Genomic DNA, 113850 nt, shown 5'->3' with positions numbered 1-113850 from the left:
GAGATCGGCGCAATCGAACCCCAAACCGGCCGTAATCTCGGCCGCCTTCGCGAGCGGCAGACCTTCCAGGGTCTTGGTGAAGTAGGCGATATCCATGGATCAGATCCCAGGCAGAAAGGCATTGTTCATGAGCGGGAGAGACAAAGTTCGCTGCGGCGCCCGAATGCATCGCGGGCGCACACCGCATAACGCACGCCCTGCGGCGGCGACATGTGCAGGAATGCTGTCGAGATCAGCGGCGCCGGACTGACCTTTTCAAAAGTCCCCCCATCGGTGCTGACCAGGACATCGTAGAAGATGGCCGGTCCGGCATCGCCGGCAGCCCAGAACAGCATGCGCTCCTCCCGACCGCCAAGACCGAGGTAGCGTTCGACGACAAGGCCGGCAGGTGCCGCCGGGGGCGCGCCGATATCGGGAACGATTAGCACCTGCGTCAGCGACGGCAATGGCACATCGAGGTCGACACTGATCCGGCCTTCGTCGCATTCGACGACGCTGATCGGATGCAGCAAGGCGGGCTCCTGCGCCCGGCGCATTTCGGCGAACTGCGCTTCATCAGGTGCGGGCGGTGCGCCGACCGGCTCGAAGGGGCCGCGCGGGTTGCTTTCGTCGTGCTGGGCTTCCCAGACCTCCATCGGGTTGGTGAATTCCTCGTCGATGCGCAGCAGGCAAAGCGCGTGGCGGCCGGGAACCAAACCGCTCACCTCGAGACGGACGGCGGTCCGGCCCGAACGGTTGATGGCATCGACGCTATGGATGAGGCTGATGGAAACACCGCCACCCGGCAGCCGCGTCGGCAGGATCGCCAGGCCATCCTGGTCTGGCGCAAGCGGCGGTTCGGCCGTCACCTTGCAAACGGTATCGCCAAGCGTTGCCAGCAGTTCCATCGATGTGAGGCCAGGCTTCTTGATGATGTCGAAGGGCGGCGCCCTGTCGACATCCGTGACCAGCATGTCCAGATTGGTCTTGTGCTCCCACTGCGCCTTGGTGAAATTGCGCGAACCGAAATAGGCAAAAATCGTGCGCTGGCTCCAGCCGCCGATAAAGGCGTGGTCATTGCTGAGGAAAGTGAAATTCGCCGCTTTCGGGGCGATGATGCGCCGGTCGTGCTGTTCGATGATGCGGGCGATGATCCCGGCGTAATAGGCTTTGCCATGCCAGCTATGGTGATCGCTCCAGCCGAGCTGCGGATCGCATTCATCGTTGATGATGGGCAGGCCCGCGAGGCGCGGGTGATGCTCCTTGAGGTAGTCGACGACGAGAAGCGTGCGGTCGACGATACCGTGGGTTTTCGGGGTCAGGTCTTCCTTGCTGCCGTTGACGCCCTTTTCGTGGATCGAGATGTAATCGAGGCGCGGCGGGCCATCGCCGGTCAGGCAGCTCGTGCCGCTGTCGCAATGGGCCATGAGGGCGCGAAAGATCGGCGACAGCGTGCGAGCGGTGCCGGGTCCGCCCATCGGCAAGGTGGGATCGATGGCGTCGAGCCCGGCGACGCAGGCGTCGTAGTAGTTGGTGTAACCCTTGATCCCGTAGGTCCACCAGCCGGAATCGGCCTCGTTCGTCGTTTCGAAATACCATGTACGCAATTCGTCCATGCCGTAACGGGCGCCATAGCGGTCGACCGTTGCCGTCACGAGATCCCGCCAGCGCCTGACCTGATCCATGTCCTCATAGTCGGTGAAGAGGCCCGATGGGTTGCCCATCAGCTCGAAAAACGGCTTCAGGCGGTGTTCGATCATCACGTCGAGCGCGCGGTCGAGCAGCGACCAGTCATAGCCGCCGCCCCTCGCACTCAGCAGATTGTAGAGATAATGCACCCGCAGGAACCGGATGCCCTCATTCGGCAGGCCGCCGATATAGGCAAGCATCTGCCGCATCTCGGGCTCGAGCAGCAGCTCGGCCGGCGAAAAGCCGGTGCCGCGCCAGAACCGGTTGAACGGGCGTACCGCTTCACTGGCATCAACGTTTATTCGCGTACGTTCACGCATGGGTCGTCTCTCCTTGGGCGGAAGGTTGGCAGTGCGCCGCACTATTGGCGCACGAAGCCAGGAGCCGGATTATTTGAACTTGTCGCGCATCGCATCGATGCCGGGTATGGTTTTGGTCAGATGCTGATGGGCGGGATCGAAGCGCTGGATCAGCCCCCGGCGATGCTTGCCGACGAGAATGGTGAAGATATAGCCCCGGTGCCCCGGCGAGGTGACCGTCGGGTGGTAACCTCGGTCGACCAGGACAGTGTCGCCGTTGCGGGTCATGAGGATCTTGACCGGACCGTCGTCGTCATAGGTGATCTGGCTGCCGAAGCCGGTCTCGGGCTGGAAGCGGTAGTGATAGAGTTCTTCGTGCCGGGTCTCGACATCGCCGTCTTCGGTATCGTGCTTGTGAGGGGGATAGCCGGACCAGCACCCCTCGCCGGCATAAAGTTCGCTCACCAGCAGGTTGCCGCAGCGCCCGTTCTGCCGTTGGCCGAGCAGATGGACGATCCGTCGCTGGCTATGCGTATCCGGAGAGCCGACATTGACCGCATCGACCTCATCCGGCGTGATGCGAAACGCGGCGTAGCGCGTGTCGCAGAGGCCGCCGGCGATGGCGACTTCCGCTGCCGCGCCACGAGCCGATATCCGGACATTGGCGCCGACGGGCGCGTAAACCGAGTCCGCATCGCCTCCCCAGATATCGGCTCGCCGGCCCACCGCTTCGAACATCATGTCATCGACTTCGATATCCACCTGACCCGACAGCACGACGTAGAGGCTTTCGTGCGTGGGCAGCCGCCGGATGTCCTGCTCGTTGGAGGCGAGCGTGACGAGATCGAAGTAGATGAGATCGAGCGTCGTGGAGGAGGTATCCACAATGGGACGCTGCTCGGAGCGTGGAATGAATTCGGGCATCAATTGAACTCCGGAACGATACGGTCGGCAAAGGGATTAAGCGTCAGGGATTCGGCGTAATGACAGGCCACTGCGTGCCCATCGGCCGTGACGGTGCGTAAGCCCGGCACCTCCTGCTTGCAGAGCTCGGTGGCGTAGCGACAACGCGGATGAAATGCGCAGCCGGGAGGCGGATGGGCGGGATCGGCAACCTCGCCCGCCAGCCGGATGCGCTGGCCGTGGCGGCGCATCCGCGGATCGGCGATCGGCACCGCCGAGAGCAGCGCTTCGGTGTAGGGATGGAGCGGGCGCGAGAAGATCTGCTCCGTCGGCGCCTTTTCGACGACCCGGCCGACATACATAACGGCAATGTTATCCGAGATATGCCGGACGACCGAGAGGTCGTGGGCGACGAAGAGATAGGTCAGACCGAACTGTTCCTGCAGGTCCTGCAGGAGGTTGATGGTTTGTGCCTGCACGCTGACATCGAGCGCCGAGACGGCCTCATCGGCGATCACCAGCCGGGGATTGGAGGCCAGCGCCCGGGCGATGCCGATGCGCTGGCGCTCCCCGCCGGAGAAAGCATGGGGATAGCGGTGCATATATTCGGGCCGCAGGCCGACGCTCTGCATCAGCTCGGCGACCCGGTGCTCGAGTTCCCGGCCCTTGGCGATGCCGTTGACACCAAGCACCTCACCGATGATGTCGATGACAGGAAGGCGCGGATTGAGCGAAGATTGCGGATCCTGAAACACGATGCGCAGGTCGCGATGGATTTCGTCGAGGGCAGAACCCGACAAAGCCGCGAGATCGACGGTGCCGCCGCTGCGGCTGCGATAGCGGATTTCGCCGCTCGTCGGCTGATAGATGCGGAGCACCGTGCGCGCAAGCGTGGACTTGCCGCATCCGGACTCCCCGACAATACCGAGTGTTTCGCCATCCTCGACACGAAGGGAAACGCCGTCGACTGCCTTGACGTGTCCGACCACACGCCGGAATGCGCCCTTGCGAATGGGGAAATGCATCCTGAGATCGTTCAGTTCGAGCAGCGGGCTTGGTTGCGTCATGGGATCGGCCATCATTGTCTTCCTTCGTAAAGCAGACAGCTGGCGACATGCCCGTCGCCGATGGCGACGGGCTGCGGATCATTTTGGTCGCACAGGCCTGCCCTTGCCTCTTTGCATCGGGGATGAAAGCTGCAGCCTGGGGGCCGGTTGAAACGCGAGGGCACCATGCCGTCGATGATCGCGAGCCGTTCGGTGGGTTGCCCGTGCATGCGCGGGACCGATTGCAGCAGCGCCTTGGTGTAGGGATGAACAGGTGCATGGAAGATCGTCTCGACATCGCCTGCCTCCACGACCCGGCCGACATACATGACGACGACCTCGTCGGCGATCTCGGCCACCACGCCGAGATCATGGGTCACGAACAGCACCGAGAGCCCGAATTCGGCCTGCAGCGAAGCCAGGAGATCGAGGATATTAGCCTGGGTGGTCACATCGAGCGCCGTCGTCGGTTCGTCGGCGATCAGCAGCTTGGGGCGGCAGGCGAGCGCCAAGGCGATGCAGACGCGCTGGCGCATGCCGCCGGAAAACTGGAAGGCATAGTTTTCCATACGCTCGGCTGGCCGCGGGATGCCGACCAGAGCCAATGTCTCTATTGCATGTTCGCGCGCCTCCTTCTTTCCCATCTTCAGATGCAGGCGGATCACCTCGACCATCTGGTTGCCGATCGTATGGACGGGGGAAAGTGCCGCCATCGGCTCTTGGCTGATCAGACCGATCTGGGCGCCGCGGATCGCCCGCATATCGTGGCCGCGCGGATCAAGCGCCGCCAAGTCGACGGAGGGTGCTGCCGGATCCGGCCGGTAGCGGATGGCCCCCGAGACGATCCGCCCTCCCCGCGGGACCTGGTTGAGGATCGAGCGGCCGGTGATGCTCTTGCCCGAACCGGATTCGCCGACGACGCAGACCGTCTTGCCGCGCGGGATGGAAAAGGAGACGCCGTCGACCGCCTTGATGGTGCCCGCACCGCCGAAGAAATGGGTCCTGAGATCAACGACCTCGATCAGCGGGTCGCGCTCCCCGTGCCGGCCGCCGGCAGCGGCAAAATTGGGATCAGTATTCATAGGGATCTGCAGCATCGCGTAATCCATCACCGAGGAAATTGAGGGCGAGCACGGTGACGATCACCGCGAGGCCCGGAAGAAACAGCCAGGGCGCGCTCGAGACGGCGAGAATGTTCTGCGCCTCCTGAAGCAGCACGCCCCAACTCACCACCGGCGGGCGCAGGCCGATGCCGAGGAAGGAGAGCGCGGTTTCCGCGAGGATCATCGTCGGGATGGCGAGCGTCACCGAGGCGATGATGTGGCTCATGAAGGACGGGACCATGTGCCGCCAGATGATGCGCATCTGCGAACAGCCGTCGAGACGGGCGGCGATGACGAAGTCTTCCGTCTTGAGCGACAGGAAGCGGCCGCGCACCACCCGCGCCAGGTCGGTCCAGCCGATCAGTGACAGGATGATGGTGATCCAGAGATAGACCAGGATCGGATCGGCGCTGATCGGGACGGCAGCCGCAAGGCCCATCCACAGCGGGATGGTCGGGATAGAGTTGATGAGTTCGATGGAACGCTGGATGACATCGTCCACCCAGCCGCCGTAGAGGCCCGAGATGCCGCCCAGGACGATGCCGAGGATGAGGCTGATTGCCACCCCGATAAGCCCCACGGACATCGAAACGCGCGTGCCGTGGACCGTCCGGCTGAAGACGTCGCGACCGAGGCGGTCGGCGCCGAACAGGTAGAATGGTTTGCCCATCTCGATCGGGCCGATCAGGTGCCGGTCGAAATCGAACAGCCCCCAGAGCCGGTAGGGTTCGCCCTTGACGAAGAAGCCGAGGGGGATGACGACGGCCGGATCGGGCACATAATTGCGGCTGAGCGCGATCGGGTCAACCTTCATCGAATAACCGTTGACGTAGAGCGGATGAAACTGTCCGGCCGCGTCGTAGCCGGCGAACTTGATCTGCTGCGGCGGCGCATAGGTGTAGCGGGAATCGTAGGTCTGCGATGAAACCGGGGCGAGAACCTCGGCAAACAAGGCGACCAGGTAGATCAAAAAGATGACGACGCCTGCCGCCAGCGCCAGCCGATGGCGACGGAAGCGCCGCCAGATGAGCTTCCACTGCCCGGCGACCGCGTCGGAATTCTGGATCAGTTCGGGCTGTAGCGCGATGGCTTGATCGGTCATTGGTCTCGTCCTTCAGCCGTTGCGAATGCGTGGATCGAGCCAGGCGAGCAGCAGGTCCGAAATCAGCGTGCCGATCAGCGTCAGCATGCTCATCAGCAGGATGAAAGTGCCGGCCAGATACATGTCCTGGGCAAAGAGGGCGTTGAGCAGCAGTGGCCCGGTGATCGGCAGGCTAAGAACGATGGAGACCACCACAGAGCCGGAAACGAGGTGCGGCAGCACCCAGCCGACGGTCGAGATGAACGGGTTAAGCGCCACCCGCACGGGATATTTCAACAGCAGCCGGATTTCGCTCAAGCCCCGGGCGCGGGCCATGTCGACATAGGGCTTGTTGAGTTCGTCGAGCAGATTGGCGCGCATGATGCGAATCAGCGCCGCAGTGGCGCCGGTGCCGAGAACGACGACCGGGATCCACATATGCGAAATGAGATCGCCGAGCTTGGCCCAGCTCCACACTGCATTGATATAGGCGGGTGAAAACAGCCCGCCGGTGCTTTGGCCGAAATACTGTGCCGAAACATACATCAGCACCAGCGCCAGCAGGAAGTTCGGGATGGCAAGGCCGAGAAAGCCGAAGAAGGTGGCAACGTAATCTCCCACCGAATATTGCCGCACGGCCGAATAGATGCCGATCGGAAAGGCCACCGCCCAGACGAAGAGCAGCGTGGTGACCGAGACCACCATCGTCAGGCCCATGCGGGCCCAGATCAGCTCGCTGACCGGCTTGTTCCAATCGAGGGACTGGCCGAAATCGCCGCGCAGCAGGATGCCGCTGATCCATTTCCAGTATTGGACGGCCCAGGGCTGATCGAGGCCATAACGTTCACGCAGCCCGGCGATGACGCTGGGATCGATCGTTTCGTTCTGGGAGGCAAGACGCGCGGTCAGCGCGGTCAGGAAGTCGCCGGGCGGCAACTGGATGATGATGAAGGTCACGACGGAAATCGCAAACATCATCGGGATCATATAAAGCAGGCGTCTGATGATGAAGCCGGCCATGGTCAAGCTCCTTCAATCGGCGATCGCCGATCGGATTGGATGATTGGGACTGGGCTGGTGTCGATGGGATGGCGCCCGCGGGCGCCATCCCTGTCGGTCGCGATCCGTTATTGCTGGTAGTAGAAGGTCTCGGGCTTTGCCGGCCCCGGCGTCATGTAGAACGACGTGCTCGGAATGACCTTCGGGACATTGCGCATATTGGTCTTGACGATTCCTACGCGGTCCGGCTCCAGGTTCGTGCCGATGACGTAGAATTCGTCACGGGTGATCGCCAGCAGTTCCTTCATCGCGGCCAACTGCTTTTCCAGCGTCGGCGCTTCCTTCACCTGCCGGTAGAGATCCATCTGCTTCTTGGCAGCGGGGCTCGGTTCTTGCGCGTTCGGATCCTTGGGGTTCTGGTAATAGAGGCCCCAGGCTGTCGCGAAGCTCGATTCGTATTCGTGCGGGAAATACCATTTTGGATCGAGCAGGCCGAGGAAGTCGTAGCCACCGCCGCCGACCCATCCAAGGCCGTCATTCTCGTTGTTCTGCAGGCGGGAGAAGATCAGCGAACGTTCGGCCGGGCGGGGCTGCATGTCGATGCCGACAGCCCGCCAGTAGCGCTGGATCATCTCAAGGGCGTCCACCTGGATCGGGCTTCCGGTCAAGGCGTCGATCGCAAAGGTAATCCGCTTGCCGTCCTGACCGAGGCGATAGCCTTCCGCGTCACGTTTGGTGAGGCCGGCCTTGTCGAGATACTGATTGGCGAGATCGACATTATACTCCAGATACTGCGTCGCCATCTTCTCGTCGTAGAGCGCAGTGCCTTCGCGCGGTGCTGCCTGATAAGGCTTGGCCTGTCCGGCATAGATCAGCTGGTTGAGCTCTTCGCGGTTGATGGCGTAGCTGAGGCCGATGCGGAAATCCTTGTTGGAAAAGACAGCCCGCAAGGCCGGATTCTTGTGGGTCTGGTTCAGGGTGATCAGTAGGGCGTTCGACCACGCCGGCCGGGCGATGAACAGGCCGTAGCCGCCTTTCTCCTGGTTCTGCACGATCACCGTACGGGCGTCCGTCGTCTCGATGAAGCGGTTCTGCATGTCGATTTCGCCGCTAATCGCCTTCAGGATGATGGCCTGGGTATCCTGCATCACATCAATGGTGATCCGATCGAAGTAAGGCAGCTGGTTTCCTGCGGTATCCACCTTGGCATAGTATGGATTGCGTTCCGCGACGACCTGGGTGGTGCCGTTATAGGGCGCGGTCAACACCCAGGCATCGAGCGTTGGACGGCCGAGATCGCGCCAGCGGCCGGGAAAGCCGATCTTGTTGTTGAAGAGCTGGACCCAGTCGGTTGCGCCGGCTGCTTTCACCAGGGCGTCGACGCCGTCGGGATTGAAATCCTTGTGGAATTGCTTGAGGTAGTGCGCCGGCGCGGCCGCCAGAATATCGGAGCCGCGCACGGTCGCCATGTTCATCAGGAACAGGCCGTTCGGCGCGGCAAACTTGAAGGCGACCTTGTCGTCGGCGAGCTTTTCGACCTTGACGGTCTCTCCGCCTGCGGTCAGCCAGTTGGGTGCGGCAGGGGTGATCTTGGTGTTGCGAAGCACGTTCTCGTTCCACCACACAAGATCGTCTGCGGTAAACGGCTCGCCGTCCGACCAGCGCGTGCCTTCCCGCAAGGTAAACGTATATTCGGTGGCATTGGCATTGACCTCGACGCTCTTGGCGATATCGGGGATCACTTCGGTCCATTCAGGATTCCAGCGGACCAGTCTTGTATAGCCGATCGAACGTTCGATCTCGCTGTCGCCACCGCCAAAGGTGGCGGTGCGCCAGGTGCCGCCGTAGGTACCGACCGATTCAAGCGGAGTGAGCACCAGCGGCTCCTTGGGCAGCCGCTTTTCGACCGGCGGCAGTTTGCCGGCATCGACGAGCGCCTTCAGTTCGGGCGACTCCTCAAAGCCGAATGCGACACCGGCCCAGCCGGCACCCATGAGGATCGCCGCGGCAACGGTCGAGACAACCTGCCGTCTTAAGATTCTGACGTGTTGCATTCTTTCCTCCCAATATTCCGCTATAGGTTATCGTTAACGTATTCTCCTCTTTCTTTAACGTTATCGTTACCGTTAAATCTTGTCAAAGAGATTCTCGGAGCCCCATCCATGCCCATATCAGCCTTGGCTTTCCCCGAAATTATGTTAGTTATCGTTATCGTAGATTCCCGCCCATTTTGATGAGACTATCCAGTTGAGCCGCCCTAAAGAGCCAGAATCCAAAATAACCATTGCCGATGTCGCTCGCGCCGCAGGGGTATCGCCGATGACGGTATCGCGCGTGCTCAATGATCGGGGCGGAGCCAGCGCGGAGACCAGTCAGCGCATTATTTTAGCGGCGAGCGAACTCAATTACCGGCCCAATCCCTTTGCGCGCGGGTTGCGGTCCGATCGATCGAAGGCCATCGGCCTTCTCGTTCCCGACATCACCAATCCGTTCTTTCCCGAAGTCATCAGGGGAGCCGAGGATGCCGCGAGCGCCGCCGGCTACAATCTGCTTCTGTCCAATGTCGTCGAAAACAGCAAGCGGGAGGAAGAGCTCATCGAAACGCTGCTGCGGCACCGGGTCGACGGGATCATCGTCTGCAGCCCGCGGCTGCCCGATGCCGCGCTGCACAAGGCGCTTGCGCCCCACCGCGCCGTGGTGCTCATCAACCGCGAGGCGCCCAACGAGGTCGCCGGGACGATCGTCACCGACTACGAGACGGGAGCTTCGCGTGCCATCGACCATCTCGTCGAGCGCGGGCGCCGCAGGATCGCGATCATCGCCGGGCCGCGCAGTTCGTTTGGCGGCAAGAGCCGTCTTGTCGGCTTTCGCAAGACGCTGGCAGCCCACGGGCTCAAGGCGCAAGGCATCGTTTATTGCGATCCCACCGCGGCAGGCGGCCAAACGGCGGCCGCGCAATTGCTGGCGGAGGCGCCCGGCATCGATGCTCTCGTCTGCTACAACGACCTTAACGCAATTGGCGCCATGAAGGTCTGCCGGGCCGCCGGTATTTCGATCCCCGGGCAAATCGCCCTGATCGGTTTCGACGATATTCCGACTGCCGAACTGCTGTCCCCGGCGCTCACCACCTTGCGGGTGCAAAAACGCGAAATGGGAGAGGAAGCCGTGCGTCTGCTGCTCAGCCGCATCGCCACCAGAAATCGCCAGCACGGCATCGTCATCGTGCCCGAGCTCATCATCCGCGAAACAACCTGAACGCCCGGAGCATGATGCCGAAAAGTGTGAGCGGTTTTCGGAAGACATCATGCTCCAACTCTTAAAGCTTGGAACAGGAGGAGTATCCGATGGATATCAGCAATCTGCAGTCACTGGCCCTGCCCGAGGAGAAGAAGGCCTGGTTCGTCCACGACCGGTTCGGCATGTTCGTGCATTGGGGGCTTTACGCCCTGCCGGCACGCCATGAATGGGTCAAGAGCCGCGAAGAACTTGATGATGCCGACTACCAGAAATATTTCGATCATTTCGATCCCGATCTCTACGACCCCAGAGAATGGGCCAGACGCGCAAAGGCGGCCGGCATGAAATATGTCGTGCTGACCACCAAGCACCACGAAGGCTTCTGCCTCTGGGATACCAAGGCGACCGACTTCAAGGTGACCAACACGCCTTATGGGCGGGATCTGCTGGGTCCATTCGTCGACGCTTTCCGCGCAGAGGGCCTGAGGATCGGGTTCTACTATTCGCTGATCGACTGGCATCATCCCGACTTCACGGTCGATCCGCGCCACCCGCAGCGCAATCATCCCGATGCGCTGAAAATCAACGAAGGCCGCGACATGCAGCGCTATGCCGCCTTCATGCGCGCGCAGGTCCGCGAATTGCTGACTGAGTTCGGGCAGATCGACATCATGTGGTTCGATTTCAGCTATCCGCAATGGAAGCTCGGAGAATTGGTCGGAAAGGGCCATCAGGATTGGGAAAGCGAGAAACTCGTGCGCCTGGTGCGCGAGCTTGCCCCCGACATCATCATCAACAATCGGCTCGATCTCGCCGGCCTGCAGCCCGACATCGTCACGCCGGAGCAATATATGCCGCGCGCCCGGCCGCTCCGCGATGGCAGACGCGTCGTCTGGGAAGCGTGCCACACGCTCAGCGGTTCCTGGGGCTATCACCGAGACGAAGATACGTGGAAAAGCACGGAACAACTGGTGCAGATGTTGGTAGGTACCGTTGCCATGGGCGGAAATCTGCTGATGAATGTCGGCCCGACGGCGCGCGGCACGCTCGACCACCGAGCGATTGCGGCCCTTGCCGCTTATGAGGAGTGGATGGCGCTGCACGAGCGCAGCATCGTCGGCTGCACCCAGTCCGACTTCACCGCGCCGGCCGACTGCCGCCTGACCCAGAATGGCGATCGTCTCTATATCCACCTCTTCAACTGGCCCTATCGCCATCTGCATTTCGATGCGCTGGCGGGGAAAGTCGAATATGCGCAATTCCTGCATGATGGCAGCGAGGTCACCTGGCTGCGCCCGTCCGCCAATACCTTGTGGGCAAACACCCAGTTCCCCGTCGGTGATGATCAAATGACATTCGTCCTGCCGGTGCGCCGACCTCAGATCGTGGTCCCGGTCATCGAAGTTAAGCTCAAGGCGGGGAGCTCCTCCGGCATTCAGGATTAAAGGGCGGCGGACGATCGCGCAGCTGAGATAGATTGCCCGAGCGGGCGGGGCATATGCCGGCTCAGAACGGCTCCGCCCCGCCATAAGCCGACAGTGGCTTACGGATTGGCTTCGGTGGTTTCCACGAAGAGCTGGTTGAGTTGTTTCATCTCGAGCGCATGGGCGCGCCTTCTGAGGGCGGCAGCCTGTTTGAGCGTTGCAAGATTGTCAGTTGTCTCGATGAGGTGGGCATCGGCGACGAGCACCTCCGCCTCAATCCTTCCCTGCTCTCGCAATTGCCAGACATCCCTGACGCGAAATTGAACCATTATAACGCCGAAAAGTGCCACGAGCGCGGAAGCGGTCATTGGCAGCCAATTGGGGACAACCGGGCCGTAGGCGGAAAACAACGATGAGAGACCGCTCAAAACGATGATCCCCAATGTGAGAAAATTCCAGAGATATTGATTGACCTTGGAGGAGCGCGCATAGCCGTTTCGATGTGTTCGAAGGTCACGCAAAGCCTGCCTTTTGATCTCGGCTGCATCCGATGGAAGCATGCTTTCGGCCGTTTCTTGCTCGATCTCCCGTCTTGCTGCCAAAATCACGTTGATGACGGCGATAGTGATCCCGAAGGTAATCATGAACCAGGCGATGTAGTGCAAGGGGACGTCGTCGAGAATGACGTTTGACAAAAACGAAGGTTGAAAAAATTCAATTAAAGCACCAAACGATATCAAGAATATAGACAGGGCAACCACGGCTATCGAAAGCATCGCTGCTATATTTCTATATCTGCCAGTCAGTGTCATTTTCTTCAGTTGAGCGTGGTCATCCCCCTCCCTTCTGAACAAATCCATCATCCTATCCTCGAGACTATAGGGTTAACCATAGTCAACCTTTTACCACGCCAGAAAGCAAGTAACGTTTGTGAAGTAATACTTTACGGATCGAATTTCCGGCTACCCTCGCTAATGTACGGGCCGGGGCAGCCTCCGCGTCTTCAATCCGGTCGCTTCAGGCTACGCTGATCGCCGGCTGCCGGCCGAGATCGCGGGCAATATATTCCTGGTTCTGTCGGACGATCTGCGCGGCGTGAGCGATCGTCAGCCGCCTGACAGCCACTTGAAAACCGGCGCTGCCCGAGCGGGCAGGAGATGGGGCCTGCTCAGGAGAATGGCTCGGTCGGTCCCGCCGCCGGATTGGTCAGCCAGCATGGTCCCTCGGCGGTCATGTACAAATGGTCTTCCAGCCGGATCCCGAATTTCCCGGGGAAGACGATCATCGGTTCGTTGGAAAAACACATGCCGGCGGCAAGCGGCGCGTCGTTGCCGCGAACGATGTAGGGTTCCTCGTGGATCTCGAGCCCGAGGCCATGACCGGTGCGATGCGGCAAACCTGGCAGGCGATAGTTGGGGCCGAGGGAGTGTTTGGCAAGCACCTTGCGGGCCGCATCGTCGAGGCTCGAGCAGGCGGCGCCGATCCGGGCTGCGTCGAAGACGGCCTGTTGCGCCTCGCGCTCGATCCACCAGGCCCGTTCGAATGCGCTTTCGCCGCCCTCCAGCATATAGGTCCTGGTGATATCGGAATGATAACCGTCGATCCGGCAGCCTGTATCGATGAGAATGACGTCATCGCGACCAAGGACCTGATCGCCGTCGGCGCCATGCGGAAGCGAGGTCGCCGCGCCGAAGGAGACGATGCAGAATGTCGAGCCGGCATCAGCGCCGGCCTGGCGATGCTGCCGGTCGATGAAATCGACCACCTCGGATGATTTGATGCCCGGCTTCAAAAGCCCATGCACTTGCCTGTGGACGTCAAGCGTCAGGTCCATCGCATACTGAATGAGGGCAATCTCCGCGGCCGATTTGATGCAACGCAGGTCGCGGATCAGCCGCCCGCTATCGGCAAGCCTCACCGCGCCCATCTCCGCTGCCAATGCATGATAGAAGAAAAGCGGCAAACCATCGTCGAGGGCAAGTCTGCCGCCCTGGGCAACAAGGCGGGCGATGAGAACGGCACTGCTCTCCTCCTCTTCCCAGACCAGGATTTCCCCCGGCAGATGCGGCAGCGTTTCGACACGGCTGCGCTCGAACCCCGGAACGATGTAGGAAATGGTCGCGGACGTGACGAGCGCGCCGAGGAACCTCTCGCTTGGATGCCAGACCAGCCCCGTGAAGTAATGCAGGCTTTCGGTCGGCCCAAGAAGCACGGCAGCCAATCCTTCGGCTTCGATCATTTTGCGAAGCCTGGCGAGGCGGTTCTGCCGTTCATCCTCAGTTATGCGGGGTACCGTATGCTGCCACGACATGTTGTTTTCCTGCTTTTCCTGCGCTTCCAGATCGATGAAGCCCTCGCCTTGCAGCCAGGATCTTGAACCGACACTAATGCCGCTGTAGGCAATATGTCGACATGAAAATGAGGAGAGCGATGGCCGCCATGGCTTGCTGAAGCTTGAAGACGCACCGCTGCCGGGCTTTCGCTCGAAACGGCGCGCCACGTAGCCAATGTGCAGGCATGGGTGACCAACGAATTCGAACATGACGGCGTTCGCCAGTCGGCGGCTGTCCTGCGCAGGCTGATAAACTTGGTCAGGGAGCAGGGCGCCCCCTCGCCTCCTGAGGCTCCAACGGTTCCATTGCTCTCGTCGCGTCAGGACATGCTGATCGCCACCGGCCGGTCGAGGTCGCGGGCGATATATTCCTGGATCTGGCGGACGATCTGGGCGGCATGGGCGATCGCCAGTTGGTCGGCCCGCTCGACGTCGCCGGCCTCGATCGCGGCGATCATTTCCTCGTGTTCATCGACATACTGGCGCGGCAGGCGGTCGTCGAATGTCGAGTAGTAAAGGCGCAGGATGCGGCGGCCCTCGTCGAGCAGCCTGGCGAAGAAGGCCGTGTAATAGGGATTGCCGGCAAGCTCGGCGATCGAAACGTGAAATTCGCGGTTCGCTTCGATCATCGCATAGGCGTCGCGCGCGGCAACGGCGTCGGCGAAGTCCTTCTGATGCCGGCGGACGGTCTTCATGATCTCAGCGTTTCGCCGTTGTGCGGCGCCGCGCGTCGTCACCCGGTACATCAGCGTCAGCGCTTCGAAATAAGTGGGCAGGCTTGCGAAATCAATGGTCGCAACGATCGTGTTCCTGTTCGGCAGCGTCGTGACGAGCCCGTCGGCGGCGAGCCGCAACAGCGCCTCGCGAATGGGAGTCCGCGACATCCGAAAACGTTCCGACAGCCGCACCTCGTCGAGCGGACTGCCAGGCTCCAAGGCCATCGACAGGATTTCCCGGCGGAGCGTGACATAGACGCTCTGCGTGCCAGAGCCGCGCACCCGCACATTTTCCGCGTCGTTCCGCATCCGTCCGCCCTCTTTCGTTAGAGCTTTGTATTTCGTTTCAGCCGATTCTCGCAATGTCGGACTTCGGGGGCCTCAAATTTGTAAGCTCACATCATTGAATCTTGTCGACAGTTTGTATATAAGGCAACTAATTTCAACGAGGCTCGATCAATGACCACAGGATGGAAGGGCGTATTTCCCGCCGTAACGACACAGTTCAACGATGATCTTTCCGTTGATTTGCCCTCGACCCAGCGCGTCCAGGACGCGCTTGTAAACGATGGCGTCAACGGACTGATCGTCATGGGCACATGTGGCGAGAACAATTCGCTGGACCCCGATGAGAAGCGCACGATCTTGAAAGCTGCCGTCGAGGTCGTCAACGGCCGCGTTCCCGTGGTCACCGGCGTGTCCGAATTCGACACGCGCCGTGCCGTCGCCTATGCTCGCGACGCCGAAAAGCTCGGCGCCGACGGCCTGATGCTGCTGCCGGCCATGGTTTATGTACCGAAGCCCGAAGAGCTGATTGCACATTTCCGCACCGTCGCCGAAGCGACCTCGCTGCCGATCATGCTTTACAACAATCCGCCGGCCTACCGCGTCAATATCGGCGCCGATGTGCTGAAGGTGCTTGCCGACGTGCCGAACATCAAGGCGGTCAAGGAAAGTGCGCCGGATCCGCGCCGCTTCACCGATCTCATCAATGAATTCGGCGATCGTTTCGATATCTTCGCAGGTCTCGACGACGTCGCGCTTGAGGGCCTGATGCTCGGTGCCAAGGGCTGGGTCTCGGGCTTGACCAGCGCCTTCCCGGAGGAATCCGTGCAGCTCGTTGCCGCCACCGAACGCGGCGACTGGGAAGAGGCCCGCAAGATCTATCGCTGGTTCATGCCGCTTCTGCATCTCGATGCCGAACACGACCTCGTGCAGTCGATCAAGCTTGCCGAGCAGATTATGGGCCGCGGCTCCGAGCGCGTTCGCATGCCGCGCATGCCGCTTTCGGGCGCCCGCCGCGCCGAAGTCACCGCCATGGTCGAGAAGGCCGCTGCCACGCGTCCTTCGAAGATCCGCCAGGCTGCCTGATCAACGAGGCCGGCGACCCCGCGGTTGCCGGCCTTTCCGTGTTTGCGGTTCAGGCAAGCGCCAGCGACCGGCCGCTCGCCGGATCGAACAGATGCATCTGGTTCATGTTGAACGAGAGCGGCATCGTCGACATCGGCCTGGGCCCGCTCTCGGGATCGATGCAGGCGCAAAGGCTTGCCTCGCCGATGCCGAAATAGACCATGGTCTCCGGCCCGAGTGGCTCCACAAGATCGATCTTCGCTTCGATGTCGGCATAACCAGGACGGGTCTGGCGGTCGGTGATCGATTCCGGCCTGATCCCGAACACGACTGATTTGCCGGCGTGGCTGGCGTAGTCGCCGGCGCGCGCCTCCGGCACTAGAAGCTCGCTACCGTCGGTCAGTTTGACGACGAGACCCTTCTCTCCTGATAGCAGCGTCGCGGACAGGAAATTCATCGACGGTGAGCCGATGAAGCCGGCGACGAATTGGCTGACGGGCCGATGATAGAGCGCCTGCGGCGGTCCCGCCTGTTCGATGATACCACCATTCATCACCACGACACGATCCGCCATGGTCATCGCCTCGACCTGGTCGTGCGTGACGTAGACGGTCGTCGTCGGCAACAGCTGGTGCAGCCGCTTGATCTCCGTGCGCATCTGCACGCGAAGCTTGGCATCGAGGTTGGACAACGGCTCGTCGAAGAGAAAGACTTTCGGGTTCCGCACGATCGCGCGTCCCATCGCGACGCGCTGACGCTGGCCGCCCGAAAGCTGGCCCGGGCGCCGGCCGAGCAACTCGCTGATATGCAGGGTTTCCGCCGCCCTGATGATACGGGCGTCGATCTCGCTCTTGGCGAGCTTCTGCTGCTCCAGGCAGAACGAAATATTCTCCCGCACCGTCATGTGCGGATAGAGCGCGTAGTTCTGAAAGACCATGGCGATATCGCGTTTGCCCGGGCCAAGCCGGTTGACGACCTGGTCGCCGATCACGATCTCACCGCCGGTGATGTGTTCGAGACCCGCGATCATGCGCAATGTCGTCGATTTTCCGCATCCCGACGGGCCTACGAAAACGACGAATTCATTGTCTTCGATGTCAAGGCTGATGCCGCGCACGGCCTCGTAGATGCCATAGGATTTGACGATGCTCTTGAGTTCCAGCCGTGCCATGGTTTTCTCCTAGACCTCCTGCAGCCAGATCGCCATCGCTCCGGGCTCGCGATTGGCCCAGAGGTGATAGGGGATCGCCGTGAAGGGCCGCTCCTTCAGCGAGGGAGGCGCGGTGCGATAGAGTGCATTCTGCCAATCGGCTATATCGGCTTCGAGCGCGGTGCCTTCGAGGACGGTCGCTCCGCCGAGAAGCGCGGCATCGTAACGGGCAGAAATTTCCTCAGATGCCGGCAGGCGGAGCCGCTGCGGCTCGCCGCCGAGGTCCGTCTCCTCGATGCAATAGACGACAGGCCCGCGCCGCAGCGCGACACGTCCGCCGTCTTCGGAGACGGCAGGATGTGCGTAGATGCGCTCGACCGGCATCGAGAAGCCGATGCGGACCTCGTCACCATTGCACCATTCCCTTGATATTGCGGCATAACCCTTCGTCACGCATTGATTGAGATCGACGGCAACGCCGTTGACCGAGATCTGCGCCTGCCTGCACCATCCGGGAATGCGAAGACGAAGCTGAAACCGGCTTGGCCGCTCGACGGCGAACCGCAGGCTGATGTCGCCATCCCAGGGATATTGCGTCTCCTGTACCAGGCGCACGAAGCTGTCGCCGACTGTCAGCTCGGCGGAATTGGTGCCGTAGAGATGGACGGCGAGTTCATGATCATCAGTCGAATAGAAATATTGGCCGAGCGACGTGATGAAACGGGCAATGTTGGTCGGGCAGCAGGGGCAGTAATGCCATTTCCACCGGCGGTGCTGCCCGTGGCTTTCAAGGACGTTCTCATAGAAATAATGTTCGCCGTCGCGCGAGATGCCGGAAAGCGCGCCGTTGTAGAGCACCGTTTCCAGCCTGTCGGTGAACTTGCTATCGAGATCGACCTGCGCCATGCGATGGCTCCAGAAGCCGAGCGCGACGGCTGCGCATGTCTCAGCATAGGCCGTCTCGTTCGGCAGGTCGAATTCCCGGGTGAACCCTTCATTGGATGCCGATGGGCCAAGGCCGCCGGTCACGTAGAGCTGGCGGCTGACCAGATTGTCGAAAAGCCGGTCGCAGGCCTCCTTCAATGTCGGATCGTCGTTTTCACGGAAGAGATCCGCCATCGCAGAAAACAGGTACATGGCGCGAACCGCGTGTCCGACGACCTGGTGCTGGTCGCGCACCGGCATATGAGCCTGGCTATAGGCATATGTCTTGTAGACGTAATCATCAGGGCTCTCGCCGCGCTTGCGAGCCTCCTCGTCGTAATATGACGGCATCCGGCCGCGTTCGTCGACGAAATAGGTCGCAAGCTCCAAATGCCGCGGATCGCGCGTCACGCGATAGAGCTTGACCAGCGCCAGCTCGATTTCCTCATGGGCATCGTAACCCCTGAGCTTTCCGGACTCCGCACCGAAGGTGGCGATGATATGATCGACTGCGCGGATCATCACATCGAGGAAGCGACGCTTTCCCGTCGCCTCGTAATAGGCGACGGCCCCTTCCAGCAAGTGGCCCATCGCATACATCTCGTGCAGGTCGCGCAGATTGGTCCAGCGCCTGTCCGGCTCGCGGCGAATGAACCAGCTGTTGAGGTAGCCATCCGTCATCTGCCCTTTTTCCAGCTTTTCGACGATGGCATCGATCTTCGTTTCGAGCGCAGCATTCGGGTGAGCCTTCAGCGTGTAACTTGCGGCCTCGATCCATTTGCCGAAGTCGGAATCGAAGAAATGCTGCATCGACAGTCCGCTCGGCTGGATCGGGCGCACCAGCGGCCCGGCCGGCTTGTCAAAATCGAGCACCTCGAGGAAGCCCTCCTCTTCCAGCCGCTTGTGCTGCGTCGGGATGGTGACGTTGCGGACCGTCTCCGTCCAGCTCTGCCAGAAACCGCCATCGAATACGATACCGGAATGGTCGGCAGGTCTGTATCGCTGCCGTCCCGCGGCGCGTGCCGGTTGAAAGCGAGGTGAGCTGGTCATGAGGACTCCTGAGCGGACGAGCGCTGTTACTTCACGGCGCCGGCCGTCAGGCCGCGCACGTAATATCGTTGCAAGAGAAGGAAAAGCAGGATGCAGGGGACCATGGTCACGGCTATACCGGCCTGAAGCGCGCCCCAGTCGATGATGCCATAGATGCCCGACGAAACATTCACCAGCATGATCGGCAGCGTGAACTTGTTCTGATCGGACAGAAAGATGAGGGCGGCGAGGAATTCGTTCCAGGAATTCAGGAAGGCGAACATGGCAACGGTGGCGACACCGGGAAGCGCGATCGGCAGCATGATCCGGCGCAGGATCGTCGCCTGCGACGCGCCATCTATCCGCGCCGCTTCGATCAGCGCCTTCGGCACCGCGTCGAATGCGTTGCGCATCATGAAAACGGAAAAAGGAAGCTGGAAGGTCACGTAGATCAGCACCAGGCCGAAAAGATTGTTCTGCAGCCGGAAGACTTTCAGGATCAGGAAAAGCGGTGTCAGGATCGACTGGAACGGGATCATCATCGTCGCCATGATCAGCACGAAGAGCAGCGACTGGCCGGGAAAGCGGAATTTCGAAAAGCCGTATCCCGCCGGCACCGATACGAGCACCGTCAGGATCACCGTTCCGGCGGCAATCAGCACCGAATTGCCGGCATAGACGTACCAGCCGGCGCCGACATGTTCGAGACGGCGGTAATTTTCAAGCGAGAAGGCTTTCGAGAAAAGCGCTGCCGGATCGGCAAGTGCTGCGGCCGCGGGCTTGAAGGAATTGGCGAAGGACCAGACGATCGGCATCACAAAGAAGACGGCAAAGACGCATGCCGTCAGAACGAAGGCGAGATAACCGAGCCGCTCGCTCGCCGGCTTCGCTGCGAGATTGTGGTTGAGCCGTTCCATCAACCTTCCTCCGGCCGCTGGCGCAACAGGACAAACTGGATCGCGCTGATCGCCACCAGCACGACGAGCAGGGCAAAGGAGATCGCCGAGCCATAACCGAGACGGTAGGATGAGAACGACGCGAGATAGATCGAGAAGACCGCGGAGATCGTGCTGTTCTCAGGGCCGCCCTGGGTGATGATGAAGAACTGGTCGAAGGCCAGCATCGATGAAGTGACGTTGAGGACGAGCGCCAGCACCACCGAGTTCCTCATCAAAGGCAGTGTGATCCGGCGAAACCGGCTCCAGACGCTGGCGCCGTCGATCCTGGCGGCTTCGATGACGTCGTTCGATATGCTCTGAAGGCCGGTTAGGAGGATGATCATCGTGAAGCCCGCCGTTTTCCAGACGACCATCAGGATGACGACGCCGAGTGCTGGCCAGAAACTCTCGAGCGGCCTCGGCGCGCTGTCGATGATGCCCGCTCCACGCAGCAGCTGCGCAAAGACGCCGCTATCTGGATTGAGCAGCCACATCCACAATGTCGAGGCCGCCCCGAAGCCGATGACGACAGGCATGAAATAGATCGTGCGGAAAAAGCCGGCGATCCGCAGCGGCCGGTCGACGAGCAGCGCCAAAGGAAAGGCCACCAGGAAGATCGCAGCCGTGACGAGCACCGTGTAGAGCAGCGTGAAGCCCAGGGAATGCCAGAGCTGGGTGTCGCCGATCAGTTCGGCATAGTTGGAAAGGCCGACGAACTTGGTCCGGCCGAGAAGCGGCCAGTTGTAGAAGCTCATCCAGACCGTCATGACAAGCGGCACGAGGAAGAGCACGACGATGAACAGCAAGCCGGGCAGGATGAAGGCAAGGCCGAGCCAACCCTTCGGCTCGGGCTCTCCGGTTGCGGCTGTGCGCCTCCGGTTGCGAAGTGTCGAGGGTATCACCGCAACTCCTCCTTCCGTTTGAATGTCGAGATGTGAAGGGAACGGCAGGGCATCCGTGGACACCCTGCCGAAGCCCCGCCGGATTCAGTTCGGATTGGTGCGTTCGAGGATGCGGGTGAAGTCGGCCTGCGTCTTGGCGATCGTTCCGTCGACATCGTCACCGAAGATCGTGCCCTGGATCAGATTGAGGAAGGGTCCGGTGCGGCTGACGAAGAGTTCGTCCGACGAAAATGTGTAGGGCGTGCGCGCCTTGGCGAGGATATTGTAGGCGACGAGATTGCGCGGGTCGAACTTCGCATAGGCTTCCGCTGCGAGATCGGTGCGCGACGGCATCCCTGATTCCTGGGTGATATAGACCTGCTGCTCGGGCTGCATGTAGAAATTGACGAAGTCGAGCGCGACTTTCTTCTTCTCGTCGCTGATGCCCTTGATCAGGGAAAGCGTATCGCCGCCGGCGAAGCTCGATTCACCACCCTTCGGCCCGGGGATGGGTGCGACGGCGAATTTCACGTCGGGATATTTGCTGGTCAGCAGATTGACGATGTAGGAGCCGGTCATCAGGATGCCGACCTTGCCCGAGGCGAAGGCCTCGACGGCATTGTTGCCGTTGCCGGAACGCGAGGTCGGATGGATCGCACCGGCCTTCCACATATCGCGATAGGCAGCGATGGTCTCACGCAGCGCCGGCGTATCGACCGTGGCGCTGCGGCCGTCATCACTCAGCACATCGGCATTGGCGGCCCAGAGATGCGGCAGGAAGTCGTAGATCAGCCAGCTTCCCGAATTCGCCACGAAATAGAAGCCGTAGGTCTCGTTGCCGAGCGCGGTGATCTTTTTGGCATCGGCGGCGATCTCTTCCATCGATGCCGGCGCCTTGTTGGGATCGAGGCCGGCCTTGGTGAACAGATCGGTGTTATAGGCGATGATAGAGGCATCCGGCAGGGCCGGCACGCCGTAGATCTTACCGTCATAGGTGGCAAGGCGGATGTGCGACGGGCTCATTGCGGAGGAATAAGGCAAGCCCTTCACGAAGTCGGAGATATCCTCGAGACCATCCGCGGCGGCAAAGGTTGGGAGGTAGATCAGGTCGAGCACGGCACCGTCAGGAGCCGCGCTGCCGGCAATCGCCGCACCCAGCTTCGGCACCATCTGCTCTGCCGTGATCTGGGTAACCTTGACCTTGTCGGAGTGCGATGCGTTGTATTTGTCGGCCAGTCCCTGAAGGACGGCGCCGGACGACGTGCGCACCCATAGGGTGATTTCTTCGGCGCTGGCGAGAGAAGAGCTTGCCAGCAGCGCAAGAGCAGTGATCGTTGTTTTCAGTCGAAGCATGCTTGTTCCCCTTTTTCTCGTTCAGGCCTCAGGCCTTCGGACGAAACGGACGTTAAATCAGAATTTTTTTGGTGTCGACAGTCTGTGTGCATAAATCTGGCATGCGATTGATAAAACCTTTTAACAGCACGATTTTTTCTGCTAAAAGCTTTTAGCATGAATTGAAGACGAGGCGCTGCTTGAAGAATACCGGTGATCGGAGACGGACGATCTACGACGTGGCGAAGGCTGCGGGCGTCAGCATTTCGACGGCGTCGAACGCGCTGAACGGCACCGGCCGAACGAATGCGGAGACGCGCGAACGGGTCCGGCGTGTGGCAGAAGAGATCGGGTTTCGGCCGAACGCACTCGCCCGTGGGTTGCTAAGCAAGCGAAGCCATGCGATCGGCATGCTGACCAACGACACCTATGGCAGACTGACGCTGCCGATGGCGGCAGGGGTATCGGAGGTACTGGTCGATCACGGCGTGTCCGTCTTCCTCTGCGCCACGAACAATGATCCAAGGCTCGCCCAGTTGCACCTGGAGGCGCTTCTCGATCGGCAGGTCGACGGCATCATATTCACCGCGACGCGCCTCGATCTCACGCCGCCAGTCCAGCTATCCCGCTTGCCGATACCCGTCGTCTACGTCTTTGCCGAGGGGCCGGCTGACAGCGTCACCTTCTTTCCGGATGACGAACAGGGCGCCCGCCTCGCCGTCGATCACCTGAAAGAACTCGGTCGATCGCGGATCCTCCACATCACCGGCCCGCGGGATTACCTGGCCGCTCGCATCCGCGCCCAATCCTATCTCGACGCCTGCGGCGACGGTGCCGAAGCGATGTTCGGCGACTGGTCGGAGGAATGGGGTCACGAAGCCGTCCAGACGGTGTTTGCCCGGCCCGGCCCAAAGCCCGACGCCATCTTCTGCGGCAGTGACGAGATCGCCCGCGGCGTCATCGACGCGCTGCGCGACCTCAATGTGCATATTCCCACGGATGTCGCCGTGGTCGGCTTCGACAATTGGGAGGTCGTCGCACGGCAAACGCGCCCGCCGCTGACCACCATTGACATGGAGTTGAAGGAACTGGGCCATCGCGCCGGCCTGGCTATCCTCAGCCTCTCCAAGGGTGAACCGGTCCCCACCGGCATCACCAGATTGCCGTGTCGCCTGGTCGTGCGGCAGTCTTGCGGCAGCCCCCTTCGATCCGACTGAAAACGACGGCAACGAACAGAGACGCGGCGACGCCGTCGCTATTATTTGTCCGTGGAATTGCCGGAACGGGTCAGGCTGTTGCGGCTGACCAGTGAGGGTATCTGGAAAATATGCTCGGAAGCGGTGCGGCCTTCTATTCTGGAAATGAGGGCTCGGGTTGCGACCTGACCGAGTTCCCTGCCCGACTGATCGATACTTGCGAGATTGACGAGGCCGAGTGCTGCGGTCGACGAATTGTCGTATCCGATGACGGCGAGATCTTCGGGCACGCGCACGCCCATCTCCATAGCCAGGCTCAGAAGGGTGATCGCGTCGAGATCGCTCCAGCAGAATACGGCGCGCGGCCTGTCCTTCCTCGATAGGAATTTTCGCATCGCCTCTTCCCGCTTTGGCGAAGCAATCGGAATTTTGCCGATCGCTGGCGAGGAACCGAGCCCGCCACGCTGCATCGCCCGGCGAAACCCGATCTCACGCTGGCGGACGACGGAGACCGCGTGCCCCTGGCGCTCGCCGAGGCTGAGCATTTCGATGTCGCGATAGCCGCAGGCAAGAAGCGCTTCGACGGCGATCTCCGCGCCGCGCTGATCGTCGGCATTGACGGTATCGAAGGCAGTAGCGCTGGCATCGTGGTAACCGACCGCGACGATCGGTATCTGGACTGCGAACTTTGCGAGGATCTCCGAGGGCAAACGCGGCGCAACAAGGATAAGGCCGTCCATCTTGTAGTCGATCATCGACTCGATCAACGACGTCTCCAGCTGCACGCGCGCATCGCTGACGCCGATCATTGCCTGGTAGTGCGAAGGCGCCAGCACCCCGTTTACGCCGGCAATCACCTCCGGAAGGAAAGGATTGCGGATGTCGATCAGGAGCACTCCGATGGTGAAACTCCGGCCACGCAGTCCTCTAGCTGCCCGCGAGGGGCGATAGGCGAGTGCCTCGATGGCATCAGTCACCCTTGCGCGCAGCGCATCACTGACGCCATAGGCGTTTCGCATCACCTTGGAAACCGCTGCGACCGATACGCCTGCGTGAGCTGCCACGGTCCGGATCGTCACGCGATCGGTTCGTTGCGGCCTTTGTTTGTCTTCGATTGACATGAAATCTCTGGCTTGCTGCTGCGAGTCGTCAACAAGCGCCCGCAGAACCACCATGGCAGACTGGCAACCAAATTTCTATTGCGCTTTCGAAGAAAATGTAGAACGTTATATGGAGAACGTTCTACAACTCGTCGGGAGGACTTGATGAACTTTCAGCCGGCAGCCATCAGCGGCAACCTCGTTTCGCGTGCCTGGTCCGGGGATATGATCGCGCCACTATCGGATGGCGGCCAGGGAACGGCCGCAAGCTTCGTCTCCAAGACTTTCGAACATGATGGCGCCAAGCTCCCCGTCGATCTCTTCATCTCCGCACTTGGCCTCTATCGCTGCTTCATCAACGGCGTTCGTGTCGGCAGCGACCTGTTGACACCAGGTTGGACGAACTACGACGATCGCCTTGCCTATCAGCGATATGACGTCTCGAACCTGCTAAAGCCGGGGCCGAACCGGATCGAGATCTGGCTTGCCGACGGATGGTACCGATCGCCCTTGATGTGGGGCGCCAAGGCGATCCCGAACTGCTGGGGCGACAGGATCGGCGCCATTGCGGATCTGATCGGCGCTGATGGCACCGTTCTTTCCACCGACACGACATGGCGAAGCGGTGTTCTGCCGATCCTGCAGTCGGGGATCTACTTTGGCGAAGTCTATGATGCCCGCCAGGAAAACTATGCCGAGACCCACGGCACCGAGAAACTGCCGTTCGACAGGGCACTGCTCGTCGCGCATGAAACTGCGGCGGTGCGGGAGTTGCAGCCGCTTGCTCCGGTCGAAAGCTGGACCGACGATGGCGGCAGGACGGTCTATGATTTCGGCCAGAATGCCGGCGGCTATGTTAGATATACCGTCCGAGGCGCTGCCGGCGCCGAAGTCCGGGTGGAGCATTCGGAAGTTCTCGGTCCCGATCGTCATTTCGACAATCGCAACTATCGCACGGCCGCCGCACATACCGTCTACACCCTGCGGGGAGACGGCGATGAAACCTACGCGCCGCATTTCACCTTCCACGGCTTCCGTTATGCCAGAGTGACGATCGAGGGCGATGCGAAGCTCCTCGCAATCGCGTCTATCCCGATCTCGTCAGTACCCGAGCCCGCCGGCGGCTTCACCTCGGGCAATGCGCTGGTCAATCGCCTCGTCCAGAATACCATCTGGTCGCAGCGTGCCAATTTCGTCGAAGTGCCGACCGATTGCCCGCAGCGCGATGAGCGCTTGGGCTGGACGGGCGATGCCCAGGTGTTTGCCGCGACGGCGTGCTGGCTGAGCGACAGCCAGTCGTTCCTGAGGAAATATCTGCGCGATGTGATGGCCGATCAGCGCGAGGACGGCGCCGTCTCGCATTTCTCGCCGGATCCGACACGTTTGCATCCGGCCAATTTCCCGGGCTTTGCCGGTTCGACCGGCTGGGGCGATGCAATTGTCGTCATCCCCTGGGTTCTCTACACCCATTACGGCGATCGGGCCGTTTTGTCGGAGTGCCTGGGTTCCATGGTGCGCTGGGTCGATTTCGTCTGGTCGATCTCGGATGGCCCGCTCGTGCGTCCGCCCTCGCATTGGGGCGCCCGCGGCTTCACCTTCGGCGATTGGCTGCAGCCGGTCGGCGACAACCGAAAGCCTCGCCCGACGATCGCCGACGACTGCGCGGCCACGCTCTATCACTTCATCTCGACCGACCTTCTGGCAAGGATCGCAGCCACTCTCGGAGAGCATGCCCTTGAAGAGAAGATGAAACAGCGCGCAGGCGAGATCCGGCTGACATTTTCCAACGAGTTCATCACGCCGGCGGGACGGCTCGCGCACAACGATCAGACGTCCTATGCGCTTGCCTTCCTCCACGACCTGATACCGGCGGAGCACACGCAAGCCGCACAGCAGCATTTCCGGCAGGTGATCATCGATGCCGACTACAAGATCGGCACCGGCTTCATCGGCACGCCGGCCCTGCTGCCGGCGCTGACGAAGCTCGGCATGGACGATCTGGCCGAAAAAGTCTTCCTGCAGGAGGATGTGCCGGGCTGGCTCTACCAGGTGTCGAAGGGGGCGACGACGATCTGGGAGCGCTGGGATTCCATGGCGCCTGACGGCACCATCTACGAACCCGACATGAACAGCTACAACCACTATGCCTATGGCGCGGTCTGCCAGTGGCTATTCGAAAGCGTCGCCGGAATTTCGCCAAGTCCGAGCGCACCCGGTTTTGCCGAGGTGATCGTCGATCCGGCGCCGATTCCGTCCCTTTCGCCGGTTTCGGCCCATCATGATATCAGCCAGGGACGCATCGAGGCCGGCTGGCAGTGCGACGGCAACATGGTCACCTATGTGTTGACACTTCCGGAAGGCTGCACAGGCCGCTTCCGACCAGGAAAGCGGCATCAAAACCCGTCGCTCAACGGAGAGCCCGTCGTCGAGGAAGCCGTTCTTGCCCCGGGGACGCACCGACTGGTCTTTTCCCTACCCAATTCTTGAGGAGCATACACGTCGCACCGTTCAGAGGAGGAACGTCATGACACATCGGATAAAGCTCATTCTTGCGGGCGCGTCCGCGCTTTTGGCACTGGTCGCGGCCGGGCCGTCGCATGCAGACACCACGCTGTCATTCCTGATCGACAATAACCCGGACACCGTCGCGGCGGCCGAGGCACTGGTTGCCGCCTATCAGACAAAGGCGCCCGACGTGACCATCGAAATCGAGCAACGGCCAGGCGGTGGCGAGGGCGACAACATCGTTAAGACGCGCCTGGCGACGGGCGAGATGTCTGATGTGTTCCTCTATAATTCCGGCTCGCTGCTACAGGCGCTGAAGCCGGCACAGACGCTTGTCGATCTGAACGGTCTGTCGTCGCAGGCGAAGGTCGACGACGGTTTCAAGTCAGTCGTCCGCGCCGACGACAAGCTCTACGGTGTTCCCTTCGGCACGGCGATGGCGGGCGGGATCCTCTACAACAGGAAAATCTACCAGGACCTCAGCCTCTCCATCCCGAAGACATGGGCGGACTTCATGGCGAACAACGAAAAGGTCAAAGCATCAGGAAAGGTCGCCGTGGCGCAGACCTATCGCGACACCTGGACCTCGCAGCTGTTCGTTCTGGCTGACTATTACAACCTGCACGCGGCCGTGCCGAACTTCGCCGCCGACTATACCGCCAACAAGGCGAAATACGCCGAGACGCCTGCGGCCATGAAAGGCTTCGAACGGCTGAAGAACGTTCACGACGCCGGCCTGATGAACGAAGATTTCGGCGCGGCAAGCTACGACGATGGCCTGAGAATGGTAGCGACCGGCGAGGCAGCGCATTATCCGATGCTGAGCTTCGCCGTCGGTGCGCTCAAACAGAATTATCCCGAAAACCTCAACGATGTCGGCTTCTTCGCGCAGCCGAGCGACGACGCCGCAACCAACGGCTTGACGGTCTGGATGCCGCCAGCCCTTTACATTCCGTTGACCAGCCAGCACGCCGAGGAAGCACGGAAATTCGTCGATTTCGCCGGAAGCGTCGAGGCTTGCAAGATCATGGTGGAAACCAATGCCGTTCAGGGGCCTTCTCTGATCGACGGCTGCGACCTGCCAGCCGACGTGCCGCCTGCGATAAAGGACATGCTCCCCTATTTCGAGGCGAAGGACAAGACAACCACGGCGCTGGAATTCGTTTCGCCGATCAAAGGACCGGCTCTCGAGCAGATCACCGTCGAAGTCGGCTCCGGTATTCGCCAGCCGGCCGACGCGGCAAAGCTCTATGACGACGACGTGCGCAAACAGGCCAAGCAGCTCGGCCTGCCCAACTGGTAGCGTTCTTTCGGGTCAATTAACCTCGCTCCTGATGGAGCGAGGCTCCACCCGATCGAAGAGGTCGTCATGACAGAGACACGCCCCCGCTCGCGCAAATCGCCCTACCCGCTGTGGTTTTTCATTCCGGCCGCAATCATCTACGGCGTGCTGTTTCTGGTTCCCACGGTATCCTCTCTCTGGTTCAGCCTGACACGCTGGGATCTTTCGACCGCCGAATTCATCGGGCTCGAAAACTTTCAGCAGTTCTTTTCCGAACCCTTCCTGGTCAAGGGACTGGTCAACACGCTGATTTATGCCGTGACGACATCCGGCCTGAAGACGGTCTGCGGGTTGCTGCTCGCCGTGATGCTGACCAGCAATATTTTCGCCCGTGGTTTCCTGCGCACGCTGGTCTTCTTTCCCGTTCTGGTCTCGACGATCGGCATCGGCATCACCTTCACGGTGATGATGCATCCCACCAGGGGCATCATCAATGTCACGCTCGAAACGCTCGGCATTCCCGGCCCGGGATGGCTCACCAATCCGGCACTCGCGCTTTTTTCCGTGGCGCTCGTCGATCTCTGGAAGGGTGTCGGCCTCGCCACACTGATCTTCATCGCCGGCCTCGCTGCGATCAGCCCTGACTATTATGAGGCGGCCAGAATTGACGGCGCCACACGCCCCCAGCAATTTTTCCGGATCACTCTGCCGCTTGTGCGTCCCGCCACCATTACCGTGGTGACATTGTCGCTGATCGGCGGGCTTCGATCCTTTGACCTGATATGGGCGATGACCCGCGGAGGGCCCGGTTTCTCCTCTGATGTGATCGCTTCGGTCATCTACAAACAGTACCAGGCGGGCTTCTACGGTCTGTCGACCGCTGGAAACGTCATCCTGTTTGCGCTGATTGCAGTGATCATCCTGCCACTCACCCTTTGGTTCAACCGACGTGGGGTCGAAGAATGAGAAGCTCCCGCCCTTACGTGACCGGCGCGATAGCCCTTGCTGTGGCTGCCGTCGTCTTCGTGATGCCTTTCGTTTTCGTCGCTCTGCAGGCGGTCAAATCGAAATCCGAAGCGTCCCGCCTCAATTTCGATTTGCCTGAGCAGTGGCTGTTCTGGGATAATCTGGTGGCCGTTTTCAAGGCGCGCGACTACCAGCTCGTGCTCGCCTATTTCAACTCCTCGCTGATCACCGTGGTCTCTGTCACGATCCTGATCCTACTTTCGGCGATGGTCGGCTATGTAATGCAGCGCCGCAAGACCGCCTGGAACAGGGTGGCCTCCATTGCCCTTTTCATGGGTCTGATGATGCCCCCAGCCGTCGTGCCAACCATCGGCCTCCTGCAGGAGATCGGTCTCTTCAAGACCATGACCGGGATGATCCTGATCCAGGTCGCCTACAATCTCTCTTTCTCGACCCTGCTCTACCGGTCGTTCATCTCGACCATACCGCGCGACCTCGACGAGGCGGCGCTGATCGATGGCGCCAAGCCCCGGCAGATTTTCTTCAGAGTGATCCTGCCGCTGCTGAAGCCGGTGACCGTCACCAACATCGTCGTTCAGTCCATTGCGATCTTCAACGATTTCACCAACCCGCTCTACTATCTTCCGGGCAAGGAGAACGTGACCGTGCAACTGACGCTCTATAACTTCCAGAGCATGTACACGAGCCAGTACAATCTCCTGTTCATGAATATCCTCCTCGTGACGATCCCGCCGCTGATCGTCTTCATCTTCTTCAACCGGCAGATCGTCGCGGGCATGACGGCTGGCGCAGTCAAAGGGTAGCAGAATGGCTGAGCTCACTCTCAAACAGGTTCGCAAGAGCTTTGGCGCCCTTGAAGTCATCAAGGGGATCGATCTGGAGGTTGCCTCCGGCGAGTTCGTCGTTTTCGTCGGCCCATCTGGATGCGGAAAGTCGACGCTGCTGCGGATCATCGCCGGCCTGGAGGAAGCGACGTCAGGCGCGCTGACCATCGGCAGCAAGGACGTGACCTATGCCGAACCCTCGGAGCGCGGCATTGCCATGGTATTCCAGAGCTACGCGCTCTACCCGCACATGACCGTGGCGGAGAATATCGGCTTCGGGCTTTCGCTCGCCCGCCGCCCGAAGGCTGAGATCGCCGCCAAGGTGGCGGCAGCCGCCGAAACATTGCAACTCACCCATCTCTTGCAGAGAAAACCTAAAGCACTCTCCGGCGGCCAGAGGCAGCGCGTCGCCATCGGTCGGGCGATCGTTCGCGACCCCGAAGTCTTCCTGTTCGACGAGCCGCTCTCCAATCTCGACGCTTCGCTCAGAGCCCAAATGCGCCTCGAGATATCAGATCTCCACGCCCGCCTGAAGTCGACAATGGTCTATGTCACCCACGACCAGGTCGAAGCGATGACGATGGCGGACAAGATCGTCGTCCTGAATGGCGGAGCGGTCGAGCAGATCGGCAGCCCGATGGAACTCTACCGCAATCCCGCGACACCCTTCGTCGCCGGTTTCATCGGCAGCCCGAAGATGAACCTCTATGGCGGCGAGACCGCGCGGCGAATGAACTGCACGACTTATGGTATTCGCCCCGAACATATCAGGCTTTCGGAAGGTGCCGGGCAATGGCAGGGCAGGATCCGGCATCTCGAGCGGCTTGGCGCCGACGCAATCCTCTACCTCGACGTCCCCGAACTCGGCGAGATGGTCGTGCGTGCCGAGGGCGAGACGCCGTTTGCGTCTGGAATGACGGTCTGGGCAAATCCGGTCGAAGGAGCGGAACATCGATTCTGAGGATGGCACCGCCTGTCGTCTCAGCGTTGAAAAGCTTTCAACCGTTCAGCATCGACCTGATCATGAGCTGCGGAATTTCAGGCGAGAAGACGCGCGGGTTGGCCTTGGTGGATGACCAGTTCGACCGCCTGCTTGTCGAAAGATACGAAGCTCTCGCCGCCAAGCCATGCTCCTTCATGGGCAATCACGCCATCTGCGAAATCGCCACCCGCCTCCAGCATGGCCAGTCCCGCTTCGGCCGCAGGACGGTTCATCACCACATTGCCCGCGTTGAGCAGGTCGTGGATCGTCTGTGAAACATCTTCCTTTGATAGCTTGGCTCCTCGACGCAATATCCACACCAGTTCACATAAGCTCGGCAGGGAAACCGCGATCAATGATGCTTCCTTGAGGAGCTTTGCCGCTGCCCTCCCCTGCTCAGCATCATCCTGCAGGACCGCTCGAGCAAGAATGTTGGTATCGACTGAAACTTTCATTCCTCGCCGGCCCAGCCCGAAGCCGCGATTTCGTTCATCTTTTCGATGGTCAACGGCTTTTTCATCTTGCCAGCATGCCGACCGATAAAATCGTCGATTGTCCCCGTTGGACGAGCAGCCTTTACCCGCAACTCGCCCCCAGGCAGCTTGTCGAATTCGATCCGCTCCCCCGGTTTGACCCCAAGGTGCGTCAGCAAATCCCGTCTCAGCGTGATCTGCCCTTTCATGGTGACGGCAAGGGAAGCCATGGAAAATCTCCTATCTTCAACCCATACAAAAGTAATGGAATTTTTCCTTACATTCAAGGCTCGAGCGATACGGACTTTGCCTTCGCTTTGCCTTCACCGGCCTTGTTCGTGCGTGACTCACTCCAACCGAAGAAAGAGGCCCGATAAGGCCCTTCTTAGAACCGGTCGGGACGCAGGGGCGTCAGATCGACCGCCGGGCGCTGTCCTGCGACCAGCTGGGAAACGAGATAGCCGGTCAAAGCCGACAGCGTCAGTTGCGGCAGGTATCTCCAGACGATCGCCAGGGGACCGAGCGGATTGAGCAGTATGCCCGGCACACGCCAGAGGACGCCCGGCGTCGCGACGGGAACGACGCCGTGCGGCGCAAAGGTGCAGGCATTTCCATAGGAGCAAGCCTGCCGGTAGGATGCATCGCCCAAGGGCGGCGCCGGATCGATAATCGTGACCCCGCTGCCTCATTCTTTGCAGCCGTGCAGAGGCCGACCAATCCGGCACCGACCACAGCCACATGCCAGCGCTCGGCGTCGGGCAAGGGCTGAAGGTCGGGAAGCAGCGTGTTCATCGCCTAGACCAGGCCTGCTAAGGCGCGGGGACGATCGTTCAGCGTGGCGGCAATGATGCGCAGCGCCGTTGCAAGTTCATCACGCGACGATGCGCAGCCGACATTGACGCGAACGGCATGCTCGACGGGCTGACGGTCGCAGGCAAAGGCGGTGGCAGCCATGACGGCAACGCCATGGGCGCGCAGATTGGCGGCAAAATCCTCGCATCGCCATGGCGCCGGCAACCTCAGCCATAAAAACATGCAGCGCGGATCGGCGGAGAAGGAATGGCCGGCAAGGATCGTCGTGACGATCGCGTGGCGTGCGCGCAGCTCCGCAAGCTGAGCCTTCAGGATCGCTTCGGCCGTGCCGTCCTCCAGCCAGCGGGTCGCAAGCAGCAGCGGCAGCGGAGAGGGCATCCAGGCGGTCGTGCGAACCGCCTCGGCAGACAGCAGCGCCCGGCCGGGCGGGCAGGAGAGATAGCCGACGCGCAGACCCGGCGCCAGCGCCTTGGAGAGCGCTGATATATGGTAGGTTCTGCTCGGCGCAAGCGTGATCAAGGCGCTTGCCCGGGTCCCGAGCATCGGTCCATAGACATCATCCTCTATGATGACGAGATCGTGCTTTTCCGCAACATCGACCAGTTCGCGCCGGCGAGCCTCGCTCATGGTGACGACGGTCGGATTGTGCATCGAGGGAACCGTGAAGACGGCGCGCACGGTCTCCCGGCGGCAGATATCGTCGAGCTCCGCCGCCGACATGCCCTGATCGTCACTTCCAATGCCGATAATGCGGAAGCGGAACATTTGGGCAAGCGCGATCAGGCCGTAATAGGTCAGTCGATCGCAGACGATGGTGTCGCCGGGCTCTATCAGGCTGCTGATCACCGCCAGCAAAGCGTGCTGGGCGCCGCTGGTGACCACGATATCGTCGTCGGACGGGTCGAAACCGTTGAGCGATATCCATTTTCTCGCCGCGTGGCGTGCCCAGGCCGGCCCTTCCGGCGGCTGGTATTCCTGGATCTGGCGAAAGCGCCGGTCGGACGACAGGTCAGGCAAAGATTGCGCCAAGCGCTGCTGGAAATCGTCGACGGCCGGCCGGTTGACCGTCAGATCGATGATACCGGCCGGGCTCGCCGCCCGGTCGACCCGCGGCATGGCGCCGTCGCCCATAACGATCGTGCCGCGCCGGGTGCTGCCCATCACAAGGTTGAGGTTTTGCAATTCGCGGTAGGCGCGCGTGACTGTGGAGACGTTGAGCGACCGCTCCCGCGCGAGGTCGCGCTGCGGCGGGAGCTGGCTGCCGGGGGGCAAGGCGCCCGAGCGGATCCTCGCCTCGAGCTCGCTTGCGAGCTCCAGATAGGCCGGTATCCGCGTTTCCCTCTCCTGATTTGTCCGGGTCACTTCCGATCTTTCAGACATACAATTCCTGTAACAGCGGCATAAATCCTATAAGCCGAACGCGCGCATCAATCACCGTGGCACTGCGATTCAGCTTGCTTTCGTGCGACATAGCACGCTTTTCCCGTGTTTTCGAGACCCTGCCGCCGATACCACACAAAATTATTTGTGTGGCTTGACAAGCCGAAGTAGACCGAGACAATATAGCCCAGCATCGAGACAAAGAGGCAGGGACCCGCCGATGCAAACAGGAGGTATTGATGAGCGAGCGCTTCATTGCTTTCGAAGGCGTGCGTAAATCCTATGACGGCGTCAGCTATGTCGTGCGCGGCCTGGACCTCGACGTCGCCAAAGGGGAATTTCTGACCCTTCTCGGTCCGTCCGGATCCGGCAAGACCACGACGCTGATGATGCTGGCCGGTTTCGAAGCGCCGACCGACGGAACGATCACCCTTGCCGACAACAGGATCGACAGCGTTCCGCCGCATCGCCGCAATATCGGTGTGGTCTTCCAGAATTACGCGCTCTTCCCGCATATGACCGTCGGCGAGAACGTCGCTTTCCCGCTGAAAATGCGCCGGCTCGGCAAGGCCGAGATCACCGAGCGGGTGCGCCGCGCGCTCGACATGGTGCGCATGGCGAGCTTCGAAACGCGGCGGCCCAACCAGCTTTCCGGCGGACAACAGCAGCGCATCGCGCTTGCCCGGGCTCTCGTCTTCGAGCCGCAGCTCGTGCTGATGGACGAGCCGCTTGGTGCGCTCGACAAGCAGCTTCGCGAACATATGCAGCTCGAGATCAAGCACCTGCATGCCCGCCTCGGCATCAATGTCGTCTACGTCACCCACGACCAGAGCGAGGCGCTGACCATGTCGGATCGGGTCGGCGTGTTCAATGACGGCATCCTGCAGCAGATCGCGCCGCCGCATGAGCTCTACGAGACGCCGGCAAACCCCTTCGTCGCAACCTTCATCGGCGAGAACAATGCGATATCAGGCGAGGTCGTCGCGATCGAAAATGCGGTCTGCCGAATTCGCGCGCCCGATGGTTCGATCATTACCGGCCATGCCGGAGAAGGATTGAAGGAAGGCGCACGGGCAACGCTGGTGTTGCGGCCCGAGCGGATTCAGCTGGCGCCAGGAGCCGAGGTTCCGAACCGGTTTACGGCGACGCTCAAGGAAATCATCTATCACGGCGATCATGTCAGGTTGCGCGTCTCAGCCTGTGGCTGCGACGACGTCTTCATCAAAGTGGCAGCCGCCCAGGACATTCCGGTTCATGCGCCAGGCGCGAATACCGTCATCGGCTGGACGCCAGAGGATTGCCGCGTCCTCGCGCTCTCCTGACCGGACATTCATTCTTTCGCAAACGCAGCTACAAAAAGGGGAACCACCATGATGCGTTTAAACTGCATGCTTCTCAGTTCCGTCATGACTCTTGCCATCGCAGGAGCAGCATTTGCCGAGGATACGCTGACCGTCACATCCTGGGGTGGCGCCTATACGAAGAGCCAGGAGGAGGCCTTTTTCAAGCCGTTCGCCAAGGAAGCCGGCGCCAAGATCCTCCAGGACGAATGGGACGGCTCCACGGCTAAGCTGAAGGGCATGGTCGAAACAGGCCAAGTGACCTGGGATGTCGTCGATGTCGAACCCAGCCATGCGTTGCAAGGCTGCGACGAGGGCTGGCTCGAAACGATCGACTACTCGAAGCTCGGCGGCAAGGACGCCTTCATCGACGGCGCTGCGATGGATTGCGCCGTCGCGACGATCGTCTTCGGCACCATCTATGCTTATGATGCCGCCAAGTTCCCGAATGGCGGGCCAACGACCATGGCCGATCTGTTCGACACGGCCAAGTTCCCCGGACCGCGCGCCTTGCGCAAGTCTCCAAAGACCACGTTGGAATTCGCCCTGATTGCCGATGGCGTCAAACCCGCCGAGGTTTACGATGCGCTCGGCACGCCGGAAGGCGTCGACCGCGCCTTGAAGAAGCTCGATACCATCAAGAAGGATGTGAAGGTCTGGTGGACGGCGGGCGCGCAGCCGCCGCAGCTTCTCGCCGACGGCGAAGTGGTGATGACGACGGCATGGAACGGCCGCATCTACGATGCCGTCAAGAACAGCGGCAAGAACTTCAAGATCGTCTGGGACGGCCAGGGAATGGACTTCAATCTCTGGGCTGAGCCGAAAGGCTCGAAGAACAAGGAACTGGCGGACAAATTCGTCGCCTTCACCGTCAATCCCGACGTGATGGCGCAGCAGTCCAAATATATCTCCTATGGTCCGACCCTAAAAGCGGCCATCGCAAAGGTTCCGCCGGATATTCTTGTCGATCTGCCGACAGCGCCTGACAATACGAAGAACGCCTTTGTCGTCTCCTCCGAGTTCTGGGCCGATCATGATGAGGAGTTGACCGAACGCTTCAACAAGTGGCTCGCACAGTAACCTCGTCGGGCGGGCGGGTGTCCCCCTGACCTCGTCCGCCCCTTTTTCTCCCTCAGGAAGGCAGAGCGATGGCGATCGCGACAATGAATGACGGCGATGAGGCAAGGATTGCCGCTCGCACGCGGGCGAAAAGGCTCGGCAGTGCGAAAAGCAAGGCGCAGCTGAGAGCGCTGCTGCTGATCGCGCCTCTGTTGATCTTCCTGCTGCTCGTCTTCGTCCTGCCCATTGCCCTGTTGTTGACACGCGCGGTCGACAACAGGGCGGCTTCCGCCGCCCTGCCCTACACGATGTCGGCTCTATCAGCCTGGGATGAGCAGTCTGCGCCCGACGAAACGCTGTTTGCTGCCTTTGCCACAGATCTGAAACAATCGCCGCGCGACCAGATTGCCGAAGTGGCCAAGCGTCTCAACTATTACGAGACCGGCATGCGCTCGATGCTGTTGAAAACCGCGCGCACGATCCGCGACGCGAAGCCGCCCTACAAGGCCGCCTTCGTTGCCATCGATCCCAAGTGGGAGACCCCGCACTACTGGACGCTCATCAAGAATGCGTCGCCGCCCTTCACCGACTATTACCTGCTCGCCTCGCTCGACCTGGAGCGCGACGCGTCGGGCGCCATCGGCAGGGTCTCGGCGGAGAATGCGGTGCATGTCGATGTCCTGATCCGCACATTCGTCGTCAGCGCTTCGGTGACGGTGATCTGCCTGTTCCTCGGCTATCCGCTCGCGGCGCTGATTGCCCGGTCGAAAGGGGCGGTTGCCAATACGCTGCTGATCCTGGTGCTGCTGCCGTTCTGGACCTCACTTCTGGTCCGCACCAGCGCCTGGGTCGTCTTGCTGCAGGGGCGCGGCGTGATCAACTCGGCGCTCATTTGGTTGGGCCTGATCGACCCAGCGCATCCCCTTGACCTGATCTACAATCGCGTCGGCGTGCTGATCGCCATGACCCATATTCTGCTGCCCTTTATGGTGCTGCCGATCTACAGCGTCATGAAGAGCATACCTCCGGTCTATCTGCGTGCCGCCTCGTCGCTTGGCGCGCCGCCGATGTCGGCCTTCTTCCGCATATACCTGCCGATGAGCATGCCTGGTGTCAGTGCCGGCGGGTTGCTCGTCTTCATCCTGGCGCTTGGCTACTACATCACGCCAGCTCTGGTCGGCGGGCCGGGAGACCAGATGGTTAGCTATTTCATCGCCTATTACTCCAATCAGGTCACCAACTGGGGCATGGCGGCGGCTTTGAGCACGATCCTGTTGGTGGCGGTGCTGATCCTCTATGCCGTCTACAATCGCATTGTCGGCATCGACAGGCTGAGGATAGGCTGATGACGAATTTCCTTTCTTTCCCGCGGCTGTTTTCGATCCTCTTGTGGCTGGCTGGCGGCCTGGTGATCCTGTTCCTGATCGCACCGATCGTGGCGATCGTGCCGCTCTCCTTCAATGCCGAGCCGTTCTTCACCTATCCCATGCCCGGCCTGTCGCTTCGGTGGTATCGGGAATTCTTCGATTCCAACGTCTGGCAGCTGGCGCTGAAGAACAGCATCATCGTCGCCGTCTTCGCCACGCTTCTGTCGACCTTTCTCGGCACGCTTGCCGCAATCGGCCTCAGCCGGCCCTCCTGCCCCGCGCGGGCAACGCTGACCGCCATTCTGATTTCGCCGATGATCGTGCCAGTCATCGTTTCGGCGGTCGGCATCTATTATGCCTTCGCCGCCGTCGGGCTGCTCAACAGCCTGACCGGGCTGGTGCTGGCGCATACGGCGATCGGCGCCCCCTTCGTGGTGATCACCGTGACCGCCACGCTCGCAAGCTTCGATCACAATCTGATGCGGGCGGCATCCAGTCTCGGCGCAGCTCCGGTCGAAGCGACGTTGCGCATCATGCTGCCGGTCATCGCGCCGGGGGTGGCGTCCGGCGCGCTCTTCGCCTTCGTGACATCATTCGACGAAGTGGTGATTGCACTCTTCATCGCCGGTTCCGAAGAACGCACGCTGCCGCGCCAGATGTGGAGCGGCGTGCGCGAAACGCTGAGCCCGACGATCGCCGCCGTCGCCACGCTCCTCATCCTGTTTTCGACGCTGTTCCTCGCCACGATCCAATGGCTGCAGCGACGTGCCGAACGCCAAAAGATTGCGCATAGGGATTAATTCAGGGAGTTGAGCATGCAGATCGAACGCTACGAAACCGGAAAACGGATGAGCCAGGGCGTGACCTATGGCGGCTTGGTGTTCCTCGCAGGCCAGGTCGCAATCGACGCGCCGGGCGCGTCCGTGCGCGAACAGACGACCAACATCCTGGCGCGGATCACCCGGCTTCTGGAAGGCGCAGGCAGCGATCCGACACGGATCCTCAGCGCGACGATCTGGCTTACCGACATCTCCAGCTTCGAAGACATGAATGCCGTCTGGGACGCCTGGGTGCCTTCAGGTCATGCGCCGGCGCGTGCCACGGTCGAAGCAAGGCTCGCCGGACCGGAATTCGCCGTCGAGATCGGCATCATCGCAGCGGTCGGGAACTGACGGTCACAACATGCCGGAAGCGGCTGCGAACTCCTCTTTCACCCGACATGGGCATCCGCAGCGCGAGCGCTGAAAGCGCTTGTCTGCGCGCTCACATCGATCAGTGTCCTGAGGCTCGGGCATAGGCGGTCAATTCAACTGCCTGGCGTGACCGCTAGTTGCAAAGCCGCGACACCCGCCGACAACCCTCAAAAGAGCTGGCAAGCAACTTGCCTTCGTCTCATTTAATCTTTAAGGACGCCCCAATTCCCAAGGCGTAGGGACGGAACGAGCATGTTACAAAATGAGAACAGATCTTCTGGGCTTGGCGTAACAGCCGGCGACCTGGATCGCTACTTCACATTTCTCCGCCATGTTCTTGTGAATACAACCGCTACGCGGTCAGCGGGAGAGAGCCTGGATTATGCAGCAGCCGTGACAGAGTCCATGCAACTGGCTCGCGCCACGCACGATGCCGGACGGAAGATCATGTTCATTGGCAACGGCGGCAGCGCGGCAATCGCCAGCCACATGGCAACCGACTACTCGAAAAACGGCGGGCTACGCGCCATGGCGATGAACGACGGCGCGACGCTGACATGCCTCTCAAACGATCTCGGATATGAGAACGTGTTCTCCACGCAGATCGCCATGCACGCGAACGAAGGTGACCTGCTGGTGGCAATCAGCAGTTCTGGGAGATCAGAAAGCATTACCAAGGCCGTCCGTACCGCCCGGGACAAAGGCTGCGCCGTCATGACTTTGAGCGGATTCGCACCGGGCAATCCGCTGCGTGATCTCGGTGATCTGAACTTTTACGTGGCTTCTGATCAATATGGCTATGTGGAGATCGCCCATCTGGCGATTTGCCATGCCGTATTGGATTTTTCCTGCGGACTTGTCCCGCCCACTCTCTCCTAACGAGCCGTTTCACGCGCATGACTTTCCCCAGCATTCACGATCCGGAATTGACGCTCCTTACCCCCGACGATGATGTCACCGATCCCGAAGTGACCATCCTCGTCCCGTCTCTTAACGAGGAATTGACGATCGGAACCTTCGTCGACTGGTGCCGCGAGGGTATTGCGGCAAGTGGTGCGGCGGTGGAGATCCTGATCGTCGACAGCTCAACCGATCGCACACCCGAAATCGCGCGCGACAGGGGTGCCCGCGTGTTGCGGACGCCGAAGCGCGGTTTGGGCAGAGCTTACATCGATGCCATTCCATTCGTCCGCGGCAAGTTCATCATCATGGGCGATGCGGACTGCACCTATGATTTTCGCCAGATAGCGCCGTTTATCGAGGCCTTCCGAGAGGGGGCCGACTTCGTGATGGGCTCGCGGTTCAAGGGCTCGATCGAAGACAATGCGATGCCGCCCCTGCATCGCTATTTCGGAACGCCACTGACGACCTGGATTCTTAATCGGATGTTCGCCAGCCGCTTTTCCGACATCCATTGCGGCATGCGGGGCATCAGTGTCGATGCGTTGCTGCGCATGGATCTTCGGTCGCAAGGATGGGAATATGCGTCGGAAATGGTGCTGAAGTCCGTGCATATGGAGCTTCCGACCACTGAAGTGCCGATCCACTTCCTAAAAGATCCGGATGGACGGCTCAGCCACATGAAGCGGCGGGGTTGGATGGAGCCGTGGCGCGCCGGCTGGCGTAATCTTCAGGCGATGTTCGTCTACGGGTTCGATTTCTTTCTCATCTGGCCGGGCTTCCTGCTTCTGGCCCTCGGCTTGATCATCATGCTGCCATTGCTCGCTGGACCTATGTCTATTGCCGGTGTGCGGTTCTCGTCCAACGCCATGCTGTTTGCCATGGCCCTGGCCGTGCTTGGTCAATCAATGCTGGTTTCGGCCGCGATCGGTCGGGTTATCTTCGATTATTCGGGACGCGTGCAGCCTCGTTTCGAGCGACTCCTGCCTTATAACGCAACGATTTGGGGAACGGTCGTGGTCGTTCTTGCAGGCGTTTTGTTGGCGTTTCCGCTCTTCGATTCCTATGTCGGGAATGGATACGTGCTGCCTGAGATTGGCGTCGAAACGAACTGGGCCGTCTTCGGGCTCTGGCTTATCACGACAGCGTTCCAGATCTTTATTTCAGGCCTCATGATCCGAGCGCTTGGGGTCATGCTGCCCGTCAAGAAGCCTGCGCCCCCTCTCGCGGGATAGGAGCCACGGGAGCGGTGATGATCGCAGGCTGGTGCACGGCTTTTTTCATAATCTTATGGGGCCTGGTGATCGATCGAGGGATCGTCGTTTGGCTCAATCGAGGTTGCGATCGGCCCTTTCGAGACGGCATCGATTTCTTGTTCAGCGGCATTTTGCCGGCTCTGGCGATATCAGGCGGCGCGGCTACCGTCCTTGGCGCATTTCACGGATTACGATGGGAAATTGTTCTTCCTATCGTGGCTATCTCGATGATCTGGCGGCGGCGTGATCTTGTCGCCGTTCTTTGCGACCTAGGTTCGTTTTTTTGTAAAATCGCGGCCGAAACCAGGATCGGCAATCCGTTTCCGGTCCTCGCTGCACTCGTATGCATTGCCTATTGCTACGTGTGGAGCGTCCAAGCCCTATTTCCATCAAGCGTCGACGATGTGTGGGTTTTCCACATCCCGCTCGCAAACAGCATCATCGATCACGCTGGCTTTGTGACACCGCAGATTGATCATCCCTTCTACGGGAATATTCCACTCTTCTTCAATCTGCTGTTTGCACTCGTCATGATGGTCAGCGGTCACTGGACCGGCGCGGCGACTATGAACATCGCAATTTTCTTCGGGTTTCTGTTCCTCCTTTCAAGCTGCGCCAGTCGTTGGCGGGCATGCGGTTTTTTCCTGGTGGCCGCTCTGATACTCAGCATCCCCTTCTTCAGGGGGAGTGTCGGCGAACCGATGACGGATCTCGCCCGGTCGTGTTTCTCAGTCGCAGCCGTGCTTTTTTTGTGGCGCTATTTGGAAACCCGGCGTCCGGCGGAGCTTTTTCATTGTGCGCTCGTCTTGGGGGGAGCGGTCGGAGGAAAATATACGGAACTGCAAATGCTTGGCCTTATAGGGCTGGCATTGATGCCGGCGCTTCTCAAAGGAAGAGTATCGCTGCCGCTCTTCCTGTCATGCCTCTGCACATTTCTCGCCGTCTCGGGCTATTGGTATGCGAAAAACCTGATCGTTCTCGGCAATCCGATCTATCCCTTCCTGTTCGGTCATCCGGGCCTCACCGATGCTTGGATGGCGGATTACACGCTCGAATTGGGCCGGGCTTTCGATCCCGCCAACCGACGTTTCGTGACGAACCTCGCTACTCTGCAAGGTTGGCAGGACTTCCTCTATATTCTTTACGACTGGTTCCTCGCTCGCAAGCCGAACGCTTTCGTCGCTCTTGCTTTGATACTGGCGGGTCTGGCGGTGGCTTTCCGGCGCATCGCATTTCTCGCAGCGATTGTCGCTGCCATGTTTGTGATATGGTACACCGTTATGTTCAATCACATACGGTGGGCAACGCCAGCCTATCTGCTTTTCTTTTCGACCGGGTTTATCGGCGCCTCCCTGGTTCGCGAACGGCTGGATAAATGGCTCGACCGGCGAGTCCTGCCGCAGATAGCCCCACTTGCGAAAATCGTCTCGTCGCGCGCCTGCATGGTCGCCACCCCGGTTGCCGTCAGTTTGCTGGCCGGCGGCCTCTGGATTTCCCACTGGTATCGAGTGGGCGGCGGCGACATAGATCCCGTCAAGGCGAAAAAACTCGACGTCGTGCTTGGGATGATAAGCGTCGACAAATATATGGAGAGCCACCGCGAAGCTTATTTCATGTACCGCTATATCGCAGATCACGACCTCCGAACCGTTTTCCAACCTTTCCATAACTCCAACACATTATTGTCCACGGCTTACAACAATGGCCGCGATGGCGGTTGGCAATTGCCGCGCCACGTGCTGCCTGCACCGGGTTCGGATATCGACGCTTTCATAAAGTACAATCATATAGGCTACTTCATCGTCACCCCTGACGCTGGTAGCGCGTTCCTCGCCGAACGTCTTGGAGAAGATAAAGTGGTGATGGCCAACAGCGTCGTAACGCACATGATGCCCCGTTCCTCGCTGATATTGACAGATCGGTTCGGCTGGAAGCTCTACCGTTTTGATGCGGCTCGGGCGCCGTGACTACCGCGTCCTCCCCAGCGTTGCTTCGCATTGGCATACCGGTTTTGAAAGTGGTCGTCGCGCTTGGCCTCGTCATATGGATCGCGCGCAAGGTAGATTTTTCGGAAGGGTGGGCTGCGGTCCAGACCCTGTCGGCGGCGACCATTTCGGCCAGCATCTTTCTTCTGCTCTTGCAGGCTCTGTTTTCGGCGTGGCGGTGGTGCCTTCTATCGGACATGATAGGGCAAAGGCTGAAGATTTCAGGCGCCATGAAACTCTTCATGCAAAGCCTCTTTTACAATCAAGCTCTTCCGAGTCCCATTCCAGGCGATGCCGCTCGCATATTTGGCGCCGTGAAATATGGCCTGACGATCGGAGAAGCCACGCTGGGCGTCGTCATGGACCGCATCCTTACTCTTTTCGGACTGGCGGTCGTTGCGCTGACCGGACTGATCATCCTGCGCGCCGTCTACGGGCACGACTTTCCTATCCCCTATCTGACAGAGCTCACGGCGCTTGGCGTTGCGGGATCTATCGCATCAGCCCTGGTGTTCAGTTGGCGCCGCCACTTATTCGTCCGGTTCTTTCCGGCAAAGCTGCACGCGTTGACCGACGCGTTGCGGGCTTTGATCACCCACCAAAGAATGGTCGGCGTATTTCTATTGACCCTCGCCATTCACGGATTGAGCGTCGTCTCGCTTGAGATCCTCGTTCTCGGCCTTGGTCTCCCGCTCGATTGGGGTCAGGCTGCAGCCGCTTTCCCGCCGGTGCTCTTGATTGCGATGGTTCCCATTTCCGTTGGAGGATGGGGCCTCCGGGAAGGCGGCATGATCATTTCACTTGCCCTGTTCGGCATAGGCACGACGGACGCGGCAACGCTATCGGTGGTTTTCGGCCTGCTGCAGCTTGTGATCGGCTTGGCCGGTGGTGTATTCGTCCTTTCGCGTCCTCATTCGGGAAAGATCAAAGCGCTCTAATGAGCCTTATCAGATCATATGGAGCTGACGATATGCATGCCTTGGTAACAGGAGGGGCCGGATTTATCGGCAGCCATCTCTGCGATCGCCTTTTGGAAAAGGGCTATCGGGTCACCGCGATCGACAATCTCCATCTTGGCCGCATGCGGAACATAGATCATCTGCTGGAACGATCGGATTTTCGCTTCCAGAAGCTGGATATGCTTGATCGGGAAGGCATGGAACAGCTCCTTGCGGCGGACCGTCCCGACGCTGTTTTTCATCTCGCCGCCAATTCCGATATTGCCGCGGGCAACGCCAATGCGGAACTGGACCTGCAGCTGAACCAGCTGACGACGACAACACTGCTTGCCATCATGCGCAAGCATGGGATCGACAGGCTTTTCTTCGCCAGCACGTCCGCTGTGTTCGGCGAAGCCGAAGGCAATATTCATGAAAATCACGGCCCCTTGCGGCCGATCTCGCTCTATGGCGCCAGCAAGCTTGCCGCTGAAGCCTACCTGTCCGTCTATGCGCTGTCATTCGGCATCAAGACACTGGTGCTGCGCTTTCCAAATGTCGTCGGGGAGCGCTCCACGCATGGAGCGATCTACGACTTCATCAACAGGTTGAAGGCTGATCCGACGAGACTTCAGGTGCTCGGCAACGGGATGCAGACGAAGCCTTATCTCTATGTCGGCGACCTGGTGGATGCGATCCTCCTTGCCTGGGACAAGGCACCCGGTGCCTATGAAGTATTTCATGCCAGCGGCATCGGCGAAACGTCCGTGCGCGATATCGCCGAGATCGTGGTCTCGAAGGTCGCAGCCGGAGCCGCCATCGAATACGGAAGCGAAGACCGCGGCTGGCTGGGCGATGTGCCGCGCTTCAGCTACGATATCAGCCGGCTCGTCGCGCTAGGCTGGTCACCGAAGCGAAAGTCGACCGAGGCCGTTGAACTTGCCGTCGAGCGGATCCTGGCGAATGGGTTCTGAAAACGCTATCCGCGAGGCAATCATTATTGCCGGAGGCCTCGGAACACGCGCGCGCAGCATGACGGGCGACGCCATTCCGAAAGCCCTTCTGCCTCTCGACGGCGTGCCGATCATTCTCAGGCAGATTCGTGTCCTCGCCCGTGAGGGTATTCAGCATGTGCGCGTGCTTGGTGGTCACCTCGGCAGCCACCTGGAACCTGCTCTCGGCTCGGAAGCTGAAAAACTCGGCATTACGATCGACGTCTTCGTCGAGACGTCTCCGCTCGGCACGGCAGGCTGCTTGACGACTTTGAACACGACATCAGGTGACGTCCTGATCGTCTACGGCGACATGCTTTTTGACATCGATCTGGCGGCACTGGCACGTCATCGTCAGCAGTTTCCCGCCGCTCTGACGATCATCGCTCACCCCAACGATCATCCCCGTACATCCGATCTCGTCGTTCAGAAGAGCAGTTATCTCCAGCGCCTGTTGCCTCGCAAGGCGCCGCGCGATGCGGATTGGCGCAATCTGGTGCCGGCCGGTTTGTACGTGGCTTCCGACCAGTTTTTCGAAACGCTCCTGCCGGGGCAGCCGGCCGACATGATCCATGATGTCGTTCCCGGTCTCCTTGAGCGTTCCATCCCGATCGCGATCTATGATACACCGGAATATATGAAGGATATCGGGTCTCCGAGCCGACATGCCGCCGCGGCGGAGGATCTTCGGCAGGAACGGGTTCATGCGGTCCATCTGTCCGTTAGAAGACCCGCGGTGTTTTTCGATTGCGATGGCGTACTCAACGAAGATGTCGGCGGCCATGGCGTCATCCATCCCGACCAGGTGAAGCTGATCGGCCGAGCCGGCGAAGCGGTACGGCTTGCCCGCGAGGCCGGCTTTCTGGCGGTTGCCGTCACCAACCGGCCGCAGGTCGCCAAGGGCCTGCTCGATGAATCCGGCCTGGATCATGTTCTTGGTCGCCTGGAGGCCGAGCTTGCCGAAGATGGCGGCGTCCTGGACCGTATCTATTTCTGCCCGCACCATCCGGAAAAAGGATTCGCCAACGAGGTTCCGGCGCTGAAGATCGATTGCGCTTGCCGCAAACCGGGAGATCTGATGATCCGCCAGGCCATGGCGGAATTGCCGATCGAAAAAACCAAATCCATCATCATCGGAGATAGTCTGCGCGACATAGGTGCCGGCCGCAAGGCGGGCATCTGGGCCTATGGCGTCCGGACCGGTTATGGCCTGAGGGATGAAAAGGCCTATCCAGCCGGGCAAACAGAGGTCCCGCGTGCCGATCTTGTCTTCGACACGGTCTATGACGCTGTTCGCTTTCAGTGCCGCTACCAGGATATCGGGCAAGCTCTCTTCAGCGCGATTGATGCACGTCTTTCAAATGCGGCAGGTCCTTTGCTCGTCAGTATCTGCGGCCGTTCCCGCTCCGGGAAAAGCACGTTTGCGCATGCGGTCGAGCGTATGCTCTCGGAAGCTGGGCACCGGGTGGTGAGGCTGGAGCTCGACCGTTGGATTCTGCCGCTCGAACATCGCCGACCCGATATGAACGCTGAAGAACGCAACAGGGTTGAGTTCTATCCTGAGATCGTCAGAATGCTGCGTCAATCTGGACAGGTCGAGGCGCCCGGCTACGACGCTGCAAGCCGTGGCCAGCATACGGGTACGACCACCTATGATGCACGCGATGCCGAGGTCATTCTGCTGGACGGCATTTTTGCCGGACATGCGTCGATCCGTGAAGATGTCGACATGGCTGCCTTCGTCGAAGCGTCGCAGCAGACGCTGCTGAACCGCTTTCACAATTTTTACGCCTGGAAAGGCCTGACGCCGGCGGACGCCGAAGGGCTCTGGGCGTCGCGGATTCAGGAGGAGTGGCCGAGGATCGATCTACAACGGACATCGGCCGATATCGTCATCAATCTCGAGGAGGCAATCCTTTGATCGTTTCGTCCGCACCTTTTCGGGTCAGCTTCGCCGGCGGCGGCTCAGACATAGCCTCCTACTACCGCCGTCAGGCCGGCGCGGTCTTGTCCTGCGCGATAGCCAAGTACAGCTTCGTCATCGTGCACAACTACTTCAACGAAAACAAATACCATCTCAAATATACGCGCACCGAACTCGCCGATACGCTTGAAGAGATCGCCCATCCGCTGCTGCGCGAGGCCCTCCGGATGCATCGGATCGAGCCCGGCATCGAAGTTGCTTCGGTCGCCGACATCCCCTCCGGAACCGGTCTCGGGTCATCCAGCTCCTTTTCCGTGGCGCTGATCAATGCGCTCTATGCCCACAGGTCGCGCTTTGCCTCCAAGGATCAGCTGGCGGAAGAAGCGTGTAAGCTCGAAATCGATATCCTGAAGGAGCCGATAGGCAAGCAGGACCAATATGCGGCCGCACATGGCGGATTGAACTTCATCGAATTTAATTCCAACGGCGGCGTCAACGTCCAGCCCGTCGTCCTCGGCTCCGAAAAGATGGCGGAACTCGAGAGCAACATCCTGTTGTTTTTCACAGGAAGCCAGCGCGACACGCGCTCGGTGCTGTCGACGCAGGTGCAAGCCATGGAGGCGGACGAGGAAAAATTCCGGACTGTCGAGCGCATGGTGCAGTTGAGCTACGAAATGCGCGACATCCTGATGGCTGGAGATCTCAGTGCGTTCGGCGAAGCGCTGCACCGCGGATGGATGATGAAAAGATCGCTGACGTCGAAGATTACCAACAGCGCGATCGACGAGTTTTACGAGGCAGCCCGTGCTGCCGGCGCTATCGGCGGCAAGCTTGCGGGTGCAGGCGGAGGGGGATTCCTGGTTCTCTATTGCCCGAAAGACCGTCAAGAAAAGGTGCGGCAAGCGCTGTCGCAGCTCAAGGAAATCGAGTTTCGTTTTGACTGGAGCGGCGCGCGTATCGCCTTTGCGCAGTAGAGAGTGTGAATGGCACCACGTCTCATCATCACCGGATCAACCGGCTATATCGGTGCAAGACTTGTCGCGATCGCGCGTGAGCGCGGCTTCGACGTGGTTGAACTCGGCCGGCGGCCCGGTGCGGTGTGGCGCATTGGCGATGAACCTGCCGCATCCGATCTGGAGGGAGCGGTTGGGCTCGTCCATCTCGCGCATTCCTGGGCTACTCCGCCGGAGGCGGCCGAAGTAGAAAACGTCAATATATCAGGTACCTTGAAGCTGGCGGAAGCGGCAAAGGCAGCCGGAGTGCCGCGCTTCGTTTTTGCCTCTTCCACCTCGTCCAGAAAAGAAGCGCTCAATATCTACGGCCGGACCAAGTTCGGGATCGAAGAGCATTTGGCTGCCAGCGAGGCGGCACCGATCGTCAGAATTGCGCGAATAGGGCTGGTTTATGGCGGCCCGCGCACAGCGATGTACGGCCTAATGGCGAAATTGGCGGCGCTCAGTCCAATCCTGCCGATGATAGGACTCAGCCGGAAAGTTCAGCCCATTCATCTCGACGAAGTCGCCGCAGGCCTGCTGGCGCTGGCGACCGGAGAGGACCAGCCGCTGCAGACCTTTGTGCTGGCGCAGGAAAAGCCCATAAGCTTTGCTGCCTGGCTCAGAATTCTCCGCCGCGGCCAGGGTAAGGGCAACCTTCATTTCATACCGGTTCCCCTGACCGCCGCACTCCTCGCCTGCCGCATGACGAAGATTCTCCCGTTGGTTCCCACGGTCGATCCGGAACGCGTCCTCGGGCTTGCAGGCGCCGCACCGATGGAGAGTAGCGAGAGCCTCAGGCTCCTGAAGTTGAACCTGTCTGACCCGGCGACCGCGCTTGCCGGGGAATTCGACCAGACACCCGAGGAGCAATCGCGAAGTGAGGCACAGGCTCTGCTGCGATATCTCGGCACCAGACCCACGGAAGCACAATTGCAGCGGCTCTGCGAAGGGCTTCAGCGCGAAGGGCTGTCGCCGCTCGGCCTCTCCCCGGCACTCATCAGGCATCCTGGTTTGCTGGCTTTCTTTGAACCGCCGGCCAATCGAACGCAGCATCGGCTCGCGCGAGCTCTCTATCTCGCCGACCTCGCGAGCGAGCCGGAAAGGCATTCAGGCAGAAAGGCCGGGTTTTTCGGCGCAATATCGACCATTTCCAGCGATGTCCTGCTCTTTCCGCTCCGCGCGCTTTTAGCCGGGAGATATCGATGACTGAGCCGGATGCCGACTTCATCATCATCGGCAGCGGGCCTGCAGGTGTTTCAGCCGCGTTGCCGCTCATAGCGGCCGGCCGCCGCGTTCTGATGCTGGATGCCGGCAATGATGCCGGGCTGCAGGAAGAAAACCGCAGTGCGCGCGTCCTGGGAAGCGATCTGGAGTCGCTGCGCGCGGACGACGGCAGCTCGCCGAAGCTGCGGACCCCTGCGGCACGGGAAATTCTCGAACCTTTTCGACACCAATCCGGCATTGCCGGCAACGGCTTCATACCGATCGGCAGTCTCGCCCGCGGCGGCCTCTCCAATATCTGGGGAGCGCAAATCAGCTATCTCGACGCCGAGGACATCGCGGATTGGCCGATAGACATCGCCTCCCTGCAGAAATCCTACGAGTATGTCGCCAAGCGAATCGGCATCAGCAGGAATGCTGATTTTACGACAGGCACTAACAGCGAGCCGGTCCTGCCGCTTGGGGCGACAGCGGCCCATGTTCTCCATCGGCACCAGGCCGCAAAGCCGGCTGATAAATCGTTCCAGCTTTTTCCCGCCGTCAATGCCATACTTTCGGAGGCGAGATCCGGGCGGGCGGCATGCGATCTGCGCGGCGACTGTCTCTATGGCTGCCCAAGCGGGGCGATCTATAACAGCAGGCAGGATTTGCTTCCGTTGCGCAAATCCCCGCATTTTCGTTTGCTCGACAACATGCGGGCCGTCTCGTTGACCCGCAGCTCGGGCTGGACGGTCGGAACGGCCGACGGATCGTCCTTCTCCGCGCCGAGAATAATTCTGGCCGCAGGAGTCCTTGGAACGGTCGCCCTGCTGGCGGACCTCCTGCCGACCGACGAGCAGGGACTGCGTCTTTTAAACAGTCCCACGCTCGCCATTCCCCTGCTCTCCCCCGCAAGGTTGTTGCGTTCGCCGACGGCGACGCACAGCCTTGCGCAGCTCGGATTATCTCTGCGCTATGGCGACGGCGCATCCGATTACGTGACGGGGGCGATCTATGAGGTCGGATCCCTGCCGGCCCAGAGCTTCATCAACAGGATGCCGCTCGGCCGAAAGGCGGGGCGCGCCGCGTTCGAGATGGTCGCCAGCAGTCTCCTCGTCGCGACGATCTATTATCCCGGCAATCAAAGCCACAGCTACATCCGTCGGGACGAAACGGCAGGAAAGGGTCTGACCGTCCGCGGCGGCTTCGCGGAAGGCTTCGACATCCGTGCCGAGGCCTTGAAAAAAGCGCTCCGCCGGGAATGGAAACGGTTGGGTCTCATTCAGCTCCCAGGCGCATCGCTGGCGGAGCCGGGCATCGACGCGCATTTTGCCGGCACCTTACCTATGGGCGCATCCGGTCCGTTTGGCACCTCTTCGGACGGCGAATTGAATCGCCATCCCGGTCTTCACATCGTCGACGGCTCGATCCTTCCGAATCTGTCCTCGAAATATGTCACGATGACGATCATGGCCAATGCCGACCGCATCGCCCATCGTCTCGCCGAAATAGAAGCAAATTCGGCACCTTAGCGTTTGAATTTATTGCAAACGTGTTTGGCAATGAACGGAACGCATCGGCAAAATTCGTTTGGCGAGATGAATTCTCGGCTCAGGCAATGCCGCCTAGGCACACATATTTAAGTTCGGTATATTCGTCCAAGCCGTGCCTGGATCCCTCGCGACCGAGACCCGACATCTTCACGCCGCCGAAGGGAGCCTCGGCCGTCGAGACGAGACCGGTATTGACGCCGACCATCCCATATTCGAGCGCTTCGGCCACGCGAAATACCCGCGACAGATCGCGGGCGTAAAAATACGAAGCGAGCCCGAACTCGGTGTCGTTTGCCTGTTCGATGACGTCCTCTTCGTCGCGGAAGCGGAAAAGCGGTGCAAGCGGCCCGAAAGTTTCCTCACGCGCGACCTGCATGCCGGCAGCAACATCGCGCAGGATCGTCGGCTCGAAGAAATGGCCGCCGAGCGCGTGGCGTTTGCCGCCTAAGACGATCCCGGCACCCTTTGAAACGGCATCGCTGATATGGCTTTCGACCTTGGCGACGGCATTATCGTCGATCAGCGGGCCAAGCACGACGTCACGGTCGAGACCGTTGCCGACCTTCAAGCCCGAAACCGCCTCGGCGAGCTTGGCGGCAAACGTTTCGTAGACGCCATCCTGAACATAAAGCCGATTGGCGCAGACGCAGGTCTGGCCGTTGTTGCGGAACTTGGCGATGAGCGCGCCTTCGACAGCAGCGTCGAGATCGGCGTCGTCGAACACGATGAAGGGTGCATTGCCGCCAAGCTCAAGGCCGAGCTTTTTGATCGTCGGCGCGCATTGCCGGTAAAGCAGCTCGCCGGTCCGGGTGGAGCCGGTGAAGGTCAGGACCCGAACGTCGCGGCTTGCCGTCAGCGCCCCGCCAATTGCCGCTGCGTCACCCGTGACGATGTTGAGAAGCCCCGGCGGCAGGCCAGCACGCTCGGCGAGAACGGCGATCGCTATGGCGGAGAATGGCGTCTGCAGCGCCGGCTTGAGAACCACGGCACAGCCGGCGGCAAGCGCGGGGCCGATCTTGCGGGTGATCATCGCGTTCGGAAAGTTCCAGGGCGTGATCGCCGCCACCACGCCCGCAGGCTGGCGCAGGACGAGAATCCGCTTGTCAGGCTGATGTCCCGGTACGACCTCGCCGTTGATGCGTCTCGCCTCTTCGGCGAACCATTCGATGAAGCTCGCGCCATAGGTGATCTCTCCTTTGGCCTCGGCCAGGGGTTTTCCCTGCTCCAGCGTCAGGATCATCGCCAGATCGTCGCGGTTTTCGATCATCAGCCGGTGCCAAGCCTTCAGAACGGCGGCGCGCTCCCCGGCGGTCTTCTTCGCCCAAAGCTTCTGGGCAACGACGGCGGCGCGGATGGCATCTTCCGTTTCCGCGGCACCAAGGTCGGGGACCACCCCCAGCGGCTCGCCTGTCGCCGGATTGCGGACCGTCGCCGCCTTGCGGCCTTCCGCTTCGATCCAACGAGCGGCGATGGGGCATGCCTGACGGAACAGCGAGGGATCATTGAGCTTCATATGACAACTTTCAACAGAATACGTGAGCGGCACCGGGATCGAAATTCAGATGGACTATATCGCCACGGCTGAGCCCCGCGATAGCCTCGTGACCGAATGGCAGGCGAACCGCCAGCGCCTCGCCTGTCGCCGTCTCGGTCGAGACGTGAATATTGTTGCCGAGGAAGGTAATGTCGCTGACCGTTGCGGCAAGACCCGCTCCCGCCGCCTGGTTTCGCGACAACCGAATGCGTTCCGGCCTCAGCATCAGGGCAGCCCTCGTCCCGGAGGTTCCTTTTCCATGCACCGGAATATGATTGAAGACGCTCCCGCCGCCAAGCGAAATGGTGGCCTGCCCATCGGAGGATGACAGCAGGTCGCATGAAATGAAATCGCTGTCGCCGATGAATTCGGCCACGAAGCGGGTCCGCGGATTGGCGTAGAGTTCCGGGCCTGTCCCGATCTGGTCGATGACACCCTTGGAAAAGACGGCGATGCGGTCGGAGAGCCGCAGCGCCTCCTCCTGGTCGTGCGTGACATAGAGGATCGTCACTTCGGTCTGCTGGTGGATCCGGCGTATCTCATGCTGGATTTCCTCACGCAGCTTCTTGTCGAGCGCCGACAGCGGCTCGTCCATCAGAAGCACCGGCGGATCATAGGCAAGGGCTCTGGCAAGGGCGACACGCTGCTGTTGTCCGCCGGACATTTGCGCGGGCTTTCGATCCTCGAAGCCTTCGAGCCTGACGAGGCGCAGCATCTCCTTCACCTTGCTGTCGACCTCGGCCTTGGACTTGCGCCTGACCTTCAGCGGAAATGCGATATTCTCACCCACCGTCAAATGCGGAAACAGGGTGTAGCGCTGGAACACCATGCCGATGTTGCGCTTGTGCGACGGCGTGGCGAGCAGGGTCTTCCCTTCCAGCGTAATGTCGCCTTTCGTCGGCGTTTCAAAACCGGCGAGGATGTAGAGCGTCGTGCTCTTGCCGGATCCGGACGGTCCGAGAAAGGTCAGGAACTCCCCGCGCCGAACGTCGAGATTGACGTCATGGACGGCGACGACAGGGCCGTATTCCTTGCGTATTCCGCGGATCTGAAGGAATGGTTTCTTCATTGTTTCAGTACCTTACGCACGACGGCAACCAGCGCCATCAAGAGGATCGTCAAAAGGATGAGAAGGGTTGACGCCGCGGCGACAACGGGCGTCAGGTCCTGCCGCAGCGTCGCCCATACCTTCACGGGCAGCGTCTGCAGAGTCGGGCTGGACATGAAGATCGCCACTACCACCTCATCCCAGGATGTCAGAAACGAGAAGACGGCAGCCGAAAACAGCCCGTGGCTGATCGCCGGCAGGGTGACCCTGATCTTTGCTTCCAGAGGCGAAGCGCCACAAAGAACCGCCGCATCCTCGATCGACTTGTCGAAGCCCTCCAGCGCACTTGAGATGGACAGGATCGAGAAGGGCAGTGCGAGAACGAGGTGCGAAATGACGAAGCCAGCCAGGGTGCCGCCGAGGCCGATCCTCAGGAAGAAGGCATAAAGGGCAACCGCAAGGACCACGACGGGCAGGATCATTGGCGTCAGGAACAGCGCTTTCAGCGCATCGCGGAACAGGAACGAACCGCGCACCAGTCCAAAGGAGGTCACGAGCCCGAGCAGCACCGACAGGATCGTCACGATGACCGCGATCTTGAAGCTCGTCCAGGCCGATTCCAGCCAGCGCGGATCGGCAAAGAGCTCGCTGTACCACTGAAACGTCCAGCCGGGCGGCGGAAAGATCAGCCATTGCGAGGAGCCGAAGGAGAGCGCCGCGATAAAGACGATCGGCAGCAGCAGAAAGGCCGCCGTCAGAAGCGTGACCGCCAGCAGGATGTATTTCCACCAGCCGAGCCGGTCGAAATTGAGCAACATGTCAACGCCCTCCCGGGTTCTGGCTGACGACGAAACGTAGCTGCACGGCATAAAGCGCCAGGGTCACCACGAGGAGAACCAGCGCCGCGGCACCCCCCATTCCCCAGTTGACAAGCGACTGCACGAATTGCGCGATGAGCTCTGCGAGCATCATATTCGCGGTGCCGCCGAGAAGCGACGGCGTGACGAAATAACCAAGGGACATGACGAAGACCATGAGGGCACCGGCTGCCATGCCGGGCATGGCCAAAGGCAGCAGAACGCGGGTCAGGCACTGCCACCGGTTGGCGCCGCAAAGTGCTGCCGCCTGCAGGGTCGACGGGTCGATCTTCCTGATCACGCCGTAGAGCGGCAGGATGATGAAGGGCAGCATGATATAGGTCATGCCGATCGTGACCCCCGTCAGATTGTTGACGAGCGCTAAGGGCTTGTCGATCAGCCCCATTCCGATCAGCATCTTGTTGATGAGCCCTGTCCGCTGCAGCAGCACCATCCAGGCATAGGTGCGGGCCAGCAGGTTGGTCCACATCGACAAGAGCAGGATTGCAAAGATCACCGAGGTCAGCCGCCCGGGCATGATTGCCAGTGCCCAGGCAACGGGAAATCCGATCAGCAGCGAAATAACCGTGACCAGACCGGAAACGATGAAGGTGTTGGCGAAAATCTTGAGATAGGTCGTGGACCCGATCAGCTGCGCATAGTTTCCAAAGCCCGGCACGGGTTCCAGCACGCTTCGCAGCAAGAGTACCGCCACCGGCGCGATGAAGAAGATCGCCACGAAGGCGAGAGCCGGAAGGACCCCGCCAAACCCTGTTGCCCTACGCGCCTTTGGCAGGGGCGCAATTGCGCCGGAAGCATCGCTATATGTCGACATGACAGTCCTTCCCACCCGTCAATTTCCCCAGGCCGAGGCCCAACAATGGACACGACGCTGCGGAAGGCACGGCGAACATTCGCCGTGCCCATCCGTCTCAAGTTTCAGGCTATTTCGCCTGCCAGGCGTACCACTTCTCGCCGATGGCATCGCGATTGTCCGCCCAGTAGTTCATGTCGGCATTCACCTGGCTGGCCGTCTGCTGGTCCGGCAGGGTCTTGGCCGTCTCCGGATCCATCAGCTTGGCCGAGTCAACATTGATTGGCGCATATCCGGTGGCTTTTGCAAGGGCGGCCTGCGGTTCGGCCGAGGTCGCCATTGCAATGAACTTCATCGCGGCTTCCACGTTCGGCGAACCCTTCGGCACCACAAGCGAGTCCGCAGCGGTGATGTTCTGTTCCCAAGAGGTCTCGGTCTTGATACCGCTCGCCGCAAGCGCGGTCATGCGGCCATTCCAGACACTGCCGAAAGGAGCCTCGGCGGATGCCAGAAGCTGCTGCGACTGTGCGCCGCCCGACCACCAGACGATATCCGATTTGATCGTATCGAGCTTCTTGAAGGCGCGGTCGAGATCAAGCGGATAGAGCTTGTCGGCAGCCACGCCGTCGGCAAGCAGCGCCGCTTCGATCACGCCGGGAGCCGACCACTTGTAGAATGTGCGTTTTCCCGGAAACTTTGCCGTGTCGAACAGGTCCGCCCATGTCTTCGGGCAGGCGCTGACGGCATCGGCATTGCAGCCGATCACGAAGGAATAATAGAAGCTGCCGACCGAATAGTCGGTCACGAAGCGCGGATCGAGCTTGGATTTATCGATGACGGAGAAATCGAGTTTCTCGAGCTGGCCATTCTTGCCGGCCTGGGCGGCATAGTCGCCCTCGACGTCGACCACGTCCCAGGTGACCTGGCCAGCCTCGACCATCGCCTTGAGCTTGCCGTAGTCCGTCGGTCCGTCCTGTACGACGGTGATGCCGGTCTTCTCCGTGAACGGGCTGGCCCATGCGGCCTTCTGCGCGTCCTGGGTCGTTCCTCCCCAGCTCGAAAAGACCATGTTGTCGGCGTGCGCCGGTGCGGATACAGCCACGAATGCGGCAACCGCCGCGAAAGCAAATGTTGTTTTCATGTTCCCTTATCCTTGTTCTGGTTTGTCCTGTATGCCTTATGCCGTCAGTGCGCCTCGCTCCTGGGAGAAAAGTTGGCTGGCTTCATAATCTTGTTTTCCGCCACCTCGATCAGATCGCGGATCTTGGGCAGGAAGGCCTGCCACCGGGGATCGGCCAGAAGCCTCTGGCGCCTCGCCTCCCGGTCGTCCAGGCTCGCAAAGGCCCAGATGTGGACGATCTCGTTGATCGTCCCGATCTCCGAGAAAAAATAGCCGACGAGCGTGCCGAGATGGCTCTTCTGGATCTCGATCCCCTCTTCCTCGACGACCTTGAGATATTGCGGGATCATGCCGTTCTTCAGCCGGTAGGTGCGGATCTCGTAAAACATCGGCGCTACCTCATCACGAAGGGATCGGGGATCGGATCGTCCGATGTCCTGAGCCAGATCGTCTTGGTGCGGGTATAGTCGAGAGCCGCGGCCATGCCGCCTTCCCTGCCATGGCCCGACAGGCCGAAACCGCCGAACGGCGCGATCGGTGATACCACGCGGTAGGTGTTGACCCAGACGATCCCGGCACGGAGCCCCTTCATCAGCCGGTGCGCCCGGGTGAGGTTCTGGGTGAAGACGCCGGAAGCCAGGCCATAACGACTATCGTTGGCGAGCCGCAGCGCCTCGGCCTCCGTCTCGAACGACACGACGGACAAGACCGGTCCGAAGAACTCCTCGATCAGCGAGGGCGAGGCGACATCGTCGCAGTCGAGAATCGTCGGCGGGAAATAATAGCCGTCGCCGTCGATCTTGCGCCCTCCCGTGACGAGACGGGCGCCGCTTTCGATCGACTTGGCGACGAGGGCGCCGATATTGTCCTGCTGGCACTTGGTGGCAAGCGGGCCGACTTCGGTCGCCATATCGAGCGGAGCACCGATCCGGATCGCCTCGGCCTTATCCCGTAGCAGGGCGACGAATTGGTCCTTGATGCTGCGTTCGACGATGAGGCGCGATCCGGCAACGCAGCTCTGCCCTGTCGCGGCGAAGATGCCTGCGACCTGGGCATTGGCCGCACTTTCGAGGTCCGCATCGGCAAAGACGATGAACGGCGACTTGCCCCCAAGTTCAAGCGAGGTGGAGGCGAGGTTTTCGGCCGAGTTGCGAACGATGTGCCGGGCGGTTTCAGGGCCGCCGGTGAAGGCGACATGCGCGACCTTCGGATGCCGCCCGAGGGCGGCGCCGCAGGAGGCGCCGAAACCCGTGATGATGTTGACGACGCCCGCGGGAAAGCCGGCCTCGTGCACGAGCCGTGCAAATTCGAGAAGCGGCGCTGGCCCATCTTCCGAGGCCTTGACCACCATCGTGCAGCCGGCCGCCAGCGCCGGGCCAATCTTCACTGCAGACAGGAAGAGCTGGCTGTTCCACGGCACGACCATCGCAACGACGCCGATCGGCTCGCGGCGAAGCCAGACATCCATGTCGGGCTTGTCGATCGGCAGGTAGGCGCCTTCAATCTTGTCGGCGATGCCGGCATAGTAGCGATAGTATTCGGCGACATAAGCGATCTGCGCCGATGTCTCGCGGATGATCTTGCCGGTGTCGCGCGTCTCCAGTTCAGCGAGGACCTGCGCGTTGGCGGCAACCAGGTCGGCCAGCTTGTAAAGCAGCTTGCCGCGCTGGGTGGCCGTCAGTTTCGGCCATGGGCCGTCGTAAAGCGCCCTGTCGGCCGCGTTTACGGCCCGATCGACATCGCCCTCACGCGCTTCGGGCATCTCCGCCCAGACCGCGCCGGAGGCTGGATCGATGCTCGGATAGCTGGCCTCGCCATCTGAGAATTCGCCGTCGATGTAGTGCTGGAAACGCCGCATGGTCTTACTCCTGAAATGCCGGCATGACCTCGGTGATGAAGCGCTCGAGCGACGCCTTCTTGCGCTCGAAGCTCATGCCGGTGTCGATCCAGAAGGAATATTCGTCATAACCGAGCGCTTCATACACCTTGAGCCGGGCGATGACGGTCTCAGCGTCACCAACGACATTGTTGGTGCGCATGACCTGGTCCGACAGCATCGCGTTTGCTCTGATCTGTTCGTCCGGGATCCGTTCGATCAGACCCTGGGTAACCGGCTTCTCATTCTTGAACCAGGCGAAGAAATAATTGTAGTACACGCTGAGTTCATGGGCGGCCTGGGCGACATCGTCCTCCGACGAACCGACATAGGTATGGCGCAGCAACATGATCTTGGGTCGCTCGATCTCGGGATTCTTGGCGCAGGCGTCGTTGAAGCGCTCCATCAACGACCGAACCTCGTCGTCGCCCTGCCAGAGTGGCGTGACCTGGACGTTGCAGCCGTTGGCCACGGCGAATTCGTGCGAGTTCGGATCGCGCGCCGCCACCCATATGGGCGGGTTCGGCTGCTGCAGCGGCTTCGGCGCCGAGGTGGTCGACGGAAACTTGAAGAATTCCCCATCATGCGCGTAGTCGCCGGCCCATATGCCCTTGACGGCCGGGATGAGCTCGCGCATGCGCTGGCCGGCACCCCAGGCATCGAGCCCGGGCAGCAGGCGCTCATATTCGAAGGAATAGGCTCCGCGCGCGATGCCGATGTCAAGTCGTCCATCGCAGATGATGTCGGCCATGGCCGCCTCGCCGGCGAGCTTGATCGGATGCCAGAAGGGGGCGATGACCGTCCCCGTTCCGAGCCGTGCCCGCGATGTGCGGCGCGCCAGATCGGCGATGGTCACGAACGGATTGGGCGCAATGGTGAAATCCATGCCATGGTGTTCGCCCGTCCAGATCGCATGCATGCCGCCCTTGTCGGCGATCTCGCAGAGCGCGACGAATTCTTCGTAGAGGCTCTTGTGGCTTTGGCTGGCGTCGAGCCGTTCCATATGGACGAAGAGGGAGAACTTCATGCTTTTGCGTCCTTGGCTGGAATTGGGTGAACGGTGCCGCCGGTCTCGTCGCCGAAATAGACGCCGAAATTGCCGATCGAGCTTTCCATTGCGAAACGGCTGATAATATCGGCGGTCGAACTGGTCTTGAACTTTGCCGCAACCAATGCATCAGGCTTCAGGAACCTGCCGCCGGCAGGCTCGCCCTCTCCGGCAACTGCGTGATAGACAATGTGCTGCTTGCCGTCGCTCTTGCCCTCGTAAACCGAATAGAGAAAGCCGATGCTGACCTTCAGCCCGGTTGATGTTTCCAGGTACTTTTGCAGTGCCTCCGTCGGGCTACCGTCATGGGCGTCGACGCTTGGCAGTGAGAGCACATCCTCGCCGAGCAGCAGAACTTCCCCGCGGCGCTCGACAACGGCCGCAAGTTCCATATTGCCTTCGCTTGCCGCGGACACTGCCTTGCTTGCGAGCGTCGGCGTGAAATAACCGCCACGCGCATAGCCGAGACCGTTGCGGCCACTATTGTCGAAAGCTTCGATGCGTCCCATCAAGATGACGTGGTCGCCAGCCTCGATGACCTCTTCCATGGCACATTCGAACCAGGCCGCCACGCTTGAGAATATCGGGCAGCCTGCCGATCCCCTCGCCCACTCGACCGCCGCAAATCTATCTTCGACCGGGCGCGCAAAGGTGTTCGACACGTCTTTTTGCGTTTCCGAAAGCACGTTGATCGCAAAATGCTGCGCTCCGGTCATGATGGCGAAATTGCGCGACGTCTTGGCAAGGCAGACGAGGAGAAGCGGTGGATTGAGCGAGACCGAGGTGAAGGAGTTCGCCGTGAAGCCGATCGGATTTCCATCCCCGTCACAGGCGGTGACGACAGTCACCCCGGTCGGAAAGGCCCCGAATGCATCTCGCAGTGCTCTTGGGTCGACAGTCTGGATTGTCATCGTTCATCCTCCCCGAACGACAGCCACTCAGCGAGCAGCGAATTGACGATATCAGGCGCGGTCAGGTTCACCATATGACGATGACCTTCGACGATGCGGGCGTAGCCCCGCGGCGCAAGCTCTGCCATTTGCCTTGCCATCAAGGGCGTCGAGTTCGGATCATCGGACCCCGTCAGAAAAAGGGCCGGGCCAGCCACGTCTTTCCAGCCGTCAGCATAGGTCTCGTCTCCGCCCGCAAAGGCCGCGTAAGCGACGGCATATCCCTGGGGATCAACGAGGTTCAGCCATTTTCGCGTCAATTCACGCGCCGTGACGCTTTCGGCGTCCTCGCCGAACCAGCGAGCCAAAGGACCTTCCTTGTCGACTCCCGATACCGGAATGGCCGCGGCGCGCGAAAGCACGGCCGCCTTTGCTCCAGGGTCACGCCTGTAGACACCGTTGAGGTAAGCGACACGGCTGATACGCTCGCCAAAGGTCGCGGCCCCCCCTCCTGAAACCAGTGCGCCCATCGAGTGCCCGGCAACATTTGCCGTGTCGATTGCCATCTCGTCGAGAAAGCGTCCGAACCAGGCGACGAACTCCTCGAGCCGACTGCCCGCCGGCAGCTTTGCGCTCTCCCCATGTCCCGGCATATCGACAGCGATGACGCGGTGGCCCGCAGACAGGAATGCGATCTGCGGGGCCCAGGCCTCGAGCCGCATGCCGACGCCATGAATGAGAACCAGCGGCTCGCCGCTGCCGGCCTCGTGATAGGCCGTTCCGCTTGCCGTCTTCTTTCGGGGCAAGGCACCGGCGGCGTTGGTTGCTGCAGCGGTGCGTGTGGTCGATCCGGCTGTCAGCATCTCAGAGCCGCTCCTTCAAACGCCCGCAGGATTGGCAACGTCGTGCCCCAGATCTTTCAGATCCTGGTAGCGGTCGCCAATGCGGTGATGCGGGCGCCCGCCTATCGAAGCACCGAGAGCCACGACGATCTCGTCGGCGGCAGGTGCGTCGGGGATCGAGGTCTGGATGGTCAGGTAGTGCGAACGGCGGCCTTCATCGTTCTTGTCCATCAGCGGGATCATGATCGGTGCATTGGCCGGGCCGCGTGTGTTGCAGAAGGCGAGATAGGACTTGGCGCCGACGGCCTGGCGATAAAAATTGCCGAAGCGCAGCGTGTGGATGAGCGCGGACCCGTGTTCGATCTCGCCGTTCAGGCCGACGACAGCGGATTTTCCATAGCCTTCGACAGCCTCGCCGGACCCGACTGCATCGATGATCATCTTGGTCAGCAACTCGCCGAGCACCGGAGCGCCTGCGTGAATTTCGGGCTTGAGGTCGTCGACGAAGCCGCGACCGGCCCAGGGATTCTTCACGACCGCGAAGGCGGTAAACAGCTTCAGCGGAACCGCCGCGGCCTTGCCGCCCTCGATCAGCGTCGTTTCGATCTGCAGTCCCGTCTTGCGAATTTGAATGGCCATCGAACACCTCATTTCTCAATTATGTATTATGGTATACCAACATATATGAGTGTCAAGTCGGCTTTCCCACGGCAGATTCTGGCCGTGGCGGTGGCGCGCGTACGCGCTCGAATCTCCGCGCAGCGCTTTCGTCCTTCAGGGCGTTGTCAGCTGACAAACGACCCGGCGAGGCCGCAGGCGCAGGCCGAATCCAGTTCATATGATACCGCCTATATTATTTAATATGGCATACCATCACATTGAGCAAAGTTGGGTGTCAAGCGTGGAGTGCGGGGTCTGCTGAATTCCTGGGAATGTGATTGCGCCTGCTGGCGTGACATCGGCAGATGCTCGGTGCCGGCGCTTTGCCATCCACCGCTGACGAAGCCTGTAGCAGTCTCCGCCGCGCCTAGAACAGGATGTCGTCCGAAAGACGCTTACACGTTTCGGCATCATGCTCTAGTCAAAACACCGTGGGGCGACTATTATAGTTGGATTGCTCTTGATACGAATTCAGCTCTACCAAAATTCGGAAATTTCTTGCTTCATTTCATCAACATCTTAGGAATACTTCTTCGCCGCGCCATCCTATTGGTAGCGTGCTCCGTGGCCTCGCTTAGTCGATCGACCGGGTTTATCGCATCGATACTCAGAGGGGGAACACGAATGGCCTTATGAGCCGTATAGCTCCAGATGTGGCGAGATGTTGGTTTGCCCCCTGCATGACTGTTCACCGAAGTGCTATTTAAATTTTCATTCGTACCAAGAGGGAATTTTCGAAGGAAAGGAACTATGACAAGCGACCTCGCCGAGCAGCCTTCGCGGTCCTACTCCTTCGGGCCGTTCATGCTGATTCCCGAGCGCCAACTGCTCTTGCAAGGCGAGGCGCCCGTTCGGATAGGAGGCCGCGCGCTGGATATCCTGACGGCACTAGTTGAGCGGCCTGGCGAACTTGTAAGCAAACGCGAGTTAATGGCTCGCGCTTGGCCAAACATCATCGTTGACGAAGGTAACCTCAAGGTCAACATGGCGGCGTTGCGGCGAACGCTTGGGGACGGACCCGGCGCCGCGAAATATATCGCGACCGTGACAGGGCGCGGATATCAGTTCACTTCTCCCGTCCAGAGACATGGATCATCGGGCCTTGCGGCGCCCTTTCGTTCGCCAACACCACGCAATCACAATTTGCCGATTGCGACGTCGACGATCTTTGGAAGGGCAGATACAATTGATGCTATTCGACGGGATCTGGGAGAATCCCGCCTGGTGTCGGTCGTTGGCGCCGGCGGTATCGGAAAGACGACAGTGGCGCTCGCTGTCGCCGAGCACGAACTTAAGGCGTTTAAGGATGGCGTCTGGCTTGTTGATCTGGCGCCTCTGAAGGACCCGGCCCTAACGCCCAACGCCATAGCAACAGCGCTCGGCCTGGCGGTCCATTCTGCAGACGCCCTTGCCAGCCTGTGTGACTCCTTGCGCGATCGCGAGGTGTTGCTCGTGCTCGACAGTTGCGAACACATCATTGACGCTGCGGCGTCCTGCGCAGACCGGCTCCTGGCTGAAGTTGCCGGCGTGAGGATCCTCGCCACCAGCCGAGAACCACTTCGAGTGAAAGGGGAACGCGTGCGAAGGCTGCCGGGATTAGGCGCGCCGCCGCGCTCGTCTCGGCTGAGCGCCGCCGAAGCACTGTCATTCCCTGCCATTGAGCTTTTTGTGGACCGAGCATCCGACAGCTTCGAACTGTTTGAGCTGCATGACGTCGATGCGCCGGCCGCTGCCGAGATATGCCGGAGACTTGATGGGCTGGCGCTTGCAATAGAACTTGCCGCGACACGCATCGATGCATTCGGAGTCGGCGGTCTGTTGAAGCAACTCGATGATCGATTCCGCCTTCTTGTCGGGCGGCGGGCGGGCCCGGAGCGGCATCGCACCCTGATTGAAACGCTCGACTGGAGCTACGGCCTGCTGACGGAAAGCGAGACCGCGCTGCTACGCGCTGTATCCGTTTTCGCAGGTCTTTTCGATATCGAAGGCGCTTCGGCAGTGTCGAACGTCGCTCCCGCCGAAACGGCGGACGCCGTGGCACAGCTTGCGGCGAAGTCTTTGCTTGCGTTTGATGTCGACACCGACGGCGTCGCTTATCGTCTCCTTGAAACAACGCGAGCTTATTGTCTCGAACGACTGCGGGTCAGCGGCGAGGATCAGATAATTCGCCAACGCCACGCGGAGCATGTGTGCACGGTGCTCGAGCGGGCCACGGCCGAATGGGCTGAGCGCCCTGCCCGTGAGTGGGAAGCCGCCTATGGGCGTGTACTCGACGATTTGCGTGGTGCGTTAGCGTGGGCAGCTCAGGATACAGTGAACCGGTCTCTGCGCATCCGGCTGACCGTCGCTGGACTCCTGCTCTGGAACCATCTGTCGCTCACCGGAGAATGCCGCGTTCATGTTTCGCAGGCAATTGAAGAACTTGGCCCGGCGGGACTCGCCGGCAGCGTGTTTGAGATGCAGCTTCAGGTGTGGCTTGGTGGCGCTACCATGTTCACGCAGGGCCTCATGCCTCAGGCGCGAGATGCGATGCAACGGGCGTTGGACATCGCCGTTCAGATTGGCGACACCGATTGCCGTGTTCGTTGCCTTCGGTTGATCGGAGTGTTTGAACTTTTCCGCGGCGAGAACGACGCCGCGGTCCGCACACTTGAGACCTTCGCCTCGGTTGCAGCCGCGGAGGTCCCCTCCGCCGTGTTGGAGGCGGAAGTAGCCCTCGGGATCGGCAAACTCTTCATCGGCCAGCTCCACGACGTCCGGCAACGCTTCGAACGTCGTCACCTGCTCAATCTGGAAGACATCAGCGATACCCAACGCTTAAGGCGGCACGTGCGGTACCTCTCCGATAGGATCGTCGATGTGACGAATCTATTGTCGCATGCACAATGGTTGACGGGTTCACCAGACATCGCTCTGGACACCGCGCGGGCAACGGTCGACTACGCGTCCAAGACCAAGCATCACCTTTCACTGGGCAATGCGCTCTCATGGGTCTGTCCGGTATTCTATTGGGCAGGACATTATGAAGAGTGTGGTCGTTATGTCACCATGCTCGATGACCAAGCGAGGCGGCACGGATTCGACGTCCGGCGTCCAGTCGCGATGTTCTATCGTGCGGCGCTAGCATGCGCGCAAGGCGACGATGCGGCCCAACGTATTGACGACCTCGAGCGGGCCATTGCGGAATTCCACTCCACGAGGCACCTAGCGCGATTGCCCTTCTACCTAAGCGTCCTCGCAGACTTCCAAGCCCGGAGTGGGCGTCTTGGCGACGCGGAGGCTACGATCCGAGCCGCGCTTGACCGAGCAGATGCGAAAAATGACCTGTGGTGCCTGCCCGAGGTGTCTCGAGTCCAAGCCTCCATTCTGCTTGCCCAAGGCCAGGCGGACAGGGCTGAGATGCAACTCAAAAAGTCAATGACACTTGCGCAGGCAATAGGTGCCTCGTCATGGCGATTGCGTACGGCCCTCGACCTCGCACGCCTCTGGTGCGCTCAGTCGAGGGCCGACGATGCTTATCAGCTGCTATTGCCCATATTCAGCGAATTCACGGAGGGGTTCGAGACGCGCGACCTTGTTGCCGCCGCCGACATCCTCGGCTCGCTCAGCACTCTCCAGAGAAATCGAGGCCACTCTTAACAACTCGGCCGTGATCCGACCTTCAAGTGGCCTACCTTCGATTCCCTGCTAAAGAATTTCCCCGAGCCGGCGCAAAAGCAGAGCATCGGCGTCGGCTTATCGACGCGCAAGCGCCGCAGCGATCGACGGCTCATATTGTCCGTCTATTTGAATGAACAACATGCGGCACATTTTGCCAGAGCGGTTCGCCCACGCGTGGTTGGTGCCGCGCTGGATTACGACACTGTAGGGCTTGAGCAGCACTTCGGAATCGTCGAGCATCAGCGTCATCTCACCCTCGATAACGATGCCATAGTCAATGGCCTCGCTCCGGTGCATCATCGGGTGCGGCGAATCTGTCTTTACAGTCAAACCGCCGGGGTCATTGACCTCATTAAACAACTCCTTCATCTGCAATGTGCCATCGGCAAGGTATTCGGCGTCTGGCGGCATGTCGACGAAGCGGATGCGGGTGCCGTGCTTTGGCGGCTGGTGCATCAGCGCAACGGTGGTCGGATCGGCACCATTGTCCACCTGCGCCGGTGTGCCGCGCGTTTCCCAAACCTCGTGGAAGATCATCCCAGGAATAGCATTCAATTCGACGATGGTTGGCAGCGGTCCGTTGATCGCGACAATAGATTTGCCATCGGCATCATGTCCGGTGACGACGCGGTGGATTCCCGGAAAGGACATGGATATGCTCCTTGAGGATAGGTGGTGGTCCTGTAGTGCGACATAGTAGCGAAGAGACGTCCAGTATTTCTAGAGTCGCGATGTGACCCAGCGATAATTAGGCGGTTACGTCTTCCTTGCCCAAGTCATTGAACGGCTCGTGAAGGAGTTCTCCGCAGATCATTAACGTCTTATCTTTCGATCCAGACTGATCCATTGATCGTCCTTCACTTGCGCGCTTCATTCTCGAACTCCTAGCAGCCCTTACGACCTAGAAGATCCCTGATCAGCGCTGCGATTTCTGGTCCGTCAGTCTCCAGGGCGAAGTGCCCCGTATCGAAGAGATGAATCTCGGCGTCGGGAACATCGTTGCGGAAGGCATGTGCGCCAGCCGGGGCGAAGAAGGGATCTCCTTTTCCCCAAACGGCTAGAACAGGCGGCCTCGTCGCCCGCAGATACTCTTGCCAGCGTGGATAGAGAGCGATGTTCGACTTATAGTCGCCGAACAAGTCGAGTTGCACTTCCGGATCGCGGTCGAGAATGGCCTGATCGTGCGCAACGGCGTCGGGGCTGACGAGTTCGAGTTTGTCCTCGGGCACGCCATGTGTGTACTGAAACCGTGTGGCGTCTATGGTGAGGAACGAACGTAGCGCGTCGCGATTCGCTGGGCTGGGATTTTCCCAATAGGCCCTCATGGGCTGTATGTTGGCCTCCCTTAATCCCACTTCGTAGACATTGCCGTTTTGCGTGATGATGGCGGAAATTCGGTTCGGATATGCCGCGGCTAAACGAAAACCGACGGGCGCGCCATAATCGAAAACCATCAGTCCGAACCGTTCAAGCTTCAGCGTGTCCACCAACGCCAAAACGGCCTTATAAAGATTGCCGAACGTGTAGGCGTATGCACCACGCGCGGGTGCCTTTGTTGATCCAAACCCTGGAAGGTCCGGCGCTACTATCCTGTGTCTGTCCGCGAGTTGGAGAATGAGATCGCGGTACATGTGGCTTGACGTTGGGAAGCCGTGAAGCAGCAGCAGAACAGGCGCTGCTTCAGCACCTGGCTCGCGATTAAACATCTCCACCTCACCGAGATTGACCTTCTTATATCGCACCCGGTGCCAGCTCATCGCTTGTTCCCATAGCATAGTGGCTAACATTCTCATTCTCAGGTGTCGGAGATCGAGCGTGAGATTAAGGCTCGTCCCGATCTCGCAAATATAGTGCTAAACACGCGCATGCCCGACCTCGATCGGATTCAGCACCAACGCGGTGCGGTCTGCTAAGTCACCGATCTGCGCGAGATAGTTCTTATAGTGGTGGGTCTCACGGTGTGCTGCGACGGCTGCGCCATCCACATACAGTTCATCGAGAACATACCGGTCGGGACGAGACTGGTCCTGCCAAATATCCCATCGCAGATTGCCCGGCTCTGCTCGGCAGTCCGTCGCCATTCCGAGAAGCAGTGCCTGCAGCTTCTCTGCCTTGTCTGGCCGAGAGTTAAGGATTGCTGTGATCTTAACGTACGATGACATGGACTAAGCCTTTCAATCTCCGACATAAGCCAATCAAGGCTGTGGCAATTGATACCGAGCCCCCAGTTGGCCAGCGTCCAAAGCGAGCGGAAGCGTTGCAGTGTCCGCCTGAAATGAGCGCCGGGGCGTGGCCAATGACTCCCGATTAACGCCTTGCGACTTTTCGATCGAGGAAATCGTGAATGAGCGGCGCCATCTCATCCAGCTTGTCTTCAAGGGCGAAATGGCCTGTGTCGAGGAGGTGCATTTCAGCGTCTGGAAGATCACGCGGGTAAGGATGGGCGCCGTCCTCCGGGAAGATCTTGTCATTCTTACCCCAGACGATCAGCGTCGGCGGCTTGCGTTCGCGGAAGAAGGCCTGGAACTGCGGGTAGAGCGGGACGTTCGTGCCGTAATCGTGGAAGAGATCGAGCTGGATATCCTTGTTGCCCGGCCGGTCGAGCAAGGCCTGATCGTGAACCCAGTTGTCGGGGCTGATGCGGGTGAGGTCCTTGACGCCGTCCGTGTACTGGAACTTGGTGGTCTCGAGGACCACCAGATTGGAGAGCGCCTCGCGCTTCTCTTTCGAATCGTCGGCCCAGTAGGCCTTGATCGGATCCCAGAACTCGCGCAGGCCTTCTTCATAGGCATTGCCGTTCTGGACGATCAACCCGCTCACCCGTTCCGGGTGCTTGAGAGCCAGACGGTAGCCGACCGGTGCGCCGTAATCCATGAGATACATCGCATATTTCTTGGCGCCGAGCTGGGTCATCAGCGTATCGACCATGTCTGCATAGTGGCCGAAGGTGTAGGCGAACTTGGTGTGATCGGGTGCATCACTCTGACCGAAGCCCGGATAGTCGGGTGCGATGACGTGATAGCGATCTGCCAGCAGCGGAATGAGGTTGCGGAACATGTGCGAGGATGTCGGGAAGCCGTGCAGAAGTAGCACGACCGGGCCCTCGGCCGGGCCGGCTTCACGATAGAACATGTCGACGCCATCGATCTTGGTCGAACGATAGAAGACGGTGATTGGCGTCCGGGGACTGGCCGCTGAGTTCTGAGCCGGAGCGGCGAACGCCTCAGGAACCTGCGCCAGACTGACGGTAGCAAGCACCAGGGAAATGATCAGTCGGTTCATTTTCATCTCCATAATTAGTTGCAGCTGAGCGCGAGGTCGATTCCAATATTTAGAAGGAAATCTCGACGCAGTGAGCCAAGGCGGCCGTCTTGCTTCACTCGCCGCGGCACGGCGGCAGTAGTCCGGGCACCATAGCTACTTTGGCCCGGCCGCAGCGCTAGTGATGAAGTCGACGACATCCTTGGGATGCGATAGCATCACCGCATGGCTGCTCTGGATTTCGATAACCTTCGCGCCAGCCCTCGCGGCCATGGAGCGCTGTCGGCTCGGTGGAACCATGCGATCCAGCGCAGTCACCATGAAATAGCTCGGCTTCTGCTTCCAGGCTGGGCTGGTTATCTTGGTCTGAACAGCCCCGAGCCCCCAAGGCACCTGAGCTGCAGCCATAAACCGCGTCGTCGAGATATCGACGTCGGCGGCGAAAGCGGCGGGAAACTTCGCTGGATCGACAAGGATGAAACCGTCGCTCGGCGGTAGCAGCGGAGCCCCTTCTTCGCCTGGCGTCGGCGCAGTCGCCAGATCAAACACCGACTCTCCCGCCGCCGGTGCAAAGGCAGCGATATAGACAAGGCTCCTGACCTTTGCGTCGGCGCCGGCCTCGGTAATTACAGCCCCGCCATAGGAGTGGCCGACAAGCACTACCGGATGCTTGGCATTCGCGATGACCCTCTTGGTCGCCGCGACATCACCATCCAAGGTGATCGTGGGGTTCTGGACAACCAGGACTTCATATCCGTCCGCTGACAGCATGTTGTAGACAAGCTGCCAGCCGGAGGCGTCGACGAACGCTCCATGCACAAGCGCGATCGAGACTGGCTTCTCCGCGGCGGCGGAGGCGACCGGAGCAAGAGCAATCATGGCAGCGAGTAATCTCCAAATTGACCGTTTCATCAGTGTCTCCATCAATCTCTGAGTTGATCCGCCTATTCGGCCGCGGCGAGGAGTTTTTCGACTGTCCCGTCGGTGCTCCACACGCCATGGCCATAAAGCGGTAGTTGATGAGCGCGGCGAGATAGCCATCGCCGTCGGGGAGCTTCGAGGCGGCCACGCGCCACTGCCGTGTCACGCTGCAGCGCGCTTCCGGTCCAACGCAGCGATCAGGGCCACGGCAATCGGATGATCCGAACGGGGATTCTGCCCGGTGATCAATTCGCGATCCTCGATCACATAGGGGTCGAAGTCGACGGGCGTGGTGCTCACGATACCGCCCGCAAGGTTTAGCGCGAGTGGCATGTCGAAATAGATCTTGGCGTGCAGGATGGTGTCCTCGATGACCTTCTCCTCGGTCGCCGAAAAGACCGTCATCTTGTAGCCCGCATATTGCCAGCCCTTGGCCCATTCCTTCGCCTTCTCGGGATCGCCGGCGATCAGCGCCGCGCGGAACTCGCGCGCATAGGGCATTGCCGCAACGGCAGAGATCGGGCCGTGGCATAGCATCGCGGTGGGCTTAGAATGCTCGTGGAAGTGGCGCAGGATCTCGCCGATCTCCTGGTCCTGCATCAGGTCGACGATCGGCGCCTGGCCGCCGGGAATGTGCAGGCCGACATAGCTGTCCAGTCCTTCATCGAGTACCGAGCGCAGGGTGCGCGCCTTCATCGACGGGTCGTTTGCGTAGTAGTCCTTCGCGCGGGCATAAGCCGCCTCGTCTCCGCCGAAGTGTGCGGCTGCGTCCGACGCCCGGTCGATCGTCGGCGGTGTTCCGTCCGGCGTCGCAAGCACTACCTCATAGCCGGCTTCGATCAGGGCCATCGCCGGTACGACCGTCTCATTGAGATACTGGCCGGTGACGCCCCAATAACCGCCCTTCGTCTCGATCCGGGTCGCGTTCGACCCAAGAACCACGACTTTTCCCTTGCTCATGACTTCCTCCGTGCCTTGCATTACGACTGCAGCGATGGAGTAAGTCTTATACTTTTCTCCCCTAGATGGGGGTTAGGTGCGGTTAAATCCGGTAAGGTGCTTTTACGGCCCTTGTTCCGGTGAAAGTTGTTCTCCGGCACCGGCGGTGTACCAGGGCCGAGACGAGGCGGACCACACCCTTGAGCACGCGTTGCGCTGCCTCTGCGAGGCGCCGGTGGGCGTCGAGCGGCGCATCGGAGATGCTGGAAGCACCTGAAGTTCGAGGAGCTCGCGCCGCTTACCGACGCGGGGCTGACGCGCCAGGGACTGTTGGTTCGAACCTTCCAGAGGACTGCCTCAAGAAAGAGACGGTTGTTGCCGCCGCTGCGACCGGGGTCGGTGTCCTTGCCATGGAATGGGGAGTTATCTTCTCCCACTGCCTATCCGGCAAATCTGTGCGAATCATCCTCAAACTCTTCAAAAGGAGCTTGAATCATGATGCGTCCATCGGTGAAACCCTGAATCTCAACAGACCCTAGTCGGCAGGCTTCTTGGCGGACAGCACCGCTTCGGCAATCGCGCTTGCGGCGGCGACGTGATCCATAGCCGCCCGGTAAGCCCCCTCGCCGTCACCACGGCGGATCGCGTCCACGATCTTCGACATCTGCAGCGGCCCTTCGATGCCGCGCCGCTCGGTCTTGATCGTCATCGAGCGCAGGTGGTTTATGCGCACGGTGAGCAGATTGACGACACCCCAGGCAACGTTCCTGTCAACCATCGTGAACAGCGTATGATAGAAGGAAGAAGTGTTCGTCAGCACAGCCGCCATATCGTTGTCACGGTAACTATTGCGGATCCCGGCCAGAGATTCCTCCAGCGCGGCGACGATTTCGGGGCTGCGGCGCTCGGCGCACAGCCGCGCCGCCATGCCTTCCAGCGCGCCGCGGATCTCATAGATCTGTTTAGCTTCCTCGATGTCGAGCTGCGCGACGATCGGCCCCTTGTTCGGCAGATTGGCGACAAGCCCTTCCGATTCAAGATGCCTCAGAACCTCGCGCACGACCGTTCGGCTGACGCCGAGCTGGGCGCAGAGGTCACGCTCGACAAGGCGATCTCCGGGACGGAAGTATCCGTTAACGATGGCTTCGCGGACCTTGTCGAGCGCCAGTTCCCGCAAGGTCTTTGCCGGACGCTCGACTCGAATTGCGTCCTTCAGAGCACCGCTCATTGTCTACCTCAGTGTTGGACTTTGCACGCTCAACTTCCGCCGCGGCAGCCGAATGCAAGAATCGTATTATGGCGTACCAGATACTGTAGCCGTCGGCGGCCGGCAATTCAACAAGCACAGTGCGGATCTGCAGCACCGCGCGTCTTTGCAGACGCGCAACGGACGCTCTGCTGCCTGCACGTCGAGAGCTAACCTCTTGAAACAATCTCCTCGGCCACGGCCTTGGCCTGCACCCGGATATCCGGGACGGTGGTGATCTCCCAGAATTGCCCCGCCGTCAGGGCACCAACCGCAAACAGTCGGGCAGGCGAGATCCGGGACGGGGCTATCACCTCGGACGGCACCTGGATCCCGAGGCCAAGAGGATCGGGGATGATCAACTCAAAGCGGCTCATCTCCTTCAAAAGCGGTGAATGACTGATGCCGGCCCGCTCCATTCCCGTGCAGTTGACGAGCCAGTCCGCCCGGATCTCGGCGATCTCGCGCGTCGCTCTGACCCTGTAGCTGGCAGCTAGCCGCCCCTCCTCGGCCCCGAGCGATTTCAGGAAGCCCGCGTGGAAACGAACGGTTCCGTCTAAGACCAGTTTCTCAAACCTGTCGAACACGTCAGGCGCGACCCGGTGACGGTGGATGTTCCACCAGGGAAGCGCATGCCTGAGGAATCGTGCCCGCTCCTCGCTCGAAAGCCGTTGCCAGAGAGCCTGCGTTGCAGGCCTCAGGCCATCCATCACGGCTCGCCAGTCGGCAACCGTCCTGCTCTTCGCCCGCAGGGTCTTCAATATGCCGCTGAGCGTCTCGGGAAGCGCCCGAACGTCGATCGGCAGAGGCACTGGCGGCTTCGATGCGTGTCCCAGGGGTGCAAGCCCGCGCCGCGAAAGCACATCAATCCTGCCGCTGTGGCCATGGGCGCGAAGCGCGAGAACCTGATCGATCATCGTCAGGCCAGATCCGAGGATACACACCGCCTCGGATGGTGCGACACGCCTCAGCCAGGAAAGCCGCCACGGGTTCTCGATGATCCGCGATCGCAGCGATGCCGGGACGCCATCCGGATCGACCGGAAGGGTCGCGTTCCCGACGCCGAGGCAGAGCACCACGTTCCTGCCGGCAATCTCATCGCCATTGCCGAGATGGAAGGCCAGCGTGCTGCTGTAACGTTCCACGCATCCCGCCGCCTTAGCCTTGATTAAATCGACCCGGCAACGGCCGTCCCGTTTTCGAAGCAGCCGCGCAAGCGTATCGCGGACATAAAGACCGTAATCGCTGCGCGAGGCGAAATCGCCGGCCTGCAACGGGCGTCCATGGCTTTTCAGCCAGTCGACAAAGTCGTCGGGTTGATGCCGCAACAGGCTCATGCGGCCGGCGGGAACATTGAGGCGATGGAGATAGAGCTCTGTCCGGTAGGCCGTCCCGCGGCCGAAGCCAGGATCGTCGCCGACGACGGCAACCTTCGCCGAAGCGGGAAGCTGCTCGATGAGATTGCAGGTAACCGCTATCGCCGAAAAACCGGAACCGACCACGATAACATCATATGTCAAATGCATTCTCCCTGAAGCTCGGAACGTCATCGAGACAATTCGCCATTCAAGCCCCGTGTCGCTCACCGGTCCCTGCTGATCGCAGGAGCGCAGAAACGCGCAAACAATTATCTCTATAGTCTATAAATATAGTTTGTTATTTCTCCCGCTAGCCCCAACGATTACGCTTTTGAAATCGGAAGCCGGGAATGTGCGCCGCCACCATCGAAAGGCTTCTTTCAATCAACCACTTGATGGTCTATATTCTGGTCGAAAGGGAGTAAGTGCATGAAGCTGTCAGAACAGGTGAAGCCGATCAGCTATCTCAAGGCGCATGCGCCGGAGATCATCCGGACGTTGAAGGATAACCCGCAGCCGGTCGTCATTACGCTTCACGGCGAGGCGAAGGCCATCCTTCAGGACGTCGGCCAATACGAAGAAACGCAGGAGACGCTGGCGCTCCTGAAGGTGCTGGCGCTCACCAACCGGCAGGTCGAGGAGGGCAAACTGCGCCCAGCTGCGGAATCTTTCGCACGCATCCGCAAACGTCTGAAAGACAGCCAATCCTGAGGCCATATCGCGTTCTTTTCTCTGAGGATGCGGAACGCGACATCGAGGATCTCTATCGCTTCATCGCCGGCCGCGAAGGCGCCGAGACGGCAGAGCGCATCCTGACGGACATCGAGCGCGCGTGCGCCGAGCTTGAAGAATTCCCCGCCCGAGGAAATATTCCGAAGGAGTTGGCGGGGATCGGAATTTCCGAATATCGGGAACTCCACCATAAGCCGTGGCGCATGATCTATCGGATCCTGGGCACGGACGTCGTCGTCTACTGCGTCCTAGACGGACGGCGCGACATGCAGAGTTTTCTGGAGCGAAGGCTTATCCGCGCTTAGCCATACGCTGCCCACACGGAGGTTGAACACTATCCAACCTTCCGGCCGGCCGGTGCGTTTGCCCGCAGAAGCGCCATCAGCATCGGGCCGATCGCGAATTCTCCCTTTTCGCTTCGCCGCGTCAGGCCACGAAGATAGCCACCGGCCGAATTGATGTGGCCGCCGCGCTCCAGGATGCATGCCATCACGGTCGCGGCATTTTCCGGCCCCATCACATTGGCGGCCTCCTCGTAGGCCGACGGACTGACGCCCAGCATCGATCGAACCGCAACCGCTGCGGTCATCAGATCGCGCCAGTTGCGGATCGCACCACCCGGTCCATAGGCAAGGACTTCCGGGCAGGCCTGCAGAACGAGGCCGAGCGGGAAGGATTTCAGTTCGCCACCATCATTGCGGCCGCCCGACTGCCGACTTTCCTCCTGCCGGCCCGGACGGGTTGTCTCCCCCCTCCCCTCTTCCAGCGTCTCCGCCTCTCGCCCTTTGTCTTGCTCCGCCATCGCCCCCGGCTTCGTTTCGAAGCTTGGTTCAAGTTCAATGGTAGATTCGGGGTTTGAATTCTGTATGTGACGCTCGATATAATCGGCATTGCCGCGCTGTTTTGTCGATTTAACCCGAATTTCCAGCCGGTTAAGAATATCTGCGCGCAGTGCCGTCAATTCATCCAGCAACAGTTCAAGCTGCGATGTGGTCGGTGATCGCGGCAGGCCTTCGATCAGGTCCCGGAATTCGCCGTAGAGGCCTTGCCAATCCCCAGGGATCTGTTCTTCGACGGCCGCTTCGATCAGTTTTGCGACGTCGCGGCGGCACAGAGTGATACGCTCGCGCAGATGCTGGACATGCAGCCGCTCAGCCATCACTTCGGCGGCAAGCTGTTCGATCTCCTCGGCACGGGCAAGCAGCGGCGCCAGCGAGAAGCCGAAAGCCTCATCGATCTCCCCTGCCCTGTCTCTGCGGACATACCGCTTGCCATTGGGACTATCCTTGCGCAGCAGAAGGCCTGCCTCGACGAGCGCGGCAAGATGGCGCCGGACGGTCTGTTCGGCCATGCCATGCGTTCTGAGAGAAAGCTGGATGTTCGACGGGAAGACGATCAAGCCGTTTTCCTGGGCCAGCTCGTTCTTCGGATAAAAGCTCAAAAGCGCGTTGAGCACGGCAAGCGCCCGATCGCCGATGCCGAGCAGCGGCTTTGCTTCGCATAGTGCGCGAAACAATTTCCACTTGTCGACCGACTGATCCGGCCTGATCTCCCCGGCCATGACTTGGTTTGCAAGCATGCCAAGCGTCATCGACCGTCGCCCGAAGGGCGTCGTCACATTCCCGGTTTCCATATCTTTCACCTCAACGAGGCAAAAGAAATCCGCTCACCAAAACGGCGCCAAAAACTCTTGACAGCGATTCTCGGAAGTGCGATTCTCGGAGGTGTTCAAGACTACGAGGAAAGCTTCCGTGACGGTGACGTTCGGGGGCTTTTTTCTTTTGCGCGTTATCTCCTATCCGGATTGTCAGCTGACAACCGGTCTAACTGCCTCATTTTCCCTCGTTTTCCTCTTCGAACTCGGCGGCGAGGCCTATCAACCGCTGAGCCAGGAATTCCGAAAACGCCGCCGATTTGACGGTGATGCGAAAGCTTTTGCCGGAGCGGGCCACCAAAGCAAGCGGCGCGCCCCCTTGGGTCCGGAGCGTCTGCTCGGCCCGCTGCGGTGCGCTCTTCTCCTCCAGTGCCTTCCAGATGACATCGAAGCGGCTGTTGGTCTCCAATGCGTCGAAACCGGCGGCACTGATTGCGGCCCGCGCCTTTTTCTGTCCGCCCGTCTCTCTGAACTTCTCGGCAAACGCCAACCAGCGTGGACGACCGACCTTGGGGGCCGGCCCGATGGCGAGAATGAGCTCGGGGTCGATCGTCTGAGCCACCTGCAGGAGCCTTGACGTTTCCGGCTTGTCTGTCGCCAGCGCCTTGGCAATCATGTCGCGGCTGAAGCCATGTTCATCCATGCGGCGTGCAAACAGTGCCCGCTCGATAAAACTCAAGTCGACACGGGGGCCATTTTCCTGACCCTGTGCGAGGATCAACTCTTCATCCGTGAGCTTTCGCACGACGGCCTTAACGGGAACCCCGATCTCTGCCGCCGCTCGCAGGCGCCTGTGGCCATAGGCGGCCTGGTAGTGCCCGGCCCTTACCGGGTCCGGCCGCACCAGAATCGGAACCTGCTGTCCGCTTTCCTGGATGGACTGCTTCAATCGCTCGAACTCGGCATCCTTATCGACCGGGATACGGTCGCGGATGAAGGACATTTCGACAGCTGCCGGATCGATCTCCAGCACCTTGTCGCCCGAGGCCAGCGATTCGCGCAGCGCCTTGGCGGCGGCTGCTTCCTCTCCCAACCGTCCAAGCGACAGGTTCATCGCCTTGACCGCTCCGGATGGCCGATGCGGCTGTTGCACGCTTGGCACCTCCGGCCGTGTCGGCTCGACGGCACCGACCATGCTCTTCAGGATGTCGCGTCCTTTTGGGCTCATGTCCTGCTCCATGCACTGCGAATGAGTTGCTCGACCTCGGCATTGACGCTGTCGACGGATTCCACCCCGCGGTCATAGGTCTGGCGATGCATCGTCTCGCGTCCCGCCTCGTAGATTGTCTGCTTGGACAGACCCGCATCCGAGACCGCTGTCGACTTGACCATCATCGAGGTCAGCACGCGCTCGCCGAACAAACTGCGAAGGAAGGCGACGATCTGCGCCTGCGGTCCATCATTGGCCTCATAGCGGGTGATCAGATAGCGCATCCAATCATAATCGAGATTGCCGCCTGCCTGCTTGACCACGGCCAGAAGATCGGAGGTCATCGTCAGGAACTGGTTCATCGACGCGACGTCGAGCATCTGCGGATGGACGGTAATGAGGACGGAAGTCGCGGCACAAAGAGCAGACAGTGTCAGGAAGCCGAGGGTCGGCGGGCAATCGATGATGACGACGTCGTAGCTCTGCTCCAGCGAATGCAGCGCATTGCCGACCCGCATGAAGAACATGTCCTTGTCGTCGCGGTTGGTGTCGGCGAGCGCCTTTGGAGTATCGTGCTCGAACTCGTGCAGTTCGAGATTGCCGGGAATGAGATCGAGCCCCGGAAAATAGGTCTGGCGGACGATGTCGGCTACGTCGCGGCGCGTTTCGTCATATTTGATGGCACCGTAGAGCGTCTCGTTTTCGCCGACGTCGAATTCGGGCTGATATCCGAGCATCGCCGACATCGACGCCTGCGGATCGAGATCGACGGCGAGCACGCGGTAGCCGCGAAGAGCCAGGAACTGCGCCAGGTGGATGGATGTCGTCGTCTTGCCGGAGCCACCTTTAAAATTGGTGACCGCGATCACCTGGAGATGGTCGCCCGGCCGGCGCATCGGCAGATAGGAGGGTTTGGTGCGCCCGAGATGGTGGCGCATCGCATGAATTTCCTCAAGCGAGAACACCCGTCGACCCGCCGCCGTCTTTTCGGGATTGATGCTTTCCACCTGCGCGGCGAGGTGGCGAACATAGCTGTCGGTGACACCGAGCAGCTTGGCAGTCTCGGTGCTGCTGAACCGCCTTAGCGATTTGCGGGCGTCGGGCGAAAACAACCGCTCGAACAGCACCTGCAATTGGCTGCTGAGCATCGTCGAGTCCTGCGCGATCGTCTCGTCGATCGAGACTCGACTCGCTCTCTTGGCTTTCTCAACAATCGCGGCCTTGGTCGGCATTCACGCAAATCCTGATAAATCGGGTCATTTTGCGCAAATGATCGTGAGTCTGCCGATTCCGTCAAGCGATTTCTTGGTTAGCCAATGGATAACAAACCGGATTCGACGAAAAAATCATGTGGAATTCCGGAATCTTAGCGCCGTTGTCAGCTGACAATGGCGACCGTGTCCGCCTCCATCGACGGCCACCCTTAGCGCATCTCAGCATATTTCAACACGGCAGAACGCCATTACCGACGCACTGGAAGACAACATCCACCGCTTAGGCATGCCTGATCAGGCAATCCGTTTCTCATTTATAGGCAGGCGAGCGGCACAGGCTTTCGACCTCCAGTCCGCGGACGGATTCGCTGCCGGAGGCCTTGTCATTTGCGTCTTGGGTTTCGGCGACGCGGCGTGGCTGAACAAGGCTCAGCATTTGTTCGAGACGGCCGGCATTGAGCGGAGCGCTTATTCCCTTGAAGTTCATGATCCATCTTTCGTCTGCGCATCGATTGCGTGAAGTTGTGGAGATAAGCGCAATTTGAACCTGCCGAGAACCGCCCACCGGCGTTATCACCATCTTTTCCGATGCCGCGCTGGAAAGGGGAGGGGAGACTTCCATCTTCAAGCGCCGCTCGGAAATGCGGCCTTCGGCAGCGAGGCTCGCCGTCTCGGATCGCTTCGGCGCGCAGAGATCTGTCATGCGAGACTGAATCTTCGCCGGCGCACCGGCGAACCGGCGCTTTCTCCGATCACGAGGCATCGCCGGAATTCCGAGATTCCGGTGTGGGCCTCACTTCAGGGAGCGCTGTCGCTGAGTGATATCGGGGAAGGGGAGGTGTGGCCGGGGTCTAGATCGGCAGAATACCGAGAGCAGGGGGCGTTGAAAGGTGGGGATCGTTTGTCCGCAGATCCGATCGATCGCCAGGCCAGGCCGATGACACCAGTCCGATCAGGTGCTGGCAGTTGTGCGCGAATAGGTTTCCGACATCCCGCGGGCGTCATCCTCCGCGAAGATCACAACAGCGCATGCTAGGCGAATCAGGTCGCGGCGGGTATGATCGATACTGCTAGTCGGGATCATGCGTTGGTATCGCAGACGTTTGCCGATAGCCTGATCTCACTCCTGTTCGGCAAAGCGGCTATCTTCCCTAGCGGAACTTATTGGCAAGTTCGCTTCCGTCTGCGGAATTCCTTCTTGTTTACCTGCTATTTACCATAGTGCTCCCACGGCCCGGTCGATCCGGCGTTCATTGCGTGCAGAGTTGCGCGAGGCAGGCATTCCACTATCGCGCCTTCGTTCCCTCGCGATTCGTAAAATGCGCATTGCCCAACCCGGTGCCGATGGTCAGCACCGCCCATCTCGACACGTCGTTCATAAAAGGGATCTGCGACAATCCCTGCACGACGGCATCGTTGTGCATCATTACGAATGTGCTGTGGTCGCCGATCTCGGGAATGGCCTTGATCAGTGCGGCGGGAAGGTTGAAGCTGTCACTTTCCCAATTTCCGCCCGGCAGGTTTTGTCCACCGCGTTCGATCGAGCCATCGGCCTTGATGATGCCCGGACAGGCGATCCCAATAATGGGAGCAAGTTTCAGATTGGCCTTTTCGGCCTTGTCGATCAGGTCCTGCAACATCGCCGCCAGCCTCTCTACCGTTCCGCTGCGGCTTGGCTCGTCATCGGCATGGCGCCAGATCGCCGATTCCCAGACACTCGCATCCGCAAAGTGCGGTGTCTTTTCCTTTCCGAACTCGACGACGCCGGCGCGCACGTTCGTGCCGCCAATATCGACGGCAAGGATGGCCTCATAACCCTTGAACATCCACCCCGGCATGAGATGGACTGAGCCGATCAGCCCCGCCTCGTCGGGATGATGGACGATCGGCACAACCTCGATATTGAGGCCGGCCGCCTTGAGAAGAACCATGGTCCTGGCGATCGCCAGTTCTCCGAAGCGACTTCGCCTGAAGCCTCCGCCAACGACAATGCGCTCGGTCTTGGACCAGCGCTCGTCCTTGAGGAACTTTCCGATCACCTCGGCAAAGTCCTGGGCAAAGTCCTCCACCGCTCCCATGACCAGAGCGGCAGCCTCCATGTCGTCGCCCGTCAAGAGGGCCTCGATCTTTTTCTTGGAAAGCTTTGTCGTCGCGGTCTTGCCGATCGGATCGTCCCCAAACTTGCGGATGCGTTTTCGCCAATCGTCGAGCTTCTGCTGGAACGTCTTCTTATTGGCGTTGTCGCCAACGAAGCCGTTCTTGTCACGCAGTTCATTGTTATAATCATCGATGGTCACCAACGGCAGAACTATGGCGCCATGTGCCAATGGTGCATGGATCTCATCACGGGGCTCGGAACTGCCTTTGGGCATCAATGTACCTTCTGCCGCGCGAGGTCTCGAACAGGCGGCGAGATACAACGCGGACTAGCTCTGGATGTTCCGGAGTCTGAAAAGTCACCTTGCCCTCGCCGACTGGCGACCTAGCTTCAATGATTGCAGAGTTTGGAGAATGCCGTGCAGGACGATGCCGCTACCCAGGAAATGCTTTCAATGGTCTTGGAGGAGCCGGACCGCTGGGCAATGTTTCTCGATATTGACGGGACGCTGCTCAATCTTGCGCCCACACCGGATGCGATCGAGGTCCCGGAGGCGCTTCCCGGACAACTTCATCGCCTGTCGAACAAGCTCGGCGGCGCCTTGGCGCTGGTCACCGGACGGTCGCTTGCTTATGCAGACGCGCTGTTCAAGCCCTTTGCATTTCCGACAGCGGGCCTGCACGGCGCAGAAATCAGGAACGCAGCTGGAATGCAGACGATCGAGGCGACACCTGAATTTCAGGCGCTGAAGCATGCGCTGACCGCAGAAGCCGAGCACTACCCCGGCGTCTTGATCGAGGACAAGGGCGCGGCCGTTGCCGCCCACTACCGGCTGGCGCCCGAATATGAAAAGGTGCTCGATGAGCGCATGCGCCACTATGCGGAGATCGCCGGGCCGAACTGGGCATTGCAGCTTGGCAAGATGGTGTTCGAGCTGCGTCCGGCACGGTCGAGCAAGGGCGATGCGCTGGAGCGGTTTTTCCAGTCCGACCCGTTCAAGAACCGCTCCCCGATTACCATCGGCGATGATCTGACCGACGAGTCGATGTTTGCGATCGCCAATGCCCGCGGCGGCGTTTCCGTGCGTGTCGGTGCGATCGGCGCCCCGAGCTGCGCCACGAGCCGGCTGTCTTCTTCTGCGCTGGTCAGAAACGTCATTGCAGCCTTGGCCGCCTGAGGCCGGCCCTTGGACGATGTGCAAAGTGGGATTACTGCCGTCCTTACACCGGTTGCGCAGCGCCGATTGTCAAAAAAGTATCGGTTTTAGCCGGGAATCGTGGTGGCGGGCGTGACACGAGCCCACTACACTCCCCTTAACAATAAAGCCAAAAAGGGAATTTGGCAGGCGGCTTGGAACCGTCCTCGGAGGAGGAAACAATGGAACCTGACTTGGAAGTCATTCAGATCCGCCCGGGCGAATCTTTCGCAACGAAGGCGCATGGCTATCCCTACCATACGGTTCGTTGGCATTTTCACCCGGAATACGAACTTCATCTCGTCGTGGCGACAACAGGACGGTATTTCGTCGGCGACTTCATCGGCGAGTTCGAGCCTGGTAATCTTGTGCTTGCCGGGCCTAATCTTCCACATAACTGGATCAGCGATGTCCCGACGGGATCGAGCATCCCGCTTCGATGCCAGCTCATCCAGTTCAGCGAGAATTTCATCATCGACACGATGAAGGTGCTGGCCGAACTCGGCCCCTTCGAACCTGTTCTCGAAGCCTCCCGCCGCGGCGTGCTTTTCGGCGCCGAGACCAGCCGGCAGGTCGCACCTTTGATGAACGAGGTGCAGCAGGCGCAGGGTGTGCGCCGTATCGAGCTTTTCATGATAATCGTCGGCCTGCTCAGCCGCGCACAGGATGCGCAGCTTCTCGCCAGCCCGAGCTATCTGCCCGATCCTTCCGGTTACATGTCGGCCGGCATCAACAAAGCGCTCGCCTATATCAGGGAACACCTGACCAAATCCTTCGACGAAGCCGATCTCGCGGCGATTGCTGGACAATCGACAGGCGCCTTTTCGCGCGGCTTCCGCCGCCATACCGGCATGTCGCTGGTACAGTATGTGAAACGCCTGCGCATCAACCTCGCCTGCCAGATCCTGATGAGCGATGACCACGCATCGATCACCGATATCTGCTTCGAGGTCGGCTTCAACAATCTTTCTAACTTCAACCGGCAGTTTCTCGCGGAAAAAGGCATGACGCCTTCCCGTTTCCGACGGTTGTTGGGTGACAATATCAACGTGGCAAAGGCGGCCTAGAGGAGCCGAACGAGCACGTCCAAGGGAAGAGGAGGACGAGGAGGAGGAACGAAAACTGACACTGACTTGAACGCGAGCACGCGATGAGCGGCTCGTGATCCGAGATGCCTGTCCTCAAAAACGTCAAACCGCCGGGACAGGCGCGACCGTTCCTTCAGCCGAACGGCCACAACAGAACAGTGCGATCACTACACAATTTTTTCAATGGGAGGAGATGGAAATGATGAAATTCTCAACACAGGCGGCAGGCGCCGCGGTATTTGTCCTGTCCTTGCTGGGCGGTACTTCCGCCTTTGCGCAAACGGCCGTTTCGGATGCGACAGTGGCATTCCTCATGCCCGACCAGGGCTCGACCCGCTACGAGGAGCACGACCACCCGGGCTTTGTCGCGGAAATGAAGAAACTTTGCGCGTCGTGCAAGGTTCTCTATCAGAACGCCGATGCCGATATCGCAAAACAGCAGCAACAGTTCAATTCGGCGATCACGCAAGGCGCCAAGGTCATCGTGCTGGACCCGGTGGATTCGGCGGCCGCCGCATCGCTCGTCCAGCTCGCACAGAGCCAGGGCGTCAAGGTCATTGCCTATGACCGTCCGATCCCGAAGGGGAAGGCCGATTTCTACGTCTCCTTCGACAACAAGGCGATCGGCAAGGCGATCGCGGAATCGCTCGTCCAGCATCTGAAGGCACAGAAGGTGCCGACCGAAGGCGGCGGCATTCTGCAGATCAACGGTTCACCGACCGATGCGGCTGCCGGGCTGATCAAGGACGGCATTCACGAGGGTCTGGCGAGCGGCGGATACAAGACGCTTGCCGAATTCGACACGCCCAACTGGCAGCCCGCGAACGCCCAGCAATGGGCGGGCGGGCAGATCACCCGCTTCGGCAAACAGATCGTCGGCGTGGTCGCTGCCAATGACGGCACCGGCGGCGGCGCCATCGCAGCTTTCAAGGCGGCGGGTATGGATCCGGTGCCGCCGGTCACCGGTAATGATGCGACGATCGCTGCGCTGCAGCTGATCATAGCAGGGGATCAGTACAATACGATTTCCAAGCCGAGTGAAATCGTCGCCGCTGCCGCTGCCAACGTCGCCGTGAAGCTCTTGGCCGGAGAAACGATCAAGGCCGAAATGACGCTCTACGACACGCCCGCACAGCTCTTCGTACCGGCTGTCGTTACCGCCGAAAACCTCAAGGCCGAGATCATCGACAAGAAGATCAACACCGCCGAGGAGCTGTGCACCGGCCGCTATGCCGACGGCTGCAAGAAACTCGGCATCACCAAGTAATCGAGTCAAGGGAAAGCGCGGCCGGCCACCGGTCGCGCTTCCGATTTTCGCTTTTTCGAAAGGCCAGGCGATGTCTGAAAACTCTCATACTCCTGACCCTTCCCGTCAGCCTGTCCTCAGTCTGCGTGGAATATCGAAGAACTTCGGAGCAGTGTCGGCGCTCGCCGATATCGAACTCGATGTGTATGCCGGCGAGGTCGTGGCACTGGTGGGCGACAACGGCGCCGGCAAATCGACGCTTGTCAAGATCCTGGCCGGCGTGCACCAGCCAAGCTCGGGCACGATCTTCTTCGAAGACAAACCGGTCAACTTGTCGAGCCCGAGCGCCGCTCTCGACCTCGGCATCGCAACCGTCTTCCAGGATTTGGCGCTTTGCGAAAATCTGGACGTCGTCGCCAATATCTTTCTCGGCAAGGAGCTCAGCCCCTATCAGCTCGATGAAGTCAAGATGGAGATCGCTGCCTGGAAGCTCTTGAACGAGCTTTCGGCCCGCCTTCCGAGCGTGCGCGAACCCGTCGCCTCGCTCTCCGGCGGACAGCGCCAGACGGTAGCAATCGCCCGATCGCTGCTGCTCCAGCCGAAACTGATCATGCTCGACGAACCCACAGCAGCGCTCGGCGTCGCCCAGACCGCTGAAGTGCTTGACCTCATCGAGCGCGTGCGGGAACGCGGCCTCGCCGTCATCATGATCAGCCACAATATGGAGGACGTTCGCGCCGTCGCCGACCGTATTGTCGTCCTTCGGCTCGGACGCAACAACGGCACCATGCCGCCCGACGCATCCAACGAACAGCTCGTCAGCGCCATCACCGGTGCATCCAACAATTCCGTCTCCCGCCGCGCGATGCGCCGCAAGGCGCAAAGCCAACAAAACGAGGAGGGCAGGCCATGATGAAGACCATCCAGAATGAACCGGCAGCACCTGCGCTCCTCGACCGGCGTGACGAAAGAGTGCACCACGACGATAGCCTTGCCGGCTCGATCCGCACCTTTGGAGATCGCATCCGCTCCGGCGATCTCGGTTCGCTGCCGGTCATTGTCGGCCTGGCGATCATCTGGACGGTGTTCCAGGCGCTCAATCCGGTGTTTCTCTCGAGCAGCAACCTCGTCAACATGCTGTTCGACTGCTCGACCGTCGGCGTCATCTCGCTGGGTATCGTCTGCATCCTGATGGTGGGTGAGATCGATCTGTCCGTCGGCTCCGTCAGCGGCTTCGCCTCGGCACTGGTCGGCGTCTTCTGGGTCAACCAGGGCTGGCCTGTGGTTCTGGCGATCCTCGCCGCCATGATTGTCGGCGCCCTGATCGGCTCGCTCTACGCGTTTCTCTTCAACCGCTTCGGCATGCCGAGCTTCGTGTCGACGCTGTCGGGGCTGCTCGCGGTTCTCGGCCTGCAGCTCTATATCCTCGGAGCGACCGGTTCGATCAATCTTCCCTATGGTTCCTGGCTCGTGAGTTTCGGCCAGATCATGGTCATGCCGGACCCGGTCGCCTATCTGCTGGTGGCCCTTGCCGGCATTGCCTTCTTCTTCTCCAGCTACCGCACCTCGGCGCGCCGGCGGGCGGCCGGCCTGTCGGCGAAATCGGCCGGCGGGCTGCTTGTCCGCGCTATCATCATCACCGTCGCCCTGGAAGCAGTCGCATTCTATCTCAACCAGTCGCGCGGCATTCCCTGGATGTTCGGTCTTTTCGTCGGGCTCGTCGCCGCGATGAACTATGCGCTGACGCGCACGAAATGGGGACGCTCGATGCATGCCGTCGGCGGCAACAGGGAGGCTGCCCGTCGTTCCGGCATCAACGTCTCGCGCATCTATACGAGCGCCTTCGTCATGTGCGCCCTGCTTGCTGCCACCGGCGGCGTTCTCTCCGCCGCGCGGCTGGCGACGGCAAGTCAGCAGGCCGGAACGGGCGACGTCAATCTCAACGCCATCGCCGCAGCAGTCATCGGCGGCACGAGCCTGTTCGGCGGGCGCGGCAGCGCCTATTCAGCCCTTCTCGGCATCATCGTCATCCAGTCGATCGCCAGCGGGCTGACGCTTCTCGATCTGTCGTCATCGCTTCGATACATGATCACCGGCGCTGTCCTTGCCGTCGCCGTCATCGTCGACTCGTTGGCACGCCGATCGCGAATTTCGCACGGCCGAGCCTAAAGCAACCAGAAAGCAGAGGAAGAAAATGGGACAGGATCTGTCTGGAAAAGTCGCGGCCGTCACCGGAGCGGCGTCGGGTATCGGCCTTGAATGCGCCAAGGCCATGCTTGCCGCGGGCGCTCGGGTCGTGCTGGTCGACCGAAATGAAGACGCCTTGAAGGAAATCTGCTCGAAACTCGACGCCAACGCCATTCCCTTGGTCATCGATCTCACCGATCCGAAAAGCGTCGAACGGATGATGCCTGAGATTTTGGAAAAAGCCGGCCAGTTGGACATCTTCCACGCCAATGCCGGCTCCTATATCGGCGGCGAGGTGCTGGGCGGCGACCCGGATGCCTGGGACCGGATGCTCAATCTGAACATCAACGCCGCCTTCCGCTCGGTGCATGCCGTTCTGCCGCATATGGTCGAGCGCAAGACCGGGGATATCATCCTGACGAGTTCCGTCGCCGGCATGGTCCCCGTCGTCTGGGAACCGATCTACACGGCCTCGAAACATGCCGTCCAGGCATTCGTCCATACGCTGAGGCGGCAGGTGGCCAAGCATGGCTTGCGCGTGGGCGCCGTCGCTCCAGGCCCCGTGGTCACGGCCCTCCTCAGCGATTGGCCGCAGGAGAAGTTGGACGAGGCGCTCGCAGCAGGCGGCCTGATGGAGGCGAACGAAGTGGCCGAAGCCGTGCTCTTCATGCTAACACGCCCACGCAACATCACCATCCGCGATCTCGTCATCCTGCCGCAGAGCGCCGACATCTGACGAAAGTGCATCCGCCTTCTACACTCGCGAACCCACTCAAGAGAGGAAACGGCCATGATCTTCGACAGATTTCGCCTGAACGGACAGGTGGCGCTGGTGACCGGCGGCACGCGCGGCATCGGGCTTGCGATCGCCGAGGCGCTCGGCGAGGCGGGTGCCAAAGTCATCATCACGGGCAGAACCCGCAATCCGGCCGCGGAAGACCAGCTCTCCAAGGCCGGCGTCGATTGCGATTTCATCGCCGTCAACCTGACGAAGGAAAGCGCTGCCGACGAACTCGTCGCTGAGACTCTTTCGCGGGCGGGGCGGCTCGACATCCTCGTCAACAATGCCGGCATCGCCATTCACGGCGACAGCGGCGAATTTCCCGATACCATCTGGCGCGAGATCATGACGGTCAATGTCGACGCCGTCTTTCGCGCCTGCCGCGCCGCATTAGCACCGATGCGGCGCCAAGGCGGCGGCGCCATCCTCAATATCGGCTCGATATCGGGCATCGTGTCCAACATTCCCCAGAACCAGGTCGCCTATAATACCTCCAAGGCGGCGGTCCACATGATGACGAAAAGCCTCGCCAGCGAGGTGGCCGCCGAGAATATCCGCGTCAACGCCATCGCCCCCGGCTACATCGAGACCGATCTGTCGCGCGGCGGCATCGACAATCCCGACTGGTTCCCGACCTGGCGCAGCATGACCCCGATGGGACGCGTCGGGCAGCCGGAGGAGGTGGCGGGTGCCGCATTGTTCCTCTGCTCGGCGGCGGCAAGTTATGTCACCGGCGAAGTGCTGGTTATCGACGGCGGTTATACGACGCGGTGAGACGCGAACATTCGAGTTGGGAGGGGTGGCACGCAATAGCTTGGTCGGTGGCGAGTTTATATCTCCTGCCGTCATATGGACAGCACATGCTCACGCCAGGCAATCAAGCATCCACTGGACTCCAAAGCGATCAGTGAGCTTACCATAATAGCTTCCCCATGGCTGGACGGCGAGTGGTGTCGTAATCTTGCCCCCCTCGGCCAGCCGTGCGAAGAGGCTGGCGGTACTGCCTCGGTCGTCCATGATCAGCATATGGGCGGAACCTCGCATCGGCTCGGCATCGTGATTGTCCGAGGCGAAGAACAGAATACCAGGTCCTTCGAAACGAGCGTGCATCACCTTGCCCCGCATGGCTTCGCTGGCAACGGGCATCCCGTCTGCGCCGTGGCGCTCCAATTGCGTGATCCGGCCAAGCCCGCATTCGGCATAGAAGGCGAGCGCCTCTTTGCAACCGGTGGAAAAGAACAGATAGTTGGCAAGCTGCATGGTCTGGCTCCGTCAAGGCGCCGGACCGCGACGCCCTGGTATCGCCGGCCCGGCATTGCATCAAGTCTGAGATTTCCGAGCGTACGCCGCGATCGTTACGAGGCGGCAACCGCACCCTGGATGGCGCCGACGAGATCGGCATTGTTATAGCTGCGGCCGGCGATACCCCAGGCCCCTTCAGGCGCGTAGACGATGTTCGACCATATATGCTCGCGCTTGAGCCGGCCTTCGGCGGCCTGTTCGATGACATCGGCCGCTTTTTCGAAGAAAGACTGTTTTGCTTCAGCGCTCACCAGCGCTATCTCGGGCAGCTTGAGCTCAACGAAGGCTGCAGCGATCGGCTCTCCCGCCGCAAGTACATGTTCCCGCGGCAGCACGTTGATCGTGCCGATAATATTGGCTGTCATGAAGTCATTACCGGTCAAGCCGGCGGCATCGAGCAACGCGTCTGTCAATCCGGCAAAGGCTTGGGCCTGAGCCCGCTGCGAAAGCAGGCCTTCGGGTACGGTGAGCGTGATGGGCATCGCATGTCTCCTTGTTTGAACCGTGACCGTTTTTGATATATACCGATCACTCTTTATGCATACACATCGATCACTCTCCTAGCAAGAAATAAAGAGTGATCACTCTCAAAAGGGACATGCATGCGATACAGTGCCGAACATAAGCAGGAGACCCGAACGCGCGTCATTGCCGCGGCTGGACAGGTTTTCAGAAAGGAAGGCTATGGCGGTGCGGGCATCGATGCATTGACCAAGGCGGCAGGCGTGACCAACGGTGCCTTCTACGGACATTTCAAGTCCAAGGGCGAAGCCTTTCGCACCGCCGTGCTGACGGGCCTCGAAGATCTGCGGCAAGGAATTGCGGCGCTAAAGGCCAATCACCCGAAAGACTGGCTGACGACATTCGTCGGCTACTATCTCGGCTATAAAAGAACCTGCGACCTGGCCGAGAGCTGCGCTCTGCCGAGCCTTTCCCCCGACGTCATGCGCGCAGACGATGAAACACGAAGCGCCTATACGGCAGAACTCAAACGTCTCATCGAGGAAGTTGCGGTCGGCTTGCCGGAGGGTGAGATACCGGGTCAATCCAAAAGGCGCCGGGAAGATCAGGCGATCTTGCTGCTCGCCATGCTCAGTGGTGGTGTGACCCTCGCCCGCGCTGCTTCAGACCCGGCGCTGTCCAAACGCATTGCAGATGTCATCGCGCAGGCTGCATTGACGACGATAGAGCCTGGAAACTGATCCACTGGCTTGGCGACATCACCTTGCTCAGGGGACGCCTTTCCGAGCAATGTTCCGATCAGTCTCTGGAACGTCAGCTCGGTCCGGGGATGGTGATTTCGAACTCGGTGCCGGCGCTGGTCGTCTTCACCAGGCGGATCGTACCGCCGTGGGAACTCAGCATGGCGTGGACGATACTGAGGCCCATGCCGGTACCGCCCTGTTCGCGGCGGGTTGAGAAGAACGGCTGAAAGATGCGTTGGCGATTGGCCTCGCAGATACCGCTGCCGTCGTCGCGGATAAGAATGACGGCTGTTCGGCCGTCGGCCGATACTCTGAGTTCCAACAGCGTGGCGCCGTGCTGAAGAGCGTTTTCGGCGAGGTTGGCAAAGACGATGCCGGCTGCTTCCTGGGGAAGAGCAACCGATATTTCCGTATCGCCTGTGCCGGAAATATTGAGAGCGGGAAATCGCCCGCGCAGTGAGGATATGATGTCCGTGACGCTGCTTCTGCCCTCGGCCACGGGCGTTTCCGCCTGCGCAAGTTCCCTCAGCCGCTGCAACAATGCATCGAGCCGGACGGCATCGGCGACGATGTTGTCGAGAAACTGCAAACGCTGCGCCTTCGTCATCGGCCTTTCGGCATCGTCATCGCGCAAAAGCTCTGCCGCACCGCGGATGGCCGTCAGCGGCGATTTCAGTTCGTGGGAGACATGGGCAGCAAAGGAGCGAACATATTCGGTGCGATCGACCAGTTTTCCGGCGAGATCGAGGAAGCTTTGCGACAGGACGGCGATCTCGCGCGTTCCATAGCTTTCCAGCGGCCGGATCGCTCCCTTGCCGCCTCGGGCGATCTCTTCCGTCCGGGCGATCAAAGCGTCGATAGGCCCGGTGATGGTGCGGGTCAGCACATAGGCAACACCGAGCGTCAGGATGAAGGCGACGACGAGGGCGCCGATCTCCGCCGGTGCCATCCGGTTCGAACTCGCCTCCACGGCACAAAACCAGATGACGATCAGGATCGGCAGCGCCATGACCGCGAGAAGCACGACATAGACGATCAGCGCCAGCGTCGGCCGCCACTTCGTCCTGACTTTCGGTGCCGACATCAGGCCTTCCTCCCGATGTCGGCGGCGAGCTTGAAACCGATGCCGTGAACGGTTGCAATGATCGCGGAACCGCCGACCGCCAGGAACTTGGCCCTGATGTTGCGGATATGGCTGTCGATCGTCCGGTCAGCGACATAGGTTCCGGCGCCATAGGCCGCCTCCATCAACTGTTCGCGGCTGAAGACCATATCGGGGCGTGACAATAATGCATCCAGGATTGCGAATTCGAGCGCTGTCATTGCGATGGTGCTCTCTCCAAACATGACCGTCCTGCCACGCCGATCCAGGCTGAGTTCACCGGCGACAAGGGTGGCGTGGCGTCTGTCAGCCCCCACTTCATTGCTGCTGCGCTTCAAAATCGCCTTGACCCTAGCCACGAGTTCGCGCGGACTGAACGGCTTGGTGACATAATCGTCCCCGCCGATTTCGAGACCGAGCACCCTGTCGATCTCCTCGTCGCGCGCCGAAAGAAACAGGATCGGCAATGCCGACGTCTTGCGGATATGGCGACAGACCTCCAGGCCGTCCATGTCGGGCATGCCGATATCGAGGATGATGAGATCGATGTTGCCGCGGCGGAAGGCCGCCATCGCCTCGGTGCCGTTGCGGGCGGCCATCGATGCCAGGCCGGCGCGCTCAAGGGCGAAGCAGATCACGTCGCGGATATGAGGTTCGTCATCAACGATGAGAATGCGGGGCGCCATCACCAGTCCTGCATTGGTTTGTCGTGCCTGTTGTTATCGTTCTCGTTCTATCTTGCAATGGGAGCCAGAAGATAACTCCCCAACCGCGCCGCCCGGAAGGTCCAGTTCCGCCAGTCCCGCCGGCGCATCTCAAAATTCCTGGCGAGATAATGCCGAACAGTCGCAGCTTGGCTCCTCTGCTCGATCAGGTGATCCGGCAGCTTGAGGAGGTAGAGATCGAGCGCCGGAATGACGGAAGGACCGAGCGAGGAGAGATAATCAAGGTCGAGCGGCGGGCCTTCCTGGCTGATTTCCTGACTGTGGACGACATTGAAGCGGGCGATGACATCAGGGAAGTCGATGAAGGCGCTGATATAGAGCACCGCAATCAGCGAAGCGAGGTTCGTGGCGATCAGCCACTCGTTGGATCGGTCGAGCAGAATGCGCAGCAGGATCAAGACGAGGCCGACAGCGACGATGCCCATCCAGAGGCCGGCGGCGACGCGCAGCTCCGTCAGCGAATAGGCCTCGACGTAAAGTCCAAGCCGCAGAATCGAGGACAGGCAGAGAAGGACGTTCTGGCCTATCCAGGCATGGACGAGGCCGCGGATCAGCGAACTTTGATCGCCAGGCCCGCCGCGACGCATGGCGAGGAGAACGAAACCGGCGGCCAGAAGCGCCGTCGCAATCAGCGGATAGGCGCCGCGATGAGCATATTCTGCGTGACTCATGTGATCGGGCAGGTCTGCGCCGCCCCAGAGATAGACGAGATCGAGAAGTGTCTGCACGGCAAAGAGCGCGTTGAAGAGGAACAGCGACCGCAGCAGGGAGGCCTGGCCGAACGGTGCATTTCTGGTCGGCACGATGACGAACGCCCTGCTGGCTTGCGACCTCGCAGCGCGCCGCTTCAGGCGCGGCCGCAACATCGCCCAGACCACAGTAGCGATCATCATCCAGAAGCCGATCCGCCAAAGGTCGAGAAACTGCAACAGAACGGCAAAGCGGATGCTGCGCAGCGCGATCTCGATCAGCGGGTTTGCAGCCGCAAAGAGGAACACGAAGACTGCGGCGAGAGCGAGCGGCATGATCCAGAGGCCGACGCCCTGCCAAACGACGGTGAAGGAGAAACGTCTGGCCGGCGTCTTAAGATATTTCCTAATATCGTCGGCAAGCCGCAAGGGAATGACAAGAGTGAAACGGAGAAACACCAGCGGCAGACCGGTCAGACTGCGAGGCATAAGCCTGGCGACGATGAGAGCAACCGCTATCAGCGCGCTGAAGCAAAGGGCGATGCCGGTTAATGAGGGCGCTTCCAGCAGAGGTGCCGACGCCAGAACCGAGAAACCAAACAGGAGAGCAGCCATTGACGGCGCTCGGATCTTCCCGGCCGAAAGTAGAATGCCGACGCAGACGGCGAGCGCAAACAGGAAAAGGTTTATCCCGGACATCTGACCAAAGATCATAAAATCAGCCAGCGCCACCAGCGCAGACAGCGTGGCAATCCGGCTACTGCCACGCCTGATGGGCTTTGCTTCTGTCAGCGTGTCGGTTGTGTCCATTGGTGCTCCTCTCGTAGATGCCGTTTTTCGATCACGATGAGCATGGTTGCTGGGGTCTCCTCGGAGGCGGTCCCTCGAGGCCAGCTCGCCTCCGTCAGCCACCATCCGTCATTGCGGAGGCGATCCGGCAACGCCGGACGGTGTGGTGCGAGGGGGATGTCGTTCTTGCTCATGGCGGAAGAATGCCGCGCCGGATTGCAGATTTTGTGCAGAGAGTGAGCAGCAATTCAGGAAAATCACCCGGACCTATGGGGTCACGCAGCGGTCTCTCCAGACCATATCTCCCGCGTGAAGATGGCTACTGCATAATTCAGAGTGCTACAGCGTTCTTTGCGGCTCTCGCAAAAGACGTAGAATTTACGATTGCCGCGGACGGCTCTTTCCATTCGTGCGGGACGGCGTCGCCGGCCTGTTTCCGGCGATCGGGATCGAGGCAATCAGCCTGGCGAGCGCCGCCTGGGATCGTACCCCCGTTTTGCCAAAGCATCGGCCGGTGTGGGTTTTTACCGTGTTGGACGAAATTCCAAGAACCCGGGCAATCTCGGGCAGATTCATTCCGCTGCCGACCAGTGCGGCGACACGGGTTTCGGCTTCGGTCAGGCCGAAGATGTGTTGCAGTTGTTGCGCTTGCCGACGCGTCTTCGCTTCCGGATCGACGATATGAATGAGGACGCGCGCTCCGCTATCAACCGCATCCCATATCGAAACCGCTGTCGGTGCAAGCGGCGTGATCATCACCAGATAGGGCGGCAAACCCGATGGCCGGGAGATCGACAATGCCCCGTCGAAAGGCGTGTCTTCGCCATCGGCTATCAGCAAAGCCTGACGAATGGCGTTCACTAGGCGGGTGGATGTCTTCGAAATATGGGCGGCAAGCGAGGGTCTCTCGGATCGGCTGAGAAAAATGCCGTCAGCCTGCTTGAGCAGTGCTTCGGCTGCCGCATTCAAGAGAAGGACGGCACCCCGACTATCGATCAGCACGGCCGCATCCGCGATTGCATCGATCAGCCGTTGCGGCAATTCGGGTGCGCGGGCGATCCGGTTTACCTGAAAGGAAAGATCGATCGCCCGCGCCATATGCGGGCTCAGCCGCTCTAACCGCGCTGCCGCTTCGACAGCGTGCTCGTCTTGTTGACGAGACAGGAACAGAGCGACACCGCCAATACCTCCCCGCTCGTGCAGGCTGGCATGCGGCAGGAAGAGCTGATTGAAGATGTTTTGAGGCTCGCAGATATCGGCATAAAAGGCCGAATGCCGGACGGCCTCGGCATCGATCAGCTTGTTGCCGACCGCGATCTCGCCCGGCCTTACCTTCTCGAACGCACGGGCATAGGGATTGCCCGTGTAATGCTGAAGATAGAGCGCATTCAAATCTTCACGCATGCGGCCGGGGATCAGAAAGCTGCCGCGGCCATCAGGCGCCTGATAGACAATATTTCCGGCGACAGCACCGACGTAATCAACGATCGCGCACAGCGTATCCGGCCATAGTTCTGAACGGACCGCCGCCTGATAGACAGCATCAACGATATCGACATGATCCATATCAGCGCCGCTCGTTTTCACGATGATGGTTCCGCCAAATGCAACGATCGCACCATTTCGATTACTGCCCAAAAGTCTAAGGAGAGGCAAGATAGCGAGCGTCACCCGATCAGGCGATATCTCGCGCCGTCTCGTTCACCGAATGACTTACCGGGATTTGTGAGAAGATCGTTGAAGAAATGGGGAAGGCCTCATCTGAACCTTGGCGCGCGTTTGGCATTGTGAAGCAATTCGGAGGCGGTCGCGAACGGCCCGAAGAGTTTGAGCAGCAGCGCTTGTTCCTCGATATCTATGCGGTGACGAGCGCAGAACTCGGTTACGGACCAGACTTTCGTCAGATCGTCTGTCTCGATTTGCTTGGGTTCGATGTGTTCGGTCAAGGGCGTGTCCTCCGAACTTCGAGACTACGCCTCCCCCGCGTCTATAAGAACTAGCTAAAAAGGATTATATACCGGCGTCCCGCCGGGCCTTGTATCAGAGTGGCGAATATGCGGACGCCCGCCGATTGCGCGGCGGGCGTCGTGTCTCACTGATCTATCGCTGCGGATCAAACACCGACGCCGTCGGGATGAGCATCCGTGCCGGTGATGTTGAGCGTCACCTTGGCAGCGTCCGTGTGGCCTTCGCCATCGGAGATCTTGTAGTAACGGAGAACTTCCGTGTACGTCTGACCTGCATCCAGATCGGAGGTCAGTTCATAGGTGAATGTGCCATCCGCCTTGACGTGGAACATGCCGTAGGTGCCGGCAACGTCGGTAACGGCGCCATCCTTGCCGTCTACCTGCTCGGTCAGGAACTGACGCAGGAACATCTTGCCGTTGTCGCCGGCAATGTCGTTATCCAGAACGTTACCGCCGATGGCGTTGCCTTCGGTGAAGCTGAAGGTATCGTCGACTGCGATCGGCTTGGTTACGCCCTGGATGTTCAAAGTGAACAGGCCGACGTCGGTGTGACCGCTGCCGTCGGAGATCTTGTACGAAACCTTCTCCTGGAACGATTCGCCGTTGGCGAAACCGATCTTGGCAGCGTCGCTCAGGACATAGGTGTAGCTGCCGTCCGGCTTGACGAAGAAGGTACCGTAATCGCCCTGGATTTCAGTAACCTGGCTGTTGCCGCTCTTGGCGCCAACACTTGCGCCATCGAATGCGCGCAGGAACAGGTGGCCGTTGTCGGAAGAATCGTTGGAAAGCAGGTTTCCGGAAATAACATCAGTTTCTTGAAATGTTGCACTATCATCAGTTGCGTGTATCGGCGAAGCCATTGCACTCTCCTCAAATTGTTTATTGGCGGGTCAATTTCGACCTCAGCGAGCGGCTCCTTTAACAACCTATTAATACTACAAGTCAATGGCCTATTTAACAGAAGGTTAATTTCGATGGCGATCTTCGCGTTGCTTCCATTCCGGCTGAATAATGTCACTCTCGCGCAAAATTGAGGAAAATTCGGCAAAAACTATACCCGGATAACTTGAATAAAATGGCGCCGAGTATATCTGAAGGCGATTGGCGGTGCCCGCGCCAACCATCCGGGCTATCCGTTGCAATTCTGCTCGCCGAGCCCTATGTTGCAGATGTACCCGATCCAAGCGGAAATCCAAGCCGTTGCCGGCTGCTGATTGAGACGCTTATGCATCGGCGCGCGCCTTAAGGCTGCGTGATGGGCAATCCCACAAACAATCGATAACGCCGGCCAAGGCCGGCAAAGGATTTCTTTTTGAACAACACACATACAGCCACCGCGGTTGCGGCGGCGAATCCGCGTGAGGATGACGAGGCTGTCCGCAATGCTCCCAGGAGCTGGAAGCCGTTTCCCTGCCTTCTCACCCGCCGCGAATTGCAGGCTCTGATCGCCGAGCAGCTCGACTGAGTGGCGATCGGCGCACCATCCCAAACAAGGAGAACTCGAAATGCAGGTACTCGTCCGAGACAATAATGTCGATCAAGCGCTCAGAGTCTTGAAAAAGAAAATGCAGCGCGAAGGGCTGTTCCGCGAAATGAAGGAACGGCGCGCCTATGAGAAGCCGTCCGAACGGCGCGTCAGGGAAAAGGCACAGGCGATCAGCCGACATCGCAAGGCTGCACGCAAGCAGATGCAGCGTGAGGGCCTGCTGCCCGGTCCGAAGCGGGCGGTGGCCGCCCGTTAACGGCTTTATCCTCGCCAGCCTTTCCGGGCCTTGGCGGTTACATTCCCCTGAAAGGACAGACAATGGACGAACTCAATAGCCTCACCGTTTCGGAAGAACGCCTCGAGGATTGCCGCGATGTCGTGGAGCCGGATCTGCAGGATCTGATTCAACGCGCTCTGACATCGGGCTTTTCCCTGGAGGAAGTTCTCATCGCCGTCAGCGAACTGGTCGCCGAAGACTTCGCAATTGTCATGAAAACCCCAAGCGTCCATTGATCGACTGCGTGCCTCGATCACCCTGGGAATCGGCTCGTGAGGCCCGCCGACTGGGAACATCGGCCGCGGCAGATGGTTACTTCGTCTCTTGCACAGATGGAGATGACGATGGCCAATCAAGACGATGCGACACGAGTATGGGAATTGATCGACAAGATCGGGTTTTGCATGCTGACGACCCGCAGCGGCGACGATCTGCGAGCCCGCCCGATGTCCGCCTATACCGCGCAGCTCGAGAATGCGATCTATTTTCTGACGGATGTCGGCAGTCACAAGGACGATGAAATCACTCGCTGGCCAAACGTGTGCCTCGCCTTTGCCGACACCAAGGGACAGAAATATGTTTCCGTATCGGGGAGGGCCGAAGTGCAAAACGACCGGGAGAGAATCAGGGAATTATGGGCGACGCCGGCAAAGGCCTGGTGGGACAATCCCGACGATCCTTCCATCCGTATCCTCAAGATAACGCCGGCTTCGGCCGAATATTGGGACAGCCCGGGCACGATCATCAGCTATATCAAGATGGCGGCCGCAGCAGTCTCGAACAGCAAACCTGATATGGGCGACAATGCCGAGGTCAAGCTCTAAAGCGCGTCGCGATCTTTCAGATTCGCGTGCCGCGCTTTAGGTCTTTGTTTTCCGCATGTCTTTGCCGCAAAACCGCTGCACACTTTTGCGAGAGATGCTTTAGCGCATCGTCGGCCATTAAGGCCGCTTACAGCGCCGCATCTTTTAGACGCGCAAAGGATGCTGTAAACCTTGAATTGCGACACCATTTTATCCCTAGATCGATTCCGGCTAAAGAATTATGCCGGAGCCGATGCCTTGACAAAGTCGATGAATGCCCGGAGCGGCGCCGGTACCAGCCGACGCCCGGGATAGTAGAGGAATGGCCCGGAGAAACGCTGCCACCACGGTTCGAGGATGGGCTCGAGCGCGCCACTGTCGATATGCGGGCGCAGCCAGTCCTCGAAGAGGCAGACTATCCCTGTTCCTGATATCGCTGCATCGACGGCCAAATCGGTCGCCCCGCCGACCCGCACGATCAGCGGCCCCGTCGGGTCCACTCGCACTATCTCGCCATCGCGCTCGAACTCCCACGGCGCCGTCATCGCGCCGCTGGCAAAGCGACCCAATAGACAGGCATGGCCGAGCAGCTCGCTCGGATGTTGCGGCCGGCCACGGCGATCGAGGTAGTCCGGGGAGGCTGCGATGGCAAAGCGCTGGACGCGTGGCCCGATCGGTATCGCGATCATATCCTGCTCCAACCGCTCGTCATAGCGGATGCCGGCGTCGCAGCCGGCCGCGATCACGTCGACAAAGCTCTCGTCGGTGACCACTTCCAGCCGAATATCGGGATAGGCGGCAAGGAACGGCGGAACGATGGCGGGCAGCACCAGCCGCGCCGCGCTGACCGGCACATTGAGGCGTAGCGCACCGGCCGGCCTGTCGCGAAAACCGTTGACGACGTCGAGGGCAGACTCCACCTCGCTCAAAGCAGGGCCGAGCCGCTCCAGCAAGCCTTTGCCCGCTTCGGTCGGGACGACGCTGCGTGTCGTCCGGTTGAGCAGCCTGACGCCGAGCTGGCCCTCCAGGCGACGCACCGCTTCGCTGAGGAAGGAGGCGCTGCTGCCACTGACGCGCGCGCCTTCGCGAAAACCGCCGGCACGCGCCACGGCAACGAAGGCATTGAGATCACTCAGATCTGCTTTCACTGTTCGCCACTCCGCACAGCCTGTGCGGATTATAGCCAATTTTCACACGCTCCGACAATGCTTATCTTGAGCCTATCTTGGCGTCATCTCTTGAAAGGAGTTAGATCATGTCCACTATCGATCAGTCCGGCACGTTCAACCTCGGCGGCCGCAGCGTAAAGCGGCTCGGCTATGGCGCCATGCGGCTTGCCGGGCCTGGCGTATTTGGCCCGCCCAAGGATCATGGCGCGGCCTTGGCTGTGCTGCGAGAGGCAGTCGCGAGCGGCGTAAACCACATCGATACCAGCGACTTCTATGGCCCGCACGTCACCAACCAGATCATCCGCGAAGCGCTGCATCCCTATCGCGACGATCTCGTCATCGTCACCAAGATTGGCGCCCGGCGCGGCGCGGATGGATCCTGGATTCCGGCCTGCTCGCGCGAAGAGCTGACGGAGGCAGTACACGACAACCTCCGTAATCTCGGCCTCGATGTGCTTGATGTCGTCAATCTCAGGATCATGTTCGACGTGCACGGTCCGGCCGAAGGGTCGATCGAAGCGCCCCTGACGGCGCTCGCCGATCTCCAGCGGCAAGGCCTGGTGCGTCACGTCGGGCTGAGCAACGTCACATCCAAACAAATCGCCGAAGGGCGTGGGATCACTGAGATCGTCTGCGTGCAGAACCAGTACAATCTGGCGCATCGGAGCGACGACAGGCTGATCGACGACCTCGCGCGCGACGGCATCGCTTATGTGCCGTTCTTCCCGCTCGGCGGGTTCAGCCCGCTGCAGTCGTCCACCCTGTCCGATGTCGCCGCACGCCTTGAAGCCACGCCCATGCAGGTGGCGCTCGCCTGGCTGCTGCATCGCGCGGAAAATATCCTGCTGATCCCCGGCACTTCGTCCGTCGGCCATCTCAGGGAGAACCTCGCCGCCGCCTGGCTCGCGCTGCCGGATGAGGCTCTCAAGCAGTTGGACGGCGTGGCTGGCAGCGCCGCTTGATGCAATCCGAAACCAGGCGCGACGTCACGCTCTCAACGCGTGCTCAGGCTTTCGCCCAGTTGCAAGCTGATGACTTCCTTTGGCGGACCGAGAGGTCGCAGGCCTTCGCCGTCCATGTAAAGAACCCTGTCGGCGGCGGCGATGGTTTCCTGCCGGTGAGCGACGACGATGCGGGTAATGCCGAGTGAGCGTATGGAATGATTGACGCGCGCTTCGTTGGCGGCGTCCATGTGAGATGTGCCTTCATCCAGGAAAAGCATTTTCGGCTTTCTATAAAGCGCGCGCGCCAGCAACACGCGCTGCTTCTGGCCGCCGGAGAGGCTCGATCCCATGTCGCCGACGAGCGTTTCATATTGCATCGGCATTTTCATGATCTCGTCGTGAATTGCCGAAGCGCGTGCGGCATCGGCAATGGCTTCAAGATCGGCCTGCTCGGCAAACAGCGTGATATTGTCCGCTATGGATCCGGCGAAGAGATTGTCGTCCTGCAGGACGGCTGCGATCTGGTCGCGAAAGCTCTTGTGACCGAACTGCTGGAGGGGAAGACCGTCGACGGCCACCTCACCGGATTGAGGCAACAGCAGCCCGAGCATCACCTTGAGGAGCGTCGATTTACCCATGCCCGACGGCCCGGTGATGGCCACATGTTCGCCGGCTTCAACGGAAAAGTCGATCTCCTGGAGAACGAGGGGATCGGTTGGAGAATAGCGGTAGGAAACGCTTTTGAGCTCCATCCGTCCTTTTAATTCCGTGACGGCCATGGAACTGGGGGCAAAGCTTCTGTCATCCTCGTCCAAGGCGATATCGGCCAAGCGTTCCAGATGCAGCCGTAGCATCAAGAACGCCATGCCCTGATCGACGAGATTGCCGGCCTTTTCGAGGAACTGACCTTTATAGGCGAGGTAGGCGAAAACCATGCCGACGCTGAAGCCGCCATTCATGACGAAGCCGATTGCGAGATAGATGGTGACGACATTCTCCAGGCCGAACAACAAGGCATTGCCGGTCGTTTGCCAAATGCCGATGCGCGAGGAGCGGATGTTGGCATTGACGGCATCCGTCAACAATGTCTGCCACATGGCATGCCGCATCGTTTCACCATTGTAGAGACGAAAGGTCTGGATACCGCGTATCGTCTCGATGAGCGCCGTCTGTTCCTTGCCGTGCGCGATGATACTGCCTTCCTGGGCGCGGCGCTCGAACGAGAAGGATATCAGGCGAACGACGAAATAGAGGAAGAAGGCGGTCAGCGCGATCATTGCAAGCTTGGCGCTGTAGAAGAACATGATCGCCAGCGTCGTCAGCGCGAGCAACCCGTCGACCAACGTTCCAGCAACACCTTCCGTCAGCATCTTCTGGATCGGCGTCACCGACTGGAAGCGGGAGAGAATGTCGCCGACCTCCCGCTTCTGGAACCAGTCGAGCGGCAAGCGGAACAGTTTCCTGGCGATGTTCGAGGCGATGCCGAAGCCCAATGCCGAGCCTGCCGCCAGGATCACGAAGGAGCGAAGGAAACTCGCGCTCGCATTGAACGCGGTGAACAGCCCAAAACCAAGCGCAAGCACGGCAAGCAGATCGTGGTCGAGCGCCGGCAGCGCGTTGTCTATGCCGATCTGCAAGTAGTAGGGCAGGGCAAGCACATAGATCTGCAGCACGACACTGAGGACGATGACCTGGAGGAATGAACTTCCAAGCCCGTTGATCCGCGTCCAGAGCTGCGACCAGCGCAACACCGTACGCTCCGTTTTCTTCTCGAATGCTTCGTTTGGCCGCAACTCCAGCGCAACGCCGGTAAAGTGGTCCGAAACCTCAGACATTTGAAGCCATTCACTGCCGCCAGCAGGGTCGTGGATCAGCGCCTTGTCGCCGGAAACCCGCTCGATGACGACGTAATGGTTCATGTTCCAGTGGAGGATCGCCGGCAATGCGAGATTGGGCAGCTCCTCCAGCGGCAGCTTGACGGCGCGAGGCAGGAGGCCGACCTGGTCTGCGATCTTGATCAGGCTCGACAGCGGGGCTCCTCGAAATGATGGGGTGAAACGTCGGCGCATCGTCGCCAGATCAACGTCGTGCCCGTAAAAGCTCGCCATCATTGCCAGACAGGCCAGACCGCATTCGCTGACCTCATTCTGACGAATGAGACGAATCCGTGAGGTTGAAAAGAACCCGGCCTGAAGTGCTCTAGCAGACAATCGCGGGTCCTATCGTCGTTGAAGGGCGAACAACGGCTCGAACAGCCATTCGAGTAGAGATTGGCGCGCGGTCGCAATCCGGGCCGACAAGGTCATGCCGGGAAACAGCGCTTGCTGCTTCCCGAAGGCCGTGATGCTCTGCCGCTCGAGGTCGACCGTCACGAGATAGTTCAGGTTGGTGCTCGCGCCGCTGCCACGGTTGATCGGGCTTTTCGACAGGCTCTTGACGCGACCTGCGATCGTCCCGAAGCTCTGGTAAGGGAAGGTATCGATCGCCAACCGTACCTCCTGCCCGACCTCGACAAAACCGACGGCGGCGTTGGGCACGTCCAGTTGCGCATGCAATGTTGCATTCAGCGGCACGACGCTCATGAGCGCCTGCTGCGTGTTCAGCGGCTCGCCGATCTTGGCCGTGAGGGCAGAAACCGTGCCTCCGATCGGCGATCTGATCACATAGGCGCGGGACTGTTCGTTGGTGGCGAGGCCGCGATTGATATCCTCACGCTGCGACTGGAGTGCTGCGACCTTCTCGTTTGAGCGCGCCTTGACCTGATCGAGCATTCGTTCGGCATCGGAGAGATCCGAGCGCCGTTCCGTCAACGTGCTTTCCAGCACCGCCATTTGCTGGCGCCGCTCGGTGAGCGAATCTTCTCTCAACGTCACGTCTCGTCGTGGAACGATGCCCTTGTCGACCAGGCCGCGAATGCGCTCGACATCTTTCTCGATCGAGGTGATCAGCTCCCTTTGCAGAACGATCTGGCTCTGAAGCTTGTCGATCTGCGTCTGGTAACCGGCAATCTGCGCGTCGAATTGCGCCGTTTGGGCAATTTCATCGTTTTTGACCTCCGCCAGTTGCTCGCTGATGCTCGCATTCTGCCGGTCGAGCATCTCGGCGACTTTTTCGGAGGCCGATTCACCGCTGACCAGGTAGTCCTCGGAGCGCACGGCGACCAGTTCCTGGCCTTCTTCGACTTGATCGCCGTCTGCGACCATCATCTTCATGATGACGCCTGAGCGCGAGGGCATGACGACTGCAACACCCTTGTCCGGCTGGATAATGCCGGTTGCGGTGACAACGCGGGAATAGCTTGCGATGGAAAGAAAGATCAGCACGGCGATGAGAATACCGGCCATCAGATAGCCAGTGACGTGCCACCCCATGGGCACCGCCATCGATACCGTTCCCGTTAAACGCTGGGACTGCCGTTCGAGGGCTTCTCGGCGAAACAGGCTCATTGTGATCAGATATGGTCGTTAAGGGGAGGAAGGGAGCCCCGCCATTCGGGCGGAGCCCCCATGTTTTAAAGCTCAGGCAAAAGCTCTCGCCAGTCTGTAGACACCGTAGACGCCAAGCGCAGCACCACCGACGGCAAGCGCTCCGACGCCGAAGGCGGAAATGCCCACGCCCGCGCCGATCGCTGCGGCGTAGCCCAGAGCGCCACCGCCTGCGAGTGCGGCTGCGCCGTCGATTGCGCCCCGAACACCGGAGCTGACACCACCACCGGATACGTTTTCAATCTCCGTACTCGAAAGTTCTTTGATACCCTGCACTTTAACTCACCCTTTGTTTGTTTCGGGAAGTAGTCGAAAACACTACGTGCACGGGAAAATTAGGCAGCTGCGGGAAAGCGTCAACCTGCAGACGATGACTTTTGAATGCCGGGACAGGATTAAGTATAGAATTGAATCATAACGGCCGGGAGATTTACGCCTCCCGGCCGGTGAAAAGTCACAGGCCTTTCAAACCAGACAGTAACGTCAGGATGATTTCGTGACGAAAAGCTCGTAGGCGACGAAGGTCGCGGCCATTGCCAGGAAAACCCCGATCGCCAACGGATAATTGGCGGCGGCATTGGGGTCGGTCAGCTTGGGAATGCCGATGACCGCGCCTGCCGCCAAGACTGCCGATAACGCAACTTCCTGCATGATCAATTTCGAAAGAGCCGTCATGATTGACCTCCTGTCACCTCGGTCTTCTCCACCCAAAGCGGAGCCCAGTCCTTCTGCTTCACCACGCTGCCGATCAGGAAGCATAGCGGCTCGCCGATAAGGCGCACCACCTTGCCACTGAGCGACCCCTTCGAACGGCGCCCGGCCTGGTAGGCAATCTCCAGAGCCCGCGCTCTGGCGAGAGGATACATGATTTTTTCGGCCAGCGGACTGCGACGCATCAGGCGGACATAGGGGATCGCCCAGTATTGATATCCGCGAACCGTCGTCTGGGACAGGGACTGAAAGGTGAACTCCAGATCCGCCCGCCAAAGATCGCGGTCAAGCATGCCGCGCCTGAAGAAATGCGTGCAGATGACACGGCCGCTGCTGTTGCCACCGCCAGAGAGGCCGCCATTATATATGCTGCCCGACGCCCCTGCTGCGAATCCGGCACCGCCGGCAATACCGGCTGTGCCGAGGCTTCCGGTACTCGCAAGAGCGCCGCCGGCCGCAAACGTGCCGCCTATCAGCCCACGATCGACATGGCCGACCCACGAGCCTGCGCCATTCACGGCGTCGATTTCAAAATCTTCAAGGGGATGGATGTAATATCCGCTGGTATTTGCATTAACACTCTGAACGTCAACCATAGGTGCCTCCGAGGTAAAGCCAAAACCCGCCATATCGGGCGTGCGAGGGGGAAGGTTAGGGCAATCAGGGAGCGTATCAAGGCTTTATTCTCGCGGTTTATACTCGGCGGGCGCGAATATTTCGCCGACCATTGGCAAAACGGCCCTGAATCCAGTGCTTTGACAACAAGGCCAGCGGATCGATTTTTTTTGCCTTGCCGCCGAGCTTGCGGCTGAGAAATAGCTCCACTTCGCGGGCGCGCACCAGTTTTGTTTGCCAGTCAACATAGCCATGGCCCTCCCGATCGAAGTATAGTGCCGTGACATCGAGACCCGCCTTGCGCAACGCCTTCTCGAAGGCTTTTGTCTGCTCGAAACCGACAACCGGATCTTCCATTCCAGCCGTGAGCAGGAACGATCCACGCAATTTCTCCACATTGTGGAGCGGCGAGAATTCCTGCATCTGCGTGAGATCGCCGTGATCATCCGGATTGCCGAAGTAACGGATGACCTGGCCCAGGAACAATCCCCAGCCGGCGGGATTGTTCTGCATCTGGTAAGGCAGGTCTAAAATCGCACAGTCGATGATTGCCGCGGAAAAGAGCCTGTCATCGCCGGCCATTGCCAACGCGGCGATGAAACCTCCGTAGCTTTCGCCGGCGACCGCAAGCTTGCCTTCAGCCGCAATGCCTTGGGCGAGCAGCCATCGCCCGGCATCGGCGATATCGTCCTGCATCTTTCGCCCGAACTGCCGATAGCCCAGAGTTTGGTATCTCTTCCCGAAGCCGGTCGAGCCGCGATAGTTGACCGACAAGATTCCGTATCCGCGGCTTGCGAGAAAGCTCTTCCCGATGTTGTAACCCCAGCTGTCGTGGCGGGCGGGGCCGCCGTGAGCCATGACGATGGTCGGCACAGGAGCGGGTGCGACGCTCGGAAGCGTCAACAATGCCGGGATCTGCTCGCCGTCTCTCGCAGTGAAATAAACAGGCTTCGTGGTTGCCAAAAAGAATCTGAGCTTTTCTGCCGGCGCGGAAAGGAGCGTCTTGCTCTTGTCCGCCAAGTTTAGAAGATAGTGCTGGTAGGGTCGTTCATCGTAGGAGATCGCGACTGTGAGCAGCGAACCATTCTTCGAAGAGCCCGAGATTTCAATATCGGCATGGCCGCCGCGATCCAGAACGAGCTCGGTGAAGATCGTACCCCTTTCCGAAAGGGCGATATATCGCGGATAGCCGTCGCGAATGACGGCGACGTCAGCCGGTTCGGCGGGCGTAAAGCGCAGCGCGTCTGAAACATCGACATCGCCGTCCTCGACCAGCACGGTCTCACTGCCGGTAACCGGGTCCAGCGAAACCAACGCGATCTTGTCCCGCTGGCGGCTGGAAAGCGCCTCGAAGGCATTGCCTGACCTGTCCGTACGCCAGATGACCAGCGTGTCATCCGGCTCGACTGCCGCCATCTCTTGCCACGGCTTGTCGGCATCGCTGCGGTGAAGGTATCGCCTCATTCCGCAGGCGGTCAGCTCGACGCGAATGCATGGCACCTGCGCCTCATTCAACAACCAGCTTTCGGTCGAGCCGTTGTTTTGTTCCACGAGCCGCTTGTCGCGTCCATCCGCATCGGTTGCATAGAGATCGGCGACAGCGGGGCTGCGATCGTAGGAAACCAGGAATTGGCTGTCTCCGGCGTGTCGAGGTTCAACGATGACCTGCCACGTCTGGAAATCTCGTGGAGTGACGTCGGTCCGAGTCCCGGGTCGCTTGGGATCCACCTCCCACAGACGGTCTTCCTCGGTGAGAACCAAAAGGTTAGCGTATTGCCGCCAGCCAAAATGGAAGAGGTCGCCTTTGAACGTGGCGATGATGTTGAGTTTTCCGCTGGAAAATTCCCCGACGAAGACGGCGCGAGCGCCGCGTTTGGAACCCCACCATGCGATGAGAGCGCCGTCGAAACTTGGTTCGTATCCCCATGTGGCACGCGTATCGGCGTAAAATCGGCTACTGGAAAGCAAGCAATTCCCTCACTCGTCCACTCTGAGGCACGTCGACGGAACCTCACTCTTGAAGCGGAACCTAGTGTCGGGCGGGGAATGGTCCAGAGGCAGCACGCCGCGAGGGCCGCCCCCTGAAGACAATTCTGGGGGCGGCGTAAGCTATAATTTCAATAGCGCTCCGGTACATACATTTCAGGCGGAACCGGCGCCCTGTTGTAATCGGCGTTACGGATGCGGTCCGGCAATTGGATCTCCGGTTTCGGAACATCCTCGTAAGGGATCTGATCGAGAAGATGGGCAATGCAGTTCAAACGCGCCCGTTTCTTGTCCACGGCCTGCACCACCCACCAGGGTGCATCCTCCGTGTGGGTACGCGCCAGCATTTCTTCCTTGGCTTTGGTGTACTCCTCCCAATGGACACGGCTTTCCATATCCATCGGTGAGAGCTTCCATTGCTTCAGCGGATCGTGGATACGCATATTGAAGCGGAACTCCTGCTCCTCGTCGGTGATCGAAAACCAGTATTTGATCAGCACGATTCCGGAGCGGACCAGCATCCGTTCGAATTCGGGCACCGAGCGGAAGAACTCCTCGAGTTCATCGGGGGTGCAGAACCCCATCACGCGCTCGACACCGGCGCGATTATACCAGCTTCGGTCGAAGAGCACGATCTCGCCACCGGTCGGAAGATGCGGGACATAACGCTGAAAATACCATTGATGGCGTTCCCGCTCGGTAGGGGCGGGCAGCGCGACTGTTCGACAAACGCGCGGATTGAGACGCTGGGTCACGCGCTTGATCGCGCCTCCCTTGCCGGCCGAATCCCGGCCTTCGAAAAGCACCACCACCTTGAGTTTCTTATGCTGAACCCAGTCCTGCAGCCGTACCAGTTCGTGCTGCAATCGGAAAAGCTCCCGGAAGTAGATCTTTCGCTCGAGCGTCTGCTCCGCCGGTTCCGACATTCCTTCGGCGACCAGATCGTCGAGTCGGTCTTCCTCCATCTGCATTTCCAGCTCTTCATCGAAGCTGTCGGCGATTTCGGCCTTTATCCGGCTGAGCTGGTCCTGATGTGTTCGCGACATGGGTTTCCCTTCCTGCTTTTGTGTTGACAGGAGCATGTCAGTGCGAAGTTTATATGACGACCACTGATCGAAGGCTGAAACGGTTTACCCGGGTCCCTCGTTCCAGGCGCGGCTATAACTGTCCCGTCCGGTACTGGTCGACAAGATTCCGGCAGGCGCGGATCGTCAGAGCCATGACGGTGAGCGTCGTGCCGGCGATACCGCTGCCGGGGAAGGCGCTGGCGTCGGTGACGATGAGGTTCGGGGCATCCCAAACCTGGTTGTAGGGGTTGAGCACCGAAGCCTCAGGGGTTTCGCCCATGCGCGCGCCGCCCGTCTCATGGATTGCTGCCCCCATGCACATGGTCTTGCGGAACCATTTGCGGAACATGAAACGGCTGAAGGCATCGGCTTCGGGAAAGGCGCCCTTGCCCATTTCCTTGAGGCCGGTGGGCGAGCCGATGAATTCGAGGTCGCCGCCAATCTCTTTAATCATGGCGATCAGCGTCTCCTCCTGCCTTTTGAGCAGTGCCTGCTCCTCCTGTTGCATGACGCAACGGATATGCGGCACGGGAATATTCCAGGCATCCCTGCGCCTGACATCGAGCCTGATGCGGTTGTCGGCATAGGGCAGCATACGGCCGAAGCCGAAGAAAGCGAGACGCGCATCGGTGTCGCCCGAGACCGGCGCCCGGCCGACGCTTCCCTGGTAGTCAAAATCGCCGCGGGCGGCGTCGCCCTCGCCGAAGCGGGGAATGAAGATCCCGCCCGACGGATTGTAGAAGGGGTCGGTCGGCGCGGAATCGTCGGGCGCCCAGCCCTTCGCCTTCGAAAAAGACCCGAAGGCGAGGCACGGCAGCTGGTCCATGAAATAGCGGCCGAGAGCGCCCGAGCTGTTGCCGAGCCCATCCGGATGTTTCGCCGAAGCCGAATTCAACAGCAGCCGCACGCTCTCTATCGGCGAGGCCGAAAGCACCACAGTCGCGGCGCGAACCGTAGATACCGCGCCCGTGTTGCGATCGATGAACTCCGCGCCAGTGGCGCGGCCGGTCTTCTCATCCGTGGTGATGCGGCGAACGACGGCGTCGTAGCGGATGGTCAGCTCGCCGGTCGCCTTTGCTTCTCGCAGCGGTCGCGGCATCCGGTCGGCGTCAGGCGCGATGTAGCGCCAGGAGACGACGTGCCTGTCCGGCCAGCGGCTTTCGACCGCCTGCTTGAAGATCTGTTCGGCAGGAGTCAGGCTTGCCGGCTTCGCATAGATGCCGTCCGGCAGGGTGGCCACGTTGTCCTTGTTGCCGTAGAGCCCGAGATAGGCCTCGACCTCGTCGTAGAAAGGCACCAGTTCTTGATAGGAGACTGGCCAGTCCACGCCCTTTCCGGAGCGTGAGCGGATCTTGAAATCGTCGTCGGTCCAGCGCAGCAGCACCCGGCCGAAACTGTGGAGGCGCCCACCGCCCTGGCGGCCGCGGATCCAGAGGAAGGGTTCACCCTTCGGCGTCGTATAGGGGTTCTTGCGGTCATTGACGAAGAAGTGGCTGAAGCGCTCGGTGAAAAAGGCTGCGCGCGCCTGGATCGGCTGGCCCTTGAGGGTGGCCCGCGCACGCTCCCAGATATTGATGCTGCTTGCCGGCGCCTTCTTGCGCGCGGGATCGAAATCCTTCGGCCCGACGGCGGGGCCAGCCTCGAGCAGCAGCACCGATAATCCCTGTGCCGTCAGTTCCTTTACCGCAAAGGAACCCGCCGCGCCGGAGCCGATCACCAGCGCATCATAGACGATCTCAGACATGTCTTTTCAAATCCTGTCCTGGAGCAATCCTCAAAACGGCGCGAAACGCACCCGGAATTGCAGGAAAACAAAGGGATGGCGCGTCACAGCCGCGATCCGTCAGCGCCGAAGAGGGATGCCTTGGCGATATCGAGCCCGGGAGCCACGGCATCTCCGGGCTGCAGGGTGACATCGCCCATGAGCCGGAGCGAAAGGCTCTGGTTCGCCCAGTCGAACCAGACGACGGCGTCTGAACCCATCGGCTCGACGACGGAAACGCGACCGGGAATGGTGGGCAGGCCGCTCGTGGCGCCATCGAGCACAAGGTGTTCCGGCCGAAAGCCGAGTGTAGCAGGTCCTTCCGCTGCGTCTGCCCGGAAGGAATAACCGGAGAGATCGACAGCGAGCTCCTTGCTCCGGAAGACCGGAGCGCCGTTGCAGCGCTCGATCCGGCCCTCGACGAAATTCATCGCAGGAGCGCCGATGAAGCCGGCGACGAAGAGATTGATCGGACGGCGATAGATCTCGGCCGGTGAGGCGAGTTGCTGGATCACGCCGTCCCGCATGATGGCGATCCGGTCGGCCAGCGTCAGGGCCTCGACCTGGTCGTGGGTGACATAGATCATCGTATTGCCGAGGCGCTGGTGCAGCTTCTTGATCTCGACGCGCAATTCGTTGCGCAGCTTGGCATCGAGGTTCGACAGTGGTTCGTCGAACAGGAAGACATCCACTTCACGCACCAGCGCCCGGCCGATGGCAACACGCTGGCGCTGACCGCCGGAAAGCTCGGCGGGACGCCGGTCGAGCAGCTTGTCGAGCTGGAGGAGCGCGGCGGTGCGGGAAACACGGGCCTCGATCTCGGCCTTCGGCAGACCGGCGACGCGAAGGCCGAAGGAGAGGTTCTTGCGGACCGACATACGCGGATAGAGCGCGTAGGACTGGAAGACCATGCCGATGCCGCGGTCCTTCGGCTCCTCCCAGCTGACATTCTTGCCTGAGATCCAGACCTCGCCTGATGTAATGTCCTGGAGACCGGCAATGGCGTTTAGAAGCGTGGACTTGCCGCAGCCGGAAGGGCCGAGCAGCACCAGGAACTCTCGCGGCGCGATATCGATCGACATCTTCTCGATCACCGTATGGTCGCCATAGGCGATCTTCAGGTCCTTGACGGAGACGGCAGATTGCATGGAAGCGTTACCCCTTGACTGCGCCGGCCGCGATGCCGCGCACGAACCAGCGGCCGGACAGGAAATAGATGGCAAGCGGAACGATGGCGGTGAGAATCGTCGCCGCCATGTTCACGTTGTAGGTCCGCTCACCCATCGTGGTGTTGACGATGTTGTTGAGCTGCACGGTCATCGGCAGGTTGTCGCGCCCGGCAAAGACGAGACCAAGCAGGAAGTCGTTCCAGATGCCGGTGAATTGCAGCATGGAGACGACGACGACCATAGGCACGGCAATCGGCAGCATGATCTCGAAAAAGATGCGCCAGAAGCCTGCGCCGTCGACGCGCGCCGCCTTGCAGAGCTCCTCCGGCACGCTGACGAAATAGTTGCGGAAGAGCAGCGTCACCAGCGGCAGGCCAAAGATGACATGCACGAGAATGATACCGGCGAGCGAATTATAGAGATCGATATTCGCCATCGCCCGGACCATCGGATAGAGGAAGATCTGGTAGGGGATGAGGCCGCCGGCCATCAGCAGGCCGAAGAGCAGGTTTGCCCCGCGCGGCCGCCAGAGCGACAGCGCATAGCCGTTGACGGCGCCGATGAAGACCGAGAGCGCCACCGAGGGGAGGGTGATTGCCACCGAATTCCAGAAGCCGCTGCGAATGCCGACGCAGACGGTTCCCATGCAGGCGCCCGACCAGGCGGTCACCCAGGCAGAGAAATCGAGCGTGGCTGGCAGGGCAAAGATCTGCCCGAGCCGGATTTCGTCCATGGACTTCAGCGAGGTGACGACCATGGTGTAGAGCGGCAGAAGGAAGAAAAGTGCGGCGATGAAAAGGAAGGCATAGAGGCCGATGCGCCCGGCGGTGATTTGTGCCGGCTTCGGACCATTTGGATGAGAGCGGGCCATTACGCAGCCCCCTTTGCTTTGTCACGCATGTGCATCGCATAGCGGGCCGGGGCGACAGCGATGATCACGCCGAGGACAAGCACCGTTGCACCGGCCGTGGCGAGGCCGAGGTTCTGGCGCCCGAACAGATTGTCCATGATGAATTTCGCCGGCACCTCCGTCGCATTGCCGGGGCCGCCATTGGTCATGGCAACGACGATGTCGTAGGTCTTGATCACGCCCATGGCGAGCAGCATGCCGGCCGCGGCCAGCGCCGGTCCGAGCTGGGGCAGGATGATCGAGACATAGATCCGCCAGACGGGAATGCCGTCGATGCGCGCCGCCTTCCATTGCTCGCCTTCGATACCGCGCATGCCGGCGAGCGCAATGACCATAACGAGCCCCGCGCCCTGCCATACGCCGGCAAGCACCAGCGCATAGATCGCCATGTCGCGATTGACCACCCAGTCGAGGACGAAGCTTTCCCAGCCGAGCGAACGCACACTCGCCTGAATGCCGAGCGTCGGATTGAGCATCCATTGCCAGATCAGCCCGGTCACCACGAAGGACATGGCGTAGGGATAGAGGAATATGGTCCTGAAGGCGCTTTCGAAGCGGATCTTGCGGTCCAGCGCCGCGGCCAGCAGGAAGCCAAGCAGCAAACAGCCTGCGACGTAAAGGACGCCGAAGATCAACACGTTTTGCAGCGATGCCAGCCACTTGGCGGACGAGAAGAGCTTCGAATACTGCGCCAAGCCGACATAGGTCGAAGACGGAAAAAGTGTGGAATTGGTGAAGGACAGGCGGATCGACCAGGCCATGGTGCCGATGAAGACCACGACCGCGACGAACCAGGTCGGCAAAAGGGCGATGGTCGCGGAAAGATTGGGCTTGCGTTTGATGGACATCGGCCAGCTCGTTGACGGGTGGAAAGCAGGGCTCGCACCACCGCGCGAGGCGGCAGCCGGCAGCAGCTGTGGCGTCGACATCAGGCCGACGCCACAGGCGCTATGCTACTCGAAGATGGCGAAGAAATTCTCGGCCGCGGCGGCCGCATCATTCGAGCCGCCGCTCCAGTACTCGTCGACGAAGTCGTCGAGTGCGCCGACCTGCTGGGGCGTCAGCACGATCGCCTGATCCGGCACGATCGCACCCGCGGCCATCAGCTCGACACCCTTCTGGGCGCAGACGTCCAGTTTCGACTTGTCGACGTCGGAGCGCATCGGAACCGAACCCTTCTTGAGCGCGAATTCGACCTGGATAGCCGGGTCCATGACGACTTCGGCGAGAAGTTTCTGTGCTTTGTCGGTCTCGGCCTTGCCGGTTTTCGGGAACCAGAGGGCGTCGGCGATGTAGACCATGCCCTTCGACTCCGGCACGATCATGCAGCCATAGTCTTTGCCCGGCTCCTTGCCGGCAACGGTGAATTCGCCCTTGGCCCAGTCGCCCATGAACTGCACGCCGGCTTTGGCGGTGATCAGCATGGCGGTGGCGTCGTTCCAGTTGCGGCCGGCTGCGCCCGCATCGACATAACCGCGCAGCTTGCCGAGGATCTCAAGGGTCTTCTTCACGCCTTCGACGGATGCCGGGCTCTTGTCCTTATCGACATAGATCTTCAGGAAGCCGTCGATCCCCACCTGCGAGAGCAGGATCATATTGAAGACCTTGGTTTGCTGCCAGGGCTGGCCACCCCAGGCGACCGGAACCATGCCGGCGGCCTTCAGCTTGTCGAAATCGGCAAAGAGCTCGTCCCAGGTCTTGGGCTCTTGCGAAATGCCGGCCTTCTCGAAGGCTTCCTTCGAATAAAAGATCCAGCTTTCGCCATGGGCGCCGGTCGGCGAGAGATAGACCTTGCCGTCATAGGTGATGAGATCGTGGATCGATTTCGGCAGAGCATCGGCCCATTTGCCTGCGGCCGCCACGTCGTCGATCGGATTGAACAGTCCCTGGTTGATGAAATCTGCGGCAGCGAGACCGATGACGCCCTGCTTGGCGCCCGGCGCGTCACCGGCAACGATCCGGTTTTGGAAGGCGGCATCGGCCGCGCCGAAGCCGGCGATCGAGGAATCCTTCCAGACGCCACCGCGCTTTTCGAACTCGGTCTTGATAACGTTAAGCGCTGCTGCTTCGCCGCCCGACGTCCAGGACGACATGATCTCGATCGTCGGCTTGTCCTCGGCATGGGCCGAGCCGGATAGGCCGACGATTGCTGCGCCGGCTAGAAAAAGCTTCATCATGTTCTTCATTGTTCCACCTCTTGAAAATGCCCTCTTTGCGGGGCGTTTGTTGTCTTAGGGATGATTGTCAGCGATAGATCGGCAGGAGCGCCTGCCGGACGAGCGTGAGCCCGTTGGCGATGTCGCGGACGGGATCGGGCGCGGCATCGAGTTCGAGGATCGCCCAGCCTTCAAAGGCCCGGTCGCGCAGCAGCCGTATCCAGGCCGGCCAATCGACCCGTCCGAGGCCGAAGCTGCAGAAATAGGGCTGGTGGCGTTCATGGATATGTTTGTCGATCGGTGTGTCGGCGGGCATAGGACCGATCGCATCCTTCCAATGGGCGATGATCATGCGCTCGTGATGACGATCGACGAGCTGGACGGGATCGGAGCCGGCAACGATGATATGGGCTGTGTCCGGGCACATGTGCACATAGGCCGGATCGGTGAGCAGCATCATCAGATCGACGTCGCGCGTGGCGGCAAAGATCGAGTGCGCCTCGGTGTGCAGAGCAAGCCGCACGCCCCTGGCATAGAGGGTCGCGCCGAGCCGGTTCAGGAAATCGGCGATCACCTTGGCGCGGTCGAAATCGTAGAACTGCACCGGCTGGGCGCCGAGCGTCTGGCGCAAGGGAGCGCCGATCACCATGATGTCGCTGCCGCAGGCTTTCAGGAAGTCGGCATATCGTTCCGCCTTGTCGATCAGCGCGCGCTGGGCCTCGGGCTCAGCAAAGTCGCCGGCCGCCTCCAGTTCAGCGAAGAAGCCGCTGCACAGCGTCAGGCCACGTCTTGCCAACTCGGCCGCGAAGGCGTCGACGGAACCATAGGTCTTGATCGCGTCCTGCCAGTTGAAAGGAGAGAAGGTCAGCTCGACGCCGGTAACGCCGGAAGCCTGGACGCCGTCGAGAATCTTGTCCCAGAAGGCGCGTGGCTCGGCGCGGGCATAACCGACGATCGCATCGTGGCTGTCGACGCCCCAGAAGCCGGGATGAAAGAATGTCACGAGATCGACGCCGAAGCGCAGCCTGTCGCCAGCTGCCATAACCTGTCCATTTCTCGAGGCATGACCTACCCGCGTGCGGAACAGCCATTCCGCGTCCAATAAGCCATGGATTTTCAACGCATTAAGAAATGGCAATCGTTTGCCATGGCTAGATAATAGCCAAGCCGGTTTTTTAAGCAAGCAGTTTTTGGCAAACGTTTGCAATAAATCGCCCCCTGCCTTAGAGTTGCAAATCGAAGCACCTGGGAGACCGAAACAAACGTGAATAAAAACAAAGATGTGGCCGGAGAGGAGCCATCGGGTGCATTGATGGCCGATGTCGCGCGGCTCGCCGGCGTTGCAATATCGACGGTCAGCCGGGCACTCGCCAATCCCGGACGGGTCAACGAGAAGACACGCGCCAAGATCAATGCCGCGGCCAGGCAACTGGGCTACACGCCGAACGCCATGGCG

At 60.3% G+C, this 113850-nt stretch carries 106 protein-coding genes and 2 pseudogenes (2 of these 108 only partly in view); 41 read left to right on the top strand and 67 right to left on the bottom strand.

The window, feature by feature from the left end; all coding sequences use genetic code 11:
* The 8 genes from RWJ89_RS21930 to RWJ89_RS21895 all read right to left on the bottom strand — a co-directional run.
* Window positions 1-96, bottom strand: the start of a protein-coding gene (locus tag RWJ89_RS21930; RefSeq protein WP_221985415.1) for a sugar phosphate isomerase/epimerase family protein. 723 nt of this gene lie to the left of the window's left edge; the window shows 96 of its 819 coding nt (coding positions 1-96); its start codon is at window positions 94-96; its stop codon lies off the left edge, out of view.
* A 29-nt stretch (window positions 97-125) separates the two neighbouring features.
* The gene (locus RWJ89_RS21925; protein ID WP_221980385.1) at window positions 126-1988 is read right to left on the bottom strand and encodes a GH39 family glycosyl hydrolase; all 1863 of its coding nucleotides are present in this window, start codon (window positions 1986-1988) and stop codon (window positions 126-128) included.
* 69 nt (window positions 1989-2057) lie between these two features.
* A complete protein-coding gene (locus RWJ89_RS21920; RefSeq protein ID WP_131642025.1) occupies window positions 2058-2891 on the bottom strand; it encodes a 5-deoxy-glucuronate isomerase in 834 nt (277 codons plus the stop codon).
* On the bottom strand, window positions 2891-3949 hold the full coding sequence (locus RWJ89_RS21915) for an ABC transporter ATP-binding protein (protein ID WP_170269508.1): 1059 nt from the start codon (window positions 3947-3949) through the stop codon (window positions 2891-2893). The genes RWJ89_RS21920 and RWJ89_RS21915 overlap by 1 nt, the downstream gene beginning before the upstream one ends.
* Window positions 3949-4998, bottom strand: a complete 1050-nt coding sequence (locus tag RWJ89_RS21910; protein ID WP_131665711.1) for an ABC transporter ATP-binding protein — start codon at window positions 4996-4998, stop codon at window positions 3949-3951. Before RWJ89_RS21910 ends, RWJ89_RS21915 begins: the two co-directional genes overlap by 1 nt.
* Window positions 4988-6121: an ABC transporter permease gene (locus RWJ89_RS21905; RefSeq protein ID WP_077980946.1), complete on the bottom strand. Its 1134-nt coding sequence runs from the start codon at window positions 6119-6121 to the stop codon at window positions 4988-4990. The genes RWJ89_RS21910 and RWJ89_RS21905 overlap by 11 nt, the downstream gene beginning before the upstream one ends.
* A 12-nt stretch (window positions 6122-6133) precedes the next feature.
* A complete protein-coding gene (locus RWJ89_RS21900; protein ID WP_017958352.1) occupies window positions 6134-7120 on the bottom strand; it encodes an ABC transporter permease in 987 nt (328 codons plus the stop codon).
* 107 nt (window positions 7121-7227) lie between these two features.
* Complete coding sequence (locus RWJ89_RS21895) at window positions 7228-9153, bottom strand: ABC transporter substrate-binding protein (RefSeq protein ID WP_131665709.1); 1926 nt, start codon at window positions 9151-9153, stop codon at window positions 7228-7230.
* A gap of 193 nt (window positions 9154-9346) precedes the next feature.
* Here RWJ89_RS21895 and RWJ89_RS21890 point away from each other — a divergent pair, with 193 nt between their 5' ends.
* Window positions 9347-10354 (top strand): LacI family DNA-binding transcriptional regulator, encoded by a 1008-nt coding sequence (locus RWJ89_RS21890; protein ID WP_077980944.1) that lies wholly within the window; start codon window positions 9347-9349, stop codon window positions 10352-10354.
* A gap of 68 nt (window positions 10355-10422) precedes the next feature.
* On the top strand, window positions 10423-11781 hold the full coding sequence (locus RWJ89_RS21885) for an alpha-L-fucosidase (RefSeq protein ID WP_376775283.1): 1359 nt from the start codon (window positions 10423-10425) through the stop codon (window positions 11779-11781).
* Window positions 11782-11879: 98 nt separating this feature from the next.
* On the opposite strand, the gene RWJ89_RS21880 is transcribed toward RWJ89_RS21885, so the two are convergent.
* Together RWJ89_RS21880 and RWJ89_RS21875 are read right to left on the bottom strand one after the other, a co-directional pair.
* Window positions 11880-12620, bottom strand: coding sequence for a DUF4231 domain-containing protein (locus tag RWJ89_RS21880; RefSeq protein ID WP_165503859.1), 741 nt, complete (start codon window positions 12618-12620; stop codon window positions 11880-11882).
* 308 nt (window positions 12621-12928) lie between these two features.
* Window positions 12929-14071, bottom strand: a complete 1143-nt coding sequence (locus RWJ89_RS21875) for a M24 family metallopeptidase (RefSeq protein ID WP_222062086.1) — start codon at window positions 14069-14071, stop codon at window positions 12929-12931.
* Window positions 14072-14230: 159 nt separating this feature from the next.
* On the opposite strand from RWJ89_RS21875, the pseudogene RWJ89_RS21870 reads away from it, so the two are divergent.
* Window positions 14231-14371, top strand: a pseudogene (locus RWJ89_RS21870) (alpha/beta fold hydrolase); the annotation flags it as partial.
* A gap of 41 nt (window positions 14372-14412) precedes the next feature.
* On the opposite strand, the gene RWJ89_RS21865 reads toward RWJ89_RS21870, so the two are convergent.
* Window positions 14413-15117, bottom strand: coding sequence for a GntR family transcriptional regulator (locus RWJ89_RS21865; RefSeq protein ID WP_168304033.1), 705 nt, complete (start codon window positions 15115-15117; stop codon window positions 14413-14415).
* A gap of 150 nt (window positions 15118-15267) precedes the next feature.
* On the opposite strand from RWJ89_RS21865, the gene RWJ89_RS21860 reads away from it, so the two are divergent.
* A complete protein-coding gene (locus RWJ89_RS21860) occupies window positions 15268-16179 on the top strand; it encodes a dihydrodipicolinate synthase family protein (protein ID WP_131665705.1) in 912 nt (303 codons plus the stop codon).
* A gap of 49 nt (window positions 16180-16228) precedes the next feature.
* Here the strand turns inward: RWJ89_RS21860 and RWJ89_RS21855 are convergent, their stop codons facing one another.
* The 5 genes from RWJ89_RS21855 to RWJ89_RS21835 form a co-directional block, all read right to left on the bottom strand.
* Window positions 16229-17329, bottom strand: coding sequence for an ABC transporter ATP-binding protein (locus tag RWJ89_RS21855; RefSeq protein WP_222062089.1), 1101 nt, complete (start codon window positions 17327-17329; stop codon window positions 16229-16231).
* Window positions 17330-17338: 9 nt separating this feature from the next.
* The gene (locus tag RWJ89_RS21850) at window positions 17339-19282 is read right to left on the bottom strand and encodes a glycoside hydrolase family 127 protein (protein WP_316031424.1); all 1944 of its coding nucleotides are present in this window, start codon (window positions 19280-19282) and stop codon (window positions 17339-17341) included.
* 26 nt (window positions 19283-19308) lie between these two features.
* The gene (locus RWJ89_RS21845; RefSeq protein WP_131665702.1) at window positions 19309-20178 is read right to left on the bottom strand and encodes a carbohydrate ABC transporter permease; all 870 of its coding nucleotides are present in this window, start codon (window positions 20176-20178) and stop codon (window positions 19309-19311) included.
* Window positions 20178-21101, bottom strand: coding sequence for a carbohydrate ABC transporter permease (locus tag RWJ89_RS21840; RefSeq protein WP_077980937.1), 924 nt, complete (start codon window positions 21099-21101; stop codon window positions 20178-20180). Before RWJ89_RS21840 ends, RWJ89_RS21845 begins: the two co-directional genes overlap by 1 nt.
* A gap of 84 nt (window positions 21102-21185) precedes the next feature.
* The gene (locus RWJ89_RS21835) at window positions 21186-22433 is read right to left on the bottom strand and encodes an ABC transporter substrate-binding protein (protein ID WP_316031423.1); all 1248 of its coding nucleotides are present in this window, start codon (window positions 22431-22433) and stop codon (window positions 21186-21188) included.
* Between the two features lie 179 nt (window positions 22434-22612).
* Here RWJ89_RS21835 and RWJ89_RS21830 point away from each other — a divergent pair, with 179 nt between their 5' ends.
* Entirely contained in the window at window positions 22613-23629 is a 1017-nt protein-coding gene (locus tag RWJ89_RS21830) for a LacI family DNA-binding transcriptional regulator (protein ID WP_316031422.1), read from the top strand.
* A gap of 41 nt (window positions 23630-23670) precedes the next feature.
* On the opposite strand, the gene RWJ89_RS21825 is transcribed toward RWJ89_RS21830, so the two are convergent.
* Window positions 23671-24729, bottom strand: a complete 1059-nt coding sequence (locus RWJ89_RS21825; protein ID WP_168282470.1) for a LacI family DNA-binding transcriptional regulator — start codon at window positions 24727-24729, stop codon at window positions 23671-23673.
* 144 nt (window positions 24730-24873) lie between these two features.
* On the opposite strand from RWJ89_RS21825, the gene RWJ89_RS21820 reads away from it, so the two are divergent.
* The 5 genes from RWJ89_RS21820 to RWJ89_RS21800 all read left to right on the top strand — a co-directional run bounded on the left by RWJ89_RS21820 (window position 24874) and on the right by RWJ89_RS21800 (window position 31267).
* Window positions 24874-27195 carry an alpha-L-rhamnosidase gene (locus tag RWJ89_RS21820; protein ID WP_168282469.1) on the top strand — a complete coding sequence of 774 codons (2322 nt, stop codon included), beginning with the start codon at window positions 24874-24876 and terminating at the stop codon, window positions 27193-27195.
* A gap of 37 nt (window positions 27196-27232) precedes the next feature.
* Window positions 27233-28516, top strand: coding sequence for an ABC transporter substrate-binding protein (locus RWJ89_RS21815; protein WP_168282467.1), 1284 nt, complete (start codon window positions 27233-27235; stop codon window positions 28514-28516).
* 66 nt (window positions 28517-28582) lie between these two features.
* A complete protein-coding gene (locus tag RWJ89_RS21810) occupies window positions 28583-29461 on the top strand; it encodes a carbohydrate ABC transporter permease (RefSeq protein ID WP_077980931.1) in 879 nt (292 codons plus the stop codon).
* Complete coding sequence (locus RWJ89_RS21805; protein WP_077980930.1) at window positions 29458-30285, top strand: carbohydrate ABC transporter permease; 828 nt, start codon at window positions 29458-29460, stop codon at window positions 30283-30285. The genes RWJ89_RS21810 and RWJ89_RS21805 overlap by 4 nt, the downstream gene beginning before the upstream one ends.
* Window positions 30286-30289: 4 nt before the next feature.
* Window positions 30290-31267, top strand: a complete 978-nt coding sequence (locus RWJ89_RS21800; protein WP_316029149.1) for an ABC transporter ATP-binding protein — start codon at window positions 30290-30292, stop codon at window positions 31265-31267.
* Window positions 31268-31344: 77 nt separating this feature from the next.
* Here the strand turns inward: RWJ89_RS21800 and RWJ89_RS21795 are convergent, their stop codons facing one another.
* From RWJ89_RS21795 to RWJ89_RS21780, 4 genes and pseudogenes are all read right to left on the bottom strand, one after another.
* A complete protein-coding gene (locus RWJ89_RS21795; protein WP_316031421.1) occupies window positions 31345-31743 on the bottom strand; it encodes a type II toxin-antitoxin system VapC family toxin in 399 nt (132 codons plus the stop codon).
* A complete protein-coding gene (locus tag RWJ89_RS21790; RefSeq protein WP_316031420.1) occupies window positions 31740-31991 on the bottom strand; it encodes an AbrB/MazE/SpoVT family DNA-binding domain-containing protein in 252 nt (83 codons plus the stop codon). Before RWJ89_RS21790 ends, RWJ89_RS21795 begins: the two co-directional genes overlap by 4 nt.
* Before the next feature lie 251 nt (window positions 31992-32242).
* Window positions 32243-32553, bottom strand: a pseudogene (locus RWJ89_RS21785) (NAD(P)/FAD-dependent oxidoreductase); the annotation flags it as partial.
* A gap of 3 nt (window positions 32554-32556) precedes the next feature.
* Window positions 32557-33954, bottom strand: a complete 1398-nt coding sequence (locus RWJ89_RS21780) for an aminotransferase-like domain-containing protein (RefSeq protein WP_316031419.1) — start codon at window positions 33952-33954, stop codon at window positions 32557-32559.
* Window positions 33955-34193: 239 nt separating this feature from the next.
* On the opposite strand from RWJ89_RS21780, the gene RWJ89_RS21775 reads away from it, so the two are divergent.
* The 14 genes from RWJ89_RS21775 to RWJ89_RS21710 all read left to right on the top strand — a co-directional run bounded on the left by RWJ89_RS21775 (window position 34194) and on the right by RWJ89_RS21710 (window position 50635).
* Entirely contained in the window at window positions 34194-35276 is a 1083-nt protein-coding gene (locus RWJ89_RS21775; protein WP_316031418.1) for an ABC transporter ATP-binding protein, read from the top strand.
* 48 nt (window positions 35277-35324) lie between these two features.
* The gene (locus tag RWJ89_RS21770; protein ID WP_316029152.1) at window positions 35325-36374 is read left to right on the top strand and encodes an ABC transporter substrate-binding protein; all 1050 of its coding nucleotides are present in this window, start codon (window positions 35325-35327) and stop codon (window positions 36372-36374) included.
* A gap of 68 nt (window positions 36375-36442) precedes the next feature.
* Window positions 36443-37699 (top strand): ABC transporter permease, encoded by a 1257-nt coding sequence (locus RWJ89_RS21765; RefSeq protein WP_316031417.1) that lies wholly within the window; start codon window positions 36443-36445, stop codon window positions 37697-37699.
* Entirely contained in the window at window positions 37699-38520 is an 822-nt protein-coding gene (locus RWJ89_RS21760) for an ABC transporter permease (protein WP_017958323.1), read from the top strand. Before RWJ89_RS21765 ends, RWJ89_RS21760 begins: the two co-directional genes overlap by 1 nt.
* Window positions 38521-38535: 15 nt before the next feature.
* Window positions 38536-38892 (top strand): RidA family protein, encoded by a 357-nt coding sequence (locus RWJ89_RS21755; RefSeq protein ID WP_168282448.1) that lies wholly within the window; start codon window positions 38536-38538, stop codon window positions 38890-38892.
* Window positions 38893-39165: 273 nt separating this feature from the next.
* Window positions 39166-39792 carry an SIS domain-containing protein gene (locus RWJ89_RS21750; RefSeq protein ID WP_168282446.1) on the top strand — a complete coding sequence of 209 codons (627 nt, stop codon included), beginning with the start codon at window positions 39166-39168 and terminating at the stop codon, window positions 39790-39792.
* 17 nt (window positions 39793-39809) lie between these two features.
* Window positions 39810-41048 carry a glycosyltransferase family 2 protein gene (locus tag RWJ89_RS21745; protein ID WP_316031416.1) on the top strand — a complete coding sequence of 413 codons (1239 nt, stop codon included), beginning with the start codon at window positions 39810-39812 and terminating at the stop codon, window positions 41046-41048.
* Window positions 41049-41065: 17 nt separating this feature from the next.
* Window positions 41066-43036: a hypothetical protein gene (locus RWJ89_RS21740; protein WP_316029156.1), complete on the top strand. Its 1971-nt coding sequence runs from the start codon at window positions 41066-41068 to the stop codon at window positions 43034-43036.
* The gene (locus RWJ89_RS21735) at window positions 43033-43992 is read left to right on the top strand and encodes a lysylphosphatidylglycerol synthase transmembrane domain-containing protein (RefSeq protein WP_316031415.1); all 960 of its coding nucleotides are present in this window, start codon (window positions 43033-43035) and stop codon (window positions 43990-43992) included. The genes RWJ89_RS21740 and RWJ89_RS21735 overlap by 4 nt, the downstream gene beginning before the upstream one ends.
* A gap of 32 nt (window positions 43993-44024) precedes the next feature.
* Window positions 44025-44966 carry an SDR family NAD(P)-dependent oxidoreductase gene (locus RWJ89_RS21730; RefSeq protein WP_316031414.1) on the top strand — a complete coding sequence of 314 codons (942 nt, stop codon included), beginning with the start codon at window positions 44025-44027 and terminating at the stop codon, window positions 44964-44966.
* A complete protein-coding gene (locus RWJ89_RS21725) occupies window positions 44956-46905 on the top strand; it encodes an HAD-IIIA family hydrolase (RefSeq protein WP_316031413.1) in 1950 nt (649 codons plus the stop codon). Before RWJ89_RS21730 ends, RWJ89_RS21725 begins: the two co-directional genes overlap by 11 nt.
* On the top strand, window positions 46902-47882 hold the full coding sequence (locus RWJ89_RS21720) for a GHMP family kinase ATP-binding protein (RefSeq protein ID WP_316031412.1): 981 nt from the start codon (window positions 46902-46904) through the stop codon (window positions 47880-47882). The genes RWJ89_RS21725 and RWJ89_RS21720 overlap by 4 nt, the downstream gene beginning before the upstream one ends.
* A 9-nt stretch (window positions 47883-47891) precedes the next feature.
* Window positions 47892-49109 carry an NAD-dependent epimerase/dehydratase family protein gene (locus tag RWJ89_RS21715; protein WP_316031411.1) on the top strand — a complete coding sequence of 406 codons (1218 nt, stop codon included), beginning with the start codon at window positions 47892-47894 and terminating at the stop codon, window positions 49107-49109.
* On the top strand, window positions 49106-50635 hold the full coding sequence (locus RWJ89_RS21710) for an FAD-dependent oxidoreductase (protein ID WP_316031410.1): 1530 nt from the start codon (window positions 49106-49108) through the stop codon (window positions 50633-50635). Before RWJ89_RS21715 ends, RWJ89_RS21710 begins: the two co-directional genes overlap by 4 nt.
* 79 nt (window positions 50636-50714) lie before the next feature.
* On the opposite strand, the gene RWJ89_RS21705 is transcribed toward RWJ89_RS21710, so the two are convergent.
* From RWJ89_RS21705 to RWJ89_RS21655, 11 genes are all read right to left on the bottom strand, one after another.
* The gene (locus RWJ89_RS21705) at window positions 50715-52169 is read right to left on the bottom strand and encodes an NAD-dependent succinate-semialdehyde dehydrogenase (protein ID WP_316031409.1); all 1455 of its coding nucleotides are present in this window, start codon (window positions 52167-52169) and stop codon (window positions 50715-50717) included.
* A 10-nt stretch (window positions 52170-52179) separates the two neighbouring features.
* A complete protein-coding gene (locus tag RWJ89_RS21700; protein ID WP_168285652.1) occupies window positions 52180-53259 on the bottom strand; it encodes an ABC transporter ATP-binding protein in 1080 nt (359 codons plus the stop codon).
* Complete coding sequence (locus tag RWJ89_RS21695) at window positions 53256-54056, bottom strand: ABC transporter permease (protein WP_168282429.1); 801 nt, start codon at window positions 54054-54056, stop codon at window positions 53256-53258. Before RWJ89_RS21695 ends, RWJ89_RS21700 begins: the two co-directional genes overlap by 4 nt.
* A gap of 1 nt (window position 54057) precedes the next feature.
* On the bottom strand, window positions 54058-54930 hold the full coding sequence (locus tag RWJ89_RS21690) for an ABC transporter permease (RefSeq protein ID WP_168282427.1): 873 nt from the start codon (window positions 54928-54930) through the stop codon (window positions 54058-54060).
* Window positions 54931-55039: 109 nt separating this feature from the next.
* Complete coding sequence (locus tag RWJ89_RS21685) at window positions 55040-56050, bottom strand: ABC transporter substrate-binding protein (protein ID WP_222011473.1); 1011 nt, start codon at window positions 56048-56050, stop codon at window positions 55040-55042.
* 44 nt (window positions 56051-56094) lie between these two features.
* Complete coding sequence (locus tag RWJ89_RS21680) at window positions 56095-56418, bottom strand: NIPSNAP family protein (RefSeq protein ID WP_168282423.1); 324 nt, start codon at window positions 56416-56418, stop codon at window positions 56095-56097.
* Between the two features lie 5 nt (window positions 56419-56423).
* The gene (locus tag RWJ89_RS21675) at window positions 56424-57887 is read right to left on the bottom strand and encodes an aldehyde dehydrogenase (protein WP_222011472.1); all 1464 of its coding nucleotides are present in this window, start codon (window positions 57885-57887) and stop codon (window positions 56424-56426) included.
* Between the two features lie 4 nt (window positions 57888-57891).
* Window positions 57892-58932, bottom strand: a complete 1041-nt coding sequence (locus RWJ89_RS21670) for an LLM class flavin-dependent oxidoreductase (protein WP_168282419.1) — start codon at window positions 58930-58932, stop codon at window positions 57892-57894.
* Entirely contained in the window at window positions 58929-59864 is a 936-nt protein-coding gene (locus RWJ89_RS21665) for a flavin reductase family protein (RefSeq protein WP_222011470.1), read from the bottom strand. Before RWJ89_RS21665 ends, RWJ89_RS21670 begins: the two co-directional genes overlap by 4 nt.
* Window positions 59861-60706 carry an alpha/beta fold hydrolase gene (locus RWJ89_RS21660; protein ID WP_131665658.1) on the bottom strand — a complete coding sequence of 282 codons (846 nt, stop codon included), beginning with the start codon at window positions 60704-60706 and terminating at the stop codon, window positions 59861-59863. Before RWJ89_RS21660 ends, RWJ89_RS21665 begins: the two co-directional genes overlap by 4 nt.
* A gap of 15 nt (window positions 60707-60721) precedes the next feature.
* The gene (locus tag RWJ89_RS21655; RefSeq protein ID WP_131665657.1) at window positions 60722-61324 is read right to left on the bottom strand and encodes an amino acid synthesis family protein; all 603 of its coding nucleotides are present in this window, start codon (window positions 61322-61324) and stop codon (window positions 60722-60724) included.
* A gap of 771 nt (window positions 61325-62095) precedes the next feature.
* Between RWJ89_RS21655 and RWJ89_RS21650 the strand changes: the two genes are divergently transcribed.
* On the top strand, window positions 62096-64984 hold the full coding sequence (locus RWJ89_RS21650; RefSeq protein ID WP_316031408.1) for an ATP-binding protein: 2889 nt from the start codon (window positions 62096-62098) through the stop codon (window positions 64982-64984).
* Window positions 64985-65080: 96 nt separating this feature from the next.
* Here RWJ89_RS21650 and RWJ89_RS21645 read toward each other — a convergent pair whose 3' ends face one another.
* The 8 genes from RWJ89_RS21645 to RWJ89_RS21605 all read right to left on the bottom strand — a co-directional run bounded on the left by RWJ89_RS21645 (window position 65081) and on the right by RWJ89_RS21605 (window position 72898).
* The gene (locus tag RWJ89_RS21645; protein ID WP_316031407.1) at window positions 65081-65656 is read right to left on the bottom strand and encodes a cupin domain-containing protein; all 576 of its coding nucleotides are present in this window, start codon (window positions 65654-65656) and stop codon (window positions 65081-65083) included.
* A 233-nt stretch (window positions 65657-65889) separates the two neighbouring features.
* Window positions 65890-66792: an alpha/beta fold hydrolase gene (locus tag RWJ89_RS21640; RefSeq protein WP_316031406.1), complete on the bottom strand. Its 903-nt coding sequence runs from the start codon at window positions 66790-66792 to the stop codon at window positions 65890-65892.
* Window positions 66793-66858: 66 nt separating this feature from the next.
* On the bottom strand, window positions 66859-67167 hold the full coding sequence (locus tag RWJ89_RS21635) for a putative quinol monooxygenase (RefSeq protein ID WP_131664911.1): 309 nt from the start codon (window positions 67165-67167) through the stop codon (window positions 66859-66861).
* A gap of 145 nt (window positions 67168-67312) precedes the next feature.
* Window positions 67313-68287, bottom strand: coding sequence for an alpha/beta fold hydrolase (locus RWJ89_RS21630; RefSeq protein WP_131664910.1), 975 nt, complete (start codon window positions 68285-68287; stop codon window positions 67313-67315).
* A gap of 135 nt (window positions 68288-68422) precedes the next feature.
* Window positions 68423-69178, bottom strand: coding sequence for an alpha/beta hydrolase (locus RWJ89_RS21625; protein WP_131664920.1), 756 nt, complete (start codon window positions 69176-69178; stop codon window positions 68423-68425).
* Window positions 69179-69349: 171 nt separating this feature from the next.
* Complete coding sequence (locus tag RWJ89_RS21620) at window positions 69350-70147, bottom strand: DJ-1/PfpI family protein (RefSeq protein ID WP_105010503.1); 798 nt, start codon at window positions 70145-70147, stop codon at window positions 69350-69352.
* Between the two features lie 514 nt (window positions 70148-70661).
* On the bottom strand, window positions 70662-71354 hold the full coding sequence (locus RWJ89_RS21610) for a GntR family transcriptional regulator (protein ID WP_168263884.1): 693 nt from the start codon (window positions 71352-71354) through the stop codon (window positions 70662-70664).
* Between the two features lie 188 nt (window positions 71355-71542).
* Window positions 71543-72898 (bottom strand): FAD/NAD(P)-binding protein, encoded by a 1356-nt coding sequence (locus tag RWJ89_RS21605; protein ID WP_316031405.1) that lies wholly within the window; start codon window positions 72896-72898, stop codon window positions 71543-71545.
* A gap of 261 nt (window positions 72899-73159) precedes the next feature.
* Here RWJ89_RS21605 and RWJ89_RS21600 point away from each other — a divergent pair, with 261 nt between their 5' ends.
* Entirely contained in the window at window positions 73160-73441 is a 282-nt protein-coding gene (locus tag RWJ89_RS21600) for a type II toxin-antitoxin system Phd/YefM family antitoxin (RefSeq protein ID WP_077980909.1), read from the top strand.
* The gene (locus RWJ89_RS21595) at window positions 73438-73767 is read left to right on the top strand and encodes a type II toxin-antitoxin system RelE/ParE family toxin (RefSeq protein WP_222062228.1); all 330 of its coding nucleotides are present in this window, start codon (window positions 73438-73440) and stop codon (window positions 73765-73767) included. The genes RWJ89_RS21600 and RWJ89_RS21595 overlap by 4 nt, the downstream gene beginning before the upstream one ends.
* 29 nt (window positions 73768-73796) lie before the next feature.
* On the opposite strand, the gene repC is transcribed toward RWJ89_RS21595, so the two are convergent.
* From repC to RWJ89_RS21570, 5 genes are all read right to left on the bottom strand, one after another.
* Window positions 73797-75095, bottom strand: coding sequence for a plasmid replication protein RepC (gene repC, locus RWJ89_RS21590; protein ID WP_131664885.1), 1299 nt, complete (start codon window positions 75093-75095; stop codon window positions 73797-73799).
* A 199-nt stretch (window positions 75096-75294) separates the two neighbouring features.
* Window positions 75295-76284 carry a plasmid partitioning protein RepB gene (gene repB, locus RWJ89_RS21585; RefSeq protein ID WP_222062106.1) on the bottom strand — a complete coding sequence of 330 codons (990 nt, stop codon included), beginning with the start codon at window positions 76282-76284 and terminating at the stop codon, window positions 75295-75297.
* Window positions 76281-77498 (bottom strand): plasmid partitioning protein RepA, encoded by a 1218-nt coding sequence (gene repA, locus RWJ89_RS21580; protein WP_017958286.1) that lies wholly within the window; start codon window positions 77496-77498, stop codon window positions 76281-76283. The genes repB and repA overlap by 4 nt, the downstream gene beginning before the upstream one ends.
* A gap of 292 nt (window positions 77499-77790) precedes the next feature.
* Window positions 77791-78108, bottom strand: coding sequence for a hypothetical protein (locus tag RWJ89_RS21575; protein WP_168343560.1), 318 nt, complete (start codon window positions 78106-78108; stop codon window positions 77791-77793).
* Window positions 78109-78766: 658 nt separating this feature from the next.
* Window positions 78767-79852 (bottom strand): ROK family protein, encoded by a 1086-nt coding sequence (locus RWJ89_RS21570; protein ID WP_131641972.1) that lies wholly within the window; start codon window positions 79850-79852, stop codon window positions 78767-78769.
* Window positions 79853-79975: 123 nt separating this feature from the next.
* On the opposite strand from RWJ89_RS21570, the gene otsB reads away from it, so the two are divergent.
* The 7 genes from otsB (at window position 79976) to RWJ89_RS21535 (ending at window position 86849) form a co-directional block, all read left to right on the top strand.
* Window positions 79976-80755, top strand: coding sequence for a trehalose-phosphatase (gene otsB, locus RWJ89_RS21565; protein ID WP_020047778.1), 780 nt, complete (start codon window positions 79976-79978; stop codon window positions 80753-80755).
* A gap of 200 nt (window positions 80756-80955) precedes the next feature.
* Window positions 80956-81840, top strand: a complete 885-nt coding sequence (locus tag RWJ89_RS21560; protein ID WP_222011094.1) for an AraC family transcriptional regulator — start codon at window positions 80956-80958, stop codon at window positions 81838-81840.
* 214 nt (window positions 81841-82054) lie between these two features.
* Window positions 82055-83128 (top strand): ABC transporter substrate-binding protein, encoded by a 1074-nt coding sequence (locus RWJ89_RS21555; RefSeq protein WP_222011095.1) that lies wholly within the window; start codon window positions 82055-82057, stop codon window positions 83126-83128.
* A 70-nt stretch (window positions 83129-83198) separates the two neighbouring features.
* Window positions 83199-84020, top strand: coding sequence for an ATP-binding cassette domain-containing protein (locus RWJ89_RS21550; protein ID WP_131664881.1), 822 nt, complete (start codon window positions 83199-83201; stop codon window positions 84018-84020).
* On the top strand, window positions 84017-85276 hold the full coding sequence (locus RWJ89_RS21545; protein ID WP_222062108.1) for a sugar ABC transporter permease: 1260 nt from the start codon (window positions 84017-84019) through the stop codon (window positions 85274-85276). Before RWJ89_RS21550 ends, RWJ89_RS21545 begins: the two co-directional genes overlap by 4 nt.
* A gap of 25 nt (window positions 85277-85301) precedes the next feature.
* Window positions 85302-86030, top strand: a complete 729-nt coding sequence (locus tag RWJ89_RS21540; protein WP_222011097.1) for an SDR family oxidoreductase — start codon at window positions 85302-85304, stop codon at window positions 86028-86030.
* 54 nt (window positions 86031-86084) lie between these two features.
* Window positions 86085-86849: an SDR family NAD(P)-dependent oxidoreductase gene (locus tag RWJ89_RS21535; RefSeq protein ID WP_077980898.1), complete on the top strand. Its 765-nt coding sequence runs from the start codon at window positions 86085-86087 to the stop codon at window positions 86847-86849.
* 90 nt (window positions 86850-86939) lie between these two features.
* On the opposite strand, the gene RWJ89_RS21530 is transcribed toward RWJ89_RS21535, so the two are convergent.
* Window positions 86940-87335, bottom strand: coding sequence for a VOC family protein (locus tag RWJ89_RS21530; RefSeq protein WP_222011098.1), 396 nt, complete (start codon window positions 87333-87335; stop codon window positions 86940-86942).
* 95 nt (window positions 87336-87430) lie between these two features.
* Entirely contained in the window at window positions 87431-87859 is a 429-nt protein-coding gene (locus tag RWJ89_RS21525) for a Tautomerase enzyme (protein ID WP_222062110.1), read from the bottom strand.
* Between the two features lie 120 nt (window positions 87860-87979).
* On the opposite strand from RWJ89_RS21525, the gene RWJ89_RS21520 reads away from it, so the two are divergent.
* A complete protein-coding gene (locus RWJ89_RS21520) occupies window positions 87980-88579 on the top strand; it encodes a TetR/AcrR family transcriptional regulator (protein WP_222062114.1) in 600 nt (199 codons plus the stop codon).
* Between the two features lie 73 nt (window positions 88580-88652).
* Here the strand turns inward: RWJ89_RS21520 and RWJ89_RS21515 are convergent, their stop codons facing one another.
* The 6 genes from RWJ89_RS21515 to RWJ89_RS21490 form a co-directional block, all read right to left on the bottom strand.
* Window positions 88653-89666 carry a sensor histidine kinase gene (locus RWJ89_RS21515; protein WP_222062116.1) on the bottom strand — a complete coding sequence of 338 codons (1014 nt, stop codon included), beginning with the start codon at window positions 89664-89666 and terminating at the stop codon, window positions 88653-88655.
* Window positions 89666-90370: a response regulator transcription factor gene (locus tag RWJ89_RS21510; RefSeq protein WP_222011101.1), complete on the bottom strand. Its 705-nt coding sequence runs from the start codon at window positions 90368-90370 to the stop codon at window positions 89666-89668. The genes RWJ89_RS21515 and RWJ89_RS21510 overlap by 1 nt, the downstream gene beginning before the upstream one ends.
* A gap of 47 nt (window positions 90371-90417) precedes the next feature.
* A complete protein-coding gene (locus tag RWJ89_RS21505) occupies window positions 90418-91908 on the bottom strand; it encodes a DUF4153 domain-containing protein (protein ID WP_222011102.1) in 1491 nt (496 codons plus the stop codon).
* A 357-nt stretch (window positions 91909-92265) separates the two neighbouring features.
* Window positions 92266-93558 (bottom strand): helix-turn-helix transcriptional regulator, encoded by a 1293-nt coding sequence (locus RWJ89_RS21500; RefSeq protein ID WP_168282393.1) that lies wholly within the window; start codon window positions 93556-93558, stop codon window positions 92266-92268.
* An 86-nt stretch (window positions 93559-93644) separates the two neighbouring features.
* Complete coding sequence (locus RWJ89_RS21495; protein ID WP_168282391.1) at window positions 93645-93833, bottom strand: hypothetical protein; 189 nt, start codon at window positions 93831-93833, stop codon at window positions 93645-93647.
* 167 nt (window positions 93834-94000) lie between these two features.
* The gene (locus RWJ89_RS21490) at window positions 94001-94714 is read right to left on the bottom strand and encodes an Ig-like domain-containing protein (RefSeq protein WP_222011104.1); all 714 of its coding nucleotides are present in this window, start codon (window positions 94712-94714) and stop codon (window positions 94001-94003) included.
* A 452-nt stretch (window positions 94715-95166) separates the two neighbouring features.
* Between RWJ89_RS21490 and RWJ89_RS21485 the strand changes: the two genes are divergently transcribed.
* The 4 genes from RWJ89_RS21485 (at window position 95167) to RWJ89_RS21470 (ending at window position 96441) form a co-directional block, all read left to right on the top strand.
* Window positions 95167-95319, top strand: a complete 153-nt coding sequence (locus tag RWJ89_RS21485) for a hypothetical protein (RefSeq protein ID WP_222062119.1) — start codon at window positions 95167-95169, stop codon at window positions 95317-95319.
* A 40-nt stretch (window positions 95320-95359) separates the two neighbouring features.
* Window positions 95360-95596 carry a 30S ribosomal protein S21 gene (gene rpsU, locus RWJ89_RS21480; protein WP_003538346.1) on the top strand — a complete coding sequence of 79 codons (237 nt, stop codon included), beginning with the start codon at window positions 95360-95362 and terminating at the stop codon, window positions 95594-95596.
* Window positions 95597-95658: 62 nt separating this feature from the next.
* Window positions 95659-95853, top strand: coding sequence for a hypothetical protein (locus RWJ89_RS21475; RefSeq protein WP_168269210.1), 195 nt, complete (start codon window positions 95659-95661; stop codon window positions 95851-95853).
* A 108-nt stretch (window positions 95854-95961) separates the two neighbouring features.
* The gene (locus RWJ89_RS21470; RefSeq protein ID WP_222011105.1) at window positions 95962-96441 is read left to right on the top strand and encodes a pyridoxamine 5'-phosphate oxidase family protein; all 480 of its coding nucleotides are present in this window, start codon (window positions 95962-95964) and stop codon (window positions 96439-96441) included.
* Between the two features lie 218 nt (window positions 96442-96659).
* On the opposite strand, the gene RWJ89_RS21465 is transcribed toward RWJ89_RS21470, so the two are convergent.
* Complete coding sequence (locus RWJ89_RS21465; RefSeq protein ID WP_221985377.1) at window positions 96660-97568, bottom strand: LysR family transcriptional regulator; 909 nt, start codon at window positions 97566-97568, stop codon at window positions 96660-96662.
* A 107-nt stretch (window positions 97569-97675) separates the two neighbouring features.
* On the opposite strand from RWJ89_RS21465, the gene RWJ89_RS21460 reads away from it, so the two are divergent.
* Window positions 97676-98551 (top strand): aldo/keto reductase family oxidoreductase, encoded by an 876-nt coding sequence (locus RWJ89_RS21460; protein WP_131664871.1) that lies wholly within the window; start codon window positions 97676-97678, stop codon window positions 98549-98551.
* Between the two features lie 32 nt (window positions 98552-98583).
* Here the strand turns inward: RWJ89_RS21460 and RWJ89_RS21455 are convergent, their stop codons facing one another.
* The 13 genes from RWJ89_RS21455 to RWJ89_RS21395 all read right to left on the bottom strand — a co-directional run bounded on the left by RWJ89_RS21455 (window position 98584) and on the right by RWJ89_RS21395 (window position 113436).
* The gene (locus tag RWJ89_RS21455; RefSeq protein WP_131664870.1) at window positions 98584-100743 is read right to left on the bottom strand and encodes a peptidase domain-containing ABC transporter; all 2160 of its coding nucleotides are present in this window, start codon (window positions 100741-100743) and stop codon (window positions 98584-98586) included.
* Window positions 100744-100752: 9 nt separating this feature from the next.
* The gene (locus RWJ89_RS21450; protein ID WP_206105902.1) at window positions 100753-101916 is read right to left on the bottom strand and encodes an HlyD family efflux transporter periplasmic adaptor subunit; all 1164 of its coding nucleotides are present in this window, start codon (window positions 101914-101916) and stop codon (window positions 100753-100755) included.
* 135 nt (window positions 101917-102051) lie between these two features.
* A complete protein-coding gene (locus RWJ89_RS21445) occupies window positions 102052-102294 on the bottom strand; it encodes a hypothetical protein (RefSeq protein ID WP_020047802.1) in 243 nt (80 codons plus the stop codon).
* Window positions 102295-102501: 207 nt separating this feature from the next.
* Window positions 102502-102693, bottom strand: coding sequence for a hypothetical protein (locus RWJ89_RS21440; protein ID WP_020047803.1), 192 nt, complete (start codon window positions 102691-102693; stop codon window positions 102502-102504).
* Window positions 102690-103358 (bottom strand): hypothetical protein, encoded by a 669-nt coding sequence (locus tag RWJ89_RS21435; protein WP_245503894.1) that lies wholly within the window; start codon window positions 103356-103358, stop codon window positions 102690-102692. Before RWJ89_RS21435 ends, RWJ89_RS21440 begins: the two co-directional genes overlap by 4 nt.
* A gap of 64 nt (window positions 103359-103422) precedes the next feature.
* Window positions 103423-105312: an alpha/beta hydrolase family protein gene (locus RWJ89_RS21430; protein WP_131664869.1), complete on the bottom strand. Its 1890-nt coding sequence runs from the start codon at window positions 105310-105312 to the stop codon at window positions 103423-103425.
* 149 nt (window positions 105313-105461) lie between these two features.
* The gene (gene ppk2 / locus RWJ89_RS21425; RefSeq protein WP_077980886.1) at window positions 105462-106376 is read right to left on the bottom strand and encodes a polyphosphate kinase 2; all 915 of its coding nucleotides are present in this window, start codon (window positions 106374-106376) and stop codon (window positions 105462-105464) included.
* 112 nt (window positions 106377-106488) lie between these two features.
* A complete protein-coding gene (locus RWJ89_RS21420) occupies window positions 106489-108141 on the bottom strand; it encodes a GMC oxidoreductase (protein ID WP_077980885.1) in 1653 nt (550 codons plus the stop codon).
* An 83-nt stretch (window positions 108142-108224) separates the two neighbouring features.
* A complete protein-coding gene (locus RWJ89_RS21415) occupies window positions 108225-109307 on the bottom strand; it encodes an ABC transporter ATP-binding protein (RefSeq protein WP_131664867.1) in 1083 nt (360 codons plus the stop codon).
* 7 nt (window positions 109308-109314) lie between these two features.
* The gene (locus RWJ89_RS21410) at window positions 109315-110199 is read right to left on the bottom strand and encodes a carbohydrate ABC transporter permease (RefSeq protein ID WP_029873538.1); all 885 of its coding nucleotides are present in this window, start codon (window positions 110197-110199) and stop codon (window positions 109315-109317) included.
* Entirely contained in the window at window positions 110199-111086 is an 888-nt protein-coding gene (locus RWJ89_RS21405) for a carbohydrate ABC transporter permease (protein ID WP_168282567.1), read from the bottom strand. Before RWJ89_RS21405 ends, RWJ89_RS21410 begins: the two co-directional genes overlap by 1 nt.
* Before the next feature lie 105 nt (window positions 111087-111191).
* On the bottom strand, window positions 111192-112424 hold the full coding sequence (locus RWJ89_RS21400) for an ABC transporter substrate-binding protein (protein WP_131641958.1): 1233 nt from the start codon (window positions 112422-112424) through the stop codon (window positions 111192-111194).
* Window positions 112425-112482: 58 nt separating this feature from the next.
* Complete coding sequence (locus tag RWJ89_RS21395; protein WP_316031404.1) at window positions 112483-113436, bottom strand: sugar phosphate isomerase/epimerase family protein; 954 nt, start codon at window positions 113434-113436, stop codon at window positions 112483-112485.
* Between the two features lie 222 nt (window positions 113437-113658).
* On the opposite strand from RWJ89_RS21395, the gene RWJ89_RS21390 reads away from it, so the two are divergent.
* A protein-coding gene (locus RWJ89_RS21390; RefSeq protein ID WP_222062126.1) for a LacI family DNA-binding transcriptional regulator crosses the window boundary here: on the top strand, window positions 113659-113850 show its start. Its footprint extends 879 nt past the window's final position; only the first 192 of its 1071 coding nucleotides appear in the window; its start codon is at window positions 113659-113661; the stop codon falls past the right edge of the window.

It is taken from the genome of Rhizobium sp. 10PS4 (assembly GCF_032464805.1).
GTDB lineage: Bacteria > Pseudomonadota > Alphaproteobacteria > Rhizobiales > Rhizobiaceae > Rhizobium > Rhizobium laguerreae.
This window is presented reverse-complemented; position numbering and strand designations above follow the sequence as displayed.

Excerpts from the sequence above, each read along its gene's own strand:
- RWJ89_RS21925 (WP_221980385.1), bottom strand. The coding sequence starts at position 1,988 with ATGCGTGAACGTACGCGAATAAACGTTGATGCCAGTGAAGCGGTACGC.
- RWJ89_RS21920 (WP_131642025.1), bottom strand. The coding sequence starts at position 2,891 with ATGCCCGAATTCATTCCACGCTCCGAGCAGCGTCCCATTGTGGATACC.
- RWJ89_RS21915 (WP_170269508.1), bottom strand. The coding sequence starts at position 3,949 with ATGGCCGATCCCATGACGCAACCAAGCCCGCTGCTCGAACTGAACGAT.
- RWJ89_RS21910 (WP_131665711.1), bottom strand. The coding sequence starts at position 4,998 with ATGAATACTGATCCCAATTTTGCCGCTGCCGGCGGCCGGCACGGGGAG.
- RWJ89_RS21905 (WP_077980946.1), bottom strand. The coding sequence starts at position 6,121 with ATGACCGATCAAGCCATCGCGCTACAGCCCGAACTGATCCAGAATTCC.
- RWJ89_RS21900 (WP_017958352.1), bottom strand. The coding sequence starts at position 7,120 with ATGGCCGGCTTCATCATCAGACGCCTGCTTTATATGATCCCGATGATG.
- RWJ89_RS21895 (WP_131665709.1), bottom strand. The coding sequence starts at position 9,153 with ATGCAACACGTCAGAATCTTAAGACGGCAGGTTGTCTCGACCGTTGCC.
- RWJ89_RS21880 (WP_165503859.1), bottom strand. The coding sequence starts at position 12,620 with ATGGATTTGTTCAGAAGGGAGGGGGATGACCACGCTCAACTGAAGAAA.
- RWJ89_RS21875 (WP_222062086.1), bottom strand. The coding sequence starts at position 14,071 with ATGTCGTGGCAGCATACGGTACCCCGCATAACTGAGGATGAACGGCAG.
- RWJ89_RS21865 (WP_168304033.1), bottom strand. The coding sequence starts at position 15,117 with ATGCGGAACGACGCGGAAAATGTGCGGGTGCGCGGCTCTGGCACGCAG.
- RWJ89_RS21860 (WP_131665705.1), top strand. The coding sequence starts at position 15,268 with ATGACCACAGGATGGAAGGGCGTATTTCCCGCCGTAACGACACAGTTC.
- RWJ89_RS21855 (WP_222062089.1), bottom strand. The coding sequence starts at position 17,329 with ATGGCACGGCTGGAACTCAAGAGCATCGTCAAATCCTATGGCATCTAC.
- RWJ89_RS21850 (WP_316031424.1), bottom strand. The coding sequence starts at position 19,282 with ATGACCAGCTCACCTCGCTTTCAACCGGCACGCGCCGCGGGACGGCAG.
- RWJ89_RS21845 (WP_131665702.1), bottom strand. The coding sequence starts at position 20,178 with ATGGAACGGCTCAACCACAATCTCGCAGCGAAGCCGGCGAGCGAGCGG.
- RWJ89_RS21835 (WP_316031423.1), bottom strand. The coding sequence starts at position 22,433 with ATGCTTCGACTGAAAACAACGATCACTGCTCTTGCGCTGCTGGCAAGC.
- RWJ89_RS21825 (WP_168282470.1), bottom strand. The coding sequence starts at position 24,729 with ATGTCAATCGAAGACAAACAAAGGCCGCAACGAACCGATCGCGTGACG.
- RWJ89_RS21820 (WP_168282469.1), top strand. The coding sequence starts at position 24,874 with ATGAACTTTCAGCCGGCAGCCATCAGCGGCAACCTCGTTTCGCGTGCC.
- RWJ89_RS21815 (WP_168282467.1), top strand. The coding sequence starts at position 27,233 with ATGACACATCGGATAAAGCTCATTCTTGCGGGCGCGTCCGCGCTTTTG.
- RWJ89_RS21810 (WP_077980931.1), top strand. The coding sequence starts at position 28,583 with ATGACAGAGACACGCCCCCGCTCGCGCAAATCGCCCTACCCGCTGTGG.
- RWJ89_RS21805 (WP_077980930.1), top strand. The coding sequence starts at position 29,458 with ATGAGAAGCTCCCGCCCTTACGTGACCGGCGCGATAGCCCTTGCTGTG.
- RWJ89_RS21800 (WP_316029149.1), top strand. The coding sequence starts at position 30,290 with ATGGCTGAGCTCACTCTCAAACAGGTTCGCAAGAGCTTTGGCGCCCTT.
- RWJ89_RS21795 (WP_316031421.1), bottom strand. The coding sequence starts at position 31,743 with ATGAAAGTTTCAGTCGATACCAACATTCTTGCTCGAGCGGTCCTGCAG.
- RWJ89_RS21790 (WP_316031420.1), bottom strand. The coding sequence starts at position 31,991 with ATGGCTTCCCTTGCCGTCACCATGAAAGGGCAGATCACGCTGAGACGG.
- RWJ89_RS21780 (WP_316031419.1), bottom strand. The coding sequence starts at position 33,954 with ATGTCTGAAAGATCGGAAGTGACCCGGACAAATCAGGAGAGGGAAACG.
- RWJ89_RS21775 (WP_316031418.1), top strand. The coding sequence starts at position 34,194 with ATGAGCGAGCGCTTCATTGCTTTCGAAGGCGTGCGTAAATCCTATGAC.
- RWJ89_RS21770 (WP_316029152.1), top strand. The coding sequence starts at position 35,325 with ATGATGCGTTTAAACTGCATGCTTCTCAGTTCCGTCATGACTCTTGCC.
- RWJ89_RS21765 (WP_316031417.1), top strand. The coding sequence starts at position 36,443 with ATGGCGATCGCGACAATGAATGACGGCGATGAGGCAAGGATTGCCGCT.
- RWJ89_RS21760 (WP_017958323.1), top strand. The coding sequence starts at position 37,699 with ATGACGAATTTCCTTTCTTTCCCGCGGCTGTTTTCGATCCTCTTGTGG.
- RWJ89_RS21755 (WP_168282448.1), top strand. The coding sequence starts at position 38,536 with ATGCAGATCGAACGCTACGAAACCGGAAAACGGATGAGCCAGGGCGTG.
- RWJ89_RS21750 (WP_168282446.1), top strand. The coding sequence starts at position 39,166 with ATGTTACAAAATGAGAACAGATCTTCTGGGCTTGGCGTAACAGCCGGC.
- RWJ89_RS21745 (WP_316031416.1), top strand. The coding sequence starts at position 39,810 with ATGACTTTCCCCAGCATTCACGATCCGGAATTGACGCTCCTTACCCCC.
- RWJ89_RS21740 (WP_316029156.1), top strand. The coding sequence starts at position 41,066 with ATGATCGCAGGCTGGTGCACGGCTTTTTTCATAATCTTATGGGGCCTG.
- RWJ89_RS21730 (WP_316031414.1), top strand. The coding sequence starts at position 44,025 with ATGCATGCCTTGGTAACAGGAGGGGCCGGATTTATCGGCAGCCATCTC.
- RWJ89_RS21725 (WP_316031413.1), top strand. The coding sequence starts at position 44,956 with ATGGGTTCTGAAAACGCTATCCGCGAGGCAATCATTATTGCCGGAGGC.
- RWJ89_RS21715 (WP_316031411.1), top strand. The coding sequence starts at position 47,892 with ATGGCACCACGTCTCATCATCACCGGATCAACCGGCTATATCGGTGCA.
- RWJ89_RS21710 (WP_316031410.1), top strand. The coding sequence starts at position 49,106 with ATGACTGAGCCGGATGCCGACTTCATCATCATCGGCAGCGGGCCTGCA.
- RWJ89_RS21705 (WP_316031409.1), bottom strand. The coding sequence starts at position 52,169 with ATGAAGCTCAATGATCCCTCGCTGTTCCGTCAGGCATGCCCCATCGCC.
- RWJ89_RS21700 (WP_168285652.1), bottom strand. The coding sequence starts at position 53,259 with ATGAAGAAACCATTCCTTCAGATCCGCGGAATACGCAAGGAATACGGC.
- RWJ89_RS21695 (WP_168282429.1), bottom strand. The coding sequence starts at position 54,056 with ATGTTGCTCAATTTCGACCGGCTCGGCTGGTGGAAATACATCCTGCTG.
- RWJ89_RS21690 (WP_168282427.1), bottom strand. The coding sequence starts at position 54,930 with ATGTCGACATATAGCGATGCTTCCGGCGCAATTGCGCCCCTGCCAAAG.
- RWJ89_RS21685 (WP_222011473.1), bottom strand. The coding sequence starts at position 56,050 with ATGAAAACAACATTTGCTTTCGCGGCGGTTGCCGCATTCGTGGCTGTA.
- RWJ89_RS21680 (WP_168282423.1), bottom strand. The coding sequence starts at position 56,418 with ATGTTTTACGAGATCCGCACCTACCGGCTGAAGAACGGCATGATCCCG.
- RWJ89_RS21675 (WP_222011472.1), bottom strand. The coding sequence starts at position 57,887 with ATGCGGCGTTTCCAGCACTACATCGACGGCGAATTCTCAGATGGCGAG.
- RWJ89_RS21670 (WP_168282419.1), bottom strand. The coding sequence starts at position 58,932 with ATGAAGTTCTCCCTCTTCGTCCATATGGAACGGCTCGACGCCAGCCAA.
- RWJ89_RS21665 (WP_222011470.1), bottom strand. The coding sequence starts at position 59,864 with ATGACAATCCAGACTGTCGACCCAAGAGCACTGCGAGATGCATTCGGG.
- RWJ89_RS21660 (WP_131665658.1), bottom strand. The coding sequence starts at position 60,706 with ATGCTGACAGCCGGATCGACCACACGCACCGCTGCAGCAACCAACGCC.
- RWJ89_RS21655 (WP_131665657.1), bottom strand. The coding sequence starts at position 61,324 with ATGGCCATTCAAATTCGCAAGACGGGACTGCAGATCGAAACGACGCTG.
- RWJ89_RS21650 (WP_316031408.1), top strand. The coding sequence starts at position 62,096 with ATGACAAGCGACCTCGCCGAGCAGCCTTCGCGGTCCTACTCCTTCGGG.
- RWJ89_RS21645 (WP_316031407.1), bottom strand. The coding sequence starts at position 65,656 with ATGTCCTTTCCGGGAATCCACCGCGTCGTCACCGGACATGATGCCGAT.
- RWJ89_RS21640 (WP_316031406.1), bottom strand. The coding sequence starts at position 66,792 with ATGTTAGCCACTATGCTATGGGAACAAGCGATGAGCTGGCACCGGGTG.
- RWJ89_RS21635 (WP_131664911.1), bottom strand. The coding sequence starts at position 67,167 with ATGTCATCGTACGTTAAGATCACAGCAATCCTTAACTCTCGGCCAGAC.
- RWJ89_RS21630 (WP_131664910.1), bottom strand. The coding sequence starts at position 68,287 with ATGAACCGACTGATCATTTCCCTGGTGCTTGCTACCGTCAGTCTGGCG.
- RWJ89_RS21625 (WP_131664920.1), bottom strand. The coding sequence starts at position 69,178 with ATGAAACGGTCAATTTGGAGATTACTCGCTGCCATGATTGCTCTTGCT.
- RWJ89_RS21620 (WP_105010503.1), bottom strand. The coding sequence starts at position 70,147 with ATGAGCAAGGGAAAAGTCGTGGTTCTTGGGTCGAACGCGACCCGGATC.
- RWJ89_RS21610 (WP_168263884.1), bottom strand. The coding sequence starts at position 71,354 with ATGAGCGGTGCTCTGAAGGACGCAATTCGAGTCGAGCGTCCGGCAAAG.
- RWJ89_RS21605 (WP_316031405.1), bottom strand. The coding sequence starts at position 72,898 with ATGCATTTGACATATGATGTTATCGTGGTCGGTTCCGGTTTTTCGGCG.
- RWJ89_RS21600 (WP_077980909.1), top strand. The coding sequence starts at position 73,160 with ATGAAGCTGTCAGAACAGGTGAAGCCGATCAGCTATCTCAAGGCGCAT.
- repC (WP_131664885.1), bottom strand. The coding sequence starts at position 75,095 with ATGGAAACCGGGAATGTGACGACGCCCTTCGGGCGACGGTCGATGACG.
- repB (WP_222062106.1), bottom strand. The coding sequence starts at position 76,284 with ATGAGCCCAAAAGGACGCGACATCCTGAAGAGCATGGTCGGTGCCGTC.
- repA (WP_017958286.1), bottom strand. The coding sequence starts at position 77,498 with ATGCCGACCAAGGCCGCGATTGTTGAGAAAGCCAAGAGAGCGAGTCGA.
- RWJ89_RS21570 (WP_131641972.1), bottom strand. The coding sequence starts at position 79,852 with ATGCCCAAAGGCAGTTCCGAGCCCCGTGATGAGATCCATGCACCATTG.
- RWJ89_RS21560 (WP_222011094.1), top strand. The coding sequence starts at position 80,956 with ATGGAACCTGACTTGGAAGTCATTCAGATCCGCCCGGGCGAATCTTTC.
- RWJ89_RS21555 (WP_222011095.1), top strand. The coding sequence starts at position 82,055 with ATGGAAATGATGAAATTCTCAACACAGGCGGCAGGCGCCGCGGTATTT.
- RWJ89_RS21550 (WP_131664881.1), top strand. The coding sequence starts at position 83,199 with ATGTCTGAAAACTCTCATACTCCTGACCCTTCCCGTCAGCCTGTCCTC.
- RWJ89_RS21545 (WP_222062108.1), top strand. The coding sequence starts at position 84,017 with ATGATGAAGACCATCCAGAATGAACCGGCAGCACCTGCGCTCCTCGAC.
- RWJ89_RS21540 (WP_222011097.1), top strand. The coding sequence starts at position 85,302 with ATGGGACAGGATCTGTCTGGAAAAGTCGCGGCCGTCACCGGAGCGGCG.
- RWJ89_RS21535 (WP_077980898.1), top strand. The coding sequence starts at position 86,085 with ATGATCTTCGACAGATTTCGCCTGAACGGACAGGTGGCGCTGGTGACC.
- RWJ89_RS21530 (WP_222011098.1), bottom strand. The coding sequence starts at position 87,335 with ATGCAGCTTGCCAACTATCTGTTCTTTTCCACCGGTTGCAAAGAGGCG.
- RWJ89_RS21525 (WP_222062110.1), bottom strand. The coding sequence starts at position 87,859 with ATGCCCATCACGCTCACCGTACCCGAAGGCCTGCTTTCGCAGCGGGCT.
- RWJ89_RS21520 (WP_222062114.1), top strand. The coding sequence starts at position 87,980 with ATGCGATACAGTGCCGAACATAAGCAGGAGACCCGAACGCGCGTCATT.
- RWJ89_RS21515 (WP_222062116.1), bottom strand. The coding sequence starts at position 89,666 with ATGTCGGCACCGAAAGTCAGGACGAAGTGGCGGCCGACGCTGGCGCTG.
- RWJ89_RS21510 (WP_222011101.1), bottom strand. The coding sequence starts at position 90,370 with ATGGCGCCCCGCATTCTCATCGTTGATGACGAACCTCATATCCGCGAC.
- RWJ89_RS21505 (WP_222011102.1), bottom strand. The coding sequence starts at position 91,908 with ATGGACACAACCGACACGCTGACAGAAGCAAAGCCCATCAGGCGTGGC.
- RWJ89_RS21490 (WP_222011104.1), bottom strand. The coding sequence starts at position 94,714 with ATGGCTTCGCCGATACACGCAACTGATGATAGTGCAACATTTCAAGAA.
- rpsU (WP_003538346.1), top strand. The coding sequence starts at position 95,360 with ATGCAGGTACTCGTCCGAGACAATAATGTCGATCAAGCGCTCAGAGTC.
- RWJ89_RS21475 (WP_168269210.1), top strand. The coding sequence starts at position 95,659 with ATGGACGAACTCAATAGCCTCACCGTTTCGGAAGAACGCCTCGAGGAT.
- RWJ89_RS21470 (WP_222011105.1), top strand. The coding sequence starts at position 95,962 with ATGGCCAATCAAGACGATGCGACACGAGTATGGGAATTGATCGACAAG.
- RWJ89_RS21460 (WP_131664871.1), top strand. The coding sequence starts at position 97,676 with ATGTCCACTATCGATCAGTCCGGCACGTTCAACCTCGGCGGCCGCAGC.
- RWJ89_RS21450 (WP_206105902.1), bottom strand. The coding sequence starts at position 101,916 with ATGGCGGTGCCCATGGGGTGGCACGTCACTGGCTATCTGATGGCCGGT.
- RWJ89_RS21440 (WP_020047803.1), bottom strand. The coding sequence starts at position 102,693 with ATGACGGCTCTTTCGAAATTGATCATGCAGGAAGTTGCGTTATCGGCA.
- RWJ89_RS21435 (WP_245503894.1), bottom strand. The coding sequence starts at position 103,358 with ATGGCGGGTTTTGGCTTTACCTCGGAGGCACCTATGGTTGACGTTCAG.
- ppk2 (WP_077980886.1), bottom strand. The coding sequence starts at position 106,376 with ATGTCGCGAACACATCAGGACCAGCTCAGCCGGATAAAGGCCGAAATC.
- RWJ89_RS21420 (WP_077980885.1), bottom strand. The coding sequence starts at position 108,141 with ATGTCTGAGATCGTCTATGATGCGCTGGTGATCGGCTCCGGCGCGGCG.
- RWJ89_RS21415 (WP_131664867.1), bottom strand. The coding sequence starts at position 109,307 with ATGCAATCTGCCGTCTCCGTCAAGGACCTGAAGATCGCCTATGGCGAC.
- RWJ89_RS21410 (WP_029873538.1), bottom strand. The coding sequence starts at position 110,199 with ATGGCCCGCTCTCATCCAAATGGTCCGAAGCCGGCACAAATCACCGCC.
- RWJ89_RS21405 (WP_168282567.1), bottom strand. The coding sequence starts at position 111,086 with ATGTCCATCAAACGCAAGCCCAATCTTTCCGCGACCATCGCCCTTTTG.
- RWJ89_RS21400 (WP_131641958.1), bottom strand. The coding sequence starts at position 112,424 with ATGAAGAACATGATGAAGCTTTTTCTAGCCGGCGCAGCAATCGTCGGC.
- RWJ89_RS21395 (WP_316031404.1), bottom strand. The coding sequence starts at position 113,436 with ATGGCAGCTGGCGACAGGCTGCGCTTCGGCGTCGATCTCGTGACATTC.